65 protein-coding genes, 3 tRNA genes and 1 pseudogene are annotated in these 88,838 nt (G+C 64.9%); 18 read left to right on the top strand and 51 right to left on the bottom strand.

The window, feature by feature from the left end:
- Positions 1-182 precede the first annotated feature (182 nt).
- From HPY67_09875 to HPY67_09840, 8 genes are all read right to left on the bottom strand, one after another.
- Positions 183-1,838: an acyl-CoA synthetase gene (locus HPY67_09875; protein ID NPV05024.1), complete on the bottom strand. Its 1,656-nt coding sequence runs from the start codon at positions 1,836-1,838 to the stop codon at positions 183-185.
- Positions 1,839-2,059: 221 nt separating this feature from the next.
- Positions 2,060-3,409: a CoA transferase gene (locus HPY67_09870; protein NPV05023.1), complete on the bottom strand. Its 1,350-nt coding sequence runs from the start codon at positions 3,407-3,409 to the stop codon at positions 2,060-2,062.
- A 6-nt stretch (positions 3,410-3,415) separates the two neighbouring features.
- A complete protein-coding gene (locus HPY67_09865; GenBank protein NPV05022.1) occupies positions 3,416-4,741 on the bottom strand; it encodes a CoA transferase in 1,326 nt (441 codons plus the stop codon).
- Between the two features lie 569 nt (positions 4,742-5,310).
- Complete coding sequence (gene amrS, locus HPY67_09860; GenBank protein ID NPV05021.1) at positions 5,311-6,402, bottom strand: AmmeMemoRadiSam system radical SAM enzyme; 1,092 nt, start codon at positions 6,400-6,402, stop codon at positions 5,311-5,313.
- A gap of 208 nt (positions 6,403-6,610) precedes the next feature.
- A complete protein-coding gene (locus HPY67_09855) occupies positions 6,611-7,579 on the bottom strand; it encodes a PAS domain S-box protein (protein ID NPV05020.1) in 969 nt (322 codons plus the stop codon).
- A gap of 39 nt (positions 7,580-7,618) precedes the next feature.
- Positions 7,619-7,816 (bottom strand): hypothetical protein, encoded by a 198-nt coding sequence (locus tag HPY67_09850; GenBank protein NPV05019.1) that lies wholly within the window; start codon positions 7,814-7,816, stop codon positions 7,619-7,621.
- Positions 7,817-8,169: 353 nt separating this feature from the next.
- A complete protein-coding gene (locus tag HPY67_09845) occupies positions 8,170-9,537 on the bottom strand; it encodes a sigma-54-dependent Fis family transcriptional regulator (protein NPV05018.1) in 1,368 nt (455 codons plus the stop codon).
- A 105-nt stretch (positions 9,538-9,642) separates the two neighbouring features.
- Entirely contained in the window at positions 9,643-13,764 is a 4,122-nt protein-coding gene (locus HPY67_09840) for a PAS domain S-box protein (GenBank protein ID NPV05017.1), read from the bottom strand.
- A 379-nt stretch (positions 13,765-14,143) separates the two neighbouring features.
- On the opposite strand from HPY67_09840, the gene HPY67_09835 reads away from it, so the two are divergent.
- Complete coding sequence (locus tag HPY67_09835; protein NPV05016.1) at positions 14,144-14,677, top strand: HPF/RaiA family ribosome-associated protein; 534 nt, start codon at positions 14,144-14,146, stop codon at positions 14,675-14,677.
- Positions 14,678-14,779: 102 nt separating this feature from the next.
- Here the strand turns inward: HPY67_09835 and HPY67_09830 are convergent, their stop codons facing one another.
- From HPY67_09830 to HPY67_09785, 10 genes are all read right to left on the bottom strand, one after another.
- A complete protein-coding gene (locus tag HPY67_09830) occupies positions 14,780-16,381 on the bottom strand; it encodes a Na/Pi cotransporter family protein (protein ID NPV05015.1) in 1,602 nt (533 codons plus the stop codon).
- A gap of 415 nt (positions 16,382-16,796) precedes the next feature.
- A complete protein-coding gene (locus HPY67_09825; protein NPV05014.1) occupies positions 16,797-18,836 on the bottom strand; it encodes a hypothetical protein in 2,040 nt (679 codons plus the stop codon).
- Positions 18,837-18,973: 137 nt separating this feature from the next.
- Complete coding sequence (locus HPY67_09820; protein ID NPV05013.1) at positions 18,974-19,393, bottom strand: YjbQ family protein; 420 nt, start codon at positions 19,391-19,393, stop codon at positions 18,974-18,976.
- Positions 19,394-19,585: 192 nt separating this feature from the next.
- Positions 19,586-20,269 (bottom strand): MBL fold metallo-hydrolase, encoded by a 684-nt coding sequence (locus HPY67_09815; GenBank protein NPV05012.1) that lies wholly within the window; start codon positions 20,267-20,269, stop codon positions 19,586-19,588.
- Between the two features lie 57 nt (positions 20,270-20,326).
- The gene (locus HPY67_09810) at positions 20,327-21,244 is read right to left on the bottom strand and encodes a dihydroorotate dehydrogenase (GenBank protein NPV05011.1); all 918 of its coding nucleotides are present in this window, start codon (positions 21,242-21,244) and stop codon (positions 20,327-20,329) included.
- 109 nt (positions 21,245-21,353) lie between these two features.
- Positions 21,354-22,148: a dihydroorotate dehydrogenase electron transfer subunit gene (locus HPY67_09805; GenBank protein NPV05010.1), complete on the bottom strand. Its 795-nt coding sequence runs from the start codon at positions 22,146-22,148 to the stop codon at positions 21,354-21,356.
- Between the two features lie 19 nt (positions 22,149-22,167).
- Positions 22,168-22,644 carry a ribosomal protein S18-alanine N-acetyltransferase gene (gene rimI, locus HPY67_09800; protein ID NPV05009.1) on the bottom strand — a complete coding sequence of 159 codons (477 nt, stop codon included), beginning with the start codon at positions 22,642-22,644 and terminating at the stop codon, positions 22,168-22,170.
- 293 nt (positions 22,645-22,937) lie between these two features.
- Complete coding sequence (locus HPY67_09795; protein NPV05008.1) at positions 22,938-23,624, bottom strand: hypothetical protein; 687 nt, start codon at positions 23,622-23,624, stop codon at positions 22,938-22,940.
- Between the two features lie 46 nt (positions 23,625-23,670).
- Complete coding sequence (locus tag HPY67_09790) at positions 23,671-24,168, bottom strand: PTS sugar transporter subunit IIB (protein NPV05007.1); 498 nt, start codon at positions 24,166-24,168, stop codon at positions 23,671-23,673.
- Between the two features lie 72 nt (positions 24,169-24,240).
- The gene (locus HPY67_09785; protein ID NPV05006.1) at positions 24,241-24,657 is read right to left on the bottom strand and encodes a PTS sugar transporter subunit IIA; all 417 of its coding nucleotides are present in this window, start codon (positions 24,655-24,657) and stop codon (positions 24,241-24,243) included.
- Between the two features lie 332 nt (positions 24,658-24,989).
- Between HPY67_09785 and HPY67_09780 the strand changes: the two genes are divergently transcribed.
- Positions 24,990-25,442 carry an NUDIX hydrolase gene (locus tag HPY67_09780; GenBank protein NPV05005.1) on the top strand — a complete coding sequence of 151 codons (453 nt, stop codon included), beginning with the start codon at positions 24,990-24,992 and terminating at the stop codon, positions 25,440-25,442.
- A gap of 546 nt (positions 25,443-25,988) precedes the next feature.
- Positions 25,989-26,264 (top strand): hypothetical protein, encoded by a 276-nt coding sequence (locus tag HPY67_09775; protein NPV05004.1) that lies wholly within the window; start codon positions 25,989-25,991, stop codon positions 26,262-26,264.
- Between the two features lie 160 nt (positions 26,265-26,424).
- Here the strand turns inward: HPY67_09775 and HPY67_09770 are convergent, their stop codons facing one another.
- The 7 genes from HPY67_09770 to HPY67_09740 form a co-directional block, all read right to left on the bottom strand.
- A complete protein-coding gene (locus HPY67_09770) occupies positions 26,425-27,192 on the bottom strand; it encodes an enoyl-CoA hydratase/isomerase family protein (protein ID NPV05003.1) in 768 nt (255 codons plus the stop codon).
- A gap of 136 nt (positions 27,193-27,328) precedes the next feature.
- Positions 27,329-27,634: an integration host factor subunit beta gene (locus HPY67_09765; GenBank protein NPV05002.1), complete on the bottom strand. Its 306-nt coding sequence runs from the start codon at positions 27,632-27,634 to the stop codon at positions 27,329-27,331.
- A gap of 7 nt (positions 27,635-27,641) precedes the next feature.
- The gene (gene sppA / locus HPY67_09760) at positions 27,642-28,547 is read right to left on the bottom strand and encodes a signal peptide peptidase SppA (protein ID NPV05001.1); all 906 of its coding nucleotides are present in this window, start codon (positions 28,545-28,547) and stop codon (positions 27,642-27,644) included.
- Positions 28,548-28,672: 125 nt separating this feature from the next.
- On the bottom strand, positions 28,673-30,421 hold the full coding sequence (locus HPY67_09755) for a 30S ribosomal protein S1 (GenBank protein NPV05000.1): 1,749 nt from the start codon (positions 30,419-30,421) through the stop codon (positions 28,673-28,675).
- A gap of 85 nt (positions 30,422-30,506) precedes the next feature.
- Entirely contained in the window at positions 30,507-31,190 is a 684-nt protein-coding gene (locus HPY67_09750; GenBank protein ID NPV04999.1) for a (d)CMP kinase, read from the bottom strand.
- The gene (vanZ, locus tag HPY67_09745) at positions 31,187-31,639 is read right to left on the bottom strand and encodes a VanZ family protein (protein NPV04998.1); all 453 of its coding nucleotides are present in this window, start codon (positions 31,637-31,639) and stop codon (positions 31,187-31,189) included. The genes HPY67_09750 and vanZ overlap by 4 nt, the downstream gene beginning before the upstream one ends.
- A gap of 22 nt (positions 31,640-31,661) precedes the next feature.
- The gene (locus HPY67_09740; protein NPV04997.1) at positions 31,662-32,219 is read right to left on the bottom strand and encodes a DUF2889 domain-containing protein; all 558 of its coding nucleotides are present in this window, start codon (positions 32,217-32,219) and stop codon (positions 31,662-31,664) included.
- A 286-nt stretch (positions 32,220-32,505) separates the two neighbouring features.
- On the opposite strand from HPY67_09740, the gene HPY67_09735 reads away from it, so the two are divergent.
- Positions 32,506-33,975: a M48 family metalloprotease gene (locus tag HPY67_09735; GenBank protein NPV04996.1), complete on the top strand. Its 1,470-nt coding sequence runs from the start codon at positions 32,506-32,508 to the stop codon at positions 33,973-33,975.
- 113 nt (positions 33,976-34,088) lie between these two features.
- On the opposite strand, the gene HPY67_09730 is transcribed toward HPY67_09735, so the two are convergent.
- Both HPY67_09730 and HPY67_09725 read right to left on the bottom strand, forming a co-directional pair.
- Positions 34,089-34,164: transfer RNA gene (locus HPY67_09730), tRNA-Cys, on the bottom strand.
- A 9-nt stretch (positions 34,165-34,173) separates the two neighbouring features.
- Positions 34,174-34,248: transfer RNA gene (locus HPY67_09725), tRNA-Gly, on the bottom strand.
- 113 nt (positions 34,249-34,361) lie between these two features.
- Between HPY67_09725 and HPY67_09720 the strand changes: the two genes are divergently transcribed.
- Positions 34,362-34,436 (top strand) — tRNA-Val (locus HPY67_09720).
- A gap of 281 nt (positions 34,437-34,717) precedes the next feature.
- On the opposite strand, the pseudogene HPY67_09715 reads toward HPY67_09720, so the two are convergent.
- Positions 34,718-36,136, bottom strand: a pseudogene (locus HPY67_09715) (IS1182 family transposase).
- Between the two features lie 330 nt (positions 36,137-36,466).
- Here HPY67_09715 and HPY67_09710 point away from each other — a divergent pair.
- The 5 genes from HPY67_09710 (at position 36,467) to HPY67_09690 (ending at position 44,035) form a co-directional block, all read left to right on the top strand.
- The gene (locus tag HPY67_09710; protein NPV04995.1) at positions 36,467-36,940 is read left to right on the top strand and encodes a DUF3015 family protein; all 474 of its coding nucleotides are present in this window, start codon (positions 36,467-36,469) and stop codon (positions 36,938-36,940) included.
- Between the two features lie 103 nt (positions 36,941-37,043).
- The gene (locus HPY67_09705) at positions 37,044-38,876 is read left to right on the top strand and encodes a DUF4105 domain-containing protein (protein ID NPV04994.1); all 1,833 of its coding nucleotides are present in this window, start codon (positions 37,044-37,046) and stop codon (positions 38,874-38,876) included.
- Positions 38,877-39,051: 175 nt separating this feature from the next.
- Positions 39,052-40,221 (top strand): AmmeMemoRadiSam system radical SAM enzyme, encoded by a 1,170-nt coding sequence (amrS, locus tag HPY67_09700; protein NPV04993.1) that lies wholly within the window; start codon positions 39,052-39,054, stop codon positions 40,219-40,221.
- A 107-nt stretch (positions 40,222-40,328) separates the two neighbouring features.
- Entirely contained in the window at positions 40,329-41,876 is a 1,548-nt protein-coding gene (gene amrB, locus HPY67_09695) for an AmmeMemoRadiSam system protein B (GenBank protein ID NPV04992.1), read from the top strand.
- A complete protein-coding gene (locus HPY67_09690) occupies positions 41,873-44,035 on the top strand; it encodes a hypothetical protein (protein NPV04991.1) in 2,163 nt (720 codons plus the stop codon). The genes amrB and HPY67_09690 overlap by 4 nt, the downstream gene beginning before the upstream one ends.
- Before the next feature lie 89 nt (positions 44,036-44,124).
- On the opposite strand, the gene HPY67_09685 is transcribed toward HPY67_09690, so the two are convergent.
- Positions 44,125-45,117: a hypothetical protein gene (locus tag HPY67_09685; GenBank protein ID NPV04990.1), complete on the bottom strand. Its 993-nt coding sequence runs from the start codon at positions 45,115-45,117 to the stop codon at positions 44,125-44,127.
- A 131-nt stretch (positions 45,118-45,248) separates the two neighbouring features.
- Here HPY67_09685 and HPY67_09680 point away from each other — a divergent pair, with 131 nt between their 5' ends.
- Entirely contained in the window at positions 45,249-45,944 is a 696-nt protein-coding gene (locus HPY67_09680; GenBank protein NPV04989.1) for a lysophospholipid acyltransferase family protein, read from the top strand.
- 4 nt (positions 45,945-45,948) lie between these two features.
- Here the strand turns inward: HPY67_09680 and pgsA are convergent, their stop codons facing one another.
- The 21 genes from pgsA to miaB all read right to left on the bottom strand — a co-directional run bounded on the left by pgsA (position 45,949) and on the right by miaB (position 67,458).
- Entirely contained in the window at positions 45,949-46,488 is a 540-nt protein-coding gene (gene pgsA / locus HPY67_09675) for a CDP-diacylglycerol--glycerol-3-phosphate 3-phosphatidyltransferase (GenBank protein NPV04988.1), read from the bottom strand.
- Between the two features lie 92 nt (positions 46,489-46,580).
- Complete coding sequence (gene fsa, locus HPY67_09670; protein ID NPV04987.1) at positions 46,581-47,225, bottom strand: fructose-6-phosphate aldolase; 645 nt, start codon at positions 47,223-47,225, stop codon at positions 46,581-46,583.
- Positions 47,226-47,297: 72 nt separating this feature from the next.
- A complete protein-coding gene (locus HPY67_09665; protein NPV04986.1) occupies positions 47,298-47,564 on the bottom strand; it encodes a YHS domain-containing protein in 267 nt (88 codons plus the stop codon).
- Positions 47,565-47,569: 5 nt separating this feature from the next.
- Positions 47,570-48,082: a 2-amino-4-hydroxy-6-hydroxymethyldihydropteridine diphosphokinase gene (gene folK / locus HPY67_09660; protein ID NPV04985.1), complete on the bottom strand. Its 513-nt coding sequence runs from the start codon at positions 48,080-48,082 to the stop codon at positions 47,570-47,572.
- 124 nt (positions 48,083-48,206) lie between these two features.
- Entirely contained in the window at positions 48,207-49,376 is a 1,170-nt protein-coding gene (locus tag HPY67_09655; GenBank protein NPV04984.1) for an LL-diaminopimelate aminotransferase, read from the bottom strand.
- A 116-nt stretch (positions 49,377-49,492) separates the two neighbouring features.
- Positions 49,493-50,299 (bottom strand): 4-hydroxy-tetrahydrodipicolinate reductase, encoded by an 807-nt coding sequence (locus tag HPY67_09650; protein ID NPV04983.1) that lies wholly within the window; start codon positions 50,297-50,299, stop codon positions 49,493-49,495.
- Between the two features lie 110 nt (positions 50,300-50,409).
- The gene (locus tag HPY67_09645; GenBank protein NPV04982.1) at positions 50,410-51,297 is read right to left on the bottom strand and encodes a 4-hydroxy-tetrahydrodipicolinate synthase; all 888 of its coding nucleotides are present in this window, start codon (positions 51,295-51,297) and stop codon (positions 50,410-50,412) included.
- 136 nt (positions 51,298-51,433) lie between these two features.
- The gene (locus tag HPY67_09640; protein NPV04981.1) at positions 51,434-52,267 is read right to left on the bottom strand and encodes a diaminopimelate epimerase; all 834 of its coding nucleotides are present in this window, start codon (positions 52,265-52,267) and stop codon (positions 51,434-51,436) included.
- Positions 52,268-52,322: 55 nt separating this feature from the next.
- A complete protein-coding gene (gene lysA / locus HPY67_09635) occupies positions 52,323-53,579 on the bottom strand; it encodes a diaminopimelate decarboxylase (GenBank protein ID NPV04980.1) in 1,257 nt (418 codons plus the stop codon).
- Between the two features lie 404 nt (positions 53,580-53,983).
- Entirely contained in the window at positions 53,984-55,402 is a 1,419-nt protein-coding gene (gene argH / locus HPY67_09630) for an argininosuccinate lyase (GenBank protein ID NPV04979.1), read from the bottom strand.
- 210 nt (positions 55,403-55,612) lie between these two features.
- Positions 55,613-57,091, bottom strand: a complete 1,479-nt coding sequence (locus tag HPY67_09625) for an IS1182 family transposase (GenBank protein NPV04978.1) — start codon at positions 57,089-57,091, stop codon at positions 55,613-55,615.
- A gap of 154 nt (positions 57,092-57,245) precedes the next feature.
- Positions 57,246-58,574: an argininosuccinate synthase gene (locus tag HPY67_09620; GenBank protein ID NPV04977.1), complete on the bottom strand. Its 1,329-nt coding sequence runs from the start codon at positions 58,572-58,574 to the stop codon at positions 57,246-57,248.
- A gap of 25 nt (positions 58,575-58,599) precedes the next feature.
- Complete coding sequence (gene argF, locus HPY67_09615; GenBank protein NPV04976.1) at positions 58,600-59,514, bottom strand: ornithine carbamoyltransferase; 915 nt, start codon at positions 59,512-59,514, stop codon at positions 58,600-58,602.
- Entirely contained in the window at positions 59,511-60,695 is a 1,185-nt protein-coding gene (locus HPY67_09610; GenBank protein NPV04975.1) for an acetylornithine transaminase, read from the bottom strand. Before HPY67_09610 ends, argF begins: the two co-directional genes overlap by 4 nt.
- A 130-nt stretch (positions 60,696-60,825) precedes the next feature.
- The gene (gene argB, locus HPY67_09605) at positions 60,826-61,719 is read right to left on the bottom strand and encodes an acetylglutamate kinase (GenBank protein ID NPV04974.1); all 894 of its coding nucleotides are present in this window, start codon (positions 61,717-61,719) and stop codon (positions 60,826-60,828) included.
- A 129-nt stretch (positions 61,720-61,848) separates the two neighbouring features.
- Entirely contained in the window at positions 61,849-63,216 is a 1,368-nt protein-coding gene (gene hslU, locus HPY67_09600) for an ATP-dependent protease ATPase subunit HslU (protein ID NPV04973.1), read from the bottom strand.
- A gap of 175 nt (positions 63,217-63,391) precedes the next feature.
- Positions 63,392-63,982, bottom strand: a complete 591-nt coding sequence (gene hslV / locus HPY67_09595) for an ATP-dependent protease subunit HslV (GenBank protein NPV04972.1) — start codon at positions 63,980-63,982, stop codon at positions 63,392-63,394.
- A 135-nt stretch (positions 63,983-64,117) separates the two neighbouring features.
- Positions 64,118-65,044: a tyrosine recombinase XerC gene (gene xerC / locus HPY67_09590; GenBank protein ID NPV04971.1), complete on the bottom strand. Its 927-nt coding sequence runs from the start codon at positions 65,042-65,044 to the stop codon at positions 64,118-64,120.
- Positions 65,045-65,359: 315 nt separating this feature from the next.
- Positions 65,360-65,584: a DUF3553 domain-containing protein gene (locus HPY67_09585; protein ID NPV04970.1), complete on the bottom strand. Its 225-nt coding sequence runs from the start codon at positions 65,582-65,584 to the stop codon at positions 65,360-65,362.
- A 30-nt stretch (positions 65,585-65,614) separates the two neighbouring features.
- Entirely contained in the window at positions 65,615-66,115 is a 501-nt protein-coding gene (locus tag HPY67_09580) for a bifunctional nuclease family protein (protein NPV04969.1), read from the bottom strand.
- A complete protein-coding gene (miaB, locus tag HPY67_09575; protein ID NPV04968.1) occupies positions 66,100-67,458 on the bottom strand; it encodes a tRNA (N6-isopentenyl adenosine(37)-C2)-methylthiotransferase MiaB in 1,359 nt (452 codons plus the stop codon). Before miaB ends, HPY67_09580 begins: the two co-directional genes overlap by 16 nt.
- Positions 67,459-67,710: 252 nt before the next feature.
- Between miaB and HPY67_09570 the strand changes: the two genes are divergently transcribed.
- The 5 genes from HPY67_09570 (at position 67,711) to HPY67_09550 (ending at position 79,913) form a co-directional block, all read left to right on the top strand.
- The gene (locus tag HPY67_09570; protein ID NPV04967.1) at positions 67,711-69,843 is read left to right on the top strand and encodes a hypothetical protein; all 2,133 of its coding nucleotides are present in this window, start codon (positions 67,711-67,713) and stop codon (positions 69,841-69,843) included.
- 205 nt (positions 69,844-70,048) lie between these two features.
- The gene (locus HPY67_09565; GenBank protein NPV04966.1) at positions 70,049-75,862 is read left to right on the top strand and encodes an alpha-2-macroglobulin; all 5,814 of its coding nucleotides are present in this window, start codon (positions 70,049-70,051) and stop codon (positions 75,860-75,862) included.
- Positions 75,863-76,105: 243 nt separating this feature from the next.
- Positions 76,106-78,256 carry a penicillin-binding protein 1C gene (gene pbpC / locus HPY67_09560; GenBank protein NPV04965.1) on the top strand — a complete coding sequence of 717 codons (2,151 nt, stop codon included), beginning with the start codon at positions 76,106-76,108 and terminating at the stop codon, positions 78,254-78,256.
- A gap of 990 nt (positions 78,257-79,246) precedes the next feature.
- Positions 79,247-79,402, top strand: a complete 156-nt coding sequence (locus HPY67_09555) for a hypothetical protein (GenBank protein ID NPV04964.1) — start codon at positions 79,247-79,249, stop codon at positions 79,400-79,402.
- A 25-nt stretch (positions 79,403-79,427) separates the two neighbouring features.
- A complete protein-coding gene (locus tag HPY67_09550; protein ID NPV04963.1) occupies positions 79,428-79,913 on the top strand; it encodes a hypothetical protein in 486 nt (161 codons plus the stop codon).
- Positions 79,914-80,018: 105 nt separating this feature from the next.
- Here the strand turns inward: HPY67_09550 and HPY67_09545 are convergent, their stop codons facing one another.
- Positions 80,019-84,446, bottom strand: a complete 4,428-nt coding sequence (locus tag HPY67_09545; protein NPV04962.1) for an activase — start codon at positions 84,444-84,446, stop codon at positions 80,019-80,021.
- Between the two features lie 305 nt (positions 84,447-84,751).
- Here HPY67_09545 and HPY67_09540 point away from each other — a divergent pair, with 305 nt between their 5' ends.
- Both HPY67_09540 and HPY67_09535 read left to right on the top strand, forming a co-directional pair.
- Entirely contained in the window at positions 84,752-85,450 is a 699-nt protein-coding gene (locus HPY67_09540; protein ID NPV04961.1) for a ubiquinone/menaquinone biosynthesis methyltransferase, read from the top strand.
- 553 nt (positions 85,451-86,003) lie between these two features.
- A complete protein-coding gene (locus HPY67_09535; protein NPV04960.1) occupies positions 86,004-88,163 on the top strand; it encodes a ribonucleoside triphosphate reductase in 2,160 nt (719 codons plus the stop codon).
- Positions 88,164-88,838: the final 675 nt, after the last annotated feature.

The raw sequence follows: 88,838 nt of genomic DNA, 5'->3' as shown, positions 1-88,838 counted from the left end.
CTCTTCAAAGGGCCCTGAACCATCAAAACCTGCCCGACAGACCGTGCGCGGATAGACGTTACGGATATTTTGTTGTCAAAGAACGGGTAAACAACTCGTCCCCTCTTGACTGTTGCGACACAGCCTCAAAAGCCGGGGGGCAGAGGGGGTCTGCCTTTCGCCTTTCGCCTTTCGCCTTTCGCCTATCCCTTCGCAAACATGTCCTTGTACGTCACGCGCATGTCTCGCTTGAGGATCTTGCCCGTGGGCGTCTTGGGCAGCGCCTGTACGAAGACGACGCCCTTGGGCACCTTGAAGCCCGCCAGTTCCTTGCGGCACAGGTCGATGATCTCCTTTTCGGTGATCGTCTGCCCCGCCTTGGGCACGATGACGGCCGTGACGGCCTCGACCCACTTCGGGTGCGGCACGCCGATGACGGCCACTTCCTGTACGCGCGGGTCCTTGTAGATGGCCTCCTCGACCTCGCGGGTGGGCACGTTTTCGCCGCCGGTCTTGATCATGTCCTTCTTGCGGTCCGCCACCGTGATGTAGCGGTCCTCGTCCATGATGCCCACGTCGCCGGAGTGGAACCAGCCGCCCTTCATGGCCTCCTCGGTCTTCTCGGGGTCCTTGAAATACATCATGAGGGCGTGGGGCCCCCTGCCGCAGATCTCGCCCGGCACGCCGGGCTGTGTGATGGGGTTGAAGTTGTCGTCCTCGAGCCTCGTCTCCATGTTTATGCCGCCCATGCCCGCCGAGCCCAGCTTGCGCAGCGCATCCTTGGCCTTGAGGACCGTGTGGTAGGGCGCCAGCTCCGTCTGGCCGTAGTAGTTCCAGATGCCCGTGCCGGGCAGTTTCTCCATCAGCTCCTTGAGGATCTCGACGGGCATGATGGAGGCCCCGTAGTAGCACTTCTTGAGGCTCTTGAGGTCGTACTTACCGAAATCCGGGTGCCGAAGCATCCCGATCCAGACCGTGGGCGGCGCGAAGAACATCGTGGCCTTGTAGTCGGCGATGTTCTTGAGGATCTGACCGATGTCGGGGGCAATGAGGATGTTCGTGCCGCCCACCCAGAAGACGGGGTTCAGGAACACGTCGCGCTGGGCGCAGTGGTAGATGGGCAGGGCATTGACCTGCACGTCGTCCTCGTTGTATTGCCCGTCCACGATGCAGCCCATGTACTGGGCCATGAGGGCCTGGTTCGAGATGATGACTCCCTTGGGCAGCGACTCGGTGCCGCTCGTGTAGGTCATCTGGACGGGGTCCTCGATGCGCAGGACGGTGTCGGGCTCCGTCGCGGGATAGGCTTTATACCACGGTTCGAAGTCCTTGAACGTCTCGTTCACGGGCGGCTTGCCCGCACCCTGGCGGGACCAGATCCACGTCTTGACCGTCGGCATCTCGCCGAGGACGTCCTTGACGAGGTCGTAGAGCGCGTCCTCCACGATGAAGACCTTGCTCTCCGAGTGGTTGATGCAGTAGGCGATGTCCTTGCCGCGGAGCAGGTAGTTGATGGCGAGGTACACAGCGCCCGCCTTGCAGCAGCCGAACCAGGTCAGGACGTGGTCGATCGTATTGTGCGCCAGGATGGCCACCCGGTCATATTTCTGCACGCCGAGGTCCATGAGCGCGTTGGCCACCCGGTTGCACTCCCCCTCCATCTCGGCGTAGGTCATCTTCCGGTCACCGAAGATCATGGCCGTCTTGTCGGGGAAGTGGTAGGCGCTGCGCCGGATCATGTCGGCGATGACCCATCGGTTGACCTTGTTGTAGCGGGTCATCAGGTACTCGACGGTGTCCTTGTTGAGGGTGTTGAACTTCGCCTTGTCCGCGTCCGTCAGGGGAATGCCGAGAGACATAAACGTGAACCTCCCTCTCAAAGATGGTCTTTCCGGTTACGCAGTTTCGAGTGTCGAGCTGTCAAGGGGGCACGGGGCCGGGGCGACCCTGTTTCCGATCAGACCCCCGCAGCCCCGGCGGTGCCCGTACACCCGAAACTTCAAATCCCCCCTGCCTCCTTTTCTAAAGGGGGGTGGGGGATTCTGTCGCTCTTTCAGCCTTTCCGCTCTCACCGATGACTTCAGATGACGCCCTTGCCCTCGAGCTCCTTGAGCTTGGCGGGCCCGTAGCCCAGGTACTTCAGGTAGACATGCCCGTTGTCATAGCCCGCGGGGCGGCAGGCCCACTTCGTCCGCGGCGGGGTCTCCGTCGACTTCCACTGCGACTGGGCGCAGATGACGGAGCCGAAGACGGGGTCCTGCACCGGCGTGAAGATGCCGCGGTCCTGCCAGTTCTCGTCGTGCATGGCCTTCCAGGGCGAGACGATCTCGGCCACGACCGGCGTGATCGGGGCCAGACGCCCGCTCTTGGCATACTCGACGGACTTCTGGGTCAGCTCCTCGCTCGTGTATTTCTTCGTCTCCGGGTCGATCATGGACTGGTACTTGAGCTGCCAGTCCTTCTTCATGAAGGGCGCCAGCGTCGTCCACTCCTCGGCCTTCCACTCGTCATACTTGCCGATGATGTCGACGAAGGCCTTCCACATCTCGAGCCTGAGGCCGCCCAGGAAGACGCCGCCGTCCTTGGTCGGGAAGAACCCGTAGAGCCACAGGGCCGTGTCGAGGCTCCCGAAGCGCTCGGCGATCACGCCGGCGTGGGCGTACCACATGAGCTGATAGTCGGCCAGGCGGCTGTACGCCTCGGGCGTGCAGATGTCGATGGCCTGCCCTTCCCCGGTCTTGCCCCGGTGGTAGAGGGCTGCGAGGATCCCCATGGCGCCGAAGGTTCCCGACACGGCCCAGGCGATGTGGGGGCCCGCCTTGGTGGGAACGGCCCATGGCATTTCCTCAACCGTCTTGCCCTCGGGAAGCACCTCGCCCGTGCAGTACTGGATCCCGGAGCGGGCCTGGGCGACGTTGTCGTAGTCGTAGAGCTTGCGCTCGCTGTCGGGACCGAACTGGCCGTAGCCCGTGATGGAGCACATGATGAGGCGCGGGTTGATCTTTTCCAGCGCCTCGTAGCCGAGCCCCCAGCCGTCCATCGTTCCCGCCGGGTAGGTCTCGATGAGCACATCGGCGGCACCGACGAGGTCCTTGAAGATCGCGCGGCCCTCGGGGGTCTCCATGTTCAGGGTGATGTGATGCTTGTTGCGGCCCTCCTGGAGATAGGCGAGCCCCGTGTCCTTCACCATGATGCCGCCGGGGGAGTACGTGCGGATCAGGTCCCCGCCGGGCGGCTCGATGCGGATCGTCTCGGCGCCGAGTTCGGCCAGCAGCGACGAGCAGAAGCAGCCCGCCATGCTCCGGGAGCTCAGGTCGATGACGACGAGGTCATCGAGGGCCTCGGGCTTCTCGAAATTCTTTGCAGGGTCGTCCAGGGAGCGGATGTGATCCGCCCAGGCCGCCCACTTCGCTCTCTTGTAGTCTGCCATGGCTCATCACCTCCTCAAGATGGCGCCGGACTGCCCGTCCCAGTCGGACGGCGGCCTGCGGCCCTGCTGGTCCTTCCACTTCCCGAGCACCCCGTGACCGTAGAGCTCCTTGAGCTGCTGCTCGCTGCGGCCGAGGATCTTCGTCATGATGTAGTCGTTGTCGAACCCGACAGGCCGGACCGACCAGCGGTGCTTGGGCGGGGTCTTGGACATGTTGATGGGGATCTCGTGGTCCACGTACTGGCCGTACATGGGGTCGTCGATCACCTTGACAGCGCCGCGGGCCCGGCGGTGCGGGTCCTCGCACTCGTCCTTGGCCGAAAAGACCCGGGAGGCGGCAAAGCCGTGCTTGACGCCCAGCTTCTCGACCTCGTCGGCCGTCTTGCCGGCGGCCCAGTCGGCGATGATCTTGAGGATGGCCAGCGCGTTTTCGTCCTTGAGGCGGGTCTCGTGGTCCTTGAAGCGCGCATCGGCGGCGAGCTCGGGTTTGCCCATGGCGGCGCAGAGGCCCTTGAACTCGTCGGGCGCCGGCGCGGCGAGAGCCACGAACTGCCCGTCCTTGCAATAGAAGGTGTCGGCGGGGCAGATGCACTGGTCCCGGTTCCCCGAGGGCTCGGCGTGCCTCTGCGTCACCTGCTGGTAGGGCCACACCCACGTCATGGCCCGCATGATGTTCTCGCTCTGGGACATCTCGATGTACTGCCCCTTGCCGGTTCGCCGGCGGTAGTGCAGGGCGGACAGCACGGCCACCTCGCCCATCATGGCCCCGAAGACGTCGCAGATCCAGATGCTCTGCTTCAGGGGGGGCTTGCCGGCGAAGCTCGACAGCCAGGCGTAGCCCGAAAGCGCCTGGGCGGCGCCGTCGTTGGAGGGGCGGTCCTCCTCGGCGTAGCGTCCCCACTGGCCGAAGCCGTTCTTCTCGATATAGATGATGCCCGGGTTGACCTTCCGGATGTCCTCGTAGCCGATGTTCCAGCGGTTCGTGACGGCGGGCCTGAGGTTGAACTCGACCACGTCGGACTTGGCGCAGAGCTCCTTGAAGATCTGCTGGGCCATGTCGATGTGCAGATCGAGGGCCATGTAGTACTTGTCGGGGTTGATGTGGATGAACATGGGCCCCTGTTCCTTGTAGAACCAGCCGAAGGGGTTGAGCGAGCGGGTCACGTCCCCCACGGGCGGCAGCTCGATCTTGATGACCTCGGCCCCCAGTTCGGCAAGGAACGACGGGCCTGCCGGCCCGAACAGGAGCGTGCAGACTTCGAGAACCCGGATCCCGCTCAGGGGGCCCGGCCGCTTGTTCTTGGTCTCGGCGTAATTCTTGAAAACAGTCATAAAGTTCCCTCCTTTGAAGACCGCATCGATGAATTGCAGGGCCCGGATGACCCCAGCCGACACCCGCACCGATAGAAGCATTCGACTCTATGACTCCCCGATTCACCTCCTTTCCGTTGTGCATTTGCTTTCATATCCAGAGACTCTGTCTTGTCCGGGACTCCGCCGGGGCCGGTTGCGCCGACGCGACGGGCAGCGGGCCCTGGTCTTGCATCCTGGGCTCACCCGGCCGTAGCGGACCCTTGGGTGCTCCAGAATCGAAGATCAGGGCTCGGCCCTTCGCGGGGCACGGTGAATAAGTACGGGTCTGCCCTGCGCAGACGGCGCCCATGAGGCGTGATCCGACGGGAAAAGTCCAAAGAGAATAACTGTGGATGTTACCCGGTTTGTAACGCTGCCGCTTCTGGAGTGGATTGGTTGCCTTGCCGTTAACCGATGGACGGGGTGAAACTCACGGCTTCAGATAGCATCCCGGTCAGGAGAAAGCAAGGGGAAAGGTGATGTCTGGGCGGGTTGGATCGGCGGAAAACGGGCAGCAGCAAGGTTTCTTTCGGAGGGAGGCTCTGACTTCACCGTCTTTCTTGATGGTTGTTGTTTGATCCCGGACGGCTATCTGTGACCCGGACTTCGCTCCCTCCCGGGGTCCGGCTGGCCGTCCGTTCCCGGAACACCCCGGCGATGCGGCTGTTGCAGCGCGGGCACTGGCAGTCGCGAAGGTCGTTGCGCTCCAGCCAGAAGCCCCTGCGCCGGATCACGGGGTTTCCGCACCCGGGGCAGAGGGTTTGTGCCGCCTCGCCGACCACGTTGCCGAGGTAGACGTAGCGCAGCCCCGCTTTCTTCCCGAGATCGAAGGCGCGCCGCAGCGTCTCGAGCGGGGTCGCGCCGACGCCCGTCATCCGGTAATCGGGGTGAAAGCGGCTGATATGCCAGGGGATGTCCCGATCGACCTCGGCAATGAAACGCGCGATGTCCGACAGTTCCTCGTCGCTGTCGTTGACGCCGGCGATCAGCAGGGTCGTGATCTCGATCCACACGCCAAGCTTCTTCATGAAGCGGATGGATTCCAGGACGGGAGCGAGCCTGCCCCGGCAGACCTTCCTGTAAAAATCGTCCCGGAAGGATTTCAGGTCCACGTTTGCCGCATCCAGAAAGGGGGCGATGACCTCGAGGGCCTCCGTGGTCATGAAGCCGTTGGTCACGAAGATGTTGGCCAGCCCCTCGAGCCGGGCGAGGCGGGAGATGTCGAAGGCAAATTCGAAAAAGACCGTCGGTTCCGTATAGGTGTAGGAGATGCTTCGGCAGTGCTGCCCGAGCGCCGTCTCCACGACGCCCTCCGCCCTCATCCGGAAACCACCGGCCGCCGTGCCGTCGCGGACGGAAATCTGGGAAATCTGCCAGTTCTGGCAGAAGGAACAGTTGAAGTTGCAGCCCATGACGGCAACGGAAAAGGAGGCGGTACCGGGCAGGAAATGGTAGAGGGGCTTCTTTTCGATGGGGTCGACGTGGGCGGCGATGAGGTCGCCGTAGGCATGGGTCCACAGCCTCCCGCTCCGATTCTCGCGCATGCCGCAGATGCCAAACCCCCCGCCCGATATCCTGCAGCGGTGATTGCAGAGGTAGCATTCGACGCCGCCCTCGTCGCCCCAGGGACGCCAGAGCATGGCTTCCCGGGGCGTGAGCGTTTTCATGCGATCCTTGATGGCCATCGTGCCCCTCTTCTGTCAGGCCGTACCCCGCGGTATCCCGGGACGCCGGGTCCGGGGTCTGCGCAGACGGAAAAGGATCGAATGCTGATCACGGCCCTCGGCTCTCTGTCTCTCAGCCGCGGGCTGGCGATTCGGGCAAAGAAGGGGATTGACTGTTCCTTGTTCAAACCGGTGCGGAACAGCCGCAGCGTGCGGCAGCGGACCTGCGGCCGCCTGTGTCCCCCCGGCCTTGCAGGGTCTGCTCCCTGGCGGACATGACGACGAGGTTTCCGAGAAGCGCCTTCTGCCCGCGATACGTCACGGGACGAACCCTGGCTCGAACCCACCGCACTCGGCCGTCCTTCGTGACGAGCCGGAAGTCGCAGGAGGCCCCCGGTTCCCCCTTCATCTGGCCGATGTTGCTCCGGCGCACCCTGGAACGGTCGGCGGGGTGGATGATCTGCATCGGGTCAACGGACGAGATTTCGTGCCGCCCGTACCCGCAGCTCTCCGCGAAGCGCGGGTTCACGTACAGCATCTCCCCCTTGCGGAAGATGTAGACGCATAAACCCGTCCGGCCGGTTTCCCGCCGTGCAATCGAGGCAGTCCCGGGCGAGGCTCTCAACAACCCGCGCACCCCGTCGATTTCCCCGGCGCGCACGACGGGGTGCAGGTCCATGCGGGCCGGCACGAGAGAACCATCGGCCCTTCGCAGGATAACCCTCAGACCGTCGACGCTCTCGCCGCGCAGCACGCGGATGAACCCGTCGATCACCGGGGGCACGTCCTTTTCCCGCAGGAAGCGGCTGAACAGGGAGCCGAGGATCGACTCGCGGTCAGCCCCGAGCAGGTTCTCCGCCCCGCGGGGGACATCGACGATGCGGCCCTGGAGGTCGAAGCGGTACTCCCCGGGATCCACCCGGTCACCGCACGGGCCCTCGCGCGCGGTGCGACAGGCCCGCCGCTGCGCTTCGGCATCCCCTCTGATCCGGACGGCACAGCGCCGCAACAACCCGAACAGGAGAACCAGAAACAGGCCCAGGGCCGTGATCGTGGGGCTGTCTTCATTGTCGAGGATGGCCGATTCGCTCCAGGCCTCGATCCTGACGAGAGCATCCAAAATCTGCAGCGTGAGTAGGTTGAGGAGAGCCATGATGCCTTCCGGATGAAACGCCTGTCTTGGCTGAAAGGGTTACCTCAATTTTTCCGGGGGCTTGCCTTCAAAGTACCGCTTTACGGAGTTGAGGATCGTGTATTCCAGGTCACCCTTCGATTTGCCCGTGTCGTTCTGGAAATATTTGCGCATCGTGTCGACGATGTTGGACTCCATGTCGGCCCGCCTGCCCGACCTGATCTCCCGCTCTGCACCGGTTGCCGCCAGCCTTTTCATGTTGCCGCTCCTTCCGTCGAGGACCCGTGTGGCTTACGCCTCGTTGATCGAACCGGCCGATCCTTTCATGGCTCAAACCGGAACCACGAACAGACCGGATTGCGGAATCATTCAGTTAACATCATTATGCAGCGAGCAAGTGGGATGCCACAATGCCGCAGGCACGGAAAAATTCTCAAGTTCGCGTAGGGGAAGATAAAACCAGCGGGCGCAGCAGGATTGCCGTCAGGAGACTCGGTTTCGCGGAATACAACCTCGCGGGAAACGGGCAGGGAGCAGCCTCCCCGTTCGGCCATAACACATGGATATCAAATGGGAATTTTCGAAGTGACCTTTATGTCCCCCCTCGTGACCTAAAGGTCGCCCAGGAGCATTTTCCAGCGGGGGTTCCGGCGCATCTCAACGAGCTTCCTCTGCAGCTGCCTGACCGTGATCCCCAGGATCTGCGCCGCCTGCTTGCGGTCGCCCCGGGTGTGATGCAGCACGTAGAGGACGTGGGTCTCGTAGTTCTCCTTGAGACTGCACAGGCTGCGCGCATACAGGGGCGCCGCGGCGATCTCCTCCCCCAGGTGCCTCGGCAGGATCGTGGCCGTGTCGGCCAGCAGGACGGCATTTTCGACGATCTGGGCCAGTTCCCGCACATTGCCCGGGTAATCGCGGCGCATGAGGATGTCCATCGCTTCGGGGCTGAACCCGTGCACCGGCTTGGCGTGTTTCTCGACCGCCAGCTTGAGGAAATGGGCGGCCAGGACCGGTATGTCATCCTTGCGCTCCCTCAGAGGCGGGAGGTGGATCTGGGCCGACCGCAGTCGGTACATGAGATCGAGCCTGAACTTTCCCTCCTGGCAGGCCTTGTCGAGATCCTTGTTGGTCGCCGAGATGATCCGCACGTCCACCCGAATGGGCTTCGTCTCGCCGAGGCGCGTGAAAGTCTTCTCCTCCAGCACGCGCAGGAGCTTCGACTGCATCTGTTGCGGGAATTCGCCGATCTCGTCCAGGAAGAGCGTCCCCCCGTCGGCCTGCTCGAAAAATCCCTCGTAATCCCTGAGGGCCCCCGTGAAGGCCCCCTTGACGTGCCCGAAGAACTGGCTTTCGAAGAGGGTCTCCGGGATGGAGGAGATGTTGACGGCCACGAAGGGCCCTGACGGCGAGGGCCCCTCGAGGTGGATTCCCCGGGCCAGGAGCTCCTTGCCCGTCCCCGATTCCCCCGTGATCAGGATGGGGTTGCCCCCCTTGGCCATGATCTGGGCGTACGAGAGCAGAGCCCGGATCTGCGGGGATGCGGTCACGATCGCCGCGAACCCGTCGGGCTGGCGGGTATCGCGGGCCTGCCGGGCGAGGTTCATCCCCGCCATGAGCCCCTTGCGCTCGTAGGCCCGCTCGAGGACCCTCATGAGATGCTCGTTGTCCACGGGCTTGACGAGATAATCGTACGCGCCGAGGCGGATGGCCTTCACGGCCTGCGAGACGACGTCGACGGCCGTGATGATGATGAACTCCGTGCCGGGCTTGAAGGGCTTGGCGGCCTCGAGCACCTGGATGCCGTCCACCTCCGGCATGAGGAGGTCCAGCAGAACGAGATCGTAATCGCCCTCCTTGATCCGCCGGATGGCCTCCTTGCCGCTGTCGCAGGTCTCCACGTCCCTGATGCCCTGCCAGCGCAGGATCCTCTTCATGGACGACAGGGTCACGGCCTCGTCATCGACCACCAGGATCTTCATTCGCAGTTTCCTCTCATCCGTTGTGTTTTATTCTTTTCGGTCGGAGGCATCGGCATACCTCGGCGGCAGATCGCAGGAAGCATCCGTCACCGGCCGCACCGCGGCCTAGAATCTCTGTCTCGTCAGCCCGTCGAGGACCTCCTTGAGCTTTCGGATGTCCGGCGGGCCCGCGACGTGGATATCCGGCTTCTCTCCGCCCGGCCCGGCGAAATCCCCTTCCTCGCCGCCCCACGCGATGATCGTGACGAGGGGGTGCCTCTCGCGCAGGACTCGCAAGTATTCGGCCGGACTGCTCCCCGTACCGGGTCGCATCATCAGGACAACGTCCACCTCGGGGTGCTGCTCCAGGTACTCCGACAGGCGCTCCGCCGACGGCTCTTCGGCTTCGACGCCATGAAGGAACCCGTCGTCGATTCCGCCCATCTGCATCTGGAGTTCCTTCATTTTTCCGTCATCGCACCCGAGAGGCAGGGTGAGCGGCCGCAGGTGCATCGGTGCGCCCTGCCGGAGGGGCAGGAACACGGTGAAGCGGCTGCCGATGCCCGGCCGCGAAAGGACGCCGATCACCCCCTGGTGTTCCTGGATGAGGCCGTAGGAGACGGAAAGCCCCAGGCCGGTGCCGCCCGTGTCCCGCCGCGTCGTGAAGAAAGGCTCGAAGAGCCTGCCGACAACGGACCCGGTCATGCCGCGGCCGTTGTCCTCGACGGAGATGATGACGGCCTCGAGACGCGGGAGGTGACGCGTCGAGATGCGGATTCGACCCTTCTCCCTGTCCGGGATCGACTGGTGCGCGTTCACGAGCAGGTTGGCCAGAACCTGTTCTAGCTTCTGGAAGTTGCCGTGGACCTGCGGCAGCCCGGCACCGAGGTCCAGGTCCAGCTTGGAGACGGAGCGCCGGATCTGCCCGCCCACGATCATGAGCGTGTTTTCCACCACGTCGTTCACCGAGAGGGGCCTCGCCTGGGACCCCTCGTCGACGCGGGCGAAATCCTTCAGGTTCGAGACGACCCGGTTGATCCGGTCCGACCCGATTCGGAAGGCATTGATGATCTCGGCCATGTCGCTGCTGAGTTCCTCGAAGCGCACGCCCCGCCTGCCCCACCCGGGGTTGGCGGCGGCATGCTCGGCCAGGACCGGCTCGCAGAGCTTCCAGATCTCCTCCAGGAGGGGGATGTTGTATGCGATGAAGCTGTTGGGGTTGTTGATTTCGTGCACGACGCCCGCCACGATTTCACCCAGGGAGGCCAGCTTGTGCGCCTGGATCACCTGCTGCAGGCGTGTGTTGGACTCCCGGAGGATCCGCTTTTCCTCCGTCACATCCTGCCACATCCCCACGATGTGGCCCAGCGAGCCCTCGGGACCGCGGATGAGGCGGCAGAACTCGGAGAACCATCGGTACGAACCGTCGGCGGTGCGGAACCGGAACTCGCAGCGGCATGTGCCCTTCGTTCCGATCTCCAGGTGGCAGCTGCGCACGGCGTACCGGTCGTCGGGGTGGACATGCTCCATGAAGAAGCCCGGTTTGCCCAGAATCTCCACCGGCCGGAAACCCGTGAGTTCCTCGACGGTGCCCGTGATGTAGGTGATCTCGTCCCCCGCACTGCCCGAGGCGGTGAAGGTGACGATCGGCAGCGATTCCAGAACGACGGAGAGCCGCTCGGAGGTCTGGATGAGCCTCGTCTCCGCGTGCTTACGCGACAGGGCCGCGCTCAGCGTGCTGGCCACCACGTTGAGGGCCTCGATCTCCACGTCGGACCACTGTCTCTCCTCGGCGCAGTCATCGAAGCCGATGAATCCCCACCACCGGTCTCCCAGGTAGACGGGGACGACGGCGATCGAAATGATGCCCTGCGACTCCAGGAGCGTCCGCTCGCTTTCGGGAAACTCATGGACGGGGCCGAAGATGTGGCCGCCCTGCCGCATGACCTCGACCCATCGGCTGTATCCCATGCGTTCCATGGGAAGATCCTGCAGGGCGGGGTTGCCGATCTGGGGGTCGACACCCTCTGCAACCCACTCGTAGCGATGGCTCGTCAGCAGAACCCCTTCTGCCGTCATCCGGTTTTCGAAGAGGTAGACGCGGCTCACGCCGGTGACCGTGCCCAGCCGGGCCAGGATCTCCCGGATGTCCGTCTCCCAGGACGGTGCCTTCAGGAACCGCTCGGCCGCGAAGCTGGCGACCTCGAGGATGGCGTCGCGGTAGCGCAGCTGCTCCTCGGCACGCTTCTTGTCCGTGATGTCGCGGATCGATTCGATGGCGCCTGCGATATTTCCCTGGGAATCGTACAGGGGTGCCGCCGTGCCTGCGAGGTAGACCCTCTCCTTGCCGCGGCCCGTGAGGTAGCTCTCGCCGAACAGGGTCTCCCCGCGCCGGTGGATATTCGCGTAGCGGCCTTCGATCGCCGTGTCGGGCGCCAGGACCTGGTCGATGAGCAGCGGCCTTCGCTCCCCGTAGAACGGCAGGGCATACTCGTAGTTCCCCTTGCCGAGAATGTCCTTCGCGGCGACCCCCGTCATCTGCTCCATGGAGCGGTTCCAGGCGATGACCCGGCCGTCACGGTCGATGACGAAGGTGGGGTCCGGCAGAAACGCGATGATGTCCGACAGCCGTCTCTCGGAATCCCTGAGTGCCGTCTCGGCCCGTGTGCGGTCCTCGATCTCCGAGATGAGGGCCTGGTTGGCAACCATGAGTTCCGAGGTCCTCTCGAACACCCTCTGCTCGAGCTCGTCCTGGTAGCGCTGCAGGGCCTCCTCGTTGCGCTTGCGGTCCGTGATGTCCAGGGCGGTGAAGACGACGCCGGCAGACAGGTTCCGGGGGTCTATGGCCCTCGAGCTCAGCAGGATATCCAGCACACGGCCGTCTTTGCGCCGCCACCGGGTCTCGATCACGCCCGTGCCGCCTCGCCGGACCTCGACGTACTTCTCGCGGCCGACGCGCTCGTACTCCTCGTCGCTGGGGTAGAGGATCCGGGCGCTCTTCTCCGCCAGTTCCTCCACGGCATAGCCCAGCATGCCCGCCAGCTGGCTGTTGGTCCAGCCGAGCACCCGGTCGTACACGAGCCCGATTCCGATCGGGGCGGCCTGGAAGATGCTCTTCAGCAGCGCCTCGCTCTGCTTCAGCGCCTCTTCCGAGCGCTTGCGGTCGGTGATGTCCTGGCTGTAGAGGACCAGCCGGCCCACCCTGCCCCCGGACTCGAAGATGGGGTAGATGCTGTGTTCCAGCCAGCGGCCTGCCTGCTCGTCGGTGAAGCGGATCGGATGCCCGTACCGGATCACCTCCTGGAAACGCGCCTCGCGGTGGACGGCCAGATCCTTGTCCATATACCGATAGATGGACGTCCCGATCGCGGCGTCCGGCGTCGTGCCCAGCCTCCTGGCAAAGGTTTCGTTGGCCGCCAGCACGGTCCCACCCGTGTCGATGAGGGCGAAGGATTCCGTTGCGGCGTTGAGCATGGCGCTGGCCGTCTCGAGGCTGTCGCGCAGCGCCGCCTCGGCCCGCTTGCGCTCCGTGATGTCCGTCGCGAACTCGACCCGCACGTCGCGGCCGTCGGGCCACGTGATGATGCGGTCCACGTTGGAGTAATGCTTGTCCAGCGTCGGGTTGTAGTGCTCCCAGCGGTAGGGCTCCGGGGTCCTCTCGAGAATGATCGCGTTGGTGCAGAACGGGCAGGGGGCATCAAGGCCCTGGAACGCCCGGTGGCAGATCTCGCCGACGGTCCGCCTGCCGAAAGCGCGATCCAGCGCCTTGTTCGTGTAGAGGATCTCATAGGTGTGGGGGTCGGCGACATAGACGAGCGTCTCCATGCTGTCGAACATGGAGAAGAGCTGTTCCCGCTCGAGCCGGAGGGCGGCCTCGGAGCGCCTGCGGTCCGTGACGTCTTGCACGATCGAGCAGAGCAGCTTCCGGCCCCCGAGAAGGATCGGGCCGCTCGCGACCTCCACGTCCCGGATTGAGCCGTCGGCAAGGCGGTGCCGGAACTGGAAATGGCGATTCTGCCGCCCGGCGGCCTGCCGCATCTTCTCGCGAAGCGAGCCCTCGTCGAGCAGGTTGATGTCGCTGATCCGCATGGTCCTAAGCGTGCGGGTCGGGTACCCGTAAAACCGCACGGCAGCCCGGTTGGCGTCCACGATCCTGCCGTCCCGGGGGTCAATGATCAGCATGATGGTGTGGCTGTCCCGGAAGAGACTCGCATAGAGCTCTTTGCCGTCCAGCGAGGGGACGGGCATTCCCCTGACGGCCGGACCGCTCCCGCTCTTTCGCGGCCTGGGATCGGCCGGAGAGACGGCGTTTTTCTTCCTCCCGGCTGACGGTTTGCGAGGGCGCTTTGCAGGCACTACAAGCCTCTCGAGTCTGAAGCGGGTGGATGCCCTGCACGGCCGCGGCCTGACGGGCATGCCGCGGTACCCGGCTGCAGGGCGGTCTCGCGGGGCGTTTTCGAACGTGTAAAACCGACGCAGCCGCAATGGTTCCTTCTAGCGGATCGATTTCGGAAATGTCAAGAATTATAAGAGAAACGGCAACCGCGCCGGTTCGCCGCCGCGGCTTTCTTGACGTGCATCGGCACCCGTGTTATCGTGGGGTCAAATCCAACCGGAGGGAATCCCCATGGCACGAATCCCTCTTCAAATCACCTCCCGCAACTGCGAGATCACCGGCGAAATCGAGCATCTCATCCAAAAAAAATCGGAGAAACTCGACAAGTTCCACCGCGGCATGATGAGTTGCCGGGTGCTGGTCGAGGTGCCGCACCGAAACCGCAACTCCGGCACGGTGTACAACGCCAGGATCGACCTGGCCCTGCCCGGCAAGGACATCGTGATCCGGCGTGAGGCCCACGAGGACCCCCACAAGGCGATCACTCTCGCCTTCGATGCGGCGCTGCGCCGGCTCCAGGCCCATGCACGCAGGAAACGGGGGGAGGTCAAGCGCCATGAGGAGCCGCCTCGCGGACGGGTGGCATCGCTCTACCCCGAGGCGGGTTACGGGTTCATCGCCGCCTCGGACGGGAGAAACATCTATTTCCACCGCAACAGCGTGCGCCATGAGGAGTTCGACGACCTGCGGCCGGGCATGGAGGTCGTCTTCGTGGAGGAGCCGGGCCTGAGAGGCCCGCAGGCGAGCAGCGTCAAGCTGCGCTGAAAGCAACACAGTTCAGACAGCAGGCACCAAGGCAAGAAATCCCCCTCGATCCCCCGTTGTCCAAGGGAGAAGCGAGAGGGATTTTTTGGTCTCTGCTTCCTGCTACTTCAGGTCCCGCGCGAACTCCGCGATGTTCTCGCAGTGATCGGACATGCGCTCGAGGCGGATCAGCATCTCCACGAAGATGGGCCCGGCCTCGGGCTGACAGATGGAGGAGAGGTAGCGCTCCAGGTGTCTCTTGCGCGCCTCTCGGACCAGCCTGTCCACACGGTCCTCGCGGGCAAAGATCCTCGAGATCAGCTCGCCGTTGATCCCGTCCAGAAGGGACACGGCATCCCCCAGGTTGCGGTTGATCAGGTCTGCGATCTCGTCGATCTCCGCGAAGGCCCACCGCGTGAACTCGATATCGCCCTTGTGCCGTTCCCTGGCAAGGCCCACGACGTAGATGGCGTGGTTGCCGATCCGCTCGATGTCGTCGGAGATTCCGGAATAGGCGAAGAGTTTTCTCGACTGTTCGACCGTCAGCCCGCCCTTCGAGATCTTCATCAGGTAGCGGTTCAGCTCCCTGCGGAGATTGTCCACGACCAGTTCGATGTACCGGATGTCCCGTGCCCTCCCCTCGCCGAAGCGCGGGATGAGCCCGATGCTGGCCTCGCACATCCGCTGAACGAGGAACATCTGGCGCCGCAGCTCCTTTCGGACCTGCTCCAGGGCCTCGGACGGGTCGCGCAGACTGCGGTCGTCGAGGAACTCGGGCCAGATCGGCAGCGTCTCGACCTTGCCGGGAATGATCTTCTCCACGAGATAGGAGAAGGGCTGGAGGAAGAAAAAGAAGAAGGCCACGATGAAGACGTTGAACAGCAGGTGCCCGAAGGCGATCTGCTGGGCCACCTCCGGGCTGAGTGCCGCCAGGACCCGCAGGAACAGGGGGAGGGCCATCATGCAGAGAACGGCGCCGATCAGCTTGAAGAGGAAATGCGACAGGGCCGCGCGCTTGCCGTTCACGTTGGCCACGAGGCTCGCGATGAGTGCCGTGATCGCCGTGCCGATGTTGGCCCCGAAGACGATGGGCAGCGCGTGGTGTAGGGTGATGACGCCGTTCTGTGCCAGGATGACGAGAATAGTGATCGGGACCGCCGAGGAGTGGATCAGCGATGCGGCGGCAACACCGATCGCAAGCCCCAGCAGGGGATGGTCCGCCCACTGGAATAGGGCGCGGACGGCCATGCTCTCCTTGAACGGCGCCGTGGCCAGCGAAACCAGCTCCAGGCCGAAGAAGATGAGCCCGAAGTAGAAAACCCCCTCGCCGATCTTCTTCCACCGCAGCCGGCCGAAAAACCAGAGCATGCCCCCGCAGAACACGATCAGCGGGGAGATCTCGGTGACCTTCCAGACGACGAGCTGGACCGTGACGGTCGTGCCCACGTCGGCCCCGAGGATGATCGGCAGCGACCGGTAGAAGCTCATCAGCCCGGCGCTCACCATGCCGACGACGAGCACGGAGGTGGCCGTGCTGCTCTGGAAGAGGACCGTCGTGACGATGCCCGTGACCAGCCCGTAGATGGGCCTCTCCACGGCCAGCCGGAAGAACTGGCGGATCCGGACGTTGCTGAGATATTGCTGGACCTCCTCGCTCAGGCGCATCATCCCGAAGAGAAAGAGGGTGATGCCCGCTGCGAAGAGCAGGATCTCGCGGACCCCCATCACGGCTTGCCGTTCCTCCCGCGGCCCCGCCGGCGCGCAGCTTCCACGGCCCGTGTTCCCGGACGGGCAGAACGGTCTCACGGACCGTTCGCTTCGGGATCTCCCGGGTTCGGTGCCTCTGCCCGAAGGCGCCCACGGCGGGCCGGACGAATGAGGCGCTCCCGTTTGCGCGGGCGGGCCGACTCAGCGCACAGGACCCCCGGCCTGACGGCCAGGCGAGGGTTCCGACGCGCTCAATTCTCCATGGATCTGGGGAGCTGCAAAAAGCGCGCCCCCGGCGCGCCTGAACGGTCGGGAAAGGCAGAGACGACAGGGTGGATCGAGACCCTCAACTCTGGAACGGGCTTCGCCGGGTGCGGGGACGAGGGATCGAGGATACATGTCTTCGCTTTGTGCCTCGGTCCTCGATCCTTCTTTAGGAGACTTCGATCTTCGCGTCCACGGCGATGCAGCCCTTGCCCTTACCGTATAGGATCAGCGGGTTGATGTCAATGTTGCCGATCTCCGGGTGGTCGGCCAGGAGCTTCGAGACGCCTGCGATGCAGCGTGAAAGGGCTTTCACGTCGAGGGGCCCCTTGCCCCTGAACCCGTTGAGGAGGCCCGCCGCCCTGATGTCGCGCACCATGGACTCGGCGTCCTTCACCGTCAGCGGGGCGACGCGCATGGCCGTGTCCTTGAGAAGCTCGACGAAGATCCCGCCGAGACCGAAGAGGACCACGTGGCCGAACTCGTTGTCCCTGCGGGCCCCGATGATGACCTCGGTGCCTTCCGGCGCCATCTTCTGGACGAGGCAGCGGCCGGCCTTCATGGCTCTGAAGGCCTTGCGAAGCTCAACCTCGGAGCGGATGCCCAGCACCACGCCGCCCTTTTCCGTCTTGTGGAGCACGCCGGGATCGGCCGTCTTGAGGGCCACGGGGTAACGCAGCCGGCGCGCCGCTTTGGCGGCCTCGTCGGCGGTCAGGGCAACCGCCGCGGCCGCGTGGGGGACCCCGTAGGAGCCGAGAAGCGAAAAGGCTTCGTCGGGACCCATGAACCCTTTCGCCAGGACGGATTTCCTGCGGGATCGAGCGGCCGCCTTCTGCGGCTGCACTTTCCTCGAAGAATGGAAGCGGTGATGCCAAAGCGACCGCGAGAGGGCCTTCATGGCCGTGTCGACGTCCTCGAAGAGGAAGGCCCCCGTCTCCTCCCTGACGGAGAACCAGGTGTGCTTGTCGGGGATGATGCAGGGGATGACGGGCTTGCCGTACCGGTGGGACAGGGAAAGAGAGGCCTCGAGCAGGCGCTTCGACGGGGCGACCTCGAGGCTCGCCACGTAGGCGTGGCTGAAGACGACCCCGTCGACGCCGTCCTCGGCGAGGGCCTTCTCCACGATGCCCGCGTAGGCGTCGATGTTGAAGATGTCGCCCATGTCCAGGGGATTCGACAGGCGGATCACCCCGGCCCGGATGTGCTGCCGCACGTGAGCGTAAAAATCGTCGGAAAGCGATGCGAGCTCGAACCCGTAGCGGTGCACCGCATCGGCCAGCAGGACGGCCTGCCCGCCGGAGCGGCCCAGCACGGCAAGCCGCGGCCCCCGGATGACGGGAAGCGAAAAGACCTTGAAGCACTCCATCATCTCCGTGAGGTTCTGGACCCGGTGGATCCCTGCCTGGCGGAAGGCCGCGGTCACGACCTCGTCGTCCCCGGCGAGGGCCGCCGTATGGAAGCGCGCCGCATGGTGGCTCACGGGGTTCGTGTTGGCCTTGAGGACGATAAGGGGCTTGTCCGTTGAGCCCGCCAGCCTCATCAGCCCGGCGCCGTCGGCAACGTTCTCCAGGTAGAAGCCGATGACCCGCGTGTCCGGGTCGGTTTTCAGGTAGGCAAGAAAGTCGTTCTCGTTGACGTCAATCTTGTTGCCCATGCTGATGAGCTTGCTCGCGCCGAGGTTTTCGCAGGCGAGCAGCCGCATGCAGTCCAGGGCGATCCCGCCGCTCTGGGCCACGATCGAGATGTGGCCCTTTCTCACCTCCCGGTTCTCCAGGGGGACGAAGGGCAGGACGAGCCCGTTTTCCAGGTTCACGATGCTGATGCAGTTGGGCCCCACGATGCGCATCCCCCATCGTCTCGCGATGTCGAGAACCTCGCGCTCGAGGTCGCGGCCCTGGTCCGCAAACTCGCTGAACCCGCCCGATTCGATGATGGCGCGCCGGATTCCCTTGCGCCCGCATGCCTCCAGGGCCTCCGGCACATGCCGGGCCGGAAGGAGAAAGACGGCCAGGTCGGGCACACCGGGGACCTCCTCGACCGCGGACACGATCGGCACGCCGCCGACATCACCGCCGCCCTTTCCCACGGCGTAGACATGGCCTTTGAACCCGAACCGCTGGAGATTCAGAACGATGTTTCTCGCCAGGTTGGTGGGTGCAGCAGAGACCCCGAGCACGACGACGCTGTCCGGGAAAAAAATCTTCTCCATCCTTTCCTCCTCCGATGCAAACCGATATGCAGCGAAAACCTGCAGCTGGATGTGCTTCCGAAGCGTATCGCAGGAGGCAGCAGGCGACAGGTGACGTCAAAGGGCAACCATGAACAAGATGCCTTTTGCCTTTTGCCTCATTCTCCAATGATCTTCACAAGAACCCGCTTGCGGCGGCGGCCGTCGAACTCGCCGTAGAAGATCTGCTCCCAGGGGCCGAAATCGAGCCTGCCCGCCGTCACGGCCACGACGACTTCCCTGCCCATGACCTGGCGCTTGAGGTGGGCGTCGCCGTTGTCCTCACCCGTCCGGTTGTGCCGGTATCGCGAGACCGGTTCATGGGGGGCTAGCGTCTCCAGCCACTCGGCGTAGTCCTTGTGCAGCCCCTGCTCGTCGTCGTTGATGAACACCGAGGCCGTGATGTGCATGGCGTTGACGAGGACGAGCCCTTCCCTGATGCCGCTCTCGGCCAGGCAAGACTCCACCTGGGGCGTGATGTTCACGAAGGCCATACGGGAAGGCACATTGAACCACAATTCCTTGCGGTAGGACTTCATGGAAGCTCCCCCTTTTCTGCACTCAAACGGGTCCTTTTCTACACCCAACGGCCGGTCATGAAAAGATTTTTTTTGAAGCGGGTGAGAAAGGTCGGGGCGAGGGTGAGCGACCGGGAGAAGGTGGCAGGTGACAGGTAGCAGGTTGCAGGAAGAGACGATAAGCAGGGTGGCTCTGTTACCTGTTACCCGGCCTCAGCTGTACTGCCTGAGGTAACCCTGGATGTACTTCCGGGCCTGATCCTTCGTCTGAAAGATACCGAAGTGGCCCTCGCAGAGGATGTCTGCCTCGAGCGCGAGCAGCCTCTCCATGGACTTGCGCCACTGGTTCACGTCGGAGCCGAAGCTGGGCAGGAAGGGACCGTGGATGTCCTGGCCGAAGAGCACTCTCTTGCCGCCGCGGTCGAGGTAGATCGACATGGAGCCCGGCGTGTGGCCGGGCGTGTGCAGCAGGTGCAGCTCCCCGCCGCCGAACCGCAGGATCTCGTGCTCGCCCTTGAACCGAACGTCGAGGGGCGTGGGGGGAAACTCCGTCTCGTACCAGTTGGCGGCCGTCATGACCGGGTCGCCTTCCTCGATGGCGCGGGCGTCCCGTTCGTGCGCGGCCAGCCTGCAGCCGAAGGTTTCGCGGAAGTAGGGCGCCGCCCCGATATGATCGATGTGGCAGTGCGTGAGGATCACCGTCGAGATCTTCGCCGGGTCGAGGCCCGCGGCCTCGATGTTGCGCACCAGCGTCCGGGCGCTCCGGCCCGCCCCCGCGTCGATCATGACGAGCTCGCCCGGAAAATCGATGACGAAGACCGTGGCGTCCTCGGACAGGGAAATGTTCGGCCCGCCCACCAGCCAGACGCCCTCGATGATCCGCTCCGGCTTGCCCATGTTACCGTCTCTCCAATCTCTCAGGTCTGTCCGGTCGAATCCCCCTGCCCCCTTGCTTCAATCCGTCTTCAGCGATCCGATGAGCTCATTGACATCACGGATGCCGTGCCGCGCGAGATACGCCTCGATGCCCTCGACGATGTCCATGGTGACCCGGGGATTCACGAAATTCGCCGTCCCCACCTGGACGGCCGTGGCCCCCGCAATGAGGAACTCCAGGGCATCATCGGTTTCCATAATCCCCCCGATCCCGATGACGGGGATCGACACGGTCTTCACGGTGCTCCAGACCATGCGGAGCGCCACGGGCTTGACGACGGGACCCGACAGGCCGCCGGTCACGTTCCGAAGGTGCGGGATGCGCCTCTCGACATCGATGGACATGCCCATCAGCGTGTTGATGAGCGACAAGGCGTCGGCCCCGGCGGCTTCGCAGGCGCAGGCGATTTCCGTGATGTCGGAGACGTTCGGCGAGAGCTTCACGATGACGGGAAGGTCCGTGGCCGACCGTACGGCCCGGGTGACCTCCCCGGACACCTCGGGGTCGCAACCGAAGACGTGGCCGCCCCTCTGCACGTTGGGGCAGGAGATGTTGACCTCCAGGGCGTGGATGCCGGGCACGCCGCTCAGCGCCGCGGCGACCCTGCCGTACTCGTCCACGGTCTCGCCGAAGATGTTCACGATCACCTTCGTGTCGAACTGGCGCAGCCAGGGCAGCTTGTCGGCGACGAACGCCTTCACGCCGACGTTCTGCAGACCGATGGCATTGAGCATCCCCCCGGTCGTCTCCATGATCCGCGGGGGAGGGTTTCCCCTTCGGGGCTCGAGCGAGATTCCCTTCACCACCACCGCCCCGAGCCGGTTGAGATCGACGTAGGGGGAATACTCCTCGCCGTACCCGAAGGTTCCCGATGCTGTCATGACGGGGTTCTTCAGGACCAGGCCGCCGATTTTCACCTCCGTCCGGGGCTTCAACGTCGTAATCCTTTGCTTCTGGCTTCTTCAGGGCATGAAACGATAGGCGACTTGACACAAGATGCTGCCAGAACTCGGGCAGTCTGTTGCCTTTCGCCTTTCGCCTGCCTCATCGCCACACGATCTGCCGCAGATCGAACACCGGGCCGTCCGAGCAGACCTGGCGGTATTCCACGCCCGCGGGGGTCCGCACCTCGATGGCGCACCCCAGGCACGCGCCCATGCCGCAGGCCATGCGCTCCTCCATGAGCACCTGGCAGGAAAGGGAATGAGCGGCGGCGATCTCGCTCATGCGCTTGAGCATCGGTGCGGGGCCGCACACAAAGACGCCTGTCCTCGCCGGATCGAAAGAGCCCGCGTCCCGTCCGAAGAGTTCCGTCACGGGGCCTCGGTGCCCTGCGCTCCCGTCGTCGGTGCTGATGCGCACCTCGGCGCTGCAGACCTTCACGCGGTCCACGCCGAGGAGAGTCGCGGCATCGCGGGCCCCAATGTAGGCGACCACCCGGGTCCCCGCCGAGCGGCAGCTCAACTCCTCAGCGAGAAAGACGAGGGGCGCTATTCCGATCCCCCCGGCCACGAGGACGGCCGTATCCATCCCGGGAGACAGCTCGAACGTGTTGCCGAGCGGGCCCAGGATCTCCATGCACTCCCCTTCGCAGAGCGTCGAGATGACTTTCGTCCCTTTGCCCGCGGCGCGGTAGAGGATCTCGATCTTGGCCCCGTCGCCGTAATCGGCGAGGCTGTAGATGCCTAGCGGCCGGCCGAGGAAGGGCATGCCCCGGCCTGCGGGGCGAAGCATGACGAACTGCCCGGGCCGGGCATCCCGGAATCTGCGGCTCACGGCGAGCGCCATGAGGTAGTGGCCGGGGGCCGCCTCGGCATTGGACAGAATCGTCGCCGTCATGTCTTCCCTGCTGAACATCTCAAAGCTCCAGCCCCATGATCAGGGCGTCCTCGCTGTTGTCGGAGTAGTAGCGGGGCCGGATTCCACGGGGCTCGAAACCAAGCTTCCGATAAAGCGCCTGGGCCGCCTCGTTGGACCGTCTGACCTCGAGGGTGCAGGTCCGCATCCCGCACTGGCGGGCCAGGTCCAGGACCTCCGCGACGAGTCGCGCGGCGACCCCCTGCCTGCGCTGATCCCTGCTCACCGCGAGGTTCGTGATGTGAACCTCGTCGGCCACGAACCAGCAGATGATGTAGCCGGCCAGCCGCCTTTTCCCGGCTTCCGCGCACCTTGCCGCAAGACATCGCGCGAGCGGAAAATTCAGGTCCTGCCTGAACATGCCGACCGACCACGGGGCGGCGAAGGATGCCCGCTCGATCTGCATGACCTCGCCGAGATCGCGCTCCGTGAGCGGCCCGATCTCCAGGCTGCCTGTCTTGTCGATGCCGACTGTCATTTGCGAGCCACGGACCCCGCCTGGAGGCGGGTTATCGATGAAAGAAACAGCGTCGATCCGTCATTGCGGGGAGGCCCGCAGGGCCGACGCGGCAATCCCTTGAATGGTTAGAGATTGCTTCGCTGCCCCCATGCTTCGCTCGGGGCTTCGGCTCACCGCAATGACCATCAGGGCTGTTTCTTGGGAGCGCCGCGCTCCACGCGCCCGCAAGCAGGCCTCGATGCCGTCCCTCACGGTTGTGGGGCATGCATGGCGGCCGTATCGCCCTTCGAACTCGACTTCCCTGTCGGTGTTTAAAGGAATTCCGATGCAAGCGCAAGCAGTAAAAACACGCCGCAAAAGACGGGAACGGCGCCGCGGAGCTTGACCGTGTTGAGCGCGACACCGATCCCGATCAGCGGCAGCAGGAGATAGGCGAACGCCAGAACCTGGAGAACCGGAGACGGCAGGGCGGGGTGCATCCAGCGCAGAAGCGGGACCCCGCAGAGCATCGCCGCGCCGAGGCACAGGAGGGACCCCGCGAAGTAGCATGCCAGGGCCGCCAGATGGCGGCGCGAAAGCATCACGGGGTCTCCGGCCTTCGCGTCCTCGAGGGCCCTGCGCACCCACCTCTCGTTTGAGTAACGCAGGAAGGTCTCCATCTTTTGCCCGAGCCAGGCGGCGGGGGCAAAGAGGAGAACGGACAGCGCGATCAGCTCGCGCGGGGGCGCCGCCCCGGGCGGGGCCGCGAGAATGGAACCGGCCGTTGCCAGGATCGCGACAAAGGTTTCGTGGGGAGGGACGTAGGTCCCGAGCGGCGCGCGGTCGATCCAGAGCAGCTCCAGGAGGGCTCCCGTCAAGAGTCCCGTCCGTGCGTCGCCGAGGACCAGGCCGATCAGCGGGCCCGCCACCACCGGCCTGGAAATCATGAGCTGGACGGCAACCCGGTCCAGGCAGATCAGCGCGCCCAATCCGGCCGTGACGGCCGTCTCGATCAGCATGTTCCCTTCTCCGGACAACGCGTTCTGTCTCTCGGGAAGGCCGGACTCAGTGACCCTTCTCCTCGCTTTCGGGAAGCAGTCCGCGGAAATCCAGCGGCTTGTCGCTCGGCACGGATCGCAGCTCCACCGCGACACCGGAATCGAGCAGGCGGCGGATACGAGCAATGTCGGAGTCGTTCAGGCAGACTGAGGGGGAGCACTGAAGCTTGCAATCGTCGCTGTAGAGATTGCCGACGTTGAGCGCACGGCAGCGGAACCCCGCCTCGAAGGCCCGCCCGACGTCGCCGACCCCGCCGAACAGGACGATGGTCCTCTTCTCGTCTCCCCGGCGGGCGATCTCGCTGCGGCCGAATTCCTCTACTCCGTAGATCAGGACCTCCACCTCCCGCGGCACGGCCATGCGGATCACGGTTTCGCGGAAGAAGCTGCCCGCCACCTCATCGCTGACGACGACGATGCGGGTCGCCCTGAGAAAGGGAAGCCACGTCTCGATGATCTGTCCGTGGACCAGGCGGCAATCGACTCTGACCAGGGAGAACTCCATCGGGCTTCCACAGCTCGCGCGAAGGGGTGAAAAAAAGCCGAAATCACGTCGGGGCGGGGTTTCGGCCGGGTTTCAATTGTCGCCGATCTTCTTCTTGAGGACCTCGCTGGCCAGGTAGATGTTCTTCTTGCCGTAGTCCCGGATCTGCGCGGCGAAGCCCAGGAGGTCGTTTTCCTTTTCTCTCACATCCGGGACCTTGAGAAGCATGGGCAGATTGACGCCCGTGATGACCTCGACCTTTCCCTCTTTCAGGAAGGCCAGGGAGACATTCGAGGGCGTTCCGCCGAAGAGGTCCGTCAGGACGAGCACGCCGAGACCCGAGTCCACCTTCCGGATGGCCGCCGTGATTTCCTTTCTCAGGTCATCGAGACCCCTCGAGGCGTCCACCGATATCGACATGATCCCCTGCAGGGGCCCCTTGATCAGTTCCGCCACCTTGATCAGCTCGTTGCCGAGATTGCCGTGTGTGATGACCAGGACCCCGATCATAATTCCCTCAACCCTGTCCGATGGGCGAACCGCCGGCGCCGGCAGTTGCTCTGGAACGCGCACGGCAGCCCGCTTCGCGATGGGTAACGCTAATGCATCCACCTTGAATTGTCAAGACGAATCGGGGCGCCGGCCAAAGGCAGCATTAGGCAGCAAGGATTTCCAATCCTCCCTATCCATCCTTTTGCGAAGGAGAGATTTCGGACGCGTCCTCCTTCTGAAAGAGAGGATCGAAGGGGGTCTCTTGACTGATGCCTTGCGGCTTGAGGCTTGTTGCTCTATCATCCGATCATGACGGTTATGCAGAACCCGAGGACGCGAGGCAGACATCGATGAGCCGGGTCAAACGGACCTGCCCCCGCTGCGGGCACGAGAGCGAGGAGTTTCTGAACCCCGTCCCGACGGTGGATGTGATCATCGAAATCGGCGACCTCGGCATCGTGCTGATCCGGAGAAAAAACCCGCCCGACGGCTGGGCCCTGCCGGGCGGCTTTGTCGACTATGGCGAATCCCTCGAAGAGGCCGCCGTGCGTGAAGCCTTGGAGGAGACCTCGCTCTCGGTCACCTTGACAGGGCAGATGCACACCTACTCCAACCCGTTTCGGGACCCCAGGCGGCACACCATCACGACCGTCTACACCGCCACGGCGGAAGGTGCTCCCCGGGCAGGCGATGATGCTGCGCAGGTGGGTATCTTCAGGGAGGATTCACTGCCCTCCCCGATCGTGTTCGACCACGCCGACATCCTTGCCGACTATTTTCGCAAGCGCCGGGGGAAGGCATGAACGTCAAAAAGGCAGACACCCCTGCAGTCCACGGCCCGACGCCGGCCTTATCCCGCCCATCACATCACCGGCAGGGATTATATAACTACTTGAAATCATATTCACAATCTGTGTGACACCCACGCGTGCAATCCGGTAAAACCTCTTTTATCGTCTCGACTTACCTGAAAGTTCAACAAGTTTATCCACAGATACCTAACAAGGTTTGTGAATTGCTCTGCTTTCATATATTTATCAATAATATCAAAGGTATAAGAAATCATCCAGCCGTCAAGAAAATGTCGGGGCCCGGCGCAGCGGGCGAAAACAATTGCAACCTGTGTAGCGGTTGTTCAGGCTTTGAAAGAGGGGCTGGCCGGTGTGATTTTCGGGCAATCGGTGCCCCTTTCGGCGAAGATGCGGCCTGCGTCCTTGATGACGGGCAATTCTATCGGCCGGCCGGTTTGGGATCAGAAAATTGGGAGAAAACAGGTCCTTTGGCGTTGACAAAATGAAAAGGCGGATTACTATAGGAACAATCCTACACCGCAGGAGACTGCAGGCCGCATGTACAAGTGCAAGAAGAAAGCGATTCTGATCACCGAGCCGTGCCAGGATACGGTTTGCGAGTGGTGGCTGAAAAACGAAATGTTCTGCAACTGCACCTGGGTCGCATGCAATTACGGTCCCTTCACGCTCGAGGAGGTCGGGGAGATGATGGGTGTGACTCGCGAGCGAATCCGCCAGATCGAGGCCAAGGCGCTCAGAAAGCTTCAGCACAAGAAACGAAGGGATCAGCTCAAGGACTTCGCCTCGCCAGACTACGATAAGGACTACCGCTAAAGAGAGATCATGCGCCGGGCGACAAGGCTCTGAAAGAAAAACGCCCCGGAACTCGACCGAGTCCGGGGCTCTTTCATTCCAACAGATCCAGGCGAGCTCTCCTATCCTTCCGAGCCTCTCTCCCCCGATCGTTTCACTTCCCCTGCTGCGTCATCGCCGCTCACTTCTTTTTCTTCTGCCTCAGCTGCTCGAGAAACTGCCGCATGTATTCCTTGCGCTCGGCGCGCGAGAACAGCAGGGCGGACATCTCGAACTCGTACCCCAGGGCGGAGCTCTTGTCCAGGAAGGGGGCCACCTCGGAGATCCGCTTCACCGCTTCGACGGCCTTGGGCGGCCTCGCCGCGAGCTCCCTGGCCATGACCCGGGCCTCCTCCATGAACCGGTCCGGAGGAGCGACCTTGTTGACCAGACCGATACGAAGAGCCTCCATGGCCCCGATCGGCTCGCCCAGCATCGTGATCTCCTTGGCCTTGGCCGTCCCGACGAGCCTGTTGATCGGATTGAACAGGGGGTTCAGCCCGAACTTCAGCTCCGGGTGGCCGAAGATGGCGCTTTCCGACGCCACGATGAGATCGCAGACCGTTGCGAGGTTGAACCCCCCGCCCAGGGCGATGCCCCCGACCGCCGCGATGACGGGCTTCCGAAAGGCGAAGATCTTCTGAAGGTAGCGCGCGATGAGAGAGAAGTAGTCATCGATCTCCTCGTCCCGGATCGCCTCCATCTCCTTGAGGTCCATCCCGGCGGAAAAGAAGTAGTCGCCGCCCGTCAGGATGACGGCTCGCACCGCGTCGTCGTCCTCGAGGGACGTGAAGCAGTCGACCAGCTCGGTCTTCATCTCCCTCGACAGGGCGTTCATCTCGTGCGGCCGGTTGAGCATGACGACGGCGTAGCCGTCTTCCTTCGTGACCCGGATGGTTTTGTAGTCCATGGCTTGCTGACCTTCGAAGGCAGGCGTGATGAGGATCGATCGGGACGTTGAATCAGGCTTGTCCCGTCAGGCAGAACGAACCGCAGGGCCAAAGGAAAACGGGGAACGAAGCGAGAGCCCTTCGGGGGAAAATCCTTTAGCCTTCAACCTGAACCTTTTCGCTTTTTTGGTCCACCCTCTCCTTGAGTTCCTTTCCCACCTTGAAGAAGGGAAACCGCCGCGGCGGGACATCCACCGAAGCCCCCGTCATGGGGTTGCGCCCCCGCCGGGGGTCCCGCTTGCGGACGGTGAAGTTGCCGAACCCCCGGATCTCGATGCGTTCCTCCCTCGTCATGGCCTCGACCATCGACTCGAAGACGATCTCGACGGCACGAGCCACGTCCTTGCGGGGATACTCCGTGTATAGATCCTGGATCTTCGCGATCAATGCCCTTTTCGTCATGGAAACGTCACCTTCCCTGGCCCAGATAAAGAAAGCTCAAGCCCGGTCCCGTCTCCGCCACCGTGTCTGCCATCTCCCGCTTGAGGACCGAAACCATCTCTTCCATCACGAAGCGCCAAATGTTCCGCTTTTCTTCCCTCGGGAAGTAAAGCTCCGGCTTGCCTTCGAGCTGCGCAAGCTTTGCAGCGATCTCCGCCGCGCGGTCCAGATCGCCCAGCTCGTCGACGAGGTTGATCTTCAGGGCCTGCCGCCCCGTGAAGATGCGGCCGTCGGCGACCTCGATCACCCGGTTCTTGTCCAGCCCGCGGCCCTCGGACACGGCCTCGACGAACTGCTCGTGCACGTCGTCGATCAGGGCTTGGAGCAGTTCCCGCTCCTCTCTCGTCATGTCCCGGAATGGCGAGCCGGCATCCTTGTAGCGGCCGCTCTTGATGACGGAGGCCCGCAGGCCCACCTTCTTGAAGAGATCCTCCATGTTGGTGAAGTGCATGATGACGCCGATGCTTCCCGTCAGCGACCCCGGGTTGGCGACGATCTTCTCGGCCGCGCAGGCGACGTAGTAGCCTCCCGAGGTGGCCATGGACCCCATGGAGGCAACGACGGTCTTCTTCTTGCGCACCGAGCGCACCTTCTCGAAGATTTCCTGCGACGGACCCACTCCCCCGCCCGGCGTCTCGATTCGCAGCACGATCGCCTTGATGCTGTCGTCCTTGCTGAATTTTTCCAGAATGTCGACCACGGGCTTGGCATCGGTGATCATCCCCTTGAGGGGCACGACGCCGATCCGCTCCCTCGCCAATAGAGAGGCCCTGTCCCCGGTCAGGGAACTCATGCTGTAGACGAGCAGAAAGAACCCCGCACCGATCACGAGGAGCAGGAAAAGCCCGAAGAGTACGGGATGCCGCTTCCGCATGGTTCATCCTCCGCCCGCCGGTCAAACGGGCGAGGCAAGGAGTTGCCCCCCTTGCCTTTAGCCTTTAGCCTTTAGCCTTTAGCCTTTAGCCTTTAGCCTTTAGCCTTTAGCCTTTAGCCTGTCTCTCACGAATCCAGCTTGATGTCCGCCAGCGCCTTGCCGAGGCTCGACCCGAGATTCTCCTTGTTGTTGATGTACTGCCGGGCCGGGGAGGACTGCTGCACCGTCGCCTCGTGGTCCTTGACGCTGAGCCGGATCTTGCGGTTCCGCGGGTCGATGCTTTTCACCACGGCCGTCACCGAGTCGCCGACGCTGTAGAGGTCGGAGGCCGCCTTGACGCGCTTCTGGCTCAGCTCGGAGATGTGGACCAGCCCCTCGATGCCCTCCTCGATCTCCACGAAGATGCCGAAGTCCGTGATGTTGGTCACCTTGCCCGTGATGACAGCCCCGGGGCTGTAGCGGTCGCAGAACTCCTCCCAGGGGTTTTTCTCGAGCTGCTTGATGCCCAGGGAGAATTTCTCGTTCTCCACGTCCACGTTGAGCACCACGGCGTCGATCTCCTGGCCCTTCTTGTAGAGTTCCGAGGGGTGCTTCACGCGCTGCTTCCACGAGATGTCGGAGACGTGCACGAGCCCGTCGATGCCCTCCTCGACGCCCACGAAGATCCCGAAGTCCGTGATGTTGCGGATCCGCCCCCGGATCACGGTGCCCTCGGGGTACTTCTCGCGCAGGGCGAGCCAGGGGTTCGGCGTCGTCTGCTTGAGGCCGAGCGAAATCCGCTTGCTCTCGGCGTTGACCTCGAGCACCATGACCTTCAGCACCTGGCCGACGGAGAGCACCTTGGAGGGGTGCCGGATCTCCCTCGTCCAGAACATCTCCGAGACATGGATGAGGCCCTCGACGCCCGGCTCGAGTTCGACGAAGGCACCGTAGTCGACGATGCTGACCACCTTGCCCTCCAGGATCGAGCCCACGGGGTACTTTTCGGTGATCCGCTCCCAGGGGTTCGGCGTGAGCTGCTTGAGGCCCAGCGAGACCCGCTCCTTCTCGCGGTCGAAGGAGAGCACCTTCACCCGGATCTTGTCGCCCTTGCTGAATAAGTCCGAGGGTTTCGGCACCTTCCCCCAGGAGATGTCGGTGACGTGGAGCAGCCCGTCGATGCCGCCCAGGTCGATGAAGAGGCCGTAGTCGGTGATGTTCTTGATGACCCCCTCGATGATCTTGCCCTCCTCGATCGTCTCGAGCAGCTGCTTGCGGTCCGCCTCGCGCTCCTTCTCCATGATGGCCCGCCGCGACAGGACGACGTTGTTGCGGTCGCGGTCGTATTTGAGGATGTTGAACTGAAGGGTCTGCCCGACGAACCGGTCGAGGTCCCGGACGGGCCGGATGTCGACCTGGGAGCCGGGCAGGAACGCCGGGATCCCGATATCCACCGTCAGGCCCCCCTTGACCCTCTGGGTGATCGTTCCCTGGATGGGCTGGCCGCTCTCGAATTTCTCCTTGATCGCAGCCCAGGTCTTGATCCTGGCGGCCTTGTCCCGCGAGAGGATCAAGCTGTCGTCCTCGCCCCTCCTTTCCACGAGGACCTCGATCTCGTCTCCCACGCTGACGGTGATGTTTCCGTTCGCGTCGCGCAGCTCCCGCGCGGGGATCATCCCCTCCGTCTTGGAGCCCACGTCCACCATGACCAGGTCGGCGCCGACCTGCACGACCCTGCCGGTGACGATCTCCCCGGAACGAAGCTCCTGCAGGCTCTGCTCGTACAGGGCCGAGAAGCCCACCTCGTCATCCTTTTTCGCCGCTGCCTGGTCCTCAGCCGCCCCCTTGCTACCCGTTTTTTGCTCTTCCGCCTTCACGCTCTCTTCCGTAACCATTACCCGCATTACCCCCCGTTGAGATTTCGCACGACGCCCGACAAACTGCCGAGACGTAGCACACTGCTTCCAAAAGATCAAGGACTTATAACACGCTGTTCTCTTTGCCTTTTATGACCCGCAACATCTCGTCCACCACTTCCCCCACGGTCTTGCCCGTCGAATCGACGAGGACCGCGTCCGCCGAGGGGCGGAGCGGGGCGATCTCCCGCCCGCTGTCCTGCCGGTCCCGCAGGATCACGTCCCGGATCACATCGTCGAGTCCCACGGCGTGGCCCTGCTCTTTCAGTTCGAGCCAGCGCCTTCGGCCTCTCTCCTCGGGGCCCGCCGTGAGGAAGAACTTGACGTCGGCGCCGGGGAACACGACGGTCCCCATGTCGCGCCCCTCGGCCACAATGCCCCCGGCCGTCGCGGCCTCTCGCTGCAGCGCCAGCAGTCTCTGCCTGACCTCGGGCACAGCCGACACCGCCGAGGCGAGCATGCTGATCTCCGGCGTGCGGATGCGGTCCGTCACGTCCTGCCCGTCCAGGATCACCCGCGTCGTGCCCTCGTGCAGGGCAAGTGTGATGTCCGTCCCGGCACAGAGCGCGGCGATCCCCGGCCGGTCGGCTGCAGAAAGGCCCGCGCGGCTGACCTTCAGCGCCACGGCGCGGTACAGGGCCCCGGTGTCGAGGTAGACAAAGGAGAGCCGCTGCGCAAGCAGCCGGCTGACGGTGCTCTTTCCCGACCCAGCCGGCCCGTCGACGGTCACCACGCATCGCTTCGTCAAGGCCGGCTTACCTCTGCCTCGATCCGGTTCTCCAGGGTCCTGACAGGCCCGAACCGATGACGGACAAATGGGTACGTGAAGACCGCGAGCGTAACCCCCGCGGTATCGAAGAGGACATCCATCATGCTGGCAACCCTGCCGGGCACGAAGGCCTGGTGTATCTCGTCACTCACCCCGTAGAGGCTCCCGACGACGATCGCGGCAGCCGCAGGGCTTGCAGCGAGAAGGGGGATGCCGGATGTCGTGAACGCCCTCATGAGCAGGTACCCGAGGATGTAGTATTCCGCCAGGTGCAGAAGCTTGTCGAATGTCAGGACGGGCCTGAGTTCCTCCACGTCCAGGTTCATGGAGGACACGGCGAAAATCAGGGCCGCGTACCCGACGGCAGGCAGGAAATAGAAGAGAGCGCGTTTCCGGTTGAGAACTTCCCGTTTCGGATTCGTTGCCATGTGAACGCGTCAATGAGGCCGTCTACGCTTTCTTCTCTCTTTCCCCCCGCAGGCGTTTCACCTTCTCGAAGAAGGGCCCGTCTTCCCGCCACAGCCAGCAGCTGTTCTTCAGGATGTCCGGGTCGTAGTCGAGCGTCCTCGTTCCGCCTCCCTCCCGTTTCCGGCTCAGGGCCGCCCACATGCCCTGCACGGCCGCCGCCCCCATGTGGTAGAGAAGCGTCGTCATGTGCAGGCAGCCCGCCGTGCCGCCGAGCCTCTCTTTCAGGGCCCGGGAGAAGCCGGGCCTGATTCTCAGACCGACGATCTTCTCGGCGCTCGACTCGACGCCGAGGCATTCCCCGATGGGAATCTTGCGCATCCGGGCATGGGCCTCGCGGATTTCGAGCGCGGGGAGGCTTACCTTCATCTCGACCCGGATGTCGTGGACGATCCCCGGGTCCAGGAACTCGCTTCTGCTGTAGTAAAACGAGGGAAAGAAACGCTCGTCCACCAGGCTGCCTTCGACCAGCAGGGACGAGTCGTCGATCTCGTAGGAATTGACGGTTATGGTTCTCGAGTGGATCCGTTCTTTTTTCTGCAATGCCCACCACGACCGTTGCCGGGCACCCGGGGCCCCCGACGCCTCGCCGGAATCTCTGCAAAAGGGTCCCTGACGGTGCCGGGCCCCTGCCGCCTCTTTCTCTATACCACCGGGTGGCGCTTGTCAACAGCAATCCTCCGGGCCCGCCGCCGGAACATCCGCTTGATTCTCCATGGAAAGCGGCTATAATGATCCGCGAATAACCTGCGCGGCGGCCTCCGCCGTTCAGGGCATGCAAGGAGCCTGGCCCCGATTGCGGTACGACGCAGCGGGGTTCCGGAATCAAATGACACATCACCGAAAGACGACCCCTCGCGCCTGCCTGGCCCTTGTTCTGGCGATCCTCCTGTCCCTGTCCGCATTCCCCCTGACGTCGGGCGCGGCGGGCCTCTCGATCGAGGAAGAGAAAAAGCTCGGCCGCGAGATCTACGAAAAGCTGGAAAAGGCCAACGCCCTCTCCAAGAACCAGAAGGTTGTCGACTACGTCCGCAAGATCGGCGCCCAGATCCTGGCCAACCAGCAGATGGTCCCCTTCGACTACACCTTCCACGTGATCAACAGCTCGGCGATCAACGCCTTCGCCACGCCGGGGGGCTACATCTATATCTACCGGGGCCTCATCACCCTGGCGGAAAACGAGAGCGAACTGGCCAGCGTGATCGCCCACGAGATCGGCCACGCCAACAACCGGCACATCAGCCAGATGATCGAAAAGTCGCAGAAGCTCAACATGGCTGCCGTGGCCGGCGTCATCGCGGGGGCCCTGCTGGGCGGGGGCGGCGGGGCCGGTGCGGCGGTGGCCATGGGCACGGTGGCGGGGGCCCAGACGCTGGCCCTTCAATACAGCCGGGAGTTCGAGGAGGAGGCGGACCGCGCGGGGATGGCCTACCTCGCGGCTGCGGGGTACGACCCGAAGAGCATGGTGGACTTCATGAAGCTCATGCGGCGCCACGAGTATTACTCCAACCTCGTCCCCTCCTACTTTCTCACCCACCCGGGGACGAGCGACCGCATCCGCTACCTCGACAACCTCCTGGAGGCCCGCTACACCTCGCCCGGCAAGGACAGCATCGTGGGAGGGTTCAGGCGGATCCAGGTCGAGATGCTGATGGAGGAGAGGAATCTCGAGCCCGTGCTCACGCGGTTCCGGGAGGAGCTGAAGAAAAACCCCTCCGACGTCAACGCCCTGTACGGGATCGCCGTGGTGCAGGCCAAGCTGGGGCATACGAAAGACGCCGAGGCGAACATCCGCGCGGCGCTGCGGCTCGCCCCGGAGGACCCCGAAATCCTGCGGGACGCCGGCGTCATCGCCTACCTGGCGGGCAACTACCCCGATGCGGCGCAGTTCCTGCGGAAGGCCTACCAGGTGAACGATGCCGACGCGGAGACGGCCCTCTACCTGGGGAGGGCCTACGAACAGACGGGCGATACCATCACGGCGCTCGAGGTGTACCGCAAGGCGCTCGCCGCGGGGGTCGCCGACGACCAGATCCACTACGGCCTCGCCACGGCGTACGGCAAGCTGGACAACCCCGGGGAGTCGCACTACTGGTTCGGGACCTACTTCAAGAACAGGAACAAAAAGGACAGCGCACTGTTCCACTACCGGGCGGCGCTCGGCCATTATCCGGCCGACAGCGACCGGGCCCGGGAGATCCGCCAGGCGATCGAGACCCTTCAGAAACCGCCCCAGAAACCGGCTGCGGCGCAAACCGACCCCCGCGCACCGAGCCGGTCGAGACGGGTTCCCTTCTGAGCGCGTCCAGGGCGGAGCCCGGCCGACGGAACATCCGCCCTTTCGGGGGGCAAGACGATTACCGGGGGGAAAAAAAGGGGCTGCGCCGTCGCGCAGCCCCTGCATTCTTTATCTGGAGGCGGCAACCGGATTCGAACCGGTGAATAACGGTTTTGCAGACCGCTGCCTTAGCCACTTGGCTATGCCGCCGCTGTAGACTGGAGCGGGCGAACGGATTTGAACCGTCGACGTCTACCTTGGCAAGGTAGCACTCTACCGCTGAGTTACGCCCGCTCACTGTGAAAGAGAGCAGAAATATGAACAAAAGATCGTCTCTTGTCAACAAAAAATTGAAGCGCTTTTTCCGCTTGAAAAACGGGTTCCATTACGCTATAGGATTGCCACACGGGCGGTTAACTCAGCGGGAGAGTGCTACCTTCACACGGTAGAAGTCACTGGTTCAAATCCAGTACCGCCTACCATGCAACCAGACAAAGGCTCGCCACACCGGCGGGCCTTTTTTCGTTGCGAGCCACGAACCCCGTCCTGGGGACGGAGTTTTCGATGGGAAGAACACCCGCTTCCCTGGGAGGCTGTGTCGCAACAGTCAAGAGGGGACGAGTTGTTTACCCGTTCTTTGACAACAAAATATCCGTAACGTCTATCCGCGCACGGTCTGTCGGGCAGGTTTTGATGGTTCAGGGCCCTTTGAAGAGCGCCGTTGAGCCTCATGCCGGTGCAAGCAGGGCCTTCCGAGGGCCCGGAGCCTCTCGATGAGCCCGTTGACCCCGAGCAGCGAGATCAGGCGAGCCACATTGAAGCAACTGGCCAGCATCGAGACCTCGGCTCGCGCCCCCTCGAGCCCCCGTAGCAGGAAGGCATCGACCTTGAGGTTGCGCTTGATGTGCCCGAAGGGATGCTCGGCCCGGGTTTTGCGCCTCTCGTAGACGGCCTGCGAGGCGGCCTCCTCGTACTGGGCCTCCAGCCTGAGCTTAACCTCTTCGTTGGGCAGCCGGATGATCTTGCGCCCCCTGCGCGCCTGGGTGCAGCTCCCGTAGTGCCGGCACGCGTGGCAGATGGCCGCGTCGGTGATCACGTAGTGCCGCTTGCCCGTGCGTTTTTCCGTCGATTCATACCGGAGCCTGTGACCTTCAGGGCAGCTGTAGTCATCTTGCTCTGGGTCATACGCAAAATGGCTTTTGCTGAACGGCTTTTCCGGCTCTTTCCTCGCCTGCCGCTGTGAAGGCACGATCACTCGGATCCCCTGGCGGTCGATCTTCTCGAGCTCCGCCGTGTCGGCATAGCCGGCATCGGCGCAGGCCGTCTCGCAGGGACTCTCCAGCAGCGCGTTGGCGGCCTCGATCTGCCGGGCGAACTGGTTGACATCACTGGTCTCTTCGACGGCATCGGCCTGCAGCAGAAGCCCCTGCTTGTCATCCACCACCAACTGGACGTTGTAGGCCGCGTGGCTGCCCTGGACGCTCTTCATCAGGGCGCAGTCCGGGTCGGTGAGGTTGACGTGCCGGTGGCTGCCTCCCTCGAAGCCCCGCAGGGCCTCCTGGACCCGGTCCTTGAGCGTGTTCGTCTGGGCAAGGTCCTTTCGCATCGCCACGTACGAGTCCATGTGCCGCTCCCGGCGGTCGATGGCCTCGCAGTCCTGCAACAGCTGCTCGATGCGCCGATCCAGATCGGCCAGCTTCTTCTCGTACCAGGCCCGGTCATGGCTGCGGTAGCGTGAGGCATTGGCCCGGATCTTTGTGCCGTCGACAAACAGCACGTTGCCCGCGATTAGGTCGAGCTTGATGCAGAGCCGGGCGCAGTGCCGGAGCACCTGCTTGAGGGCCGCCTTGTGGTTGCGCCTAAACTCCGCGATGGTCTTGTGGTCGGGCCTCAGCCCGGCCATCAGCCACACAAAGGCCAGGTTGTGGTGGCACTCCCGTTCGAGCTTGCGGGAACTGCGTACCCCGTAGGAGTAGCCGTAGACCAGCAGCTTGAGCATCGCGCGCGGATCGTAGGCGGCGTTGCCGACCTGGTTGGGGTCCACCTCGATGCCCAGTTGCGGCAGATCCAAGGCCTCCACGAAGGCATCGTAGGCCCGTACCGGGTCCTCGGGGGACACGTAGTCCTCGATGCTGGCGGGCAGCAGCCCCAGTTGCAGACGGTCGCCGGTTCGATAGGCCATGAGCGCATCTCCTTTCGCGGAGCACTCTAGCACACCGGGCCGGGGTTGGCGATCCTTCGAGGTGCGTTACGGATATTTTTTTGTCAAAGAACTCAGCCCCTACTCCCTATTGCGACACAGCCTCTGGCGGGAGAGGGCGAGGGAGAGGGGGCATGCAGTCATTTACCCTCCCCTTGATCCACTCCCGTCGAGGGAGGGAAAACGAGACGGCTGTTTCTTAGGAGAGAGGACCCTCCCGGTTGCCGTATTTTCACGCCCGCCGATTTTTTACGTTGAGAAGCCGGGGGCCCCGTGATACAAAAAACTCATCATCAAAAGGAGGAGATGCCCATGAAAAAAGTAGTTGTTCTCGTCGTTGTCTCCGCGTTCATGCTGTCTGCCGGCACATCTGTGGCGGCCACCCTGAACCAGAAGAACACGGGCTGCGGTCTGGGCTCGATGATCTTCGCAGACCAGAACGGACTCGTCTCACAGACCTTTGCCGTCACCACCAACGGGACGTTCGGCAACGGGACCTTCGGAATCACGTCCGGAACCTCCAACTGCGACAGGCCCGCGACTTTCGCTTCCAACCAGAAGCTCCAGGAATTCGTGGCGGACAACATGGACAACCTGGCCCGGGACATCGCCCGCGGCAGCGGCGAATACCTCAACACGCTGGCCGTTCTGGCGGGAGTGCCCGAGGGCAGCCGCGCCGACTTCTATGGCCGTCTCCAGGCCAATTTCTCCAACATCTACACGTCCGACAAGGTCACGCACATCGACGTGATCAAGAACCTGGAACCCTTCGTGACGTACCTGTAACGGGTTGGGGACCATGAATCGATCGGGGATGCGGCTCAACGGCATACGTCGCATCCCCTTCTTTTTATTCCTTTGGCTGGCCTTGGCTCCGCTTGGCCCACCCTTGTTCGCAGAGGCGGACCCCTACGCGGAAACCCTCATCGAGCGTGCGCGGGGCCTGAAGCTCTCTCAAGACCCTTACTGGCTCACGCTTCTGCACTACAAGCCCGGCATGACGGGCTTGCGCAGCCTCGTGGACGACCCAAAATTCTTCCTGTCCCCCGCCGGGAAGCACGACCCGGCGGCCGAGATGGAGGCAACGATCCTGGCGCTGTTCCAGCCACCGGGGGATGAGACGCAGCATGCGGCCTGCCGCTTCATCGCGCGCGCGGCCTGGCTCAAGGAACAGCTGGCCGTCGACGCGGCCAGGCTGCCCGTTCCCGAGTGCAGGCGATTCAAAGACATCCTGAACGACGTCCGTCCCGAGTCGGTGAGCCTCATCTTCCCCTCGGCCCACATCAACAGTCCCGCGTCCATGTTCGGTCACACGCTCCTGACGGTCGACACCGCCCACGGCAGCCGGCTGCTCGCCTGGGCCATCAACTACACCGCCGTGACGACGGAGACCTTCGGCCCCTTCTTTGCCGTCAAGGGCCTCTTCGGGTTCTACCCCGGCTACTTCTCGATGATGCCTTACTACACGAAGCTCCAGGAGTACAATGACATCGAGCAGCGGGACATCTGGGAGTACCGGCTGAACTTCACTCGGGACGAGATCTCGCGCCTGCTCATGCACGCTTACGAGATGGACCAGATCCGGTCGGACTACTTCTTCTTCGACGAGAACTGCTCCTACGTACTCTTCTTCCTGCTGGACGCGGGACGGCCCGGACTGCACCTCACGGACGAATGCCGCCCCTGGGTGATCCCGCTCGACACGGTCCGCGTGGCCCAGGTCAACGGGCTTGTCGTCGACACGGCCTGGCGCCCTTCCCGGGCAAGCCGGGTCCGTTACCTGGCGTCACTGCTGCATGAAGAAGAGCGCCTCAAGGCGCGCAGCGTTGCGCGCGGGGAAACCCCGGCGCAGCGACTAACCGATCCCGACGTCCCTCTGGAACGCAAAACCGTCACGGCCGACCTGGCCGCCGAGTACCTCCAGTACCTCTACGCGAAGAAGGAGATTCCCAACGACACCTTCAACGAACGGTTTCTCCAGATCCTGGGAGCACGGAGCCGCATGGGCGCATCGGGCAAAGGCGTCTACGACATCCCCACCCCTCACCGGCCCGACGAGGGACACCTCTCGAACCGATTCTCGCTCGGGGCCGGTCTCCGGGAAAACGACTCGTTTGTCGGGATGACACTGCGCCCGGCCTATCACGGGCTGATGGACGACGACAGGGGCTACGTCGAGGGGAACCAGATTCTCTTCACGGAAATCGGTTTTCGGTACTACTTCGAGAGCGAGCGGCCGAAGCTGCAGAACCTCGATCTCATCGACATCGTCTCGATATCCCCCCGGGACGATTTTTTCACGCCCGTCTCCTGGAAGGTGCGGACGGGGTTGCGCCAGAGACTCGGCGAGGACGGCACGGACCACCTCCTCTACGACCTCTCATCGGGGGCGGGGCTTGCGTGGAAGATCCCGTTCGCAGGCCTCGTCTACGTGATGGCCGAGGCCGAGGGAAATCTCGGCGGCCGTTCGAAGGAGCGGTGGGCCGTGGGAGCGGGCGGGTCGGCCGGACTGCTCCGGAGCATCGGAGACGGCTTCAAACTTCACCTCTCCGGCAGGGACATCTACTACTGCTTCGGAGATTCCCACAACGATCTTGAGCTTTCTCTCCAGGCCAGCTTCGCCTACGGGGCAAACGGCAGCCTGAGCGCCGGCACCACGTGGAGGAAGGTCTACAGTGTCCGCGACACCGAGGGAACCCTTTTCTGGAACATCTTTTTTTGACAGCAATCCGTTCACACCCGCTTCCCGCACCCTTCCGCAGGCACAGAGGCCGACAGGAGACAGCACACAACCGACCGACGAAAAGCGGCGAAGGGAACCGATTGGCTGTCGGCTCTGCCGCGGACAGGCCCGCACATTACACTTGACAGCATCCCTGCAACATTGAAAATGAATCATGATCTCCCGGCGCGAATTCATGCAGGCCCTGGCACGGCTGGCGCCGGCGCTGGGCGGCTCAGGGCTCGTCCTGTCGGAGCCCGCGGCTCTCCGACCCTTCCTGGACATCCTGGGTGGGACCGCGCTTGCTGGGGACCGGGCTGACGAGCTGGTCCGCGAGGCACCGCGCGCCCGCTTCTGGTCCGGCGCGGGCGGCGGCCGGGTCCAGTGCCGCCTCTGCGCGCGCGAGTGCCTGCTGGCCGACGGGCAGCGGGGCCTGTGCCGATCGAGAATGAACGTGGGAGGCGAGATGCGGAGCCTCGTCTACGGGCGGCCCGTCTCCGTCCACGTGGACCCCATCGAGAAAAAACCCTTCTACCATTTCCTGCCCGGCTCACAGGCCTACTCGATCGGCACGACGGGCTGCCCGCTGCGCTGCAAGTTCTGCCAGAACTGGCAGACATCCCAGGCCTCGCCGGAAGACTTTCGCGTCCGCTTCACCCCGCCCGGCGCGGTCGTCGAGTCGGTCCGTGCCCGCAAGGCGCCCGTCATCGCCTATACCTACAACGAGCCGCTGGTCTTCACGGAGTACCTGCTCGACATCGCGAGCGCCGCACGCCTGCGCGGCATCCGATCGACGATGGTGACCTGCGGCTACATGGCCACGGGCGCCCTCGCGGAGATCTGCCAGGCCCTCGACGCCGTCAAGGTCGATCTGAAGGGCTACAGCGAGAGCTTTTACCGCAATGCCTGCGGCGGCGAGCTGAAGCCCGTGCTCCGCACGATCCGGCAGATCGCGAAGAGCCGCGTGCACCTGGAGATCGTCAACCTCGTCGTCCCCACCCTCAACGACGCGGACAGCATGATCGCCGGCCTCTGCGACTGGGTCATGGGCGAGCTGGGCCCCGATGTGCCCCTGCACTTCACGCGGTTCCGCCCCGACTACCAGATGCCGCACCTGCCGCCCACGCCCACGGCAACCCTCGAGAGGGCCCGGGCGATGGCCCTGTCCCGCGGCATCCGCTACGCCTATGTGGGCAACGTGCCTGGCCACCCGGGCAACAGCACCTACTGCCCGTCCTGCAGGAAAGAGGTGATCCGGCGGACGCAGTTCTTCGTCGAGGAGATGCACGTGAAGGGCGGCCGATGCGGGTACTGCGGGAAAAAGATCGCCGGGGTCTTCGTTTGAAAGCAGGCTGTCGACAGTCTACGGCCCACAGTCGAAGAAAGAACGGAAAAGTAAAATCCGCCCGCCGTTGGCTTCAAACGCCGCTTCGCGGCAAAAGCGAGGTTGCCATGAAGAGACGCAAACGTTGTTGGCTGACCCTGTTCATCCCGTTGCTCCTCCTGCCCTCGGCGTGCCAGGCCGCCGATCGGGCCGACGGGCCGCTCAGGGAGCCTGCCGTGGCGGGCCGGTTCTACCCCGAGTCGGCCCCGGCCCTGCGGATCGCCGTCGAGAAGTACATGGCCGAGGCCGTGCCGCCCGTCGCCAAGGACCCCGTCGCGATCATCGTCCCCCACGCGGGCTACGTCTTCTCGGGGCAGATCTGCGCCGACGGGTTCAACCAGGTGCGAGGGCGCCGCTACGAGACCGTGGTCATCCTGGGCACGAATCACACGAGTTCCTCGTTCCGCAAGGTGGGGATTCACCCCGGGCGGGGGTTCCGCACGCCGCTGGGCGAGGCCGCCATCGACGGGGCCTTCGTCGAGGCCCTGCTGGCCAGCTGCCCCGATTGCACGCTCGACGCATCGATCCACGCCCGGGAGCACTCGGTCGAGGTCGTCGTCCCCTTCGTCCAGGTGCTCTTCCCGGAGGCGAAGATCGTGCCTGCCGTCGTGGGCGAAGCGGACGTCGAGATGTGCCGGCGCTTCGGCAAGGCCCTGGCCCGCGTGGTCAAGGGCCGAAACGCGCTGATCGTGGCGAGCACCGACCTCTCGCACTACCCGTCGGCAGCCCATGCCCCCATGATCGACCACCAGACGCTGCAGGCCGTGCTCCCCATGGACCCCGCGCGCTTCCACGCCGCCGTGCACACCGCATCGGACCGCAACATCCCCGGCCTCGCCACGAGGGTCTGCGGCGAGGCGCCCGTCATGGCCGCCATGGCCGCCGCCAGGGAGCTCGGCGCCACAGGCGGCACCCTGGTGAGCTATGCCCACTCGGGCGACACTGTCCTCGGGGATCAGCGACAGGTGGTGGGCTACGCCGCCGTGGCCCTGGGCTCCGGCCAAACGGCCGCGGGCGGGCCCGGGAGAACCCCGGCGAAGCAGGCCGCCGCCGGGGGGCCCCTGAACCCCTCCGACCGCGAGGCGCTGCTGGCACTGGCACGGGAGACGATCGACCGGTATCTGTCGACCAGGACGGCCCCCCTGGCGCGCGACCCCTCGCCCGCCCTCGAACAGACACGGGGCCTGTTCGTGACGCTCAAGAAGCGCGGGGAGCTCCGCGGCTGCATCGGCGAGATCACCCCCGAAAAGCCGCTCTACCGGCTCGTCGGGTCCGTGGCCCTGAAGTCGGCCCTGGAAGACCCGCGTTTCCGGCCGCTGCGGCACGAAGAGCTGCGGGACGTCGAGATCGAGATCTCGGTGCTCACGCGCCCCGCGCCCGTGTCCGGTGCCGAGGACATCGTCGTGGGGCGCGACGGCGTCATCCTGCAGAAGGACGGCCGCTCGGCGGTGTTCCTGCCCCAGGTCGCGACGGAGCAGGGCTGGGGTCGCGAGGAGATGCTGGACCAGCTTTGCCGGAAGGCGGGGCTGCCCGCCGGCAGCTGGAAGCAGGGCGCGCGGATGCTCACGTTCCAGGCGGAGGTCTTCAGCGAGACGGACCTCCAGAAGGCCCGATGAGCTCCGTTCTCTTCATCGTCGGGCTCGTCTCGATCGCGGCCCAGGTCGTTCTCTTGCGGGAGCTCAACGTGGCCGCCTTCGGGGTGGAGCTCGTCTACATCCTGGCCCTGGGGGCGTGGCTGGCGGCAACGGCCCTGGGGGCCCTGCTGTGCCGCTCGCCCCGCATCCCCCGGGCGGGCCTCCTCGCCGTCCCCCTTTTCCTGTTCGCTGCCCTCGTCCCCCTGGCCGCGGCCGCGGCGCGGTCAAGCCGCATGCTTCTCGGCGGAGTCCCCGGCGCCTACCTTCCTTTCGGCGAACAGATCGCCACGATCCTCGCCACCCTGCTGCCGGCGGGGTTTGTATCGGGATGGCTCTTTCGCCGGGCGGCAGGGCTCTTCGTGACGGGGGGACGCACCGTCGCGGCCGCTTACGCCATCGAGAGCGCAGGGGGGATCGCCGGGGGGCTCCTGTCCTCGCTGGGCATCCACGGGGGGGTCCAGAACTTCGCGCTTTCCCTGGCCTGCTCGCTCATCGCCGCCGCGGCACCCCTGCTGATCGCGGCGGGCCCCCGGCAAAGCCGTGTCCGTCAGGCCGCCGCCGGCCTTTGCGGCATTTTCCTGCTCGGTCTCGCCCTGTCCCCGATGATCGACCGGGCGATGACGCGGTGGGATCACCCGTCGCTGATCGTGAGCCGGGACACGCCCTACGGCCGGGTCAGCATCTCGCAGCGCGAGACCCAGGTCTCGGTGTTCCTGAACAACGCCCTGGCCTTCGAGACGGAGGGGACCGAGGCTGAGCATTTCGTCCACCTCGCTGCCCTTCAGCACCCGCGGCCCGGGCGCATCCTCATCCTGGGCGGCGGGATCGAGGGCACCGTGGAAGAGGCGCTCAAGCACGGGCCGGCGGCTGTGGACAGCGTCGAGATCGACGCCGGCCTCGTCGAGACGGTCCGGGCGCACCTGCCCCCGCAGAGGCGGGCGGCGCTGGAGAGCCCGGGCGTGCGGATCATCACGGACGACCCGCGGCGCTTCCTGCAGGCCGGGGGCCGCTACGACCTGATCCTCATCGGCATGCCCGAGCCCTCGTCGGGCCAGGCCAACCGCTTCTACACCGCCGAGTTTTTCCGGCTTTGCCGTGACCGGCTCGAGGCGGGCGGTGTCGTCGCCCTGCGGGTCCCGTCTTCCGAAAACCGCTGGACGCCGCAGATGACGGAACGGGCGCTGAGCATCCACGCCGCCCTTCGTTCGTCCTTCGAGAACGTTCTCGTCCTCCCGGGGGACACGGACGTGTTCACCGCATCGGCCGCACCTCTTCCGGACGACCCCCGGATCCTGATCGAGCGGTACCGCGAGCGCGGGCTGCGCAGCCGCCTGATCTCGGAGCCCTTCATCCGGTACCTCCTGACCAACGACCGGTTCTTCGAGGTGCGCGAGACCCTGCGGACGCAGCGTGCCCCGATGAACACCGACACGCGGCCCATCTGCTACCAGCTCACGGCCCTGCTGTGGCTGTCGAAATTCTTCCCGGCCGCAAAGGGCCTGGGCTTCGGCCAGATCGAGCAGCTCGTGAATGCAAACCGGACGTCGATCGGCGCGGCGGCGGGGCTGCTCGTCCTGCTGCTCATGGCGTCACGCCGCTCGCCCGCCTGGCGCGGGGCCCTGCTCGTCGGCATCGCCGGCTTCGCCGGCATGGTTCTGGAGACAGTGTTGATCCTCCAGTACCAGACCCGTCACGGTGTCCTGTTCCGCGACCTGGGCGTCCTCATCACGGCCTTCATGGCGGGCCTCTCGGCCGGCGCCCTCGCCCTCGCTGCAGCGGCCCGCGGCAGGTCACGATACCGCGCGATCGGCCGGCAATGTGGGCTCGGTTTCATAACGGGCTTCGCGGTGCTCGGAACCCTCGTCTTCTTCCAGGCCCGCACCGGCCGGTTCACGGGGCTCGGGGAGACGTCGGGGCTTCTCGCCGCGGCAGGATTCCTCGTGGCGGGCGTCTTCGCCTTCTCCTCTCTCCGATGGCCCTCCGGCCAGGAGAGGGCCGTCTCGCCGCTCTATGCAGCCGACCTGCTCGGCGGCTGCGCCGGTTCCGTCGCCGCGAGCCTGCTGATCGTGCCGCTGGCGGGGATGGACATCACCGCGGCGGCGATGGCGGCGCTTGCGCTGACCGCCCTGGCCCTGGTCTAGCCCATCCGCAGCAGCAACAGAGGCGAGGGAAATGGCGGAAACCGCCCTAAATTCAGGACTGATGACGGGAAAAACGAGGGGGAACGCTCTTACCTGCGACCGGCTGCCGGCCGCCTTGTTCCCCGGCATCTCCCGCAATTCTTCCCCGCGGCCGCGATGAAGAACGCCCCGCAGTGCGGGCATTTTCGAAGTCTGGCGCGGTTCCCGGCAACCTTGAGAAACTCGACGAAGGCATAGACGAGCACGTTGTGGTAGTACTCGTCGGCAAGACCTGCGCGTTCCGTGAAATAGCTCTCCTGGAAAAGCGGCTTTTCGTAGATGGCCCCGTCCTCGCCGACGGCCAGCTCCCGGCGGTTCACCACGTTGTAGACCACGAGCAGATCGAGCAGCGCCTGGCACCGGGACAGGTCCCCGGCCTCGACGACCTCCCCGAGGGTCGCTCTCCAGCGTTCCAGCAGCTCGGCGAGAACCTCCTGCTCGGCCTCGATGCGGCTGTGGTAGGCGGCCCACTTCTGCGCCTCGTGCGACTTCTCCGGGGCAAACGCCCTCCGGACCGCAAGAATGCGGTCCCCCAGACTGACGTACTCCTTCATGCACTCGAGGAGCCGCCCTTTCACCTCGTCCATTTCCTCCGTCAGCGGGGCCCGCTCGTCGAACATCTCGGCCACGTCGTCGAGCCAGGAATCCCCTTCCGTCCCCACGGCGATCCGGACGTCGTCCTCCTCGTAGGGGTTCTCGCAGTCCCACCTCGGCTCGAGCGGCTGGATCTTGAACAGGAGCTCTCGGCTCCCATCGTAATCGTAGGAGGCAAGCGAGATGTTGCAGGGCAGGTTGTTGATGACGGACAGGAGCCTGCGTTCCTCGAGCAGGAGGTCTACGAGCTCCCTGTCATCGGCCGGCAGGGCCTTCGTGAAGCGCTCCAGCGTCGGGTATCGATCGAGGGCCTTCGCGAGAAACCCGGGGCCGTAGCCGAAGGCCTTCGCCGCGCCCCGGATGAAGGCAATCCCGGCCTCCTCTGGACCCGGCGCGTTGACGAAATCTACGACGAGCTGTCCGAAACGCTGATCCCGTTTTCCCCCCATGGCCGTCTTTCTCCGATCCGGCGATGCGCACGAAAGATACCCAAAGGCACGCCTCTTTTCAAGGTCAAAGGGCCCTGTTTCGCTCTTTTTTTCTTGAACGGGACGGGATTCGGGGTTAACAGAGTGTACCCATGGGAATCGTCAAGGACATCAAGTTTTTCATCGCCCGAAATTTCCTCACCGCGGTGGGCTACCACGCCTGCAGCCTGCACGCGAAGACGATACGGGTCATTCCCGAGGGCATCGAAAGGGTGCGGGAGCACATCGCCAAGGGAGGGACCCTTGTTTTCGCCTGCTGGCACCAGCGGTTCTTCACCGGCTTCTGGGTGCCGAGGATCTTCGGCATGAACCCCTGCATCATGATCAGCCAGAGCCGCGACGGCGACATCGTCTCCGACGTGGTCGCCCGGATCGGCTGGGTTCCCGTGCGGGGCTCGAGTTCCCGGGGGGGCAAGAAGGCGCTGCAGGAGATGATCGCCGGCGTCGAGAAGTACCGGATGAGCGGCCACATCGTCGACGGCCCCCAGGGACCCCCGCGCGTCGTCAAGCCGGGGCTCGTCGCCCTGGCGTCGCAGACGGGCGCGGCCATCTGCCCGGGCTATATCTCCTACGAGAACCCCTGGGTCTTCAACAGCTGGGACCGCTTCATGATCCCCAAGCCGTTCACCCGAGTCCTGCTGCGGGCCGGCGACTTCATCTTCGTGCCGAGGGGTCTCGACGAGAAGGGGTTCGAGGAGACGCGCCTCGCCATCGAGCGCACGATGATCGAGGGCTACGCCGAGGCGGACGCATTCTGGCAAGGAAAAAGGACAAAGGTCAAAGGATAAACGGCTAAACCAGGGTGGTGCGGTAGAACTTCACCAGGTAGTCGAACCCGGACCACAGCGATAGGACCAGGGCGACATAGAGAAACACCGTCCCGATGCTCGACGCGTCGATGCCGTAGATGGGGTAGTGGATGATGAGGGCCGAGACGGCGACGATCTGGCAGAGCGTCTTGTACTTGCCGATCCGGCTCGCCTCGATGACATGGCCCTCGGCTGCGGCCATGCTCCGGAGCCCGTCCACGGCGAAATCCCGCATGATCATCAGCGCCACGACCCACGCCGGGGCACGCCCGATCGGGATGAGGAGCACCAGGGCCGTGCTCATGATGATCTTGTCGGCGATGGGGTCCAGGAGCTTCCCGATGCGCGTCACGATGTTGTATCGCCGCGCCACGTAGCCGTCGAGAAGGTCCGTCAGGGCCGCGAGGATGAAGAGGATCGCGATGGCGAGACTCATGCCCTCTCCCGGCTCGAGCAGGACCAGGAAGAGCACCGGGAGAATCCCGATGCGCAGCACCGTGATGGCGTTGGGCAGGTTCAGAATCCTGCGGTTCTCTGCGCGTATCGGCAGCCGGTCGAAATACCTCTTGAGGATGTCGATGAGCAGCACGGCCTTTTCCATCGCGGACCCCGTTTTTACTTCGGGACCTTCTCCCAGTCCGCCAGGAACTTCTCGATCCCCGTGTCGGTCAGGGGGTGCTTCGCCAGCTGGGCGATGACGCTGAAGGGGATCGTGGCGATGTCGGCACCCAGCATCGCCGCCTTCAGCACGTGCATGGGGTGACGCACACTGGCCACGATGACCTCGGTGGTGAACCCGTAGTTGTCGTAGATGCCGAGGATCTGCTCGACGAGTTCCATCCCGTTCTGGGCCACGTCGTCGAGCCTGCCCACGAAGGGGCTCACGTAGGCGGCGCCCGCCTTGGCCGCCATCAGGGCCTGGACGGGGGAGAAGACGAGCGTCTGGTTCACGTCGATGCCCTCCCCCGACAGGATTTTCGTCGCCTTGAGACCCTCCGTCGTCATGGGGACCTTGATGACGACATTGCCGCCCAGCTCGGCCAGTTTCTTGGCCTCCGCCACCATGCCCGCCGCGTCGAGACTCACCACCTCGAGGCTCACGGGACCGGGCACCGCCGCAAGGATTTCCCGGACGACGTCATCGAACGGCCTCTTTTCCTTCGCCACCAGGCTCGGGTTCGTCGTCACGCCGTCGCACATGCCGAGGCTCAACGCCTCCCTGATGTCGCCGATATTGGCCGAGTCGATGAAAAACTTCATGCAGCCTCCAACAAATTGAAATGATTGCGGATTATCCCATCGGGTGCGAAAGCGGTTCAGTCAGAAGGGGGTTCAGTCGGGAATGCGGCCGCCCTTGTCGCGGAATTTTCTGTAGCACTCTTCACTGCAGAAATAAAGTGTTTTTCCGCCCATCCTCACCCGGTACGCCTCGCTGACCGGCACATAGGTGTGGCAGTGCGGGTCCTCGACCAGGTCTTCCCCCGGGATCTTCCGCGTGTCGCGCCTCCGGTCGTCGATGCGGCCCGACGGAAAGAGAAATCTCTTCAGCAGGAGATACGCCAGGATGAGGATGATGCCGATGACGATGATTCGATACATGCTCGCTACCAGTCTGCGTCGAGCCGCTCGACGGCGTGGTGATCATCGAGGCGGTCGAGAAGCCCCTTCATCGAGACGCCGTACAGCGGGTGGATGGCGTAAGGCGCGATCTCGTTCATGGGCTCGAGGACGAACCGCCGTTTGTGCATCTCCGGGTGGGGCACGACCAGGGCTTCTGTGTTCACGATTTCCTGGCCGTGGAGCAGGATGTCGATGTCGATCACCCGAGGGCCCCAGCGCTCGGCCCTCCCCCGGCCCATGGCGCGCTCGACCCACTGCAGGGCCTTGAGAAGCTGCAGGGCCGTCAGGGCTGTCCGGATCTCCACGGCGCCGTTGACAAACCAGCCCTGTGTCTCCATCCCGACCGGTTCGGTCCGGTACAGGGACGACCGGCGGAGCACCGCCGAGCTTTTCAGAGACGACAGCCGCCGAAGCGCCTCCCGGCAGTTCTGCACCGGGTCGCCGAGGTTACTGCCGATGCCGAGATAGCATATTACAGACTGTTGAAAAACGCCCATCTACGGCGTTGCCCTCGTCCCTCCTCGCTCAACGTACGCCCAAGTACGCCTCGCTCCTCGGGAAGTCGGGCGCCTTGTATCTGGGCATTTTTGAACAGTCTGAGCGGAAGGACATTTCAGCACTTTACTTCGCAAATTCCTTCTCGATCCGGGCCATGGCCTCCTGCAGGCGCGCGTCGGGCACAGTCAGGGAAATCCGGATGAACCCTTCGCCGTACTTCCCGTAGGCGGGTCCCGCAGCCACGACGACGGCCGTCTTCTCGAAGAGCCTATCGGTGAACTCCAGGGAGGTCATGCCCTTCGGGACGGGAACCCAGAGGTAGAAGGTCCCCTTGGGGGCCTTGAAGTCGATCCCGATCTTCCGGAGGGTTTCGAGCACAAGCTCCCGGCGCTTGCGGTAGATCTCGAGCATGCGGGTGATGTTCCCGTTTTCCTCCTTGAGCGCCCTGATACCCGCGAACTGGACGGCATTGAAGATGCCCGAATCGGTGTTCTCCTTGACCTTGCTGATGGCGGCGATGATCTGGGGGTTCCCCATGGCCATGCCGATCCGCCAGCCCGTCATGTTGTAGGGCTTCGAGAGGGAGTTGAGCTCCACCGCCACGTCCTTGGCGCCGTCGACGCAGAGGAAGCTCAGCCTCTCCTGCCCATCGAAGACCACCTCGCTGTAAGGGTTGTCGTAGCAGATGGCGATGTCGTTCTCCTTCGCAAATGCCACCGCCCTCCTGAAGAACTCCCGCGACCCGCAGGCCCCCGTGGGGTTGTTGGGGTAGTTCAGGAACATGGCCGTCGCCCGCTTGACGACATCCTTGGGGATGTCCTCGAAGACGGGGAAGTAGTCGTTCTCGGGCAGGATGGGCATGGACCAGGGCTCGCAGTTGCCCATGAGGATGCTCGCCCGGTAGGCCGGGTACCCCGGGTCCGTCATGAGGACGATGTCCCCCGGGTTCGTGCAGGCGAAGATGAAGTGGTGGCAGCCCTCCTTGGACCCGATGAGCCCCAGGACCTCGTCGGCGGGGTTCAGGTCGACGCCGTAGCGCTCCCTGTACCAGGCGGCCACGGCCTCCCGGAAGGCGTACATGCCCTTCTCCTCGTCCGTGGGGTAGCGGTGGTTCTCCGGGATCCGGGCCGCCCGGCAGAGCTCGTCGACGACACCCTCCGGCGTGGGCTCCACGGGGTCCCCGATGGCGAGGCTGATGACGTCGACGCCGTCGGCCTTCGCCTTGTTGATCTTCTTGCGCAGCTCCATGAAGAGATAAGGGGGGATTTTCGACAGTCTCTCGGCAATCTGCAAGTTTCCTCTCCTTCCGAATCAGCGTTCTTTCATGAAATCCCCCCTTTCCCCCTTTTTTGTAAAGGGGGAGGAAGGGGGATTTTCCTGCTTTGTCGCTCGTTCCTCGGACCTCGTGCCTATTTTTTCAATCCGAGGACATCCTGCATATCGTAGAACCCGTTGGGCTGGCCGACGATCCACTTCGCCGCCCGGACGGCGCCCTTGGCGAAGTTGTCGCGGCTGTGGGCCCGGTGGATGAACTCGAGCCGCTCGCCGAGGCCGCCGTAGATGACCCAGTGCTCGCCGACGATGTCGCCGGCCCGCACGGTCTGGATGCCGATCTCGGTCTTCGTCCGCGCCCCGATCATCCCCTTGCGCTCGTAGACGGCCTCCTTGTCGAGATCCCGCTTCAGGGCCGCCGCGATGATCTGGGCCATCCGCATCGCCGTGCCGCTCGGGGCGTCCTTCTTGAGGTTGTGGTGCGCCTCGATGATCTCGATGTCGAAGTCCTCGCCGATGATGTTCGTCACGTAGTCGAGCACCTTGAACATGACGTTGACCCCGACGCTCATGTTGGGGGCCAGGACGGTCCGCGTCTTCGGCGCGATTTCCCGGATCTTCGCCATCTGCTCGGCCGTGAAGCCCGTCGTCCCGATGACGATGGCCTTCTTGCTGTCGGCGGCGATCCGCAGATGCTCCATCGAGGCATCGTGGTGGGTGAAGTCGATGACGACGTCGCCCTTCCCGATGACCGTCTCGAGGCCCGCGGCGATCGGGACCCCCTTCTTTCCCAAGCCCAGGGTCTCGCCCACGTCCTGACCGATGAGGGGATGTCCCGCCTTCTCGACGGCGGCCGCAATCTCGATGCCGTCCGTGGCATTGATGATGGACGCGATCCGGCCGCCCATCTTCCCTCCTGCACCCATGACGATTGCCTTCACCATAGCGCCCCTTCCTTTCTTGCCTTTCGCTTTTAGCCCTTCGCCTTTTGCCCTCCCCATACACGTGGAGCCCGCTCTGCAGACGGGCTCCACGGTCGGACGAGGCGCGTTGATTACTTGATGAGCCCGTATGTCTTCATGGCCTGCTTGAGCTTTTCGTAGTTGGCATCGGAGAGCTTCGCCAGGGGAAGCCTGACCTCGTACTGGATCTTCCCCATCATGGCGAGAGCCGCTTTCACGGGCGCGGGGTTCGTCTCGATGAAGAGCGACTTCACGAGGGGGGTGAGCTTGTAGTGGAGCTCCCTGGCCTTCTTGATATCGCCCGCCGCGAAGGCGTCGACCAGCGCCGCCATGTCCGCCGGGGCCACGTTGGAGACGACGGAGATGATCCCGTGGCCGCCCAGGCACAGGAGCGGGAACGTGAAGAAGTCGTCGCCCGATACGACGATGAAGTCCGGTCCGCAGGCCGTCATGATGTCCTGCATCTGCTGCAGGGAGCCTGCCGCCTCCTTCACGCCGATGATGTTCTTGCATTCCTTCGCGAGCCGGGCCATCGTCGCCGGTTCCATGTTGACGCCCGTGCGGCTGGGGATGTTGTACATGATGATCGGGATGGGCACGTTCTCGGCGATGTGCTTGTAGTGCAGGTAGAGCCCCTCCTGCGTGGGCCGGTTGTAATAGGGGTTCACCATGAGCACGGCATCGGCGCCCACCTCGTACGCATGCTTCGTCAGACGCAGCGCCTCCGCGGTGCTGTTGGAGCCGGTCCCGGCAATGACGGGGACTCTCTTCTTCACGGCGTCCACCGTGATCTCGATGACCCGGTCGTGCTCCTCGTGGGACAGAACCGGGGACTCGCCCGTCGTCCCGCAGGGGACAATCCCGTCGGTTCCGTTGGCAATCTGGAACTCGATGAGTTCCCTGAGAGCCCCCTCATCCACCTTTCCGTTCTTGAACGGCGTCACGATCGCGACGATCGCTCCTCCAAACCTTGCTCCCATGGCACCCTCCTCGTTTCTCGCTAAGCTTGTCGGCGGACGGCGTCAAGCCGCCACCCTATTTTTTCGCCCTTCCGTCTTCCGCACGAAGTCGGGAGGGCAAGAGGTTTCCCCATCCGTTTCTTACCCTCTCACCTTCTTACCGTCCGGCTGTACGATACGCCTCGTCCCAGAGGAGACCCTGGTAGACAACCGTCGTGCCCCCTTCCAGGTAGACCTTTTCGAACCCCCTCTCCGTCTTCTCGAAATGGATCTTGAGCGTTTCACCGCTTCTTACCAGAACATCGACGGGGCTGTCAACGAGTCCCGTCCATGCGGCGATCAGGGCTGTCGCCACGGCGCCCGTCCCGCAGGCCAGCGTCTCGTCCTCCACGCCCCGCTCGTAGGTCCGCAGCTTGATCCGGTGCCGGTCGAGCACGCGGGCGAAATTCGCGTTCGTCCCGGCCGGCTGGTATTCCTCGTGGTAGCGGATGGCCCTGCCCATCCCGACCACGTCGTGACCGTCGGGGTCGTTGACGAAGACCACCACGTGGGGCACCCCCGTGTTTATGCTGCTGACCAGGGTGGCGGTGCCGCCCAGGTTGATCGGGTAGGACTTGCGGAGGTCTCTCGGCTCCGTGAGACGCAGCTTGACGATGTCACCCGAGACCACGGCGTCGATGAGACCGGCCCGGGTCTCGAAGGACATCGTCGGGGGCGCGATCCCCTTGACGACGGCAAACCGGGCCGCACAGCGGCCGCCGTTGCCGCACATGTCCACCTCGCTGCCGTCGGCGTTGAAGAAGCGCCACCGGAAGTGGGCCCTCTCGGAGCGCTCGATCACGATGAGCCCGTCGGCCCCGACGGCGGTGTGCGGCCGGCAGACGGTCCTGACGAACTCGTCGATCCTCCCGACATCCCGCAGGGCGTTCTCCCGGTTGTCGATGAGGATGAAGTCGTTCCCGCTGCCCTGGATCTTGAAAAACTCGATCATGGACACTCCATGGAATCCCCCTTCGTCCCCCTTAGAAAAAGGGGAAGAGGGGGGGTTATTTCAGATATGCCGGCACCCTCTCCGCCCTGACCAGATCCGCGTAGGTCTCGCGCCTGCGGATGACGCGATACGTCCTGTCCTTCACGAGGACCTCGGCGATCCGGGGCCGGGAGTTGTAGTTCGAGGCCATGGAGAACCCGTAGGCGCCCGCGCTCATCACGGCGATGAGGTCGCCCCGCTCGAACTTCGGGATCATCCGCCCCTTGGCGAGAAAGTCGCCCGACTCGCAGATCGGACCCACGACGTCGGCCAGAAAGGTGCCCCGGTCCTTCAGGACCACCGGCTGAATCTGGTGGTAGGAACCGTAGATGCTCGGCCGGATGAGGTCGTTCATCCCCGCATCGACGATGACGAAGTTCTTCTCATCGTTGCCCTTGGTGTAGAGGACCCTCGAGACGAGGATGCCCGCGTTGCCGACGATCACGCGGCCGGGCTCGAAGATGAAGGTCACCTTCAGGTCGCGCGCCGAGTCGACGATCGCCCGTGCGTACTCCTCGGGGTGGGGAGGCATCTCCTCATTGTAGGTGATCCCCAGTCCTCCGCCGAGATCCAGGTAGCGTATCTCGATGCCTTCTTCCCCCAGCCGGCCGATGAGGTTCTTCAAGCGCTCCAACGCGTCGATGAAGGGGGAGATCTGCGTGACCTGGGAGCCGATGTGGCAGTCGACACCCACGATCTCCACGTGGGGCAGCGTCCGGGCCCGGCGGTACTCGTCGAGTGACTTCTCGATGTTGATGCCGAACTTGTTGGACTTCAGCCCCGTCGAGATGTGGGGGTGCGTCTTGGGGTCCACGTCGGGGTTGATGCGCAGCGAGATCCGGGCTTTCTTCCCCATCAGACCCGCCCTCTCGTTGATGACCCCCAGCTCCTCGGATGACTCCACGTTGAACATGAGGATGTCCGAGCGGAGAGCGAAGTCGATCTCGTCGATACGCTTTCCCACGCCGGAGTAGACGATCTTCGCGGGGTCCGCCCCGACCCGGAGCGCCCGGTAGAGCTCGCCGCCGGAAACGATGTCGACGCCGCCCCCCTCCCGCACGAAGAGCCGCAGGATGGCGAGGTTCGAGTTTGCCTTGGCCGCGTAGCAGATGATGTGTGGGACATCCCGGAGGGCCTCGTCGAAGACCCGGAAATGCTGGAGCAGCGTCCTGTGGCTGTAGAGGTAGAACGGCGTGCCGACCTTCTCGGCGATCACCTCGACGGGCACGTCCTCGCACCAGAGCCTGTCCTCACGATAGCTGAAGTGGTTCATCGTTTTTCCTTCAAGTCAAACGGCACGGGCGAAGCGCATGGGGCCAAAGAGAATCGGACAGGGTGCCCGTCTTCTGCCTGTTGCCTTCAGAGACTGTGTCTCAATCGGGAAATTGACCGAAATGTTGTCATGCCCGCAAAGCTCGTCCTCGCGGAGGCGGGGAGCGGGCATCCAGAAGTTCCCGAACATGCCGGATTCCGCATCGCGCTTCTCTTGTGCGGAATGGCAAAATCCGGATGACGGCACAGTTTCTCATCCACGATGTCCGGCCGTGTAGACCATCGTGTTCGCTTTGGGTTTCTCCGGCGGGACGGGGTCCCCCTTCTTCCCGCATGCCGCGCCGGCCATCAACAAAAAGAGACCGATTATAATGACGGCGGCCCGTCTCCACAAGCGCCTTCTTCTCATTTTCTGCCTTTTGCCCGTTGCCCTTCGCCTTTCGCCTGTTTTTTCGCCCGGTTGATCTGCCGGAGCACTTCCTTCCTCGCCGTGCCGCCCTCGGTCTTCCGTGCGTTGACGGCCTTCTGCACCGGGATCACCGCATAGACCCCTTCATCGAATCCCGTGTAGAACTTCCTGAACTCGCGGAGGCTGATTTCCCCGAGGCCCTTGCCCCGGGCGATGCAGTAGGCCACGAGCCGCCCGACGATCCCGTGGGCCTCCCGGAAGGGGACACCCTTCGTGACCAGGTACTCCGCCACGTCGGTGGCCGTCGAGAAGCCCTTCGCGGCCTCCTCCAGCATCCGCTGCCGGTTGAACGAGAGGTTGCCGGCCATCCCCGTGAGAACCCTGAGGCTCATCTTCACGGTATCGACGGTGTCGAAGAGGGGCTCCTTGTCCTCCTGCAGGTCCCGGTTGTAGGTCATGGGCAGACCCTTCAGGACCGTGAGCACCCGCACGAGGTTGCCGTAGATCCGCCCGGTCTTTCCCCGGATGAGTTCGGCCACGTCGGGGTTTTTCTTCTGGGGCATGATGCTGGAGCCCGTCGTGTAGGCGTCGGAGATCTCCACAAAGCCGAACTCGCCGGAAGACCAGATGATGAGGTCCTCGCAGAAGCGGCTCAGGTGCATCATGAGCAGGCTCGCGTCGAAGACGAACTCGGCGACGAAGTCGCGGTCCGAGACGGCGTCCATGCTGTTGGCCGCGATCGACCGGAAGCCCAGCAGCTTCGCCGTGTATTTCCGGTCCAGCGGCAGGCTGGTGCCGGCCAGGGCCGCCGAGCCCAGGGGCATGACGTTCACCCGCCCGAGGCAATCGCGCAGCCGCTGCGCGTCGCGCTCCAGCATCTCGCGGAAGGCGAGCAGGTAGTGCGCCAGCAGCACCGGCTGCGCCTTCTGCAGGTGGGTGTAGCCCGGCAGGATCGTGTCGATCTCCCGTTCCGCCAGGCCGACGAACGTCTGCTGAAGCCTCGAAATGAGATCGAGGATCTCCCCGATCTCGGCCCGGAGGTAGAGCCGCATGTCGGTGGAGACCTGGTCGTTTCGGCTTCGGCCCGTGTGAACCTTGCCGCCGGCGGGCCCGATCCGTTCGATGAGCGCCCGCTCGACGGCCATGTGGATGTCCTCGTCGCCCGCCTCGAACCGGAACGCCCCCGAGCGGATCTGCTCCCGGATCTCGCCCAGTGCCTCGATGATCCTCTCCGCATCGGCCGGCGGGATGATCCCCTGCCTCCCGAGCATCCGGCAGTGCGCGATGCTGCCCTCGATGTCGTAGTCGGAGAGCCTCGCGTCGAAGAGAAGCGACGCCGTGAAGGCCTCGACGAGGCGGTCCGTCTCGGCGCCGAACCGCCCGCTCCAGAGCTTTCTTCTGGTTTTCCCGCTCATGAACACCCGTCTCTCATGGTCTGGTGGCCAACGTGAATGGTTCCGAAACCCCTCTCCCCCCTTTCGAGGCTGTGTCGCAACAGTCAAGAAGGGACGAGGGACGAGTTGTTTACCCGTTCTTTGACAACAAAATATCCGTAACGTCTATCCGCGCACGGTCTGTCGGGCAGGTTTTGATGGTTCAGGGCCCTTGAAGAGCGCCGTTGAGCCTCATGCCGGTGCGAAGCAGGGCCTTCCGAGGGCCCGGAGCCTCTCGATGAGCCCGTTGACCCCGAGCAGCGAGATCAGGCGAGCCACATTGAAGCAACTGGCCAGCATCGAGACCTCGGCTCGCGCCCCCTCGAGCCCCCGTAGCAGGAAGGCATCGACCTTGAGGTTGCGCTTGATGTGCCCGAAGGGATGCTCGGCCCGGGTTTTGCGCCTCTCGTAGACGGCCTGCGAGGCGGCCTCCTCGTACTGGGCCTCCAGCCTGAGCTTAACCTCTTCGTTGGGCAGCCGGATGATCTTGCGCCCCCTGCGCGCCTGGGTGCAGCTCCCGTAGTGCCGGCACGCGTGGCAGATGGCCGCGTCGGTGATCACGTAGTGCCGCTTGCCCGTGCGTTTTTCCGTCGATTCATACCGGAGCCTGTGACCTTCAGGGCAGCTGTAGTCATCTTGCTCTGGGTCATACGCAAAATGGCTTTTGCTGAACGGCTTTTCCGGCTCTTTCCTCGCCTGCCGCTGTGAAGGCACGATCACTCGGATCCCCTGGCGGTCGATCTTCTCGAGCTCCGCCGTGTCGGCATAGCCGGCATCGGCGCAGGCCGTCTCGCAGGGACTCTCCAGCAGCGCGTTGGCGGCCTCGATCTGCCGGGCGAACTGGTTGACATCACTGGTCTCTTCGACGGCATCGGCCTGCAGCAGAAGCCCCTGCTTGTCATCCACCACCAACTGGACGTTGTAGGCCGCGTGGCTGCCCTGGACGCTCTTCATCAGGGCGCAGTCCGGGTCGGTGAGGTTGACGTGCCGGTGGCTGCCTCCCTCGAAGCCCCGCAGGGCCTCCTGGACCCGGTCCTTGAGCGTGTTCGTCTGGGCAAGGTCCTTTCGCATCGCCACGTACGAGTCCATGTGCCGCTCCCGGCGGTCGATGGCCTCGCAGTCCTGCAACAGCTGCTCGATGCGCCGATCCAGATCGGCCAGCTTCTTCTCGTACCAGGCCCGGTCATGGCTGCGGTAGCGTGAGGCATTGGCCCGGATCTTTGTGCCGTCGACAAACAGCACGTTGCCCGCGATTAGGTCGAGCTTGATGCAGAGCCGGGCGCAGTGCCGGAGCACCTGCTTGAGGGCCGCCTTGTGGTTGCGCCTAAACTCCGCGATGGTCTTGTGGTCGGGCCTCAGCCCGGCCATCAGCCACACAAAGGCCAGGTTGTGGTGGCACTCCCGTTCGAGCTTGCGGGAACTGCGTACCCCGTAGGAGTAGCCGTAGACCAGCAGCTTGAGCATCGCGCGCGGATCGTAGGCGGCGTTGCCGACCTGGTTGGGGTCCACCTCGATGCCCAGTTGCGGCAGATCCAAGGCCTCCACGAAGGCATCGTAGGCCCGTACCGGGTCCTCGGGGGACACGTAGTCCTCGATGCTGGCGGGCAGCAGCCCCAGTTGCAGACGGTCGCCGGTTCGATAGGCATGAGCGCATCTCCTTTCGCGGAGCACTCTAGCACACCGGGCCGGGGTTGGCGATCCTTCGAGGTGCGTTACGGATATTTTTTTGTCAAAGAACTCAGCCCCTACTCCCTATTGCGACACAGCCTCTTTCGTAAAGGGGGCCGAAAGGGGGATTTTCCCGCCTTGGGGGGTCACGGACGGCTCAGCCGCGCTGCTTCTTGAGATAGGCCCCGATGCGAAGCCGCAGGGCGTTGAGCCGGATGAACCCCGTGGCGTCCTTCTGCTCGTAGCCGCCGCTCTTCTCGAACGAGGCGATATCTTCACTGTAAAGCGAGTTGGGCGACTTGCGGCCCACGACGATGCAGTTGCCCTTGTAGAGCTTCAGGCGCGCCGTGCCCGTCACGTTCTCCTGCGAGGCGTCGATGAACTGCTGCAGGGCCTGGCGCTCCGGCGCGAACCAGAACCCGTTGTAGACGAGCTGGGCGTACTTCGGGATGAGTCCGTCGCGCAGGATCATCACCTCGCGGTCCATGGTGATCGTCTCCACGGCCCGGTGCGCGGCCCAGAGGACCGTGCCGCCGGGCGTCTCATAGACGCCGCGGGACTTCATGCCCACGAAGCGGTTCTCCACCATGTCCACGCGCCCGATGCCGTTGGCGCCGGCCAGCGTGTTGAGGTGATCAAGAAGGACGGCCGGGCTCATCCGCCTGCCGTCGACGGCCACGGGGTTGCCCTTCTCGAAGTCGATCTCGACGTAGGTGGGCCTGTCGGGGGCCTTTTCCGGCGAGACGGTGATCGTGAAGATGTCCTCCGTCGGCTCGTTCCAGGGGTCTTCCAGGATGCCGCCCTCGTGCGAGATGTGCAGGGCGTTGCGGTCCGAGCTGTAGGGCTTGTCCTTCGAGACGGGAAGCGGGATGCCGTGCTTGGCCGCGTAGTTGATCATGTCCTCCCGCGACGTGAACGTCCACTTGTCGTCGCGCCAGGCGGCGATGATCCGGATGTCGGGGTCGAGGGCCATGTAGGTGAGCTCGAAGCGCACCTGGTCGTTGCCCTTGCCCGTGGCGCCGTGGCACACGGCGTCGGCCTTCTCGCGGTGGGCGATCTCGATCTGCTTCTTGGCGATCAGCGGCCGCGCGATCGAGGTGCCCATCAGGTAGGTGCCCTCGTAGATCGCGTTGGCCCGCAGCATGGGGAACACGAAGTCCCGCACGAACTCCTCGCGGAGGTCCTCGATATAGCACTTGCTGGCCCCCGTCCGGATGGCCTTCTGCTCGAGGCCGTCGAGCTCTTCCTTCTGGCCCACGTCGGCGGCAAAGGCGATGACCTCGCAGCCCGGGTAGGCCTCCAGGAGCCACCGGATGATGACCGACGTATCCAGGCCGCCCGAGTAGGCGACCACCACTTTTTTCACCGGTTTTGACACTGTCGTTTCCTCCTCTTTCAAAATGAGGAAGTTGGGAAGTTCAGAAGTTGAGAAGCTTGGATTTGCCCTGCGCCATCCGAACGGCGCCGGCTTCTCCGAACTTCCCATCTTCGCAACTTCTCAGCTTCTGCTGTTATTTGCCCATCAGGATTTCCAATATCGCCTTCTGCACGTGCAGCCGGTTCTCCGCCTCGTCCCACACGACGGACTGCGGCCCGTCGAGGACCTCGGCCGAGATCTCCTCGCCGCGGTGCGCGGGCAGGCAGTGCATGACGATGGCGTCGGGCTTCGCGTGCCTCAGGAGCTGCCGGTTCACCTGGTAGTCCGCGAAGACCTTTGCGCGGGCCTCCTGTTCGGCCTCCTGGCCCATGCTGGCCCAGACGTCGGTGTAGACCACGTCTGCGTTCTTCACGGCCTGCACGGGGTCGCGGTGCAGGGAGATCCCCCGCGGGGCCCGCTTCTGTCCCCTCGCGAGGATCCGCGCGTCGGGGTCATAGCCCTTCGGGCAGGCCAGCGCGAGTTTGAACGGGAGCTTTGCCGCCGCGTCGATCCAGGAGTTGGCCACGTTGTTGCCGTCGCCCACGTAGGCGATCTTGAGGCCCTCGTAGCCGCCCTTCTTCTCGACGATGGTGAAGAGGTCGCTCACGATCTGGCAGGGGTGCATGAGATCCGTCAGGCCGTTGATGACCGGGATCGTCGCATACCGCGCGAACTCCTCGACGGACTCCTGGGAAAACGTCCGGATCATGACGCCGTCGAGGTACCGCGAGACGATCCGCGCCGTGTCGGCGATGGTCTCGCCGCGGCCGAGCTGCGTGTCGCGGCTGTTGAGGAAGATGGCAAGCCCGCCCAGCTGGTACATCCCGGCCTCGAAGGAGAGCCGCGTGCGCGTCGAGGACTTGTCGAAGATCATCCCCAGCGTCTTGCCCGCCAGGGGCTGGTAGATGATGCCGTCCTTGAGCATGGCCTTGAGATTCGCCGCGTGGCTGAAGATGCGGTCGACATCCCTCCTCGTCAGGTCATAGACACTCAGGAAATCTTTTTTCAACGCTCCAGCACCTCATCGAGTACTTGCACCAGCCTGTCCACATCCGCCCTCGTGACGACCAGCGGGGGCACCATCCGGAGGATGTGGTCAAACGTACAGTTGACGAGCACGCCCCGCTCCAGGCAGGCCCTCACGACGGGATTACCGTCGACGGAGAGATCGAGGCCGACGAGCAGCCCCCGGCCTCGGACGTCCTGGATGACGGGGTGGTTCCTCCGCAGCGACCAGAGCCGCTCCCGGAGGTACTCGCCCATCCTCGCGCAGTTCTCCAGGAACCCGTCCGCTAGGATCGTCTCCAGGGTGGCCACGGCCGCGGCCATGGCGAGCGGGTTTCCGCCGAACGTCGAGGCATGGGTCCCGGGGCCGAAGGCGGCGGCCACCCTTTCCGTCGCCGCGAGCGCCCCCGCGGGAACGCCGTTCGCCAGGGCCTTGGCCAGCGTCATGATGTCGGGGGCCACCCCGTCGTGCTCGTAGCCGAATAGCCTCCCCGTGCGGCCCATGCCCGTCTGCACCTCGTCGAGGATCATGAGGATGCCGTTGCGGTCGCAGATCTCCCGGACGGCCTTCAGGTAGCCCTCGTCGGGCACCCGCACGCCGCCCTCACCCTGGATGGGCTCGAGCAGGACGGCACAGGTCTTCTCCGACACGGCCTTCTCCAGCGCCGGCACGTCGTTGAAGGGGACGTACCGGAACCCGTCGGGCAGGGGCGCGAAGCCGGCATGGAATTTCTCCTGGCCTGTCGCCGTGATGGCCGCCAGCGTCCGGCCGTGGAAAGAGCCTTTCATCGTGAGGATCTCGTAGCGGCCCCCCAGGTTGTCGTGCCCGTACTTGCGCGCCAGCTTGATGGCCGCCTCGTTTGCCTCGGCGCCGCTGTTGCAGAAAAAGACCCGGTCGGCGAAGGAGTGCTCCGTGAGCATGCGGGCCAGGCGGATCTGGGGCTCCGTGTAGTAGAGATTCGAGACGTGCGTCAGGGTGCCCGCCTGCCTGCAGATGGCCTCGACCACCCTCGGGTGGGAGTGCCCCAGGCTGCAGACGGCGATCCCCGCGACGAAGTCGATGTACTCCTTCCCGTCGATGTCCCAGAGGTGCGCGCCCTCGCCCCGGACAAAGACGACGGGCTGGCGGCGGTAGGTGCCGATGATGTGCTTTTCCGAGAGTGCGATGAGCTCGTCTTTTGTCATTCTACGAAGCCTGCCGGTTCACGATCCCGGCCATCACCCTGCTGCCTGTCCGCAGAGGGTTGAGAGCCGAGGGTAGAGGGTGCGGTAAACGACTTGAACCTGTCACCTGCTACCTGCCACCTGTCACCTTTTACAGCACAATCTCCGTGCCCACGCCCTGGTCCGTGAAGATCTCGAGAAGTATGGCGTGCTTCTTCCTGCCGTCGATGATGTGGGCCTTGCCCACCCCGCCCCGCAGCGCCTTGAGGCAGCACTTCACCTTGGGGAACATGCCGCCGGCGATCGTCCCGTCGTCGATCATCTCGAGGGCGCGCCGGTTGTCCATCGTGTTGATGAGCTGCTTGTCCTTGTCCCAGACCCCCTCCACGTCCGTCAGCAGCACGAGCTTCTCGGCCTTGAGGGCCGCCGCCACCTCGCCGGCGACGATGTCGGCGTTGATGTTGTACGTCTCCCCGCCGTCGCCCATCCCCGTAGGGGCGATGACCGGGATGAAGCCGTCCCGCACGAGCGACAGGACGAGATCGGCGTTGATCTCCTTCACCTTGCCCACGAGCCCAACGTCGATGATCTCCGTAGGCATGTCCTTCTGCTTTTCCTCGTTGAGATAGTACTTCTCGGCCCGCGTCAGGTTGCCGTCCTTGCCCGAGAGTCCCACGGCCTTGCCGCCGCTGCGGTTGATGAGGCCCACGATCTCCTTGTTGACCGAGCCCACGAGAACCATCTCGACGATGTTCATCGTCTCCTCGTCGGTGACGCGCATGCCCTGGATGAACCGCGACTCCTTCCCGAGCTTCTTCAGGACGGCGCCGATCTGCGGCCCGCCGCCGTGGACGACAACGGGGTTGATCCCGATGTACTTCATCATGACGATATCCATGGCGAAGAGCCTCTTGAGCTCGTCGTCCACCATGGCGTGGCCGCCGTACTTCACGACGATCGTCTTGTTGTAGAACCGGCGGATGTACGGCAGGGCCTCGAGAAGGATCTCCGCCCGCTCCTGGGCACCCAGCTTCGTTTCGGTCATCGCTCGACTCCTGACATCTATGCGTGTTCTGTCCAGCTTCCGATCAAAAGGTGACGGGTGTCAGGCGGCAGGAAGAGACCACGCGGCCCGCTTTACCTGTGACCTGTCACCTGTTGCCTGATCCCTTCGCTACAGGATGTACCGACTCAGATCCTCGTCCTCGACGATGTCCTCGAGCTTCTCCCGCACGTAGGCCGCATCGATGACGACGTCCCGGTCCCTCATGTCGGGCGCGTCGAAGGAGATGTCCTCGAGCATCGTCTCCATGATCGTGTAGAGGCGCCTCGCGCCGATGTTCTCGGTGCGCTCGTTGACCAGGGTGGCCACTTCGGCGATCTCGGCGATGGCATCCTCGGTGAACGCCACGCGGACCCCCTCCGTGGCGAGCATCTCGATGTACTGCTTGACCAGGGCATTCGACGGCTCCGTGAGGATCCGGATGAAGTCGTCCTTCGTCAGCGAGTCGAGCTCGACGCGGATCGGGAAGCGCCCCTGCAGCTCCGGTATGAGGTCCGAGGGCTTCGTCGTGCTGAAGGCGCCGGCGGCGATGAACAGGATGTGGTCCGTTTTCACCATGCCGTATTTTGTGTTCACCGTGGAGCCCTCCACGATGGGCAGCAGGTCCCGCTGGACCCCCTCGCGGGACACGTCGGGCCCGTGGCTGGCGTTGCTCCCCACGATCTTGTCGATCTCGTCGAGGAAGATGATCCCCGACTGCTCGACCCGGTTGTGGGCCACCCGGACGACCTTGTCCATGTCGATGAGCCGCTGCACCTCCTCCTCCTCGAGGATCGTGAGCGCCTCGGGGATCCGCACGCGGCGCCGCTTCTTCTTCTGCGGGAAGAGGTTCCCGAACATCTCCTTGATGTTGAGGCCCAGGTCCTCGACGCCGGACGACGAGAAGACCTCGATCATGGGCCCCCCGGCCTTCTCGGTGACCTCCAGGTTGACGAACCGGGCATCGAGCCTGCCCTCGCGGAGCATCTGCCGGAGCTTCTCCCGGGTGTCCGAGGGACCCGCTTCGGCCTCGCCCGCGGCGGCCTCCATCCCCTCGGGGCTTCGGGCCTCGGCGCGCCGGATGGGCAGCAGCAGGTCCAGGACCCGGTCCTCGGCCAGCTCCCGGGCCTTGGCCCGAACGTTCTCCATCTCCTCGTGCTTGACCATGTTCACCGCGATCTCCATGAGGTCGCGGATCATGGAATCCACGTCGCGCCCCACGTAACCCACCTCGGTGAACTTCGAGGCCTCGATCTTGAGGAACGGGGAGTTGTCGAGCTTGGCGAGCCTCCGGGCGATCTCCGTCTTGCCCACGCCGGTGGGGCCGATCATGATAATGTTCTTCGGGGCGATCTCGTCCCGCAGATCGGGCCTCACGTTCTGGCGTCTCCAGCGGTTGCGCAGCGCGATCGCCACGGCGCGCTTGGCATCCGCCTGGCCGACGATGTACTTGTCGAGCTCGGCAACGATCTTCTTGGGCGTTAACTCGATGGCTGACATTTATCTTCTCTCAGTACCGGACTTTTTGCCGGGTTCCTTTCCGCTCACAGATGTTGAGATCCCTCTTACCCTCTTACCCTCTTACCCTCTTACCCTCTTACCCTCTTACCCTCTTACCCTCTTACCCTCTTACCCTCTTACCCTCTTACCCTATCACCCTCTGTTTGCAGGGCTCCTACCGTTTCCCCTTCGCCTTGCGCTCCGGCTCCGGCTCCTCCTCGGCGCTCAGGTCGATCTCCTCCAGTGTCACGCGGTCGTTGGTGTAGATGCAGAGTTCCGAGGCGATCCGCATGGACTCCCGGGCGATCTCCGCGGCATCGAGATCGGAGTGCCTCACCAGGGCGCGGGCCGCCGCCTGCGCGTAGGGACCGCCCGAGCCGATGGCGGCCACGTTGTCGTCGGACTCGATCACGTCGCCGTTTCCCGAGATGACGAGGAAATCGTTCCGGCTCACGGCGATCATGAGGGCCTCCAGGTGCCGCAGCACCCGGTCCGTGCGCCAGTCCTTCGTCAGCTCCACGGCCGCCCTCAACAGGTTGCCGTTGTACTGCTCGAGCTTCTGGTCGAAGCGGTCGAAGAGCGTGAAGGCGTCGGCCGTGGCGCCCGCAAACCCGACGATGACCCGGTTGTGGAACAGCCTGCGGACCTTGCGCGCCCCGTGCTTGATGATCGTCTGGTCGAAGGTGACCTGGCCGTCGCCTGCGACGACGACCTTGTCCTTGTGCCGGATGGCGAGGATGGTGGTGCCGTGCAGCTTCTTGTTCATGCCATATTCATCCACAGAGAAATGAATCGGTTCTTGGCAGAAGGCTCAAGGCGAAGGGCTTCTGGCAAAGAAAAATCTGCCTTCTTCCGCTGCTGTAAGCCTTCAGCCATTAGCCTTACGCCCTTAACCCGCGCATCACCCCTTTGCTTTGGGGTGAGCGCGATCGTAGATCTCCATGAGCTTCGCCACGCTCACGGACGTGTACTTCTGCGTCGTCGACAGGCTCTCGTGGCCCAGCATCTCCTGGATCGCTCTCAGATCGGCCCCTGCGTCCAGCAGGTGCGTCGCAAAGCTGTGCCGCAGCGTGTGGGGACTCACCTTCTTGCTGATCCCGCTCTGCGTGACGCAGCGGTCGATGACCCGCGCAACGCTGCGGGGGGTGATCCTCGTGCCGCTGCGGCTCAGGAACAGCGGGGGGTCCGCCTCCGCCGCTCTCGCCGTTCGAGCCCTTTCGCCCCGCTTCGCCAGGTACCGCTCCAAAGACCGCAGGGCCTGGCCGCCCACCGGCACGATCCGCTCCTTCCTTCCCTTTCCCCGGACCTTGATGAGACCCTGCTGCATGTCCAGGTCACCCAGGTTGAGCCCCGTAAGCTCGCTGACGCGGATGCCCGAGGAGTAGAACAGCTCCAGCATGGCCCGGTCCCTGGCCCCGTCCACGTCGTCCGGAAACGGCAGGTCGAGAAGCGAAAACATCTCCTCCACCGGAAGGAAGGCGGGAAGATGCTTATCGGCTCTCGGGGCCTGGACCATCTCGGCCGGGTTCACCCGGACTCTGCCCTCCCGGATGAGGTAACTGAAGAAGGTGCGCAGCGCCGCGATCTTCCGCACGACCGTCACCTTCCGGACCTTCCGGCGGACCAGCGAACCCAGAAACGAACGAACGGCCATGTGGTCGATGGCCGCCAGTTGCTCCGGCCCGCTTCCTCCCGGGGGGAGCAGCCCGTTTTGTTCCAGGAACGCCCGGAACTGCCTGAGGTCGGCCAGGTAGCTGCGACGGGTGTGAGGGCTCAGGTTCCTCTCCGCCGTCAGGTGCGCCTCGAATGCCTCGATGGCCTTCTCCATGACCGTATCCCTCTTGTGGATGGCCACACCCTTCTCACACAAGGAAGCTGTGAAGCTGGGAAGTTGAGAAGCTCGGAAGGGTCGAGGCGCGCACGCAACTCCTCAGGCTCTCCAAGCTTCCCAACTTCACAACTTCAGAACTTCAGAACTTCCAGACCCAAATTCAGTTGCCCTTTCCGGCGTATACCCCGGAAAAGCCTGAAGGAGCCCTTATATCAGGCCCCAATAAAAATAGCCACGAAAACGCATAAGAAAGTGCATAAAAACGGGTTTATGACTACTTTATGCGCTTCAGTGGCAAACAGGCCGTTTCGATCATGTGCAGCGGCGGATTCCCGCGTAGTAGCAGCACCAGGCGTGGGCGAAATTATTGTCGAAGACGCGGACGCGGCCGTCCCGGAAGACGATCTTCACGAAGGAGTTCCCGCCGAGTACGGTGGAGTTCTGCTCCTCCACCACCATGCCCGTGCCCCAGTGCGGGTAACGCAGGTGAACGACCCTGTCCCCCATTTTCAGATAGATGCGTCGTGTCTCTTCCACGCGGGGCCTCTTCGGGCGGTGACGGTGCCGTCACATTTTATACTTCCCGAAGTCCTCCTCGGGAAGATTCTCCAGAAACTCCTTGAGTTCTTCCGTCTTCTTCTTGTCCAGCTCGTCGACCTTCTTGGCGAAGTCGATGTTTCGGGATTTCTCGATCACTTTCTCGTCGATGAAGATGGGGCAGTTGACCCGCAAGGCCAGGGCGATGGCGTCGCTCGGCCGCGAGTCGACGATGAGCGTATCGCCGTTTCGCCTCAGGTGGATGCAGGCGAAGAAGGTGTTGTTCCTCAGATCGACGATCTCGATTTTCTGGACTTTCGCCTCGAGGATCTTTAGCAGGTCCCGCATGAGATCGTGCGTCATCGGGCGCGAGAAGCTGATCTTCTCGAGCTCGGTGGCGATGGCGCTGGCCTCGAAGAGCCCGATCCAGATGGGCACCGCCCGCTTGCCCTCGAGGTCCTTCAGGATCACGATGGGCGTGTTGGTCAGCGGGTCGATGGTCAGACCGGACACCTTCATCTCGATGAACATCGGAGGAACCCTCCCTCAACTCCCGGCATCTCGCCGCGGAGGGAATGCAGAAACGCCTTCACGATCCGGACCCGGACGGTCTTCCCGATGAGGTCCCTGCCTCCCGCGAAGTTCACGATCTTGTTGGACCGTGTGCGGCCCGTCACGTCCCGGGCCGTGTTGCGGCTCGTGCCGTCCACGAGGACCTCCACCGTCGTGCCGACGAGGCTGTCGTGCTTCTCCTGCGTGTGACGGTCCTGGAGGGCCTGGAGTTCGATGAGCCGCCTGCGCTTTTCCCCGGGGCTCACCTTGCCGTCGAGCCCCGCGGCGGCCGTTCCCGGCCTCTCGGAATACTGGAACGAGTATAAGGTATCAAACCTGACTTTTTCCATCAGGTCAAGCGTTTTCTGGTAGTCCTGCTCCGTCTCTCCGGGGAATCCGACGATGATGTCGGAGCTGATGGCGATCTCGGGCGCGGCCTCCCGCAGCTTGCGGACCCGGTCGAGGTAATCGGCGCTCGTGTAGCGGCGGTTCATCCTCGCGAGCACCGCGTCCGAGCCGGACTGGACCGGCAGGTGGATGCTCTCGCAGAGGGCCTTCACGTCTCTGAAGCAGGCGATGATGTCGTCGGAGAGATCCTTGGGGTGCGAGGTGGTGAAGCGGATCCGCTCGATGCCGGGGATTTCGCCGATCGCGCGGAGAAGCCCCGCGAAGGTGTGCCCCCCGCCGAAGGACTTGCCGTAGGAGTTCACGTTCTGGCCCAGCAGGGTCACCTCCTTCACCCCGTGGGCGGCCAGCGCCCTCACCTCGGCCAGGATGTCCTCGAATTTCCGGCTCTGCTCGCGGCCCCGCAGGTAGGGCACGACGCAGAAGGCACAGTAGTTGTCGCAGCCCTGCATGATCGTGACGTAGGCGCTCACGGAGCCGTTCGCGGGGAGGGTCGGGATGCCGATGGAGGGCACCGTGTCGCGGAAGGCGGTCTGAACGACGGGGCGGCCCGTCCGCCGGGCAAGCCCGATGCACTCGGGCATGCGGTCGAGGTTGTGGGTCCCGATGACGAGGTCCACGAAGGGGGCCTTCTCGAGCAGCCGCTCGCCCTGCTGCTGGGCCACGCAGCCGCAGACGCCGATCTGCAGTCCCGGTTTTGCCTTCTTGAGGTGGCGGTAGCGGCCGAGCTGGCTGTAGACCTTCTGCTCCGCCTTGTCGCGGATGCTGCAGGTGTTGACGATGATGAGGTCCGCGTCCCTCGCGCTCTCCGTCCTTGCGTACCCCGAATTCTTGAGGAGTTCCTCCAGCTGCTCCGAGTCGTGGACGTTCATCTGGCAGCCGAAGGTCCGAACGAACAGTTTTTTCGTCGCCAAGATTCCTTTTCCGATTCCAAACAGTTACCCTGCCCCTTCTTATTACAGGCCCCCGGGGGGAGTCAACCGGATTCTGTTCCTGCACCCTTCGGGCCGCCCCGTCCGTCTCACCCTTTTTTCGTAGGCTTTTCTAATACCCGGATTAGAAAAAAATCATACTTTACTTTCCCTTGCGGGCCTTTTACCTTGTGCGCAGGACACCCGGAAACCGCGTGCCGCCGTGCACGGCCAAAGGCCTGACGCCGGGGAGGCGACATGAAAAGCAAAGCCCTCTTCCATCCGTTTCTCATCGTCCCGTTGCTCATCCTCTTCCTCGCCGTCCTGCCCCGCCAGGAGGCTCTCGTTGCATCCGACGGCGGCGCCCTGTTCGTCACCTCCTGGGGCTCGGACGTCACGGGCAGCGGCGAGTTCAAGAAGCCCCTGGGCATCGCCACGGCTTCCTCCGGCCTCGTCTACGTCGCCGATTCCCGGAACAACCGGATCCAGGTCTTCAACGCCTCGGAAGCATTCGTCACCGCCTGGGGGTCCTTCGGGAGCGGAAACGGACAGTTCAACCTGCCCTCCGACGTGGCCCTGGATTCCCTCGGCAACGTCTACGTGGCCGACGCGGGCAATCACCGCATCCAGAAGTTCACCGCCGCCGGCGCCTACCTCTCCCAGTGGGGAACCCGGGGGGTTCTGAACGGGCAGTTCGACACCCCCTCGGCCGTTGCGGTGGATCCGTCGAACAACGTCTACGTGGCCGACACGGGCAACGACCGAATCCAGCGCTTCACCTCCTCGGGCACTTTCGTCGGAGCCTGGGGAACCACCGGCACGGGAAACGGCCAGTTCTCGGGCCCCCTGGGGATTGCGGCGGACTCCTCTGGGAATGTGCTCGTCGCCGACACGGGCAACAACCGCATCCAGAGATTTTCCCCGACGGGCACGTTCGTCGTCGCCTGGGGCTCCTTGGGAACGGGCGACGGCCAGTTCGACGCACCGACGGCCGTGGATGTCGACACGGCCGGCAACGTCTACGTGACGGATTCCCGCAACCACCGGGTCCAGAAGTTTCTCGTCGTGGGCGCCGTGGTCAACTACCGGTCCCAGTGGGGAACCTTCGGGCCAGGCGATGCCCAGTTCAACAGCCCGCAGGGGCTGGCGGTCAGCACGGCGGGAACGGCCGTTTTTGTGGCGGACACGGTCAACGACCGCATCCAGCGGTTCGACGACGCGGGCACATGGAATCTCACCTGGGGCTCCTCGCTGACCGGCAACGGCCGGCTCTCGAGCCCCGCCGACGTGCACGTCAACTCCCTGGGGAATGTCTTCGTGGCGGAGGCGGGCAATCACCGAATCCAGCAGTTCACCTCGGCAGGGACGTTCACGGCCGTCTGGGGCGGCCTGGGAACGGCCAACGGGCAGTTCAACACGCCTTCGTCCGTGACCGGGGATGCTGCCGGCAATCTCTACGTGGCCGACACGGGCAACCACCGAATCCAGAAATTCTCCGCGTCGAACATCTTCATCACCGCGTGGGGCTCCCGGGGCTCGGCAAACGGCCAATTCGAGCGGCCGCTGGGCGTCGCCACGGACTCCAGCGGCAACGTCTACGTGGCCGACACGGGCAACCACCGAATCCAGAAATTCTCCCCCTCGGGCGTTTACCTCACCAAGTGGGGGTCCTTCGGCGCCGGAAACGGGCAATTCGATGCCCCCTCCGCCGTGGCGGTGGACAACCTGGGCAATGTCTACGTGGCCGACACGGGCAATCACCGCATCCAGAAGTTCACCTCCCTGGGGGTCTTCGCGGGCACCGTGGGGTCCTTCGGGACGGCCGACGGCCAGTTCGACGGCCCGGCCGGCGTTGCCGTCGACGCGAGGGGAAACCTCTACGTGGCCGACACGGGCAACCACCGCATCCAGAAGTTCTCGCCGGGCGGCCTCTTTCTCACCAAGTGGGGTTCCTTCGGCACCGGCCGCGGTGAATTCGACGGGCCGGAAGGCATCGCCCTGAGCCCCGACGGCAACCTCTACGTTGCAGACACGCAAAACCAGCGCATCCAGGTCTTCACGCCCGTGAGCACCCCGGGGGACGACACCGGGGTGTTCGTGAGCTGCTTCATCGCCACGGCGGCCTACGGATCGGCCCTCGACCCGCACGTGCAGACCCTGCGCGACTTCAGGGACCGGGTGCTGGCGCCGACCGCGATCGGAAGGGCCTTCATCGATCTCTACTGCGCCTGGTCGCCGCCCGCGGCCGCGTTCATCGCGAAGCATGAAGGTCTGCGAACGGCGGTGCGCTGGGCCCTCACGCCGATCGTCTACACGATCGAGTACCCGTTGCTGCTCGTGTTGCTCGGCGTGCCGGTTGTCGCGATCGCGATCAGGCACCGCAAACGGTGAGATGACGGGAAAGAGGACGGACTTCGAAAGCCTCCCCCTTTGGTAAAGGGGAAGCAAGGGGGTTATTGTGGTTCTGCGCCTGCAGCGCTCGCCCCTGCCCTCCCGACCCCTGTCACGGCAGCGCTGCGGCCGAAGAAAGCCTTTGCCCTCATTCCGTCATTTCTGCTAAACAATCCCCCAGCAATCCCACCCCGAGAGGTCGGCCATGCGCCCAAGCGTCCCGCTGCGCGGTCTCGCGTCCTTTTCCCTGTTGACCTGGATTCTCCTCGCAACGCTTTCGGCCCCGGCCGCCCTCGGCGCGGCCGAGGGGGCGCGCATCGAGATGTTCGCGCCCCAGGGCACGGTCAAGGAAATCCGCCAGGTGACTGCGCGCTTCTCGGAGCCCATGGTTTCCTTCGGCGACCCGCAGCTGGCAGACCCCTTCGACGTCCGGTGCGCCGAGAAGGGCAGCGGGCGCTGGATCGACGCCCGGACCTGGTCCTACGACTTCGAGAGGAACCTCCCCGGCGGCATCGCCTGCCGATTCACCCTGAAGCCCGGCTTGAAGACGCTGGCCGGAACGCCCGTCCCGGAAACGGCGGCCTTCTCCTTCTCCACGGGCGGGCCCTCCGTCATCCAGTCGCGCCCCTACGAGGGGGACACGGCCATCGACGAGAGGCAGGTTTTCGTGCTCACCCTGGACGCGCAGCCCGTGCCGGAGACGATCGTGAAAAACGCCTGGTTCTCGGTTGCCGGGGTGAGCGAGCGGGTGGGCGTCACGCTCGTCACGGGCAGGGAGCGAGAGCAGCTCCTCAAGGCCCTGCGGGTGCCGAAGGACGAGGGCACGCTGGTGGCCCTCCGCGCAAGACAGGCCTTTCCCCCATCGGCGAAGGTCCGGCTCGTGTGGGGCAAGGGCATCGCCGCCCTCAGCGGGGTGGAGACGGAGGAGGACCAGGTCCTCGAGTTCCAGGCCCGGCCCCCTTTCCGGGCCGAGTTCTCCTGCCCCCGCGAGAAGAAGGGCGGCGGCTGCATCCCCGTGCTGCCCATGCGCATGACGTTCTCGGCACCGGCGCCCTGGAGCCTCGCCAAGGAGATCGTTCTCAGGGACACCGGCGGGAAGAGCTGGAAACCGAAGTCGGGGGACGACCAGAGCCGCACGCACACGCAGTTCATCATCTTTCCCGGGCCCTTCCCGGAAAAGACGGCGTTCTCCGTCGAGATGCCGACGGGCATGAAGGACGACGCGGGGCGCCCCCTGGCCAACGCCGGCCGTTTCCCGCTCACGGTGAAGACGGAGGGGTACCCGCCGCTGGCGAAGTTCGCCGCGCGCTTCGGCATCCTCGAGGCGGCAACCCCCTTGCTGCCCGTGACGGTCCGCAACATCGAGGCGGAGCTGAAAAACCGGCTTCTCACCGTGGAGGGCGACGCCGAGGAGATCGAGCCCGAAACGCCCGACCCCGCAGCCCGTGCGGGGCGTCGCGCGGAGACGGCCCTCGACGGCCAGCCGGCCCTCACCCAGCAGGTCAGGGCCAGGGTCCGGACGGTGAGCCTCACCGAGGAGCAGCGCGTCATCCACTGGCTGCGCAGCGTCGCCTCGGTCACCCGCGAGAAGTCCCTGTTCGAGGGCCGGACGGCGGGCAAGGAATTCAATCTGCCCGTCCCGGGCGGCGGGAAGGCCTTCGAGGTGGTCGGCATCCCGCTCGAAAAACCCGGCTTCCACGTCGTGGAGATCGAGAGCCGCATCCTGGGCCGGCACCTGCTTGCCAGGCCCGCCCCCCTGTACGTCCCGGCGGCGGCCCTCGTGACGAACCTGGCGGCCCACTTCAAGTGGGGCCGCGAGTCATCGCTCATCTGGGTCACGGCCCTCGACACGGGCGCCCCCGTGGCGGGCGCCGCCCTCTCCGTGCGCGACTGCAGCGGGAAGCGTCTCTGGCAGGGAAAGACGGACGAGCGGGGCCTGGCCCTCATCCGGGGCACCCTCCCCTCCCGTGAAAAGCAGGCCCGCTGCAACTGGCCCGTCAACTACAGCGAGCACACGGGCATGCTGGGCGGCATGACGACGGGTCTCTTCGTCTTCGCCCGCACGGACAGGGACGCCACGTTCACCCACTCGAGCTGGGAGGACGGGATCGAGCCCTGGCGGTTCCAGCTGCCCACGGGCGACTGGCGCGGTCCCGACGACGTGATCGGCCACACGATCCTGGACCGCACCCTGCTGCGGGCCGGCGAGACGGTCCACATGAAGCACATCCTGCGGGTGCCCACGACGGCGGGGCTCACCCTGCCCGAGGACCGTTTCCGCTTCGACGAGGTGGAGATCCGCCACGGCGGAAGCGGGCAGGAGTACCGCCTGCCCCTGTCCTGGGAACGCAACGGCAGCGCCGCGACGGACTGGAAGATCCCCGAGGGGGCGCGCCTGGGATCCTACGAGGTGAGCCTCGCCCGAAAGGGGGACAGGAATGCGCCGAAGCTCGTCACGGGCTCCTTCCACGTGGAGGAGTTCCGCGTCCCCCTGATGAAGGCCGTCGTGCAGGGCCCCGCCGCGCCCATCGTGCAGCCGAGGGAGGTCGGCCTCGATCTCTCCGTGTCCTTCTTCTCCGGAGGCGGCGCGGGGAGGCTCCCGGTGAAGCTCCGAGGCGAGATCCGGCCGAGGGCGCTGGTCTTCCCGGGATACGACGAATACACCTTTTCGGGGGAGCGCCTGAAGGAGGGCACCCGGACGCTGTCGGCCGACGACGGGCTGGGTCCCGACGACGAGGACGCCCCCGCCCGCGACCGGCCGCGGCGCCTGCCCACGCAGGAGCTGAGGCTCGACGAGACCGGCTCCGCCCGGGCGAAGTTCGTCAAGCTGCCGAGGATCGACGCGCCGAAGTCCCTCCACGCCGAGCTCGAGTACCGCGACCCCAACGGCGAGGTCCAGACGGCGGCCGCGGACATCCCGCTTGCCCCCTCGGGGCTCGCCGTGGGCCTGAAGCCTGAATCCTGGGCGGCCTCGGCCGATCTGCTCCGCTACCGCGTGGTCGTGCTCGACCTGGCGGGCAACCCCGTGCCCGACGCGGAGGTGGCCGTGGATCTCTACCAGCGCAAGACCTACTCGCACCGGAGGCGGATCGCCGGCGGGTTCTACGCCTACGAGAACGTCTCCGAGGTCCGGCGCATCGCCGTGCCCTGCAAGGCCGAATCCGGCGACGCCGGGAAAGCGCTCTGCGAGGCCGGGCCGCACTGCAAGGGCAGGACGGACGCCTCGGGGCTGCTGCTCTGCGAGGCGCCCTCGCCCGTCTCGGGCAATGTCATCCTGCAGGCCGAGGCGAAGGACGCCGACGGCAACCCCGCCGTTGCGACCTTCAGCCTCTGGGCGGCGGGACAGGAGGACTGGTGGTTCGAGGCGCGCAACGACGACCGCATCGACGTGATCCCCGAAAAGAAGCGCTACGAGCCCGGCGAGAAGGCCCGCCTGCAGGTCCGGATGCCCTTCCGCGAGGCGACGGCCCTGGTCACCGTGGAGCGCGAGGGGATCGTGGACGCTTACGTGCAGAGGCTCTCGGGCACGAACCCCGTCGTGGAGATCCCCGTGAAGAGAAACCACGCGCCCAACGCCTTCGTCTCGGTCCTCGCCGTCCGGGGGCGCACGGCCGAGGCCGCGCCGACGGCGACCTTCGACCCCGGCAAGCCCGCCTGGAAGCTCGGCATCGCCGAGATCCGCGTGGGCTGGAAGGAACACGAGCTGGCCGTGGAGGTCAAGCCCGACAAGCCGGTCTACCGGGTGCGCCAGGAGGCGGACGTGCTCTTCCGGGTCCGCGCGGCCTCCGGGGGGAAGCTGCCGGAGGGGACGGAGCTGGCCGTGGCCGCCGTGGACCGGGGCCTACTCGCCCTGCGGCCCAACGGCACCTGGAAGCTCCTGGAGGCAATGATGGGCCAGCGTCCCTACGAGATCTTCACCTCGACGGCGCAGATGATGGTGATCGGCAAGCGGCACTTCGGCCTCAAGGCCCTGCCCCAGGGGGGAGGCGGCGGCAAGCAGATCACCCGCGAGCTCTTCGACACGCTGCTCGCCTGGAAGGCCTCCGTGCCGCTCGACGAGAAGGGCGAGGCGCGCCTGAGGATCCCCCTGAAGGACAGCCTCACGGAGTACCGGATCGTCGCCGTCGCGACGGGAGGGCCGGACCTCTTCGGCACGGGGCAGGCCGACATCCGCACGACGCAGGACCTGCAGCTGCTGGCGGGCATCCCGCCGCTGGCCCGCGAGGGCGACTTCCTGAAGGCCGGCGTCACGGTCCGCAACGCGACCGAGAGGCCCATGAACGCCGAGGCGCGGCTCGCCGTCACGGCCGGCCGGGAGAAAACCGACTACGAAACGCTTCGCGTGGGCCTCTCGCCGGGCGAGGCGAAGGAGATCGGCTGGGACATCCGGGTGCCCGCCGGCGTCGACAGGCTCGACTACGAGATCTCCGCCGTCGAGCGCGACGGCAAGACCGAGGACCGCATCCGGGTCTCTCAGCGAATCGTCCCCGCCGTCCCCGTGCGCACCCGGCAGGCTACACTCGTGCAGGTGCGCGGCAAGGCCGACATCCCCGTGGAGCGGCCGGCCAGCGCCCTCGCCGGCAGGGGCGGCATCGCGGTGCGGCTCCAGCCGAAGATCGCGGACGGCCTCGCGGGCGTGCGCGAGTACATGTCGCTCTACCCCTACGGCTGCCTCGAGCAGAAGATCTCGAAGGCCGTGGCCCTGCGGGACAAAGCCCTCTGGCAGGAGCGGATGCGCGAGCTTCCGGCCTACCTCGACGACGAGGGGCTGCTGAAGTATTTCCCGCTGATGCGGGCCGGGAGCGACGTGCTGACGGCCTACGTGATGGCCGTTGCCCAAGAGGCGGGCTACGAGATCCCCCCCGTGCTTCGGGACCGGATGACCGAGGGGCTCACGGGCTTCGTGGAGGGGCGCATCCGGCGCACGAGCGACCTCGCCACGGCGGACCTCGCCATCCGCAAGGTAGCCGCCCTCGAGGCCCTGTCGCGCTACGGGAAGGCCAAAGCCGCCCTGCTCGCCCCCGTGGCCATCGAGACCAATCTCTGGCCCACCTCGGCCGTGATCGACTGGATCGGCTTGCTCAAGCGCACGGCCAACATCCCCGATCGGGCCAAGAAGCTCGCCGCGGCACAGCAGGTCCTGCGCTCCCGGCTCAACCTGCAGGGCACGGTGATGGGCTTCTCCACCGAGCGGTCCGACGGCCTGTGGTGGCTGATGGTCTCGCCCGACGTCAACGCCGTGCGCGCGCTGCTGGCCGTGACCGACCTCGAGGCCTGGAAGGACGACGCCCCGCGCATCGCCAGGGGGGCCCTGGGCCGCATGCGGCAGGGGCACTGGGACACGACAACGGCGAATGCCTGGGGGACGCTCGCCTTCGAGAAGTTCTCGGCGGCCTTCGAAAAGTCCGACGTGTCGGGTAAAACGACGGCCGCGCTGGGGCCGAAATCCTCGTCGGTGAGCTGGGGCGCCTGGGAGTCGCCGAAGGGGGGGACGGTCCGGTTCGACTGGCCCGACGGGAAGGGAACCCTCTCCCTGAGCCACGAGGGGGACGGCGCCCCCTGGGCGACGGTGCAGGCCCTGGCGGCCGTGCCTCTCCGGAAGCCCTTCTCGAGCGGCTACCGGATCAAGAAAACGGTCACGCCCGTGGAAAAGAAGGTGAAGAGCTTCTGGAGCCGCGGCGACGTGGTGCGGGTCACGCTCGAGGTGGAGGCCCAGTCGGACATGACCTGGGTCGTTTTGAGCGACCCCATCCCGGCGGGCTCGGCCGTCATCGCCGTCGGCCTCGAGCCCGGCCAGGAGAAAAGCGCGGGCCGCGCACAGGAGGCCTACGTCGAGCGCGCCTTCGAGGCCTGCCGGTTCTACTACCGCTTTGTCCCGAAGGGGACCTGGCGGACGGGCTACACGCTGCGCCTCAACAACGAGGGCACCTTCCAGATGCCGCCCACGCGGGCCGAGGCGCTCTACGCGCCAGAGATGTTCGGCGAGATTCCGAACCCTGTGCTGTCGGTGAACCCGTGAGGCGACGCGGTTCCACCCGGATCTGCGGTCTCGGGCACAAGGTATCGAAAAAAGGTCATCGCGAGCCGAGCCTCGCGAGCAAACGACCCCGAACTCACCAGGGGTTATCGATGGGGGAAAAACAGGTCTTGTAAAATCCTCCCCAACCCTCCTTCAAAGGAGGGGGTTCGAGCGCTTTCCCCTTATCCAGGGGGACGTCATCGAATTCCCCTCGAGGAAAGAGGGATCGGACGGAGTAGACGAATGACCCGTGTCGCACCGCGTGGCTGGAAGTTCGCCCTTGCCGCCGCCTTCGTCGGCTGCGCAGCCTTCGTCTGCACGCTTGCGGCGGGGCTCTTCCTCAACGGGCCCAAGCTCCCCTCATTCGACGAGGTCCGTGCCTCCCACCGCCTCTCCGATGCCGTGCTGATCGACCGGCACGGCAGCGTGATCCACGAGCTGCGCGTGGACCCGACGGGCAGAAGGCTCGATTGGGTGGCCCTGGCCGACATCTCGCCCGCGCTCACCCGGGCCGTCGTCGCCGCCGAGGACAGGCGGTTCCGCGACCACGGCGGGGTGGACTGGGTCGCCCTTGCCGCCTCGACGCTGCGTCACGTCACCTCCGGCGGCTCCCGGGGCGCAAGCACGATCAGCATGCAGCTTGCCGCGCGCCTCGATGCGGCCTCGACGCCCCGCGGCCCCAAGCGGACCTGGCGCGAGAAGCTGCGCCAGGTTTCGGCGGCCCTCGCGCTCGAGCGCTCCTGGTCCAAGGACGAGATCCTCGAGGCCTACCTGAATCTCATCACGTTCCGGGGCGAGCTGCAGGGGATCGCCGCCGCCTCGCGGGGCCTCTTCGACAAGGACCCCTCGGGCCTCGGCGAGGCGGAGTCGCTGCTGCTGGCCTCGCTCATCCCCTCGTCCCGGACGACGGCCGAGGCCGTGGCGCGCCGGGCGGTCCGGCTGGCGGAGCGCACAGGCTCCGCATCGGGCGCGGAGGAGATTGCGGCCCTGGCCGCCGAGGTCCTCGGCCGGCCCTACCGGATCCGGCCCCAGGTGGCGCTTGCGCCGCACGTGGCGCGGATGCTGCTTTCGGGCGGGGGGGTGCGGCGGGCGCAGTGCACGCTCGACGGGGATCTCCAGGCGTTCGTCCTCGAGGCCCTCAACCGCCAGCTCGCGCAGCTTGCGGGGCGAAACGTGCGGGACGGCGCCGCCCTTGTCGTCGACAACGCCACGGGCGAGATCCTCGCCTACGCGGCCAACCAGGGCATCACCTCGAGCGCGCCCCACGTCGACGGCATCCGGGCGCCGCGGCAGGCCGGCTCCACGCTCAAGCCCTTCCTCTACGGCCTGGCGATCGAGAAGCGGTTCCTGACGGCGGCCTCGATCCTGGAGGATTCGCCCCTCCAGATCCCCGCAGAGGGGGGGCTCTACGTGCCGGAGAACTACGACCGGGAGTTCCTCGGCCCCGTCAGCCTGCGGACGGCCCTCTCGGCCTCGCTCAACATCCCCGCCGTGCGGACGCTCATGCTCGTCACGCCGGAGGCCTTCGTGGAGCGGCTCCGGGCCCTCGGGATGGAGAGCCTCGACCGCGAGGCGGATTATTACGGTTACTCGCTCGCGCTGGGCTCGGCCGATGTGACCCTCTACGAGCTGGTGACCGCCTACCGGACGCTCGCCAACGGGGGCCGCTGGGGAAGACTGAAGATCGACGCGGGCGCAGAGGCGGAGAAAACCGTTGCCGTCATGGACAGGCGGGCCGCCCTGATCGTCTCGGGCATCCTCTCGGACCGCGAGGCCCGGAGCGCGACCTTCGGGCTCGAGAACCCGCTGGCCACCCGATACTGGACGGCCGTGAAGACGGGCACGAGCAAGGACATGCGCGACAACTGGTGCGTGGGCTACTCCGAGCGGTACACCGTCGGGGTCTGGGTGGGGAACTTCCCGGGCGAACCCATGTGGAACGTCTCGGGCATGAGCGGCGCCGCCCCGGTGTGGCTCGACATCATGAACCATCTCCATAGGCGCACGCCCTCGAGGGCGCCCGGGGCCGTTGCGGGCATCGTCTCGCGCCCGGTGAGCTTCCGGGACAACCTCGAGCCCCCGCGGACCGAGTGGTTCATCGAGGGGACGGAGCCGCCGGGGGAGATCGCCGCGGACAAGCGCCATGCCGTCGCCCGGATCCTCTACCCCCAGCCTGCAACGATCATCACCCTCGACCCGGACATCCCCGCGGAGCTCCAGCGGGTCTCCTTCGTCGGGCGCTTCTCGGGCGGGACCCACGAGTGGCGCCTCGACGACCGCCCTCTCGGCTCCACGGCCGTGCTCGACTGGCAGCCCCAGCGCGGCCGGCACGTGCTGACCCTCGTCGACAGGGAGAACCGCGTCGCCGACGCCGTCTCTTTTGTCGTGAAATGACCCGCCCCGCCTTATCCACAGGCGCAACGTTCGCATCGGGCTAGTACTTTCTTCGTAGTTCCGCTACTAATCGGTTCCGAGAGAAAAATCACCCGACCGCCGTATTGTCTTTGCCCCCGCGGTTCTGTACCATCCCCGCCAGACAGGGGCCGGGCTTGTGACCCGGAGAGAGTTGCGGCCGACCGGAGGGGGTCGAGGAGGAGGATTCGTGGAGGGGATTTTTCTGCTGTTTATTCTGACCGGCCTGGCCCTTGTCTACACGCTGCTCTTCCCGGCTCGGAAGGGGAAAAGCGAGCGGTAGAGACACCGGGCGTCCGGCAGGCCCGACCGCAGAGTGCCGTTCTCGCCCCGGGTTCGCCCGGGCCATCCCCTGGGGGAATCTCCCTTTTTTTGGAAGGAGGGGGGGAGGTTCCCCCTTTTTTCTCGTTTCTCCCCGGTCCGTGTCGCTTTCCCGCGTGCGGGCCGCGAAGGGTCAATCGACCGGCCAGATTCATTTTGACAGACCGCATCGCCCCGTCGTACACTCCGACTCGAAAGAGCACCATTCTTCAAACGCCAAACGGATACAATTTCATCGGTCTCCGCAGGCAGAAACAGACGTCGAGAAGAAACGCAGGAGTCCGCAGAAAAGTCCAAGCCATGATGACGGACAACGGTCTGCAAGGTGCGCCTACCCGGTTCATACCCCGTGAATCACGCGGGGCCCGGGCCTCGCGCTGCCGAAGACGAATCCTCCTGACCCTCATCCTGACGGCGGGCGCCGTCTGGGGCCAGCCGCTGTTCGAATGGTCGTCCGTCTCGGCCGCCCCGCCCAAGACGCGGACGGTCACGACGGGCACGCTACAGATGACCGGGATGGGCGGGCAGGCGGTGCGGTTGACGACCGGCGCACTCCAGATGTCCGGCCATGGATCGGGGGCGGCGCAGATTCATGTGACCACGGTCCCGCTTCAGATGACAGGACAGGGTGCGGGGCCGGCGGGGGTGAGGTTGACGACCGGCGCACTCCAGATGACCGGAATGGGCGCGGGGCAGACCGGCGTTCAGCTGACGACCGGCGCGCTCCAGATGACCGGCATGGGCGCGGGGGTAACGTCGGTCCGCATCACCACGGGGGAGCTCCGGATGACGGGGTTCGGGCTGTAAGCAGGAAATCTCAAAGGAGGGAAGTATGAAACCGTGCGCGTGGGTCATCGTTGTGCTGCTCGCCCTGTCCGTCCCAGGTGCCACCGGCACCGCCCAGGCCGAGGATTTCGTCTTCACCGTGCCCCTGAGGTTCAGCAACCTGCACTCGAAGATCGACGCGGTACGGGTGTTCTGCCAGGCCTTGAATCCCTCGGGCGCTCTGATTGGAGGCGGGAACACGATCGTTACCGTCGGTCCGACGGGAAGCGTTTCCCAGAACGTCGTGGTGGCGTTCAATGCCGAGCCCAACCGCATCGCCGGCGACGCCACGCAGTACCGGTGCTGGTTCGACATGAAGGCCAAGGAGGACCCGATGTACGTGCAGCCCAACTCGGTGAACCTGCCCGTCTACCAGGCCAGGCCCGGCACCGCCTTCGTACCCCTGGTCAGCGGCCCGATCCCCAAGAGCCAGTCGGCGGAAATACCGGCACAGAAGACAGCCCCGAGGGCGACCCCCGTCGTGCCTCGCTGAACGACATCCCTTTCAAGCTCGCGGCCGCACGCGGGCACCCCTTTGGCATCCTTGCCCGTCACGGTAAACCCATGCCCGGACCGGGAACCGGTGTTCCCCTCTCTGTCAATCCGAACGGTCCCGGGTCTCGCGGGGCAGCCCGACGCGGGCGGCGCAGCAGATTTCGTCCGGCACGGCCGCGGCGACAGACGCACCCGACCGGACAGGGGGGGAGGCCCGCATCGCCTCGTGGACCCGGCGGGCCTGGAGGAGGAACGTCTCGAGCCTGGCCGTGACGATCTGGGGGAAGGGGCTGCCGTCGCTCTCGATGGCGAGGAAGGGCAGGTGATCGAACCGCTCGAGGACCCGCCGCACCCGGGGATTCACGGCCTTCAGGGCGCTCTTTCCCTCCCGGGTCATCTCCCGCGACAGGATCGCCTCGGCGATCCGGTTCGGCATGCAGCCGAAGGGGCCGATGGCGATCGCGCCGCAATAGTCATCGGGCACCTCCGTGAGAGCTGCCCCGACCGTGAGGATCGCCTCCCCCACGAGGCGAGGGTTCATGAGATGGCGGACCCCGTCGATGAGACGGTCCACGTCCTCGCGGCGGTAGTGGAAGAGGCCCGACGGCCGCAGGAGGCCCTTGAGAAAACGCTCCTGGCGCCTCATCACCGCCTGCCGGAGCATGAGCTGCAGCCACTGCCGGACGGAGATGTCCCCGGCCGTCATCCGGTTCGCGTAGCACCAGTCGGTGTAGTAGATCCACTCCATCCCGCTCGAGACCTTCACGGCGAACCCCTCATCAGCCAGCCTCTCGACGATCCACTGGCGCGACAGGTCGTCATGGCGCACGAAGATCTCACCGGTCAGGAGGATCAGCGGCGTCTCGGCCGGCCGGCGCCGCAGCTCGATCCGCGCCAGGTCCTGCGCAATCGACGAGACCGTCTCACGCAGCGCCCGGGGGTCGCAGCCCCGCTCCAGGACCCCGAGCAGGCGCGACCATCCCTCCCAGAAGATCTCCATCGCCCGGGGCCTCCGGGCCGCACAGGCGAGCAGCATGGAGTAGACGTCGTGCATGACGTCGGCCAGCACGATCGCCGACCAGGCCTTCTTGGTGAAGGAGCTGCCGTGGAAGTCGGAGTAGCTGTTCTCGCCGGACAGCGAGAAGAGGGCCACGTCGTCGATGCGGCGCTTCTCCAGAACGCGTTCGATGAAGGGGGCGTACTGCCCGAAGCGGCAGGGCCCCGACGTGGTGGGCATCACGTAGAGCAGCAGCTCGTCGCGCCGCTCGCGCCCCTCGAGGTAATTCAGCAGGCCCCCCGTCACGAGCTGAAGCGGCAGGCACTCCTTGCAGAGGCTGTTGCCCTTGCCTGTCTCGAGGTCCCTGCGGTCGGCGGGCGGCAGGCAGGAGCTGCGGATCCCCAGCCCCCGGAAGACGGCGCTCATGGCCTCGGAGTTGAGCCGGCCCATGGAGGGGAACAGCAGGTGCACCCTTGGGTCGAGGAAGGAGTGGGGCTTGCCCTGCGAGTCGATGAAGAGCTGGTCGCGGTAGTCGAAGCGCGAGGGCGTGAAGGCCCGCGGCAGGGCTCCCCCGCCCGTGCTCCGCTTCCCCTTCATCTCGCGCCAGGCCTCGACGATCCCGAGGAACGCCTCGATGCGCGTCTCCAGCCCCGCATCGGCCGTATGGCTGTCGAGCTCCAGCGTGAGCGAGGGTTTCTCGCCCATGAGGTCCCGGAAGTACCCCAGCAAGAACGAGTCGGGGCCGCAGGAAAAGTTCGTCACGTAGCAGCCGAAGAGCTGGGGGTGGCGCGCCACGAAGCTCGCCGCCTTGAGGATGGTCTGCCCCGCCGACCAGTACATCTGGCCGTGCACCGGCTCGTCGTCGATGGGCAGCATGTCGATGGGGATGACGCGGATGCCTCGCGTGGCCAGCTTCTGGGGGATGCCCATGTGGGACTCGGTCACGAAGGCGTTGTAGGATCGGCCGAACAGGGCGACGGCGAAGGCCCGTGGGTCGGCCTGCAGCGCCTCGAGGGCCTCGCGGCCGGCCTCCCGCATCCTCTGTACGAAGGCCGCCTGCTCGGCCAAGGCGGCCTCGAAGGCGCTCCGGCCCGCCTCTGCCGACCGGCCGAGTGCCCGGGCCACGTCGACGAAGTCACCCCGGGCTGCGTCGGGGCCTTTTGAAAAATCGATGACGGGCGACAGGATGCGGCCCGCCCCCTTCAACGCGCGCCAGGCGGGATGATCCTTGAACGCCGTCGCCAGGTAGTAGGGCTCGCCCTGGGAGAGGGGGCAGGTGGTGCTCTTGGACGGCCCCTGCCCGTTGCGGCCCCAGCGCTGCGGGTTGCCCCCCCTGAACTGCGGCAGGAAGAGCCAGTCGACCCCGCGCTCCAGGAGGTCCTGCAGGTACCCGTGGGCGATCTCGACGGGCCAGCAGAAGGCTGCACCCCTGCGGTCCACGCCCTCCGGGCGGATCGCTCCGGGCAGGACGACCCGGTATCCCAGCTCTTCGAAGAACCGCCGGTAGAGCGGGTAGTAGGTGTTGACGAAGAAGGACTTGTTGAGGCCGACGGTGCCCGCAGGCCGGTCCGTGCCGGTATCCCTGCCCTCGAAGACGAGGCGCTCCCAGGTTTGCGCGAGATCGAGGCCCGCCGTGTCCGTCTTCCGGGCGAAACGCAGGTTGTACCAGCGGTTGCAGGCGCCCCCGAAGGGATAGGTCCGTCCCTCGATGCGGATGCGGGCGATCTCGCAGCGCCGGTCGCACCGCTCGGTGCCCCCGTTGCAGACGAAGGGCTCGCCGTACTCGAGTTCCCGGTCCCGAAGGGCGTCGAGCGAATAGGCCTGCCTGCGCATCAGGCCCAGCGCGAGGCGACGCTTGATCTCGAGGGCGACGCCGAAGGCGCCCATGAGGCCCGGGTCGGGCGGGACGATGATCCGCCGGCCCGTGACGGCGGCCATCGCGAGGGGCACGGCGCGGTTGTAGCAGACCCCGCCCTGCATGAAGACCTTCTTGCCGACGGCGCGGCTGCCCTTGACGCGCTTGTGGTAGTTCATGCAGATCGAGTAGACGAGACCCGCCACGATGTCCTCCCGGGTGATCCCCTCGTGGAAGGCCCGCTTGATGTCGCTGTTGATGAAGGCGGCGCACTGGTCGTTGAAGTCGGGCGGCCGCCTGCCGGCCAGGGCGATCTCGGCGATCTGCTCCGTCGCGATGTTGAGCGACTCCCGGGCCGCCTCCTCGAGGAAGGAGCCCGTCCCGGCGCTGCAGGCCTCGTTCATGGCGTAGTCCGACGGCACGCCCCCGGTGATGAAGGTGTACTTGGCGTCCTGGCCGCCGATCTCGAAGATCGTGTCCACGTCCGGGTCGAACCAGACGGCGGCGGCGGCGTGGGCGGCGATCTCGTTGACGATGCCCTCCGTCATGGCGTGCAGCCCGGCGATCTGGCGGCCCGATCCCGTGACGCCGAGGCCCTCGATCCGGACGGCCGCGGCAAGCGGCCCGAGCTGCTCGCGCAGGGCCCGGTAACACTCGCGAGAGGCGCCGACGGGGTCCCCGCCGGTGCGGAGGTACACCGAGGCGACGATGGTGTCGTCCTCGCTTCGCAGCAGGACGGCCTTCGTCGTCGTCGAGCCCACGTCGAGGCCGAGGATGAGCGTGTCCCCCGCCCTCGCCTCCCCCCGCCGCGAGGGCCGGAACTCGACGCGGTCGGCAAAATCGGACAGCGGCCGAAGGACCGCAAAGGAGCTCTCCCCCTCGCGGAAGAGCTTCTCCGGGCCCGGGAAGGGGGCCGTTTCGTGCTCCAGGGCCCAGAGGGCCGCACCCAGCGCCTCGAAGTAGGGCGCCTCGTCGGGGACCCGGAGGTTTGCGATCTCCCCGCGAAGGTGGTCCATGAGGACCTCGTTGCGGGCCGTGCCCCCGATGACCATGATGTCCCGCCGGGGCACCTGGCCGAGGATCTCGAGGATCTTTCCCGCCATCATCTGGCACAGGCCGGCCACGATCCTCCCCCGCGGCACTCCCTTGTTGGCCGCGTGGGTGCAGTCGCTCTTGCAGAAGACGCTGCAGCGTCCCGAGACCCTGTAGGGGCTCTCCGAACGGGCGAGCCCCGTCGCCTCGTCGATGTCGAGACCGAGGCGCTTGATCTGCTGGAGAAAGAACTCGCCTGTGCCCGATGCGCACTTGTTCCCCGTTTGGACCGTGGAGATGCGCCCGTCCTTTCCGAGGGTGTAGACGAGGAAGGTCTCGCCGCCGGCGCTCACGACGGCCTCGAGATTCTCGCCCCGCCCGTTGAGATGGGCCAGGGCGTGCTCGACGGCCTCGGGCTCGGGGATGGAGGAGAGATTGAGGAACTGCCGGAAACGCCTCCCGGTGACGCACACCCGGTCGTAGCGCGCCGCATCGACCTCGCGCATCAACTCCAGGAGGTACCGGCGGGGGTTGCCGTGGTGGGCATCGACGCGCACGTCGCAGAGCCTGACCGCGCCGCTTGCGTCCCGCTCGACGGCGGCCGCGCTGATCGTGGAAGCCCCGATACAGATTCCGAGCGTCTTCATTGGGTCCCTCTCGAATATCGAAAATAGGCAGTCTGACCCCCTGCCGCCCGTCCGGGGTCGAGATGAGGAGTCACGCCGAAAACGGCTCCAAATCGGGCAGGGGCATTATGGACAAAATCCCGAATGAGTGCAAGGGGCAACGAAGGAACCGGTATCGTAAGGAAAGGACAGGGCGCGAACGGAAAAGGCTGCCCGGCGGGGCGAAAAGCGGAGGGCCTGAAAAAGCTTTACCTCGCCGCGCAAGGCGTGTATATCAACGCGCCGAAGGGTGGGACACCATGGGGATATCGGCAGGCGAAAACCGCATGGACAAGCGACCGGGCGTCATCCGCCCCCTGTTCAACCGGATGGCGGCGACCTACGACCGGGGCAACCGTGCGCTGTCGCTCCTGATCGACCAGGTCTGGCGGCGCCGGACCGTGAGCGCCCTGGGCATCCGCGGGGGCCAGTTCGTGCTCGACCTCGCCACCGGCACGGCCGACATGGCCCTCGAGGCGGCCCGCCGGGCCGACTGCCGCGTCGCGGGCATCGACCTCTCCGAGGAGATGCTCCGCATCGCGCGGGAGAAGAACCGCAGGGCCCCCTTCCCGGACCGCTGCTCCTTCCTGCAGGGCGACGGCACGCAGGCGCCTTTCCGTGACGGGAGCTTTCACCATGCCATGATCAGCTTCGGCATCCGCAACGTCCAGGACATGGACCGACTCCTCCGGGAGACGCTCCGGGTCCTGAAACCCGGGGGCCGCTTCGCCATCCTGGAGTTCTCCCTGCCCGAGACCCCCGTGATCCGCCAGTGCTACCTCTTCTACTTCAAGAGGGTGCTCCCGCTCATCGGTGCCGCCGTCGCCGGAAAGAGGGAGCCCTACTTCTACCTGCGGGACTCCGTTCTCGACTTCGAGCCCCCGAGGGCCCTCGAGGAGCGGATTCTGAAAAACGGGTTCCGCCTGGCCGTCTCGAAGCCCTTCACCTTCGGCATCTGCCACCTCTACGTGGCGGAGAAACCATGAAAGAGGGGACAGGGACCCGTAACCTGCCCCCTGACCCCTGGGAGAAATCTGGTATTGCATTTCCGCGCGCGCTCCGCTACCTTTCTCGCCTGCCCGGGGGTCCGAACCCCAAGATATGGGATGGGTGCAATTTTGGCCCCCCATATATAGTATGTTTTTTTGACGCTTTGAGAAAACCCGTCACCCGGGGCCGAAAAGCCCTGAAAGGCCCTGCCAGGGCCGTTTTCGGGACGGCTTCCCTCTCAAACCCCGTCAAAAAACAGGCACTTGCCCGGAAACCGTGCCCTTTTGCGCCCCTGAAAAATTTTTGGCCCCCGGCGGCAAGGGCCGGCGGACTGGTGCGAACCATGAATCATTACGGCATGTTGGACGGAGCCTGACCTGGGGGAAGATTTTTTCAATTTTCTCTTGACTAGATGTAGTGTTTGCATCAAAATTGCACCACTACATCTTGTGCGACACGGACACTTTGCGTAGAGGGGACGCAAATCTACTCCTGTCCATCTCATTCTCAAGCTCGCGTTCTGTAAAATCTAAGCAAAGGGGGAACCGAATGTTCACGCAAATTCGGAAGCGGGACGGACGTGTTGTCAAGTTCGATTCGGAGAAGATCACCAACGCCATCGCCAAGGCCGGGGCCGCCACCGGGGAGTACGACACGGGGACGGCGCGTCGCCTGACCATCAAGGTGCTCGCCCTGGCCGAGCAGCTCCTCGGAGACCGCATTCCCAGCGTCGAGGAGATCCAGGACATCGTCGAGGAGATCCTGCTCCAGTCTCCGTACCGCAAGACCGCCAAGGCCTACATCATCTACCGTGACCAGCACGCGCGGCTGCGTGAGGTGGTCAACAAGATGGAAGTGGACCTGGTGGACCAGTATCTCCAGAAGAACGACTGGAAGATCAACGAAAATTCCAACATGGACTACTCCCTCCAGGGGCTCAACAACTACATCTCCTCGGAGGTGAGCAAGGTCTACTGGCTCAACGAGATCTATACCCCCGAGATCAAGAAGGCACACACCGACGGGGACTTCCACATCCACGACCTGAGCCTCCTTTCGGTCTACTGCGTCGGGTGGGACCTTTACGATCTCCTCATCGAGGGCTTCCGCGGCGTGACGGGCAAGGTGGAGAGCCGCCCGGCCAAGCACCTGCGCAGCGCCCTGGGCCAGGTGGTGAACTTCTTCTACACCCTGCAGGGCGAGGCGGCAGGCGCGCAGGCCTTCTCGAACTTCGACACCCTGCTGGCGCCCTTCATCCGCTACGACAGGCTCACCTACCAGGAAGTGAAGCAGGCCCTGCAGGAGTTCATCTTCAACATCAACGTCCCCACGCGGGTGGGCTTCCAGACGCCCTTCACCAACGTGACCCTCGACGTCAACGTGCCGAGGCACTACGCCGACCGCAACGTCATTATCGGCGGCGTGCCGAGGAAGGAGACCTACGGCGAGTTCCAGGAAGAGCTGAACCTTTTCAACAAGGCGTTCTTAGAGGTGATGGCGGAGGGGGATGCGAAGGGCAGGGTCTTCACATTCCCCATCCCCACCTACAGCATCACCCGCGACTTCGACTGGGACAACCCCCTGATGAACGGGCTCTGGGAGATGACAGCCAAGTACGGCGTGCCCTACTTCTCCAACTTCGTCAACTCCGACATGAACCCCGAGGACGCCCGCAGCATGTGCTGCCGGCTCCGCATCGACAACCGCGAGCTCGTCAAGCGCGGCGGCGGCCTCTTCGGCTCCAACCCCCTGACGGGCTCCATCGGTGTGGTGACGCTCAACATGCCCCGGCTGGGCTACCTCTCGAAGTCCGAGGAGGAGTTTCTCGAGCGGCTCGAGCGGCTCATGTACCACGCCAAGGAGAGCCTCGAGATCAAGCGCAAGGTCCTGGAGACCTTCACGGACCGCAACCTCTACCCCTACACGAAGCACTACCTCAGGGGCATCCGCGAGCGCCTGGGCAGCTACTGGAAGAACCACTTCTCCACGATCGGCCTCGTGGGCATGAACGAGGCGTGCCTGAACCTCATGGGCCGCACGATCGCCGAGCGCGAGGGCATGGACTTCGCCAAGCGCGTGCTGGACTTCATGAACGCCAAGCTCCTCGAGTACCAGGCCGAGACGGGCAACAACTTCAACCTGGAGGCCACGCCGGCCGAGGGGACCTCCTTCAGCCTCGCGCGGATCGACAAGGCGAAGTACCCCGACATCATCTCGGCCAACGAGAACGGGGGGCCCCCCTTCTACACCAACTCGACGCAGCTGCCGGTGAACTACACCGACGACATCTTCGAGGCCCTCGACCTGCAGGACGAGATCCAGGTCAAGTACACGGGAGGCACCGTGTTCCACACCTTCATCGGCGAGCGCCTCGCCGAGCCCGAGGCGGCCAAGGTCCTCGTGCGCAAGATCTGCGAGACCTACCACATGCCCTACTTCACGCTGACGCCCACCTTCAGCGTCTGCCCGGACCACGGCTATATCCGGGGCGAGGTCTCGACCTGCCCCGACTGCAACACGCCGACGGAGATTTACTCGCGCGTCGTGGGCTACCTGCGGCCCGTCAGGCAGTGGAACAAGGGCAAGCAGGCCGAGTTCGGAATGCGGCAGACCTACCGCGTCAACGGCACGGCGTCGAAGGAGAAGCAGGACAGGGAACCGCGGGTTTACCTCGTGGAGAACGCCGGGCAGGCGGGGGCCCTGCGCTGATCCGCTTTCCGGGCCGGCTATCTGAAGCCGCAACCGGGCTGCCGGGGCGCTTGCGGGCGCACCGGCGGCCTTTTTTTCTGCCCTTTGCGGGTCTCGGGTGCATATCGGCCCGCCGACCGGAAGCCGGCGGGGCGAGGTGCGGAAAATCCCGCGAAGCGGAGCAAAAAGGATTTGATTTCGTATCTCTTTTTTGCTATCAGAACAGGGAATCGAAGAGATCCCCCGGTTCCGCGGTCACGTCACGAGACGGCGGCACAGCTGCAAGCGCGGATCGTGGAAGGGTTTTTTCGACCTTCCCAATACGGATGACAGAGAGACGGCAGGCTCCCCGGAGAGTCCGGATCGGCCGGGAGCCCTGCCGGTCCCGGAATACACGCTGCTTGCCCTGAATCAGGGGCTTCCGGGGTTCATAAAGCCCTGATCCGCAGGCATCCCGGCCCTGCAGACAGGCGGCTCGAGGGGAGAGGCCCTCTGTTTTTCTCGCCTTCATGACGTACGTCAAACCCGGGATTTCCCGGGGTTCGACTGAAGCATAGTATCTTTCCTCGCACCTCGCAATCAGGCGTCACACGTTTCCTGCGCCGGAACGTCAGGGGTTCCGCGCCGGGGATGACGGGCACACGAACACGATTGTGGGAGACACAATTCGCAGAAATTCAATCAAGAAAGGGGGGG

Source organism: Syntrophaceae bacterium, assembly GCA_013177795.1.
In the GTDB taxonomy this organism is placed as follows: domain Bacteria; phylum Desulfobacterota; class Syntrophia; order Syntrophales; family UBA2192; genus UBA2192.
This window is presented reverse-complemented; position numbering and strand designations above follow the sequence as displayed.

What these genes read in the sequence shown, in the direction of transcription:
- pbpC (NPV04965.1), top strand. Translation starts at nt 76,106, where the DNA reads ATGACCCGTGTCGCACCGCGTGGCTGGAAGTTCGCCCTTGCCGCCGCC.
- HPY67_09825 (NPV05014.1), bottom strand. Translation starts at nt 18,836, where the DNA reads ATGGAGAAGATTTTTTTCCCGGACAGCGTCGTCGTGCTCGGGGTCTCT.
- HPY67_09680 (NPV04989.1), top strand. Translation starts at nt 45,249, where the DNA reads ATGGGAATCGTCAAGGACATCAAGTTTTTCATCGCCCGAAATTTCCTC.
- HPY67_09795 (NPV05008.1), bottom strand. Translation starts at nt 23,624, where the DNA reads ATGCTGATCGAGACGGCCGTCACGGCCGGATTGGGCGCGCTGATCTGC.
- vanZ (NPV04998.1), bottom strand. Translation starts at nt 31,639, where the DNA reads ATGGCAACGAATCCGAAACGGGAAGTTCTCAACCGGAAACGCGCTCTC.
- HPY67_09850 (NPV05019.1), bottom strand. Translation starts at nt 7,816, where the DNA reads ATGAAAAGGCTGGCGGCAACCGGTGCAGAGCGGGAGATCAGGTCGGGC.
- HPY67_09770 (NPV05003.1), bottom strand. Translation starts at nt 27,192, where the DNA reads ATGGACTACAAAACCATCCGGGTCACGAAGGAAGACGGCTACGCCGTC.
- HPY67_09610 (NPV04975.1), bottom strand. Translation starts at nt 60,695, where the DNA reads ATGACAAAAGACGAGCTCATCGCACTCTCGGAAAAGCACATCATCGGC.
- amrS (NPV05021.1), bottom strand. Translation starts at nt 6,402, where the DNA reads ATGCTCTGGCGTCCCTGGGGCGACGAGGGCGGCGTCGAATGCTACCTC.
- HPY67_09540 (NPV04961.1), top strand. Translation starts at nt 84,752, where the DNA reads ATGGACAAGCGACCGGGCGTCATCCGCCCCCTGTTCAACCGGATGGCG.
- HPY67_09570 (NPV04967.1), top strand. Translation starts at nt 67,711, where the DNA reads ATGAAAAGCAAAGCCCTCTTCCATCCGTTTCTCATCGTCCCGTTGCTC.
- HPY67_09710 (NPV04995.1), top strand. Translation starts at nt 36,467, where the DNA reads ATGAAAAAAGTAGTTGTTCTCGTCGTTGTCTCCGCGTTCATGCTGTCT.
- HPY67_09645 (NPV04982.1), bottom strand. Translation starts at nt 51,297, where the DNA reads ATGGGAGCAAGGTTTGGAGGAGCGATCGTCGCGATCGTGACGCCGTTC.
- hslU (NPV04973.1), bottom strand. Translation starts at nt 63,216, where the DNA reads ATGTCAGCCATCGAGTTAACGCCCAAGAAGATCGTTGCCGAGCTCGAC.
- HPY67_09840 (NPV05017.1), bottom strand. Translation starts at nt 13,764, where the DNA reads ATGCCCGTCCCCTCGCTGGACGGCAAAGAGCTCTATGCGAGTCTCTTC.
- HPY67_09835 (NPV05016.1), top strand. Translation starts at nt 14,144, where the DNA reads ATGGCACGAATCCCTCTTCAAATCACCTCCCGCAACTGCGAGATCACC.
- HPY67_09780 (NPV05005.1), top strand. Translation starts at nt 24,990, where the DNA reads ATGAGCCGGGTCAAACGGACCTGCCCCCGCTGCGGGCACGAGAGCGAG.
- HPY67_09855 (NPV05020.1), bottom strand. Translation starts at nt 7,579, where the DNA reads ATGGCTCTCCTCAACCTACTCACGCTGCAGATTTTGGATGCTCTCGTC.
- HPY67_09620 (NPV04977.1), bottom strand. Translation starts at nt 58,574, where the DNA reads ATGGGAAGTTCGGAGAAGCCGGCGCCGTTCGGATGGCGCAGGGCAAAT.
- lysA (NPV04980.1), bottom strand. Translation starts at nt 53,579, where the DNA reads ATGAACCACTTCAGCTATCGTGAGGACAGGCTCTGGTGCGAGGACGTG.
- folK (NPV04985.1), bottom strand. Translation starts at nt 48,082, where the DNA reads ATGGGCGTTTTTCAACAGTCTGTAATATGCTATCTCGGCATCGGCAGT.
- HPY67_09875 (NPV05024.1), bottom strand. Translation starts at nt 1,838, where the DNA reads ATGTCTCTCGGCATTCCCCTGACGGACGCGGACAAGGCGAAGTTCAAC.
- argB (NPV04974.1), bottom strand. Translation starts at nt 61,719, where the DNA reads ATGACCGAAACGAAGCTGGGTGCCCAGGAGCGGGCGGAGATCCTTCTC.
- amrB (NPV04992.1), top strand. Translation starts at nt 40,329, where the DNA reads ATGAAGAGACGCAAACGTTGTTGGCTGACCCTGTTCATCCCGTTGCTC.
- HPY67_09805 (NPV05010.1), bottom strand. Translation starts at nt 22,148, where the DNA reads ATGACGGCGACGATTCTGTCCAATGCCGAGGCGGCCCCCGGCCACTAC.
- HPY67_09785 (NPV05006.1), bottom strand. Translation starts at nt 24,657, where the DNA reads ATGATCGGGGTCCTGGTCATCACACACGGCAATCTCGGCAACGAGCTG.
- HPY67_09870 (NPV05023.1), bottom strand. Translation starts at nt 3,409, where the DNA reads ATGGCAGACTACAAGAGAGCGAAGTGGGCGGCCTGGGCGGATCACATC.
- HPY67_09790 (NPV05007.1), bottom strand. Translation starts at nt 24,168, where the DNA reads ATGGAGTTCTCCCTGGTCAGAGTCGATTGCCGCCTGGTCCACGGACAG.
- HPY67_09815 (NPV05012.1), bottom strand. Translation starts at nt 20,269, where the DNA reads ATGGGCAAGCCGGAGCGGATCATCGAGGGCGTCTGGCTGGTGGGCGGG.
- HPY67_09545 (NPV04962.1), bottom strand. Translation starts at nt 84,446, where the DNA reads ATGAAGACGCTCGGAATCTGTATCGGGGCTTCCACGATCAGCGCGGCC.
- HPY67_09685 (NPV04990.1), bottom strand. Translation starts at nt 45,117, where the DNA reads ATGGGGGGAAAACGGGATCAGCGTTTCGGACAGCTCGTCGTAGATTTC.
- HPY67_09550 (NPV04963.1), top strand. Translation starts at nt 79,428, where the DNA reads ATGAAACCGTGCGCGTGGGTCATCGTTGTGCTGCTCGCCCTGTCCGTC.
- rimI (NPV05009.1), bottom strand. Translation starts at nt 22,644, where the DNA reads ATGACAGTCGGCATCGACAAGACAGGCAGCCTGGAGATCGGGCCGCTC.
- HPY67_09820 (NPV05013.1), bottom strand. Translation starts at nt 19,393, where the DNA reads ATGAAGTCCTACCGCAAGGAATTGTGGTTCAATGTGCCTTCCCGTATG.
- HPY67_09865 (NPV05022.1), bottom strand. Translation starts at nt 4,741, where the DNA reads ATGACTGTTTTCAAGAATTACGCCGAGACCAAGAACAAGCGGCCGGGC.
- fsa (NPV04987.1), bottom strand. Translation starts at nt 47,225, where the DNA reads ATGAAGTTTTTCATCGACTCGGCCAATATCGGCGACATCAGGGAGGCG.
- HPY67_09845 (NPV05018.1), bottom strand. Translation starts at nt 9,537, where the DNA reads ATGAAGATCCTGGTGGTCGATGACGAGGCCGTGACCCTGTCGTCCATG.
- sppA (NPV05001.1), bottom strand. Translation starts at nt 28,547, where the DNA reads ATGCGGAAGCGGCATCCCGTACTCTTCGGGCTTTTCCTGCTCCTCGTG.
- HPY67_09735 (NPV04996.1), top strand. Translation starts at nt 32,506, where the DNA reads ATGACACATCACCGAAAGACGACCCCTCGCGCCTGCCTGGCCCTTGTT.
- hslV (NPV04972.1), bottom strand. Translation starts at nt 63,982, where the DNA reads ATGAACAAGAAGCTGCACGGCACCACCATCCTCGCCATCCGGCACAAG.
- HPY67_09665 (NPV04986.1), bottom strand. Translation starts at nt 47,564, where the DNA reads ATGTATCGAATCATCGTCATCGGCATCATCCTCATCCTGGCGTATCTC.
- HPY67_09690 (NPV04991.1), top strand. Translation starts at nt 41,873, where the DNA reads ATGAGCTCCGTTCTCTTCATCGTCGGGCTCGTCTCGATCGCGGCCCAG.
- HPY67_09775 (NPV05004.1), top strand. Translation starts at nt 25,989, where the DNA reads ATGTACAAGTGCAAGAAGAAAGCGATTCTGATCACCGAGCCGTGCCAG.
- HPY67_09535 (NPV04960.1), top strand. Translation starts at nt 86,004, where the DNA reads ATGTTCACGCAAATTCGGAAGCGGGACGGACGTGTTGTCAAGTTCGAT.
- argH (NPV04979.1), bottom strand. Translation starts at nt 55,402, where the DNA reads ATGAGCGGGAAAACCAGAAGAAAGCTCTGGAGCGGGCGGTTCGGCGCC.
- xerC (NPV04971.1), bottom strand. Translation starts at nt 65,044, where the DNA reads ATGGAGAAGGCCATCGAGGCATTCGAGGCGCACCTGACGGCGGAGAGG.
- HPY67_09650 (NPV04983.1), bottom strand. Translation starts at nt 50,299, where the DNA reads ATGGTGAAGGCAATCGTCATGGGTGCAGGAGGGAAGATGGGCGGCCGG.
- HPY67_09565 (NPV04966.1), top strand. Translation starts at nt 70,049, where the DNA reads ATGCGCCCAAGCGTCCCGCTGCGCGGTCTCGCGTCCTTTTCCCTGTTG.
- amrS (NPV04993.1), top strand. Translation starts at nt 39,052, where the DNA reads ATGATCTCCCGGCGCGAATTCATGCAGGCCCTGGCACGGCTGGCGCCG.
- HPY67_09640 (NPV04981.1), bottom strand. Translation starts at nt 52,267, where the DNA reads ATGATCGAGTTTTTCAAGATCCAGGGCAGCGGGAACGACTTCATCCTC.
- HPY67_09755 (NPV05000.1), bottom strand. Translation starts at nt 30,421, where the DNA reads ATGGTTACGGAAGAGAGCGTGAAGGCGGAAGAGCAAAAAACGGGTAGC.
- HPY67_09580 (NPV04969.1), bottom strand. Translation starts at nt 66,115, where the DNA reads ATGTTCATCGAGATGAAGGTGTCCGGTCTGACCATCGACCCGCTGACC.
- HPY67_09765 (NPV05002.1), bottom strand. Translation starts at nt 27,634, where the DNA reads ATGACGAAAAGGGCATTGATCGCGAAGATCCAGGATCTATACACGGAG.
- HPY67_09830 (NPV05015.1), bottom strand. Translation starts at nt 16,381, where the DNA reads ATGGGGGTCCGCGAGATCCTGCTCTTCGCAGCGGGCATCACCCTCTTT.